Source organism: Nonomuraea sp. NPDC059194, from assembly GCF_042754765.1.
In the GTDB taxonomy this organism is placed as follows: domain Bacteria; phylum Actinomycetota; class Actinomycetes; order Streptosporangiales; family Streptosporangiaceae; genus Nonomuraea.
This window is the reverse complement of sequence record NZ_JBHZBH010000019.1, coordinates 1-111,843: the sequence shown is the minus strand read 5'-3', so window position 1 is coordinate 111,843 and position 111,843 is coordinate 1. Positions and strand designations below refer to the sequence as shown.

110 protein-coding genes, 2 tRNA genes and 4 pseudogenes (1 of these 116 only partly in view) are annotated in these 111,843 nt (G+C 70.4%); 70 read left to right on the top strand and 46 right to left on the bottom strand.

All coding sequences use genetic code 11. The features are described 5' to 3' along the window. On the top strand, positions 1-1,011 hold the 3' portion of the coding sequence (locus tag ACFXJ8_RS23390) for a carboxylesterase/lipase family protein (RefSeq protein ID WP_379646049.1). The gene continues 384 nt to the left of window position 1, outside the view; the window shows 1,011 of its 1,395 coding nt (coding positions 385-1,395); its start codon lies beyond the left edge, outside the window; it ends in the stop codon at positions 1,009-1,011. On the opposite strand, the gene ACFXJ8_RS23385 is transcribed toward ACFXJ8_RS23390, so the two are convergent. After that, positions 983-2,104 (bottom strand): PucR family transcriptional regulator, encoded by a 1,122-nt coding sequence (locus tag ACFXJ8_RS23385; RefSeq protein ID WP_379646048.1) that lies wholly within the window; start codon positions 2,102-2,104, stop codon positions 983-985. The two genes, ACFXJ8_RS23390 and ACFXJ8_RS23385, sit on opposite strands and share 29 nt — an antisense overlap. A 114-nt stretch (positions 2,105-2,218) precedes the next feature. Here ACFXJ8_RS23385 and ACFXJ8_RS23380 point away from each other — a divergent pair, with 114 nt between their 5' ends. The 3 genes from ACFXJ8_RS23380 to ACFXJ8_RS23370 all read left to right on the top strand — a co-directional run bounded on the left by ACFXJ8_RS23380 (position 2,219) and on the right by ACFXJ8_RS23370 (position 5,035). Next, a complete protein-coding gene (locus tag ACFXJ8_RS23380; protein ID WP_379646047.1) occupies positions 2,219-3,019 on the top strand; it encodes an alpha/beta hydrolase family protein in 801 nt (266 codons plus the stop codon). A 74-nt stretch (positions 3,020-3,093) separates the two neighbouring features. Further along, entirely contained in the window at positions 3,094-4,374 is a 1,281-nt protein-coding gene (locus ACFXJ8_RS23375) for an MFS transporter (protein ID WP_379646046.1), read from the top strand. A gap of 4 nt (positions 4,375-4,378) precedes the next feature. Further along, complete coding sequence (locus ACFXJ8_RS23370) at positions 4,379-5,035, top strand: TetR/AcrR family transcriptional regulator (RefSeq protein ID WP_379646045.1); 657 nt, start codon at positions 4,379-4,381, stop codon at positions 5,033-5,035. Positions 5,036-5,083: 48 nt separating this feature from the next. Here ACFXJ8_RS23370 and ACFXJ8_RS23365 read toward each other — a convergent pair whose 3' ends face one another. From ACFXJ8_RS23365 to manD, 9 genes are all read right to left on the bottom strand, one after another. Continuing rightward, positions 5,084-5,281, bottom strand: a complete 198-nt coding sequence (locus tag ACFXJ8_RS23365; protein ID WP_379646044.1) for a hypothetical protein — start codon at positions 5,279-5,281, stop codon at positions 5,084-5,086. Between the two features lie 208 nt (positions 5,282-5,489). After that, positions 5,490-6,314, bottom strand: a complete 825-nt coding sequence (locus ACFXJ8_RS23360; protein WP_379646043.1) for a carbohydrate ABC transporter permease — start codon at positions 6,312-6,314, stop codon at positions 5,490-5,492. Beyond that, the gene (locus tag ACFXJ8_RS23355; RefSeq protein WP_379646100.1) at positions 6,304-7,233 is read right to left on the bottom strand and encodes a carbohydrate ABC transporter permease; all 930 of its coding nucleotides are present in this window, start codon (positions 7,231-7,233) and stop codon (positions 6,304-6,306) included. The genes ACFXJ8_RS23360 and ACFXJ8_RS23355 overlap by 11 nt, the downstream gene beginning before the upstream one ends. Continuing rightward, on the bottom strand, positions 7,233-8,264 hold the full coding sequence (locus tag ACFXJ8_RS23350; protein WP_379646099.1) for an extracellular solute-binding protein: 1,032 nt from the start codon (positions 8,262-8,264) through the stop codon (positions 7,233-7,235). Before ACFXJ8_RS23350 ends, ACFXJ8_RS23355 begins: the two co-directional genes overlap by 1 nt. A gap of 78 nt (positions 8,265-8,342) precedes the next feature. After that, positions 8,343-9,308: an FAD-dependent oxidoreductase gene (locus ACFXJ8_RS23345; protein ID WP_379646042.1), complete on the bottom strand. Its 966-nt coding sequence runs from the start codon at positions 9,306-9,308 to the stop codon at positions 8,343-8,345. After that, positions 9,262-9,903 carry a hypothetical protein gene (locus ACFXJ8_RS23340; RefSeq protein ID WP_379646041.1) on the bottom strand — a complete coding sequence of 214 codons (642 nt, stop codon included), beginning with the start codon at positions 9,901-9,903 and terminating at the stop codon, positions 9,262-9,264. Before ACFXJ8_RS23340 ends, ACFXJ8_RS23345 begins: the two co-directional genes overlap by 47 nt. Further along, complete coding sequence (locus ACFXJ8_RS23335; protein WP_379646040.1) at positions 9,857-10,390, bottom strand: hypothetical protein; 534 nt, start codon at positions 10,388-10,390, stop codon at positions 9,857-9,859. Before ACFXJ8_RS23335 ends, ACFXJ8_RS23340 begins: the two co-directional genes overlap by 47 nt. Further along, positions 10,390-10,974, bottom strand: a complete 585-nt coding sequence (locus tag ACFXJ8_RS23330) for a gluconokinase (protein WP_379646039.1) — start codon at positions 10,972-10,974, stop codon at positions 10,390-10,392. The genes ACFXJ8_RS23335 and ACFXJ8_RS23330 overlap by 1 nt, the downstream gene beginning before the upstream one ends. After that, a complete protein-coding gene (gene manD / locus ACFXJ8_RS23325; protein ID WP_379646038.1) occupies positions 10,964-12,193 on the bottom strand; it encodes a D-mannonate dehydratase ManD in 1,230 nt (409 codons plus the stop codon). Before manD ends, ACFXJ8_RS23330 begins: the two co-directional genes overlap by 11 nt. Between manD and ACFXJ8_RS23320 the strand changes: the two genes are divergently transcribed. Then, positions 12,194-12,316, top strand: coding sequence for a hypothetical protein (locus tag ACFXJ8_RS23320; RefSeq protein ID WP_379646037.1), 123 nt, complete (start codon positions 12,194-12,196; stop codon positions 12,314-12,316). Here ACFXJ8_RS23320 and ACFXJ8_RS23315 read toward each other — a convergent pair. The 5 genes from ACFXJ8_RS23315 to ACFXJ8_RS23295 all read right to left on the bottom strand — a co-directional run bounded on the left by ACFXJ8_RS23315 (position 12,295) and on the right by ACFXJ8_RS23295 (position 17,152). After that, positions 12,295-12,918 (bottom strand): bifunctional 4-hydroxy-2-oxoglutarate aldolase/2-dehydro-3-deoxy-phosphogluconate aldolase, encoded by a 624-nt coding sequence (locus ACFXJ8_RS23315; protein ID WP_379646036.1) that lies wholly within the window; start codon positions 12,916-12,918, stop codon positions 12,295-12,297. The genes ACFXJ8_RS23320 and ACFXJ8_RS23315 overlap by 22 nt on opposite strands. Before the next feature lie 2 nt (positions 12,919-12,920). After that, the gene (gene dgoD, locus ACFXJ8_RS23310) at positions 12,921-14,069 is read right to left on the bottom strand and encodes a galactonate dehydratase (protein WP_379646035.1); all 1,149 of its coding nucleotides are present in this window, start codon (positions 14,067-14,069) and stop codon (positions 12,921-12,923) included. A 5-nt stretch (positions 14,070-14,074) separates the two neighbouring features. After that, on the bottom strand, positions 14,075-14,890 hold the full coding sequence (locus ACFXJ8_RS23305; protein ID WP_379646034.1) for a carbohydrate ABC transporter permease: 816 nt from the start codon (positions 14,888-14,890) through the stop codon (positions 14,075-14,077). Beyond that, the gene (locus ACFXJ8_RS23300; RefSeq protein WP_379646033.1) at positions 14,887-15,831 is read right to left on the bottom strand and encodes a carbohydrate ABC transporter permease; all 945 of its coding nucleotides are present in this window, start codon (positions 15,829-15,831) and stop codon (positions 14,887-14,889) included. Before ACFXJ8_RS23300 ends, ACFXJ8_RS23305 begins: the two co-directional genes overlap by 4 nt. Before the next feature lie 73 nt (positions 15,832-15,904). Then, positions 15,905-17,152 (bottom strand): ABC transporter substrate-binding protein, encoded by a 1,248-nt coding sequence (locus ACFXJ8_RS23295; protein WP_379646032.1) that lies wholly within the window; start codon positions 17,150-17,152, stop codon positions 15,905-15,907. A gap of 173 nt (positions 17,153-17,325) precedes the next feature. Between ACFXJ8_RS23295 and ACFXJ8_RS23290 the strand changes: the two genes are divergently transcribed. The 4 genes from ACFXJ8_RS23290 to ACFXJ8_RS23275 all read left to right on the top strand — a co-directional run bounded on the left by ACFXJ8_RS23290 (position 17,326) and on the right by ACFXJ8_RS23275 (position 20,884). Beyond that, complete coding sequence (locus ACFXJ8_RS23290; RefSeq protein WP_379646031.1) at positions 17,326-18,087, top strand: FadR/GntR family transcriptional regulator; 762 nt, start codon at positions 17,326-17,328, stop codon at positions 18,085-18,087. A gap of 368 nt (positions 18,088-18,455) precedes the next feature. Then, the gene (locus ACFXJ8_RS23285; protein ID WP_379646030.1) at positions 18,456-19,313 is read left to right on the top strand and encodes an ABC transporter substrate-binding protein; all 858 of its coding nucleotides are present in this window, start codon (positions 18,456-18,458) and stop codon (positions 19,311-19,313) included. 93 nt (positions 19,314-19,406) lie between these two features. Next, complete coding sequence (locus ACFXJ8_RS23280; protein ID WP_379646029.1) at positions 19,407-20,144, top strand: amino acid ABC transporter permease; 738 nt, start codon at positions 19,407-19,409, stop codon at positions 20,142-20,144. After that, complete coding sequence (locus ACFXJ8_RS23275) at positions 20,141-20,884, top strand: amino acid ABC transporter ATP-binding protein (protein ID WP_192774409.1); 744 nt, start codon at positions 20,141-20,143, stop codon at positions 20,882-20,884. The genes ACFXJ8_RS23280 and ACFXJ8_RS23275 overlap by 4 nt, the downstream gene beginning before the upstream one ends. A gap of 709 nt (positions 20,885-21,593) precedes the next feature. Here the strand turns inward: ACFXJ8_RS23275 and ACFXJ8_RS23270 are convergent. Beyond that, positions 21,594-23,444 carry a potassium transporter TrkA gene (locus ACFXJ8_RS23270; protein ID WP_379646028.1) on the bottom strand — a complete coding sequence of 617 codons (1,851 nt, stop codon included), beginning with the start codon at positions 23,442-23,444 and terminating at the stop codon, positions 21,594-21,596. Between the two features lie 99 nt (positions 23,445-23,543). Between ACFXJ8_RS23270 and ACFXJ8_RS23265 the strand changes: the two genes are divergently transcribed. From ACFXJ8_RS23265 to ACFXJ8_RS23255, 3 genes are read left to right on the top strand one after another with little or no spacing between them, the layout of a single operon-like run. Next, on the top strand, positions 23,544-24,227 hold the full coding sequence (locus ACFXJ8_RS23265) for a GntR family transcriptional regulator (RefSeq protein WP_379646027.1): 684 nt from the start codon (positions 23,544-23,546) through the stop codon (positions 24,225-24,227). Positions 24,228-24,237: 10 nt separating this feature from the next. Continuing rightward, complete coding sequence (locus ACFXJ8_RS23260; protein WP_379646026.1) at positions 24,238-25,662, top strand: serine/threonine-protein kinase; 1,425 nt, start codon at positions 24,238-24,240, stop codon at positions 25,660-25,662. 44 nt (positions 25,663-25,706) lie between these two features. Then, positions 25,707-26,825 (top strand): DUF5925 domain-containing protein, encoded by a 1,119-nt coding sequence (locus ACFXJ8_RS23255; protein WP_379646025.1) that lies wholly within the window; start codon positions 25,707-25,709, stop codon positions 26,823-26,825. Positions 26,826-27,000: 175 nt separating this feature from the next. Here the strand turns inward: ACFXJ8_RS23255 and ACFXJ8_RS23250 are convergent, their stop codons facing one another. Continuing rightward, positions 27,001-29,913 carry a hypothetical protein gene (locus ACFXJ8_RS23250; RefSeq protein WP_379646024.1) on the bottom strand — a complete coding sequence of 971 codons (2,913 nt, stop codon included), beginning with the start codon at positions 29,911-29,913 and terminating at the stop codon, positions 27,001-27,003. Positions 29,914-30,075: 162 nt separating this feature from the next. Then, positions 30,076-30,342 carry a hypothetical protein gene (locus ACFXJ8_RS23245; RefSeq protein ID WP_379646023.1) on the bottom strand — a complete coding sequence of 89 codons (267 nt, stop codon included), beginning with the start codon at positions 30,340-30,342 and terminating at the stop codon, positions 30,076-30,078. 91 nt (positions 30,343-30,433) lie between these two features. On the opposite strand from ACFXJ8_RS23245, the gene ACFXJ8_RS23240 reads away from it, so the two are divergent. The 8 genes from ACFXJ8_RS23240 to ACFXJ8_RS23205 all read left to right on the top strand — a co-directional run bounded on the left by ACFXJ8_RS23240 (position 30,434) and on the right by ACFXJ8_RS23205 (position 42,002). Beyond that, on the top strand, positions 30,434-31,507 hold the full coding sequence (locus tag ACFXJ8_RS23240) for a C39 family peptidase (protein WP_379646022.1): 1,074 nt from the start codon (positions 30,434-30,436) through the stop codon (positions 31,505-31,507). A gap of 135 nt (positions 31,508-31,642) precedes the next feature. Continuing rightward, on the top strand, positions 31,643-32,914 hold the full coding sequence (locus tag ACFXJ8_RS23235; protein WP_379646021.1) for a M20/M25/M40 family metallo-hydrolase: 1,272 nt from the start codon (positions 31,643-31,645) through the stop codon (positions 32,912-32,914). Between the two features lie 79 nt (positions 32,915-32,993). After that, positions 32,994-33,935, top strand: a complete 942-nt coding sequence (locus ACFXJ8_RS23230; RefSeq protein ID WP_379646020.1) for a hypothetical protein — start codon at positions 32,994-32,996, stop codon at positions 33,933-33,935. After that, a complete protein-coding gene (locus tag ACFXJ8_RS23225) occupies positions 33,932-35,023 on the top strand; it encodes an NAD(P)/FAD-dependent oxidoreductase (protein ID WP_379646019.1) in 1,092 nt (363 codons plus the stop codon). Before ACFXJ8_RS23230 ends, ACFXJ8_RS23225 begins: the two co-directional genes overlap by 4 nt. Before the next feature lie 2 nt (positions 35,024-35,025). After that, positions 35,026-36,255: a cytochrome P450 gene (locus ACFXJ8_RS23220; RefSeq protein WP_379646018.1), complete on the top strand. Its 1,230-nt coding sequence runs from the start codon at positions 35,026-35,028 to the stop codon at positions 36,253-36,255. Beyond that, the gene (locus ACFXJ8_RS23215) at positions 36,252-37,568 is read left to right on the top strand and encodes a class I adenylate-forming enzyme family protein (protein ID WP_379646017.1); all 1,317 of its coding nucleotides are present in this window, start codon (positions 36,252-36,254) and stop codon (positions 37,566-37,568) included. The genes ACFXJ8_RS23220 and ACFXJ8_RS23215 overlap by 4 nt, the downstream gene beginning before the upstream one ends. A 124-nt stretch (positions 37,569-37,692) precedes the next feature. Next, positions 37,693-37,995, top strand: coding sequence for a CU044_2847 family protein (locus tag ACFXJ8_RS23210; RefSeq protein WP_379646016.1), 303 nt, complete (start codon positions 37,693-37,695; stop codon positions 37,993-37,995). After that, positions 37,992-42,002, top strand: coding sequence for a trypsin-like peptidase domain-containing protein (locus ACFXJ8_RS23205; protein ID WP_379646015.1), 4,011 nt, complete (start codon positions 37,992-37,994; stop codon positions 42,000-42,002). Before ACFXJ8_RS23210 ends, ACFXJ8_RS23205 begins: the two co-directional genes overlap by 4 nt. A 2-nt stretch (positions 42,003-42,004) precedes the next feature. Here the strand turns inward: ACFXJ8_RS23205 and ACFXJ8_RS23200 are convergent, their stop codons facing one another. Beyond that, complete coding sequence (locus ACFXJ8_RS23200) at positions 42,005-42,589, bottom strand: hypothetical protein (RefSeq protein WP_379646014.1); 585 nt, start codon at positions 42,587-42,589, stop codon at positions 42,005-42,007. A gap of 82 nt (positions 42,590-42,671) precedes the next feature. Here ACFXJ8_RS23200 and ACFXJ8_RS23195 point away from each other — a divergent pair, with 82 nt between their 5' ends. After that, positions 42,672-43,571, top strand: coding sequence for a response regulator transcription factor (locus ACFXJ8_RS23195; protein WP_379646013.1), 900 nt, complete (start codon positions 42,672-42,674; stop codon positions 43,569-43,571). Here ACFXJ8_RS23195 and ACFXJ8_RS23190 read toward each other — a convergent pair. From ACFXJ8_RS23190 to ACFXJ8_RS23180, 3 genes are all read right to left on the bottom strand, one after another. Then, entirely contained in the window at positions 43,568-43,993 is a 426-nt protein-coding gene (locus ACFXJ8_RS23190) for an ATP-binding protein (RefSeq protein WP_379646012.1), read from the bottom strand. The genes ACFXJ8_RS23195 and ACFXJ8_RS23190 overlap by 4 nt on opposite strands. A 99-nt stretch (positions 43,994-44,092) precedes the next feature. Then, positions 44,093-44,443 carry a DUF1206 domain-containing protein gene (locus ACFXJ8_RS23185; RefSeq protein WP_379646011.1) on the bottom strand — a complete coding sequence of 117 codons (351 nt, stop codon included), beginning with the start codon at positions 44,441-44,443 and terminating at the stop codon, positions 44,093-44,095. Positions 44,444-44,538: 95 nt separating this feature from the next. Then, the gene (locus ACFXJ8_RS23180; RefSeq protein ID WP_379646010.1) at positions 44,539-45,780 is read right to left on the bottom strand and encodes an RNA-guided endonuclease InsQ/TnpB family protein; all 1,242 of its coding nucleotides are present in this window, start codon (positions 45,778-45,780) and stop codon (positions 44,539-44,541) included. A 518-nt stretch (positions 45,781-46,298) separates the two neighbouring features. Here ACFXJ8_RS23180 and ACFXJ8_RS23175 point away from each other — a divergent pair. Beyond that, entirely contained in the window at positions 46,299-46,763 is a 465-nt protein-coding gene (locus ACFXJ8_RS23175) for an adenylyltransferase/cytidyltransferase family protein (protein WP_379646009.1), read from the top strand. On the opposite strand, the gene ACFXJ8_RS23170 is transcribed toward ACFXJ8_RS23175, so the two are convergent. After that, complete coding sequence (locus ACFXJ8_RS23170) at positions 46,744-47,115, bottom strand: hypothetical protein (protein ID WP_379646008.1); 372 nt, start codon at positions 47,113-47,115, stop codon at positions 46,744-46,746. The two genes, ACFXJ8_RS23175 and ACFXJ8_RS23170, sit on opposite strands and share 20 nt — an antisense overlap. Positions 47,116-47,136: 21 nt before the next feature. Between ACFXJ8_RS23170 and ACFXJ8_RS23165 the strand changes: the two are divergent. Both ACFXJ8_RS23165 and ACFXJ8_RS23160 read left to right on the top strand, forming a co-directional pair. Next, positions 47,137-47,400, top strand: a pseudogene (locus ACFXJ8_RS23165) (aminoacyl--tRNA ligase-related protein); the annotation flags it as partial. A gap of 61 nt (positions 47,401-47,461) precedes the next feature. Further along, on the top strand, positions 47,462-48,094 hold the full coding sequence (locus tag ACFXJ8_RS23160) for an aminoacyl--tRNA ligase-related protein (protein WP_379646007.1): 633 nt from the start codon (positions 47,462-47,464) through the stop codon (positions 48,092-48,094). On the opposite strand, the gene ACFXJ8_RS23155 is transcribed toward ACFXJ8_RS23160, so the two are convergent. Genes ACFXJ8_RS23155 through fxsT form a run of 3 tightly spaced genes read right to left on the bottom strand, consistent with a single transcriptional unit; the run spans position 48,072 to position 52,917 of the window. After that, entirely contained in the window at positions 48,072-49,037 is a 966-nt protein-coding gene (locus ACFXJ8_RS23155) for a magnesium transporter CorA family protein (RefSeq protein WP_379646006.1), read from the bottom strand. The two genes, ACFXJ8_RS23160 and ACFXJ8_RS23155, sit on opposite strands and share 23 nt — an antisense overlap. An 11-nt stretch (positions 49,038-49,048) precedes the next feature. Next, positions 49,049-49,762 carry a DUF72 domain-containing protein gene (locus tag ACFXJ8_RS23150; RefSeq protein WP_379646005.1) on the bottom strand — a complete coding sequence of 238 codons (714 nt, stop codon included), beginning with the start codon at positions 49,760-49,762 and terminating at the stop codon, positions 49,049-49,051. 38 nt (positions 49,763-49,800) lie between these two features. Further along, entirely contained in the window at positions 49,801-52,917 is a 3,117-nt protein-coding gene (gene fxsT / locus ACFXJ8_RS23145; protein WP_379646004.1) for an FxSxx-COOH system tetratricopeptide repeat protein, read from the bottom strand. Between the two features lie 87 nt (positions 52,918-53,004). On the opposite strand from fxsT, the gene ACFXJ8_RS23140 reads away from it, so the two are divergent. Beyond that, complete coding sequence (locus ACFXJ8_RS23140) at positions 53,005-54,951, top strand: alpha-amylase family glycosyl hydrolase (RefSeq protein ID WP_379646003.1); 1,947 nt, start codon at positions 53,005-53,007, stop codon at positions 54,949-54,951. Positions 54,952-55,649: 698 nt separating this feature from the next. Here the strand turns inward: ACFXJ8_RS23140 and ACFXJ8_RS23135 are convergent. Then, the gene (locus ACFXJ8_RS23135) at positions 55,650-57,383 is read right to left on the bottom strand and encodes a GMC oxidoreductase (RefSeq protein WP_379646002.1); all 1,734 of its coding nucleotides are present in this window, start codon (positions 57,381-57,383) and stop codon (positions 55,650-55,652) included. A gap of 305 nt (positions 57,384-57,688) precedes the next feature. Here ACFXJ8_RS23135 and ACFXJ8_RS23130 point away from each other — a divergent pair. The 5 genes and pseudogenes from ACFXJ8_RS23130 to ACFXJ8_RS23110 form a co-directional block, all read left to right on the top strand. After that, positions 57,689-57,765: transfer RNA gene (locus tag ACFXJ8_RS23130), tRNA-Pro, on the top strand. Positions 57,766-58,394: 629 nt separating this feature from the next. Beyond that, the gene (locus tag ACFXJ8_RS23125; RefSeq protein ID WP_379646001.1) at positions 58,395-59,000 is read left to right on the top strand and encodes an RICIN domain-containing protein; all 606 of its coding nucleotides are present in this window, start codon (positions 58,395-58,397) and stop codon (positions 58,998-59,000) included. 479 nt (positions 59,001-59,479) lie between these two features. After that, positions 59,480-59,794, top strand: a complete 315-nt coding sequence (locus tag ACFXJ8_RS23120) for a M55 family metallopeptidase (protein WP_379646098.1) — start codon at positions 59,480-59,482, stop codon at positions 59,792-59,794. Then, positions 59,748-59,861: pseudogene (locus ACFXJ8_RS23115) on the top strand (M55 family metallopeptidase); the annotation flags it as partial. The gene ACFXJ8_RS23120 and the pseudogene ACFXJ8_RS23115, both read left to right, overlap by 47 nt. A 181-nt stretch (positions 59,862-60,042) precedes the next feature. Continuing rightward, positions 60,043-60,342, top strand: a pseudogene (locus ACFXJ8_RS23110) (serine hydrolase); the annotation flags it as partial. A 216-nt stretch (positions 60,343-60,558) separates the two neighbouring features. Here the strand turns inward: ACFXJ8_RS23110 and ACFXJ8_RS23105 are convergent. Next, the gene (locus ACFXJ8_RS23105) at positions 60,559-61,410 is read right to left on the bottom strand and encodes a DUF72 domain-containing protein (RefSeq protein ID WP_379646000.1); all 852 of its coding nucleotides are present in this window, start codon (positions 61,408-61,410) and stop codon (positions 60,559-60,561) included. On the opposite strand from ACFXJ8_RS23105, the gene ACFXJ8_RS23100 reads away from it, so the two are divergent. The 4 genes from ACFXJ8_RS23100 (at position 61,409) to ACFXJ8_RS23085 (ending at position 64,078) form a co-directional block, all read left to right on the top strand. Further along, positions 61,409-61,588, top strand: a complete 180-nt coding sequence (locus ACFXJ8_RS23100; RefSeq protein WP_379645999.1) for a hypothetical protein — start codon at positions 61,409-61,411, stop codon at positions 61,586-61,588. The genes ACFXJ8_RS23105 and ACFXJ8_RS23100 overlap by 2 nt on opposite strands. Positions 61,589-61,708: 120 nt before the next feature. Beyond that, a complete protein-coding gene (locus ACFXJ8_RS23095) occupies positions 61,709-62,293 on the top strand; it encodes a hypothetical protein (protein WP_379645998.1) in 585 nt (194 codons plus the stop codon). 123 nt (positions 62,294-62,416) lie between these two features. After that, complete coding sequence (locus ACFXJ8_RS23090) at positions 62,417-62,962, top strand: hypothetical protein (RefSeq protein WP_379645997.1); 546 nt, start codon at positions 62,417-62,419, stop codon at positions 62,960-62,962. Positions 62,963-63,106: 144 nt separating this feature from the next. Beyond that, complete coding sequence (locus ACFXJ8_RS23085) at positions 63,107-64,078, top strand: hypothetical protein (RefSeq protein WP_379645996.1); 972 nt, start codon at positions 63,107-63,109, stop codon at positions 64,076-64,078. A 217-nt stretch (positions 64,079-64,295) separates the two neighbouring features. On the opposite strand, the gene ACFXJ8_RS23080 is transcribed toward ACFXJ8_RS23085, so the two are convergent. Then, a complete protein-coding gene (locus ACFXJ8_RS23080; protein ID WP_379645995.1) occupies positions 64,296-64,763 on the bottom strand; it encodes a MarR family winged helix-turn-helix transcriptional regulator in 468 nt (155 codons plus the stop codon). A gap of 64 nt (positions 64,764-64,827) precedes the next feature. Between ACFXJ8_RS23080 and ACFXJ8_RS23075 the strand changes: the two genes are divergently transcribed. The 7 genes from ACFXJ8_RS23075 to ACFXJ8_RS23045 all read left to right on the top strand — a co-directional run bounded on the left by ACFXJ8_RS23075 (position 64,828) and on the right by ACFXJ8_RS23045 (position 69,793). Further along, positions 64,828-65,973: an FAD-dependent monooxygenase gene (locus tag ACFXJ8_RS23075; RefSeq protein WP_379645994.1), complete on the top strand. Its 1,146-nt coding sequence runs from the start codon at positions 64,828-64,830 to the stop codon at positions 65,971-65,973. Positions 65,974-66,077: 104 nt separating this feature from the next. Next, entirely contained in the window at positions 66,078-66,947 is an 870-nt protein-coding gene (locus ACFXJ8_RS23070) for an LLM class flavin-dependent oxidoreductase (RefSeq protein ID WP_379645993.1), read from the top strand. Positions 66,948-66,964: 17 nt separating this feature from the next. Continuing rightward, positions 66,965-67,651 (top strand): class I SAM-dependent methyltransferase, encoded by a 687-nt coding sequence (locus tag ACFXJ8_RS23065; protein ID WP_379645992.1) that lies wholly within the window; start codon positions 66,965-66,967, stop codon positions 67,649-67,651. A 99-nt stretch (positions 67,652-67,750) separates the two neighbouring features. Beyond that, positions 67,751-68,194, top strand: a complete 444-nt coding sequence (locus ACFXJ8_RS23060) for a hypothetical protein (RefSeq protein WP_379645991.1) — start codon at positions 67,751-67,753, stop codon at positions 68,192-68,194. Between the two features lie 78 nt (positions 68,195-68,272). Beyond that, a complete protein-coding gene (locus tag ACFXJ8_RS23055; protein ID WP_379645990.1) occupies positions 68,273-68,848 on the top strand; it encodes a hypothetical protein in 576 nt (191 codons plus the stop codon). A gap of 6 nt (positions 68,849-68,854) precedes the next feature. Beyond that, positions 68,855-69,595 (top strand): hypothetical protein, encoded by a 741-nt coding sequence (locus ACFXJ8_RS23050; RefSeq protein WP_379645989.1) that lies wholly within the window; start codon positions 68,855-68,857, stop codon positions 69,593-69,595. A gap of 6 nt (positions 69,596-69,601) precedes the next feature. Beyond that, positions 69,602-69,793, top strand: a complete 192-nt coding sequence (locus tag ACFXJ8_RS23045) for a hypothetical protein (RefSeq protein WP_379578801.1) — start codon at positions 69,602-69,604, stop codon at positions 69,791-69,793. A 43-nt stretch (positions 69,794-69,836) separates the two neighbouring features. On the opposite strand, the gene ACFXJ8_RS23040 is transcribed toward ACFXJ8_RS23045, so the two are convergent. Genes ACFXJ8_RS23040 through ACFXJ8_RS23030 form a run of 3 tightly spaced genes read right to left on the bottom strand, consistent with a single transcriptional unit; the run spans position 69,837 to position 72,349 of the window. Continuing rightward, the gene (locus ACFXJ8_RS23040) at positions 69,837-71,153 is read right to left on the bottom strand and encodes an NAD(P)/FAD-dependent oxidoreductase (protein WP_379645988.1); all 1,317 of its coding nucleotides are present in this window, start codon (positions 71,151-71,153) and stop codon (positions 69,837-69,839) included. Between the two features lie 9 nt (positions 71,154-71,162). Beyond that, the gene (locus tag ACFXJ8_RS23035) at positions 71,163-71,561 is read right to left on the bottom strand and encodes an ATP-binding protein (RefSeq protein WP_379645987.1); all 399 of its coding nucleotides are present in this window, start codon (positions 71,559-71,561) and stop codon (positions 71,163-71,165) included. 11 nt (positions 71,562-71,572) lie between these two features. Beyond that, positions 71,573-72,349 (bottom strand): SigB/SigF/SigG family RNA polymerase sigma factor, encoded by a 777-nt coding sequence (locus ACFXJ8_RS23030; protein ID WP_379645986.1) that lies wholly within the window; start codon positions 72,347-72,349, stop codon positions 71,573-71,575. Positions 72,350-72,558: 209 nt separating this feature from the next. Here ACFXJ8_RS23030 and ACFXJ8_RS23025 point away from each other — a divergent pair, with 209 nt between their 5' ends. Continuing rightward, complete coding sequence (locus ACFXJ8_RS23025; protein ID WP_379646097.1) at positions 72,559-72,927, top strand: STAS domain-containing protein; 369 nt, start codon at positions 72,559-72,561, stop codon at positions 72,925-72,927. A 27-nt stretch (positions 72,928-72,954) separates the two neighbouring features. Here the strand turns inward: ACFXJ8_RS23025 and ACFXJ8_RS23020 are convergent, their stop codons facing one another. Beyond that, a complete protein-coding gene (locus ACFXJ8_RS23020; RefSeq protein WP_379645985.1) occupies positions 72,955-73,662 on the bottom strand; it encodes an ANTAR domain-containing protein in 708 nt (235 codons plus the stop codon). A gap of 35 nt (positions 73,663-73,697) precedes the next feature. Between ACFXJ8_RS23020 and ACFXJ8_RS23015 the strand changes: the two genes are divergently transcribed. From ACFXJ8_RS23015 to ACFXJ8_RS23000, 4 genes are all read left to right on the top strand, one after another. Continuing rightward, positions 73,698-75,548, top strand: a complete 1,851-nt coding sequence (locus ACFXJ8_RS23015; RefSeq protein ID WP_379645984.1) for a SpoIIE family protein phosphatase — start codon at positions 73,698-73,700, stop codon at positions 75,546-75,548. Between the two features lie 111 nt (positions 75,549-75,659). Beyond that, positions 75,660-76,766 carry a glycosyltransferase gene (locus tag ACFXJ8_RS23010; RefSeq protein ID WP_379645983.1) on the top strand — a complete coding sequence of 369 codons (1,107 nt, stop codon included), beginning with the start codon at positions 75,660-75,662 and terminating at the stop codon, positions 76,764-76,766. Between the two features lie 10 nt (positions 76,767-76,776). After that, positions 76,777-77,346 carry an FMN-binding negative transcriptional regulator gene (locus tag ACFXJ8_RS23005; RefSeq protein ID WP_379645982.1) on the top strand — a complete coding sequence of 190 codons (570 nt, stop codon included), beginning with the start codon at positions 76,777-76,779 and terminating at the stop codon, positions 77,344-77,346. A 5-nt stretch (positions 77,347-77,351) separates the two neighbouring features. Next, the gene (locus ACFXJ8_RS23000) at positions 77,352-78,074 is read left to right on the top strand and encodes a glycoside hydrolase family 16 protein (protein WP_379645981.1); all 723 of its coding nucleotides are present in this window, start codon (positions 77,352-77,354) and stop codon (positions 78,072-78,074) included. Here ACFXJ8_RS23000 and ACFXJ8_RS22995 read toward each other — a convergent pair. Further along, on the bottom strand, positions 78,058-79,107 hold the full coding sequence (locus ACFXJ8_RS22995) for a PucR family transcriptional regulator (RefSeq protein WP_379645980.1): 1,050 nt from the start codon (positions 79,105-79,107) through the stop codon (positions 78,058-78,060). The two genes, ACFXJ8_RS23000 and ACFXJ8_RS22995, sit on opposite strands and share 17 nt — an antisense overlap. A 76-nt stretch (positions 79,108-79,183) precedes the next feature. Here ACFXJ8_RS22995 and ACFXJ8_RS22990 point away from each other — a divergent pair, with 76 nt between their 5' ends. The 4 genes from ACFXJ8_RS22990 (at position 79,184) to ACFXJ8_RS22975 (ending at position 83,403) form a co-directional block, all read left to right on the top strand. Continuing rightward, positions 79,184-80,101, top strand: coding sequence for a proline dehydrogenase family protein (locus ACFXJ8_RS22990; RefSeq protein ID WP_379645979.1), 918 nt, complete (start codon positions 79,184-79,186; stop codon positions 80,099-80,101). A 2-nt stretch (positions 80,102-80,103) separates the two neighbouring features. Then, entirely contained in the window at positions 80,104-81,729 is a 1,626-nt protein-coding gene (gene pruA, locus ACFXJ8_RS22985) for an L-glutamate gamma-semialdehyde dehydrogenase (RefSeq protein WP_379645978.1), read from the top strand. 172 nt (positions 81,730-81,901) lie between these two features. Then, entirely contained in the window at positions 81,902-82,123 is a 222-nt protein-coding gene (locus tag ACFXJ8_RS22980; protein WP_379645977.1) for a hypothetical protein, read from the top strand. A 269-nt stretch (positions 82,124-82,392) separates the two neighbouring features. Further along, positions 82,393-83,403, top strand: a complete 1,011-nt coding sequence (locus tag ACFXJ8_RS22975; RefSeq protein ID WP_379645976.1) for a hypothetical protein — start codon at positions 82,393-82,395, stop codon at positions 83,401-83,403. A gap of 94 nt (positions 83,404-83,497) precedes the next feature. Here the strand turns inward: ACFXJ8_RS22975 and ACFXJ8_RS22970 are convergent. From ACFXJ8_RS22970 to ACFXJ8_RS22960, 3 genes and pseudogenes are all read right to left on the bottom strand, one after another. Beyond that, positions 83,498-83,851, bottom strand: a pseudogene (locus ACFXJ8_RS22970) (type II toxin-antitoxin system VapC family toxin); the annotation flags it as partial. 75 nt (positions 83,852-83,926) lie between these two features. Then, positions 83,927-84,694 (bottom strand): hypothetical protein, encoded by a 768-nt coding sequence (locus ACFXJ8_RS22965; protein ID WP_379645975.1) that lies wholly within the window; start codon positions 84,692-84,694, stop codon positions 83,927-83,929. 157 nt (positions 84,695-84,851) lie between these two features. Beyond that, positions 84,852-85,517 (bottom strand): winged helix-turn-helix transcriptional regulator, encoded by a 666-nt coding sequence (locus ACFXJ8_RS22960; protein ID WP_379645974.1) that lies wholly within the window; start codon positions 85,515-85,517, stop codon positions 84,852-84,854. A 90-nt stretch (positions 85,518-85,607) separates the two neighbouring features. Here ACFXJ8_RS22960 and ACFXJ8_RS22955 point away from each other — a divergent pair, with 90 nt between their 5' ends. After that, the gene (locus ACFXJ8_RS22955; RefSeq protein ID WP_379645973.1) at positions 85,608-86,489 is read left to right on the top strand and encodes an alpha/beta fold hydrolase; all 882 of its coding nucleotides are present in this window, start codon (positions 85,608-85,610) and stop codon (positions 86,487-86,489) included. 52 nt (positions 86,490-86,541) lie between these two features. Beyond that, positions 86,542-87,522, top strand: a complete 981-nt coding sequence (locus tag ACFXJ8_RS22950; RefSeq protein WP_379645972.1) for a saccharopine dehydrogenase family protein — start codon at positions 86,542-86,544, stop codon at positions 87,520-87,522. A 114-nt stretch (positions 87,523-87,636) separates the two neighbouring features. Here ACFXJ8_RS22950 and ACFXJ8_RS22945 read toward each other — a convergent pair whose 3' ends face one another. Continuing rightward, on the bottom strand, positions 87,637-88,605 hold the full coding sequence (locus tag ACFXJ8_RS22945) for a helix-turn-helix transcriptional regulator (protein ID WP_379645971.1): 969 nt from the start codon (positions 88,603-88,605) through the stop codon (positions 87,637-87,639). Positions 88,606-88,624: 19 nt separating this feature from the next. Here ACFXJ8_RS22945 and ACFXJ8_RS22940 point away from each other — a divergent pair, with 19 nt between their 5' ends. Continuing rightward, on the top strand, positions 88,625-88,876 hold the full coding sequence (locus tag ACFXJ8_RS22940; RefSeq protein WP_379645970.1) for a hypothetical protein: 252 nt from the start codon (positions 88,625-88,627) through the stop codon (positions 88,874-88,876). Positions 88,877-89,103: 227 nt separating this feature from the next. On the opposite strand, the gene ACFXJ8_RS22935 is transcribed toward ACFXJ8_RS22940, so the two are convergent. Beyond that, the gene (locus tag ACFXJ8_RS22935) at positions 89,104-89,655 is read right to left on the bottom strand and encodes a helix-turn-helix domain-containing protein (protein WP_379645969.1); all 552 of its coding nucleotides are present in this window, start codon (positions 89,653-89,655) and stop codon (positions 89,104-89,106) included. 63 nt (positions 89,656-89,718) lie between these two features. Here ACFXJ8_RS22935 and ACFXJ8_RS22930 point away from each other — a divergent pair, with 63 nt between their 5' ends. The 3 genes from ACFXJ8_RS22930 (at position 89,719) to ACFXJ8_RS22920 (ending at position 92,592) form a co-directional block, all read left to right on the top strand. After that, positions 89,719-90,918, top strand: coding sequence for an MFS transporter (locus ACFXJ8_RS22930; RefSeq protein ID WP_379645968.1), 1,200 nt, complete (start codon positions 89,719-89,721; stop codon positions 90,916-90,918). 5 nt (positions 90,919-90,923) lie between these two features. Further along, positions 90,924-91,685 (top strand): hypothetical protein, encoded by a 762-nt coding sequence (locus ACFXJ8_RS22925; protein WP_379645967.1) that lies wholly within the window; start codon positions 90,924-90,926, stop codon positions 91,683-91,685. 97 nt (positions 91,686-91,782) lie between these two features. Further along, positions 91,783-92,592, top strand: coding sequence for a serine/threonine-protein kinase (locus ACFXJ8_RS22920; RefSeq protein ID WP_379645966.1), 810 nt, complete (start codon positions 91,783-91,785; stop codon positions 92,590-92,592). Between the two features lie 19 nt (positions 92,593-92,611). Here ACFXJ8_RS22920 and ACFXJ8_RS22915 read toward each other — a convergent pair whose 3' ends face one another. Beyond that, entirely contained in the window at positions 92,612-93,766 is a 1,155-nt protein-coding gene (locus ACFXJ8_RS22915) for a DUF5685 family protein (RefSeq protein ID WP_379645965.1), read from the bottom strand. Between the two features lie 45 nt (positions 93,767-93,811). Next, positions 93,812-94,561 carry a lysophospholipid acyltransferase family protein gene (locus ACFXJ8_RS22910; protein WP_379645964.1) on the bottom strand — a complete coding sequence of 250 codons (750 nt, stop codon included), beginning with the start codon at positions 94,559-94,561 and terminating at the stop codon, positions 93,812-93,814. Positions 94,562-94,730: 169 nt separating this feature from the next. Here ACFXJ8_RS22910 and dhaK point away from each other — a divergent pair, with 169 nt between their 5' ends. From dhaK to dhaM, 3 genes are read left to right on the top strand one after another with little or no spacing between them, the layout of a single operon-like run. Then, the gene (dhaK, locus tag ACFXJ8_RS22905; RefSeq protein WP_379645963.1) at positions 94,731-95,723 is read left to right on the top strand and encodes a dihydroxyacetone kinase subunit DhaK; all 993 of its coding nucleotides are present in this window, start codon (positions 94,731-94,733) and stop codon (positions 95,721-95,723) included. After that, positions 95,723-96,337 carry a dihydroxyacetone kinase subunit DhaL gene (gene dhaL / locus ACFXJ8_RS22900; protein ID WP_379645962.1) on the top strand — a complete coding sequence of 205 codons (615 nt, stop codon included), beginning with the start codon at positions 95,723-95,725 and terminating at the stop codon, positions 96,335-96,337. The genes dhaK and dhaL overlap by 1 nt, the downstream gene beginning before the upstream one ends. Next, positions 96,334-96,717: a dihydroxyacetone kinase phosphoryl donor subunit DhaM gene (dhaM, locus tag ACFXJ8_RS22895; protein ID WP_379645961.1), complete on the top strand. Its 384-nt coding sequence runs from the start codon at positions 96,334-96,336 to the stop codon at positions 96,715-96,717. Before dhaL ends, dhaM begins: the two co-directional genes overlap by 4 nt. Before the next feature lie 20 nt (positions 96,718-96,737). Here the strand turns inward: dhaM and ACFXJ8_RS22890 are convergent, their stop codons facing one another. The 5 genes from ACFXJ8_RS22890 to ACFXJ8_RS22870 are packed head-to-tail and all read right to left on the bottom strand — an operon-like array spanning position 96,738 to position 100,488. Continuing rightward, positions 96,738-98,393, bottom strand: coding sequence for a thiamine pyrophosphate-binding protein (locus tag ACFXJ8_RS22890; RefSeq protein ID WP_379645960.1), 1,656 nt, complete (start codon positions 98,391-98,393; stop codon positions 96,738-96,740). Beyond that, on the bottom strand, positions 98,390-99,151 hold the full coding sequence (locus ACFXJ8_RS22885; protein WP_379645959.1) for a cyclase family protein: 762 nt from the start codon (positions 99,149-99,151) through the stop codon (positions 98,390-98,392). Before ACFXJ8_RS22885 ends, ACFXJ8_RS22890 begins: the two co-directional genes overlap by 4 nt. Before the next feature lie 52 nt (positions 99,152-99,203). Next, a complete protein-coding gene (locus ACFXJ8_RS22880) occupies positions 99,204-99,458 on the bottom strand; it encodes a Smr/MutS family protein (RefSeq protein ID WP_379578976.1) in 255 nt (84 codons plus the stop codon). After that, a complete protein-coding gene (locus ACFXJ8_RS22875) occupies positions 99,455-100,027 on the bottom strand; it encodes a hypothetical protein (protein WP_379645958.1) in 573 nt (190 codons plus the stop codon). The genes ACFXJ8_RS22880 and ACFXJ8_RS22875 overlap by 4 nt, the downstream gene beginning before the upstream one ends. A 32-nt stretch (positions 100,028-100,059) precedes the next feature. Further along, the gene (locus tag ACFXJ8_RS22870) at positions 100,060-100,488 is read right to left on the bottom strand and encodes a CBS domain-containing protein (RefSeq protein ID WP_379645957.1); all 429 of its coding nucleotides are present in this window, start codon (positions 100,486-100,488) and stop codon (positions 100,060-100,062) included. 148 nt (positions 100,489-100,636) lie between these two features. On the opposite strand from ACFXJ8_RS22870, the gene ACFXJ8_RS22865 reads away from it, so the two are divergent. From ACFXJ8_RS22865 to ACFXJ8_RS22815, 11 genes are all read left to right on the top strand, one after another. Further along, complete coding sequence (locus ACFXJ8_RS22865; RefSeq protein ID WP_379645956.1) at positions 100,637-102,031, top strand: aminopeptidase P family protein; 1,395 nt, start codon at positions 100,637-100,639, stop codon at positions 102,029-102,031. Between the two features lie 70 nt (positions 102,032-102,101). Continuing rightward, a tRNA-Met gene (locus ACFXJ8_RS22860) sits at positions 102,102-102,178 on the top strand. A 381-nt stretch (positions 102,179-102,559) separates the two neighbouring features. Beyond that, positions 102,560-103,351, top strand: coding sequence for an MlaE family ABC transporter permease (locus tag ACFXJ8_RS22855; RefSeq protein ID WP_379645955.1), 792 nt, complete (start codon positions 102,560-102,562; stop codon positions 103,349-103,351). Then, entirely contained in the window at positions 103,351-104,205 is an 855-nt protein-coding gene (locus ACFXJ8_RS22850) for an ABC transporter permease (protein ID WP_379645954.1), read from the top strand. The genes ACFXJ8_RS22855 and ACFXJ8_RS22850 overlap by 1 nt, the downstream gene beginning before the upstream one ends. A 3-nt stretch (positions 104,206-104,208) precedes the next feature. Continuing rightward, positions 104,209-105,228: an MCE family protein gene (locus tag ACFXJ8_RS22845; RefSeq protein WP_379645953.1), complete on the top strand. Its 1,020-nt coding sequence runs from the start codon at positions 104,209-104,211 to the stop codon at positions 105,226-105,228. 1 nt (position 105,229) lies between these two features. After that, the gene (locus ACFXJ8_RS22840; protein WP_379645952.1) at positions 105,230-106,288 is read left to right on the top strand and encodes an MCE family protein; all 1,059 of its coding nucleotides are present in this window, start codon (positions 105,230-105,232) and stop codon (positions 106,286-106,288) included. Continuing rightward, positions 106,288-107,313, top strand: a complete 1,026-nt coding sequence (locus tag ACFXJ8_RS22835) for an MlaD family protein (RefSeq protein ID WP_379645951.1) — start codon at positions 106,288-106,290, stop codon at positions 107,311-107,313. The genes ACFXJ8_RS22840 and ACFXJ8_RS22835 overlap by 1 nt, the downstream gene beginning before the upstream one ends. Further along, positions 107,310-108,338, top strand: a complete 1,029-nt coding sequence (locus ACFXJ8_RS22830) for an MCE family protein (protein ID WP_379645950.1) — start codon at positions 107,310-107,312, stop codon at positions 108,336-108,338. The genes ACFXJ8_RS22835 and ACFXJ8_RS22830 overlap by 4 nt, the downstream gene beginning before the upstream one ends. Further along, positions 108,335-109,378 carry an MCE family protein gene (locus ACFXJ8_RS22825; RefSeq protein ID WP_379645949.1) on the top strand — a complete coding sequence of 348 codons (1,044 nt, stop codon included), beginning with the start codon at positions 108,335-108,337 and terminating at the stop codon, positions 109,376-109,378. Before ACFXJ8_RS22830 ends, ACFXJ8_RS22825 begins: the two co-directional genes overlap by 4 nt. Continuing rightward, on the top strand, positions 109,375-110,829 hold the full coding sequence (locus tag ACFXJ8_RS22820) for an MCE family protein (RefSeq protein WP_379645948.1): 1,455 nt from the start codon (positions 109,375-109,377) through the stop codon (positions 110,827-110,829). Before ACFXJ8_RS22825 ends, ACFXJ8_RS22820 begins: the two co-directional genes overlap by 4 nt. 3 nt (positions 110,830-110,832) lie before the next feature. Beyond that, on the top strand, positions 110,833-111,741 hold the full coding sequence (locus ACFXJ8_RS22815) for a hypothetical protein (protein ID WP_379645947.1): 909 nt from the start codon (positions 110,833-110,835) through the stop codon (positions 111,739-111,741). Positions 111,742-111,843 lie beyond the last annotated feature (102 nt).

Here is a 111,843-nt window from a genome sequence, read left to right as displayed (position 1 = left end):
GTGGTGCTGGTCTCGATCAACTACCGGCTCGGGGTGGAGGGCTTCGGCGTCTTCCCGGACGCGCCGGACAACCGCGGCCTGCTCGACCAGATCGCCGCGCTGGAATGGGTGCGCGACAACATCGCGGCCTTCGGCGGCGACCCGGGCAACGTCACCGTGTTCGGCGAGTCGGCGGGGGCGATCAGCATCGGCGCGCTGCTCACCAGCCCGCGGACGAAGGGGCTGTTCCACCGGGCGATCATGCAGAGCGGACCCCCGCACACGGCCATGCGCGAGGAGGCCGCGAAGATCGTGAAGCTGATGGCGGCCAGGCTGGGCGTGCCCGCCACGGCCGAGGCGTTCGCCGCGATCGACCGCGAGCGGCTGCTGGACGCCCAGGTCGAGGTCGTCGGCAAGGCCAACCCGATCACCGGCGGCCCCGGTTTCCACATCGTGGCCGAGCCCGACGCCGACCCGGTCGAGGTCGATCTCCTCATCGGCGCCAACCGGGAGGAGTACCGCCTCTGGTTCGTCCCCACCGGCGCCGTGGATCGGGTCAGCCGCCTGACCCTGCGCCTGGCCCTGCTGAAGTTCCGCATCCCCGCCCGGGTCGCCCGGCTCTACCGGTCGAGCCGCCCCGGTGCCAAGCCCGGCGAGATCCTCGGCGAGATGGCCACCGACCTGCTCCTGCGCGGCCCGCTCAACCGCCTGGCCGACTCCGTGGAGCGGGCCTACGTCTACGAGTTCGCCTGGCGCTCCCCGGTCATGGACCTGGGCTCCTGCCACGGCCTGGAGATCGGCTTCGTCTTCGACAATCTCCGGCACTGCCGCGAGCTGGCCGGCGACGACGCCCCGCAGGAGGTGGCCGACGCCATGCACCGGGCCTGGGTCGCCTTCGCCACGACCGGGGACCCGGGCTGGCAGCGGTGGGATTCCTCCCGGCCCGTCATGGTCTTCGACTCGCCGGACTCCGGCGTCGTGCGTGCCCCCAGGGACGAGGAGCTCAGGGTCTGGCTAGATCGCGGACGGTGACCGCCGCTTCCAGCAGCCGCGCCTGCGCGGGCACCGCCAGGTCCAGTCCGGTCAGCATGCTCACCCGCTGCAGCCGGTAGTCCAGCGTGTTGCGGTGGATGTGCAGGTCGAGCGCGGTCTGGCGGCGGTTGTGCCCCCGGTTGACGAACGCACGCAACGTCTCCAGCAAATGGGGATGGCCGTCGAGCGGCGCCAGCTTGGCGGCCAGCCGTACCAGACCTGCGCCTGGCCGCGCGAGCTGGTGCTCCAGCAGGACGTCGTCGAAACGGTAGAGGCCCGGCGGCCGCTCCAGCCTGCGCACCAGTTCCAGCACCTCGCGGGCCTCCCGCGCCGCCTCCGGGATGCCCGCAGGCTCCCCCGCCAGGGCCGCGGCGGCGAGCACGGGCCGCCCCACGACCTCGGCCAGCCTGCTCGCGAGCGGCTCCAGCGCGCACCCATCGGGCAGCAGCGCGACCCCGTCGACGTGGTCCATCAGCACCAGCGTCCCGGTGTGCGCGTCCATCGCCGACTGCACGAGCCGGACCGGCGGCGCGGGCTGCCCGAAGTCGAAGAGCACCACCTCGTGCGCCTGGCCCACCTCCACGCCCGCCGCCTCGGCGAGGCTCTCGTACGGCTGGCCGCCCAGCAGCGCTCCGATGAGCGCCCGCCGTACCCGCTTGTCCTCGCTCCTGTTGTCCTCCTGCGCCTGCTGGTGCGCCAGGGCGACGGCGGGCATCGCCGTACGCAGGCAGCCGAGCAGCCGCCCACCGGCCGCGGCCAGTTCGCCGGGCTCGGCCACCTCGGCCAGCGCCTGCCACCAGACCTCGGCGCCGATGAGGTAGGCGGTCACCGCCGCCTCCAGCGGCAGCCGCTCCTCGGCCCGGCGCGCCGACCACTCGATGATGCGAGTGAGATCGGCCGGTCCCACCGCGTCGGGCCTGCGGAGCGTGCGCAGCAGGATCGCCAGGACGGCCGAGACCGAACGGGTCACCTCGCCGCTCAAGGTCTCGGGCGGCAGCTCCCGGTAGAACGGGATCTCGGCGGCGCACCGGGCGACCACCGCGGAGGTGAGCTCCCGCACCCTCGGGGCCATCCGGCTGTGCAGGTCGGACATCCCGGGATCGTCACATTGCCCAAACCGCACCGTCAATTCTTGCCCCAAGTGCGGAAAGACGGCGGCCCCCGGCTTAACCAGGATGCGATCAAGACCCCCAGCCAGGAGGCCGCCTTGTTCCGACGCCTGCTCGTCCCCCTGCTCCTCACCCTCGCCCTCGGTACGGCTCCCGCCCGTGCCGAGACCACGAACTGGGGCGCAGCCGGCCCCTACGCCACCGCCGTAGAGGTCGGCGCGGTCAACACCCTCTATTACCCCCGTGACATCGCCCAGAGCGACCGCCGCCATCCGGTGATCGTCTGGGGCAACGGCACGGGCGGTGCCCCGCTCGTCTACCGCGACCTGCTCCTGCAGTGGGCCAGCCACGGCTTCATCGTCTCGGCCGCCAACACCCCGATGTCGAACCTCGGCATCTCCATGCGTGCCGGGATCGACGCCCTGTCCCAGCGCGACGCCGACCCGTCGAGCATCTTCTTCGGCAAGGTCGACCTGACGCGCATCGGCGCCTCGGGTCACTCCCAGGGCGGCGCGGCCGCCATCGTCGTCGGCGCCGACGCCCGCGTCGACAGCATCCTGCCCATCCAGCCCGGCCCTCTTGCCGACATCGACGCCGTCCACGGCCCCGCCTTCCTGATGGCCGGCCAGTACGACTCCATCGTCTGGCCCTGGATGGTCAAGGCCTTCTACGACGACGCGGAGCACATCCCGGCGATCTACGGCGAGGTGCGCGGCGCCGACCACTTCACCGTCGTCGGCGACCCCGGCCCGTTCGCCGCACCCACCACGGCCTGGTGGCGCTTCCAGCTCATGGACGACCCCGAGGCTCGCGCCCTGTTCTACGGCCCGGACTGCGGCATCTGCGTCGACCGATCCACCTGGTCGGAGGTTCGCCGCAACGCCCTCGTCCCCCGCTGAAAGGGCCTTCCTACCGATCGATCGGTCGGCTACGCTCTGCCTACCGATCGATCGCTCGGAAGGGACCCCCCGCCATGACCGTCGAAAGCCGGCCCAGACCCGCCCTCCTGCGGGTGACCATCGGCAGCTTCGTGGGCACCGTCATCGAGCAGTACGACTTCCTGCTCTACGGCTTCATGACCGCCCTGGTCTTCAACACGCTCTTCTTCCCCAGCTCCGACCCGACCGTCGGCACCCTCGTCGCCTTCGCCGGCTTCGCGATCGGCTTCGTCGCCCGCCCCATCGGCGCGATCGTCGCCGGCCACTACGGCGACCGCATCGGCCGCAAGTCCATGCTCGTCATGACCCTCCTGGTCGCGGGCCTGGCCACCACCGCGATGGGCCTGCTCCCCACCTACGCCACGATCGGCATCTGGGCGCCGGTGCTCCTCATCACCCTCCGGATAGTCCAGGGCTTCTCCTATGGCGGCGAGGTCACCGGCGCGGTGCTCATGACCACCGAGTTCGCGCCCCGGCACCGCCGCGGCTACATCGGCAGCTTCGTCCCCACCGCCGGACCCGCCGGCCTGCTGCTGGCAACGATCGCGATCATGGCCGTCGCCGGCATGGACAGGGCCGACTTCCTCTCGTACGGCTGGCGCATTCCCTTCCTGGTCTCAGCCGTGCTCGTGCTCGTCGGCCTGGCAATCCGCGCCACCGCCCCGGAGAGCCCCGCCTTCACCGAGACCAGGACCCGCCACTCCGCACCCATCCTGGAGGTCTTCCGCCGCCACACCCGCACCGTCCTGCTCGGCGTGGGCACCGGCTTCGGGTTCTACGTCGTCTTCTACGTGCTGCTCGTCTTCGCCGGCTCCTACCTGACCACCCAGCTCAAGCTCCCTGCCCAGGTGCCGCTGATCGCGGTCGCCATCGGCTCGATCATGGTGATCGTCCTCGGCCCGCTCTGCGGCAGCCTCTCCGACCGCTTCGGCCGCCGTCCAATGATCGTGACCGGCTCCGCCCTGAGCGCCCTGTTCAGCTTCGCCTTCTTCACCCTGCTCGGCACGGGCAGCACCCCGCTGATCTACCTCGCCTACGCGCTGGCCTTCGGCTTCATGACCATCATGTACGCGCCGCTGATCACCTTCATCGCCGAGCAGTTCCCCACCGCCGTGCGCTTCAGCGGAGCCTCGGTCGCCGGCCAGATCGGCGCCGTCCTCGGCGGCGGCCTGGCCCCGCTGATCGCCACCGCCCTGCTGCTCACCGCCTCCGGCATCTGGGCGGTCGCCGCCTACGTCTGCGCCTCGCTGCTGGTCTCCCTCGCTTCCGCTCTGGCGCTCAAGGAGACCAACCAGAGCGACATCACGGCAGAATGAGGTCGTGACTAACGATCGATCGGCAGCACTCGCGACCCAGCGCCGGATCGCCGCTTCCGACGTCCGGCTCCCCGAGCACATCCTGCTGGAGGGCACCTCCGGCCGGATCCTGCGCGAGGCGCTGCTGCTGTTCGCCGAGCGGGGCTTCCACGGCACCTCCATCCGCGACCTCGCGGAGGCCTGCGAGATCCGCTCGTCGACCCTCTACTCCCACTACCCGGCCAAGGAGAACGTCCTGGCCGAGCTGGTCCGCATCGGTCACGAGGAGCACCACCGGCGGCTGCTCGAGGCGGCCTCGGAAGGCCCGGCCGACCCCGAGTCGCGCCTGCGCCGCGTGGTCCGCGCGCACGTCCTGGCCCACGCCGAGTTCCCCATGCTTGCCGTCGTCGCCAACAACGAGCTACACGCCCTCTCCCCCGAGCTGGCCGGTCCCGCGCTCATGCTCCGTGCCGACGGCCGGCAGTTGCTGATCGACATCCTCAACGAGGGCATCACAGAGGGCGTCTTCGACGTGCCCGACGCCTTCCTCGCGGTCACGGCGATCAGCGGGATGGGGATGCGGGTGGCCAACTGGTACGACTCCGCCATGCCGTACGAACCTGAGGAAGTCGCGGACACCTATGCGGAGTTCGCCTTGCGGATCACCAGGGCGGGCTTCTGACGTGCGCGCGTCGCCGTACAGACCGGGGAGCGGCACCACCGGTGACGGTCAGCGGGCGCGCAGGTCCTTCCAGAGGATCTTGCCGCTCGCGGACTTGGGGACGGCGTCGATGAACTCGACGACCCGGGACCTTCTTGTGCGGCGCCACCCGGCCCGCGAGTAGGCGATCACCTCGTCCCCGGTGAGAGCGGAGCCGGGCGCGCGCACCACGAACGCCTTGGGCGCCTCGCCGCTCTCCCACGGCACGCCGATCAACGGACCGCGCGCGGTGGGCGCCTGACGTCGGCGATCTCAGGAGGGTGAGCACTAATCCCCAGGTTCCGTTGCAATCCCGCAAGGTGGCGGGCGACGGCGGGTCGAGGATCGGGTGATCCTGGCGGCGATCGTGTACGTGGCCACTTCCGTGCGGACGGCGCGGCCGAGTTCGTCCGGGACAATCCGCTGTGAGCGTCCGTCACCCCTTCAGACCGGTGTGGGCCAGGCCCTCGACGAACTGCTTCTGGGCCAGGACGAAGACCACCAGCACCGGCAGCGCCGTCATGGAGGCCGCCGCGAGCTGGACGTTCCACATGGGACCGCCGTAGGCGTCGACGAACTGCGTCAGCGCCTGGGGCAAGGTGAACTTCTCCGGACTGGAGAGGAACACGATCGGTTCCAGGTAGAGGTTCCAGCTGTGCAGGAAGGTGAAGATGGCCACCGCCCCGAGGGCGGGGCGGGCCAGCGGGAGGCCGATGCGCCGGAACGTGGCGAACCGCCCCAGGCCGTCGACGGCCGCGGCCTCTTCGAGCTCGCGGGGCAGCACCAGGAAGAACTGCCGCATGATGAAGGTGGCGAGCACGCTCGGCGCGCCCAGCACCGGCACCAGGATGAGCGGCCAGTGCGTGTCGGTCAGCCCCCAGCCGTGGAAGAGCTGGAACAGCGGCACGATCGTGACCTCGCTCGGGATCAGCAGGCCGGTCAGCACGATCACGAACAGCACGTTCGAGCCGCGGAAGCGGATCCGCGCGAAGGCGTAGCCGGCCAGCGCGGAGACCGCCAGCGTGCCGACGGTGACGACGACGGCGATGTAGAGGCTGTTCCAGTACTGCTGTGCGAACGGCTGCAACGCGAAGACCTGTCGGTAGGCCTCCAGGGTCGGCCGCTCGGGCCACAGTGAGGGCGGGAAGGCGAAGATCTCGCTTACCGGCTTCAGCGAGGAGGTGGCCATCCACCAGGTCGGGAAGACGAACGGCACGCAGAGCACGCACAGCAGGCCGTACAGCAGCGTCTTACGCCTCATGGAACACCCACCTCCTGCGCATGCGCCACTGCAGCAGGGTGAGGGCGAGCACGATCACGAACAGCAGCACCGACAGCGTGGCCCCGTAGCCGAAGTGGTGGAACTGGAAGGCCTGCTGGTACAGGTAGTAGACGAGCACGGTGGTCGAGGTGCCGGGACCGCCTTGGGTGAGCACCGCGATCTGGGCGAACACCTGCAATGATCCGGCGACCGTGATGATCGAGGTGAGCAGCACGGTCGGGCTGATCATCGGCAGCGTGATCCGCCGGAACCGGGTCCACGCCGAAGCGCCGTCCAGCCGGGCCGCCTCGAACAGTTCCTTCGGCACGCCCTGCAGCGCCGCCAGGAAGAGCACCATGTTGAGCCCGACGTTCTTGAAGACCTGGACCACGATCACCGAAACCATCGCCCACGAGCCGGTGCGCAACCAGTTGGGCCCCTCGATGCCGACGACCTGCAGGATCGCGTTGATCCCGCCGTTGTTCTGGAGGAGGAACCCCCACACGATCGTCCACGCCACGAGCGAGACGACCACCGGAGAGAAGAACAACGTCCTGAATACCGTGGTGCCGGGCAGCCGCTGGTTCAGCAGGACGGCCAGCAGCAGCGCCAGCGACAGGTTGAAGACGACCAGCCCCACGGAGAAGAGCCCCGTGGCCGTCAGCACCGACGGCACGTTGGGGTCGCTCAGCATCCGCTGGTAGTTGTCGGCGCCGACGAAGGTGAAGGTGTCGGCCAGGACGTTCCACTCGTTGAGGCTGTAGGAGAAGATCAGCGCCAGCGGCAGGAAGACGAAGAGCACGCTGCCCACCAGCTGCGGCCCGATGAAGAGGTACCCGAGCAGGTGGTCGCGCCGCCGGGTGGTCCACCAGCCCGCACGGCTGGTGGTCTGTACCCTGCGAGCCAGAGACAGTGCCATCACTTGGCCAGCATCGGCTGGATGGTGGTGCAGACGCCGTTCATCACCGTCGCGACGTCGGCGTTCGGCTGCCACAGCTGGTCCAGCCCGGCGCGTACGGCCTGGCTGAGCTCGGCCTGCCCGGCGTGGCTGGGCTTGACGCGACCGGCGGTGATGCCGTCGACCACGACCTCCTGGAGCTGCTCCGGCTTGAGCAGGGGGTTGCTCTTGGCCAGCGAGTCGGCGGTCAGCAGCGGCTGCCGGGGCGAGGGGAAGAACTGGGCGAGCTTGGTGGAGTTGTCGGGGTTGGTGAAGAAGGACAGGAAGTCCGCGGCGGCCTGGGCGTTCTTGGACTTCTTGATCACTCCGATGCCCGCCTGGCCGATCACGCTGTACTGGCCCTTCGGGCCGGTGGGCAGCGTCACCAGGTCCCAGCCGAAGGCGTCATCCTTGAGCAGCGAGGCGCGGGAGATCTGGGTGATCGTCATGCCGGCCTCACCGGCGAAGAAGTCGGCGGAGGTACCGGGGGCAGGCATGGCCTTGTCGGTGAAGATCGCCTTGTGCAGGAAGCGCATCGCCTCGATCATCTCGGGCTTGTTGAAGCCACAGGTCTTGCCGTCCTCGCTCCAGGCCTCGGCTCCCCAACCGCCCCAGACGGAGGCCAGGTTGTCCCAGCCCTTGTAGTCGAAGTCGCGCACGACCATGCCTGCCTTGCCGGTCTTCTCCTGTACGGCTGACGCGATCTTGACGGCCTTCTCCCACGTCCACCCCTTCGCCGGCACGCTCTGCCCGGCCTCTTTGAGCAGGTCGGCGTTGACGAAGACACCGAACGGCGAGGTGGAGAAGGGATAGGCGTGAAGCGTGCCGTCTTTCTGCCACAGCTTGGTGGTGCTGGGCGCGAACTCCTCTGGCTTGACCAGGTTGCCCAGGGGGGCCAGCGCGCCGGAGCTGACGAAGTCGGGGGCCGAGCTCTCGAAGATCCACGCCAGGTCCGGCCGGTCCAGATCGTCATTCGCAGCGAGACGGGGCCGTCCTGTGGCTCCACGGAAGATCCGCAGGCCGCGAGGGCCAGCGCACCCGCCAGCCCGAGCGCGGTCACCTTGATGCGCATGTCGCTACTCCTAGGGGGGTTAATATCCGGAAATCTCCGGCCAATGGAGTTCGATTCCCTGCGCTTCCAGACGATCCTGGAAGCAAGCCAGAAGGTCTGAATCGTTCCGGACGGCGCGCGGCGGCACCGACCGGTCCAGGCAGAAGGCGGCCAGCGCGCCCGCGGCCTCGCCGATGTTCCACTCGACGGGGTGCAGCCGGTAGCAGCCGTTGGTGATGTGCGTGGTGCCGAGGTTCTTGCCTGCGGGCAGGAGGTTGTCCACCCGCCGCGGGATGAGCGCGCCCAGCGGGATCTCGAAGGGACTGCTCGGCACGTCGATGTAGTTGTCACCGCCGGTCGAGGGGTGCAGGTCGATGCGGTACATGCCGATGCCGACCGCATCGCCGTAGCGGGCGCCCTTGACCACGTCCTGCTCGATGACGGTGTGCTCAGCCAGGATGCGGCGTGACTCGCGGATGTAGGGCGCCTGGGCCAGGCCGTCAGCCGAGCCGGTCACGTCGCCGCGGAGCCTGAGCCCCGGCCAGCCGGTGCCGCCGTCGGGCCGCGGGGCCTCGGTCTGCAGCCAGTACAGGACCGACCGGGACAGCTCGCGCGCGGCGGCCACGTGCTCGGCCGCGTCGGGCACGTCGAAGGCCGGGCCGAGCACGTAGTCGATCATCGGCCAGTTGACGAGGCAGATGTCGCTGGCGTAGGCACCCGGGGTGAACAGGCTGCGGGCGGCGATCCGGCGGAAGGTCCACAGGTTACCGTCGCCGGGGTTGCGCCGCTGGTCGGCGCGGACCAGCAGCGGGTCGTCGTCCGGGTTGGGAGTGAAGCCGCGCTCGCCGATCTCCAGCGTGCGCGGGTTCGGGCTGCGCCAGCCCAGCAGCTTGCCGCCCCAGAAGGGCAGCTCGAAGTCGCGCCAGAAGTCGTACGATGCGGGCTTGTCGATGGTGTGGTCACCGTCGACGTGGTCGATCGCGAAGCAGACCGAGACCGCTTGCATGTTGAGCGGTTGCGCCTCGGCGGGGGCGCTCGGCTCGCTTGCCCGCGCGAAGCGGATAGCGCTCGCCGTAGATGGCGTGCGTGAGGATGCGCGGCGAGGTGTCCTGCTTGGCCAGCACGGGAACCGGGGAGGGATCCGCGGCCCAGGCGGCGCGGGCGGCGGTCAGGTCCTCCCGCGCGGACAGGAAAGCGGCCAGCGCAGGCACCTCCGGCACGAACTGGTTGGCGAGCGCGGTCCGCTCCGGGTCGGGCCGGACGTCGTCGTAGAAGCGGGAGCTGGTCCGCGAGGACGACGCGATGTTGGTCAGCCAGCCGGATCCGTCGGGCTCACGCAGCAGGTTGTAGCCGAGCCACTCGGCGTACCTGGCGGCCATCTGCACCATGTGCGGATCGCCCGACTGGCGCCAGGCATCGGCCATCTCCGGGAGCATGACCTCGAAGTTGTAGTTCTGGTCCGGCCCCGACTTCTCGTAGAAGAAGCCGGCGGGGCTCTGGCCGGTCTGGGCCATGCGGGCGAAGGCGTCGGCGAGCTGCCGCTGCAGCGCCGGATCAGGGTCCAGGCGCAGGGTCAGGGCCGCACCCGCGACTCCGGCCATGGTCTGGTTGGCGAAGGTCAGCCTGCTCTGCCAGGCCGACTGGTTCGCGCCGTCGAGCAGCCAGGCTGCCGCCTTGTTGAGGGCCGCGCTCAGCTGGGCCCGGCGGGTGGGCAGGTTCGCCCGCGTACGGGTTCCAGGCCCGTTGCTGGGTGAGGAACCAGGCCAGCGTGTAGACGTGCTCCTGCACGCGGGCGTTGTACGGCGCCGCCGGGTTGCGCCACCAGCCGCCGGCGAAGAAGCCGGAGGCGTCCATGTCGTGGACCATCGGGGCGAGGGTGGTCAGGTAGGTCGCGAAGCGCTGCTCGGCGGGTGCGAAGAGGCGGCGGTCGGGGGCTCCGGGAGGCAGTGTCGCGAGCGCGAGGGCCTCGGCGCGGCCGGTCGGCAGAGCGGCGACCAGGGCGGCGGCCCCCGCGCCGGTCAGGAGGGTTACGGCGAGGAAGCGGCCGACGCCTGGCGCGCCTGACAGGCGCCGCGACGCCCCCAGCACTACGACTTTCGCTCAAGGCCCGCGAGAGCCGCCGGCCCGGCCGGGCGGGTGGCGGCGGTGGCCGGCGGCAGACCGAGCCGGGCGACCACCGCCGCCACCACCTCGTCCGGCGACAGCGCCACCTCCAGCACCATCCCGGACTCCTCAAGGTCGAGGTGCTCCAGGATCGCCCGCTGCGAGTCGAGCAGGCTAGCCGACATGTAGTGGTTGGTGCGGCGGGTCATCCGGTCCCGGATCAGCTCCGCAGACCCGTCCAGGTGGATGAACTCCACGTCCGGCGGGCCCTGCCGCAGCACGTCCCGGTAGGAGCGTTTGAGCGCCGAGCAGGCCAGCACCGTGGAGACACCCTCGGCGTGCCGGGCGGCCATCCACGCGGCCAGGTCACGCAGCCATGGCCAGCGGTCCGCGTCGTCCAGCGGGAAGCCGGCGCGCATTCGTGCCACGTTCGCCTCTGGGTGGAACTCGTCCGCCTCGGCGAACCGCAGTCCGGTCAGCTCGCTGATCCCCCGGGCCACGGTCGTTTTGCCCGCGCCCGACACGCCCATAACCACGATGTGCCGGGTGGGCCGGTGCTCACCAGTCATGGACGGTGCCGTCCTTGAGCCGGTTGAACGGCAGGTACGCCGGTTGGTACGGAAACCGCGCCGCGGCCTCCTCGTCGAGTTCCACGCCGAGTCCCGGCAGCCCACCGGGGTGCAGGTAGCCGTCGGCGAAGCTGAACGACTGCTGGAACACTTCGTTGGTCGCCGGGCCGTGCTGCATGTACTCCTGGATACCGAAGTTGTGGATTGCCAGGTCCAGGTGCAGGGCGGCGGCCATGCCGACCGGCGAGATGTCGGTCGGGCCGTGGATGCCGGACTTGATCTGGTACAGGGCGGCGTAGTCGAGTAGCTTCCGCATGGCCGTGATCCCCCCGGTGTGGGTGACGGCGGACCGGACGTAGTCGATGAGCTGTTCGCGGATCAGGGTCTGGTAGTCCCACACGGTATTGAAGACCTCGCCGATGGCCAGCGGGGTGGTGGTGTGCCGGCGGACCAGACGCAGCGCCTCCTGGTTCTCGGCCGGCGTGCAGTCCTCCAGCCAGAACAGGTCGTACGGCTCAAGGGACTTGCCGAGCTTGGCGGCCTGGGTGGGGGTCATTCGATGGTGCCCGTCGTGCAACAGCGGCAGCTCGGGGCCGAACTCGTTGCGCACCGCCTCGAAGACACCGGGCAGGTGGCGCAGGTAAGCGCGGGTGTCCCAGTCCTCTTCGGCGGGCAGCGCGGTGCGCTGGGCCGGCTCGTAGTCGTACCGCTTGCCGTCGATGCTGGGCTGGGCGGCCACGCCGTACACGGCGTTGATGCCCGGTACGGAGGTCTGCACCCGGATCGATCGGTAACCCATCTCCAGGTGCCGGCGGATCGAGTCGAACAGCTCGGGCAGGTCCCGACCCGAGGCGTGCCCGTACGCCATGATCCCGTTCCGGGAGGCTCCGCCGAGCAGCTGGTAGAGCGGCATCCCGGCGGCCTTGGCCTTGATGTCCCACAGTGCCACGTCCACGGCCGCGATTGCGGCCATGGTGACGGGCCCTCGCCTCCAGTACGCCGAGCGGTAGAGGAACTGCCAGGTGTCCTCGATGCGATGCGGGTCCCGCCCGATCAGCAAGGGGACAACGTGGTCGGCCAGGTACGACGCGACCGACAACTCCCGCCCGTTGAGAGTGCCGTCGCCCAGACCGGTGATCCCCTCACTCGTCGTGATCCTGAGGGTGACGAAGTTGCGGTCGGGGCTGGTGACGATGACGTCCGCTGCGATGATCTTCACGTGGGTGCCTTTCTCACGCGTGGTGCGAGCGTCAACGCGCCGCCGATGGCCGACCGCAGCGACACCAGCGCCTCGCCGAAGTTCATCAGGCTGACCGGGGTTCATGACGTCGCGGCCAGGTAGGCGCGGGCCCGCTCCCGCAGGGCGTCCAGGTCACCGCCGGACGCCGCATCGCCGATCAGTGGCCCCCCGACGCCGACGGCGATCGCGCCGGCGGCGAGGTAGCCGGGCAGCTCGGCCAAGCCCACACCGCCGACCGCGACGAACGGGATGTGCGGGAACGGGTCGCGCAGCGCTTTCAGGTACGCCGGCCCACCCAGCGAGGCCGGGAAGAGCTTCACTGCGGAGGCGCCCATCCGAACCACCGCGTACGCCTCGGTCGGGGTGAGCGCTCCGGCGGCGACCGGGAGCCCTCGGCGGGCCGCCTCGCCGATGGAGTCGACGACGGCGGGAGTGACGACGAACTGCGCGCCGGCCGCGGCCACGTCGGCGACGGCAGCCTGGGTAAGCACGGTGCCGGCGCCGACCAGCGAGCCGGCCGGGGCGGCTGCCCGGATCGCCGCGATGGCATCGAGCGCGCCGGGCGTGGTCAGGGCCACCTCCAGAACGCGGACGCCCTCGGCGAGCAGCGCGGTGCCGGTGGCGATGGCGGCGGCGGTGTCGGTGCCGCGGATAATCGCCAGGAATCGGGTGGTGGCGAGTGTGCCGATGAGGTCGAGGGTCATGGTCACCATTCCGCGTAGGAACCGTCCCGGTGCCGCCAGATGGGGCTGCGCCAGGCGTGCCCTCTTTTGTCGGCGGAGCGGACCGCCGGATCGTCGACCTCGATACCCAGGCCGGGCGCGGTAAGCCGCTCGACGTGTCCGTCCACGAAAGTCAACGGGGTCTTGTCGATGCAGTAGTCGAGCACATCGGCGCCAAGGTTGTAGTGGATGCCGATGCTCTGTTCCTGGATCAGGTAGTTCGGCGTGGCGAAGCCGACCTGCAGGCAGGCCGCGAGGGCGATCGGGCCGAGCGGGCAGTGCGGGGCGAGCTGCACGTCGTACACCTCGGCGAGCGCGGCGATCTTGCGTACCTCGGTGATGCCGCCGGCGTGCGAGAGGTCTGGCTGGGCGACCGCGATGCCGGCTTGGAAGACGGGCAAGAACTCCTGCCGACTGTGGAGCCGCTCCCCGGTCGACACCGGGATGGTGGTCGAGCGGACGAACTCGCCGATGAGGTGCGAGTTCTCCGGGACGACCGGCTCCTCCAGGAACAGGGGCCGATACGGCTCCAGCAGCGGCGCCACCCGGCGAGCGTTGGCCAGGGTGAACCGCCCGTGCAAGTCGACGGCGACGTCGCGGTCGTCGCCGAGCACCTCGCGGGCGGCGGCCACCCGGGCGACCACGCCGTTCAGCTCGGCGACCGACGCGACCGGGCTCATCTTGCCGGAGGCGTTCATCTTCACCGCGGTTAGCCCGGCCTCGACCTGGGCAGCGATGTGGTCGCGGACCTCGCTGGGCTCGTCGCCGCCGACCCAGCCGTACACCCGGATCCGGTCCCGGACCGGGCCGCCGAGCAGTTGGTGCACCGGGGCGCCGAAGTGCTTGCCGGCGATGTCCCAGAGGGCCTGGTCGAGGCCCGCCACGGCACTCGCCAGGATCGGACCGCCCCGGTAGAACGAGCCCTTGGTCAGCACCTGCCAGTGGTCCTCGATGCGCAGCGCGTCCCGACCGATCAGCAGCTCCGCGAGCTGGTGCACGGCGGCGCGGACGGTCTCGGAGCGCCCTTCGCAGGTCGCCTCACCCCAGCCGACGATCCCGGAGTCGGTCTCCACCCGGACGAAGAGCCAACGGGGGGCGACAAGAAAGGTCTCAATGCGCGCGATGGTCGTCATGCCGATCAGCCCTTTGTCGCGCCGGCGGTAAGGCCGGAGACCACGTACTTCTGCACGAACAGGGCGATCAGCATGATCGGCAGGGTGACCACAGTGGTCGCGGCCATCAGGCCGCCCCAGTCGATGCTGGCGTAGCCGACGAAGTCGAAGATCGCCACGGGCAGGGTCTTGGTGTCCGCGTCGGAGAGCACGAGCGCGAACATGAAGTTGTTCCAGGAGAAGATGAAGGACAAGATCCCAGCGGTGGCGATACCCGGTACGGACAGCGGCAGGGTGACGCGTCGGAACGCGCCGATGTGGGTCAGCCCGTCGACCAGCGCCGCCTCCTCCAATTCCTCGGGCAGGCTGTCGAAGTAGCCCATCATGATGTAGACCACCAGTGGTAGCGAGACGAACATGTGGCTGATGATCAGCACCCCGAAGCCCCCGACCATCTTCAGGTTGGAGAAGACGTAGTACCAGGGCACCAGTAGCGAGACGCCGGGGATGACCCGGGCCATCAGCACCACCAGCGCGGACTTCTTCATGGTGAACCGGCTCATCGAGTACGCGGCCGGCAGGCCGAGGATCAGCGACGCCACAGTGGCGGCGAACGCCACCCAGAGGCTGTTGACAATGAACTCGACGTAGTTCGCCTGCTGGAGCACCTTGGCGTAGTTGTCCATGGTGGGCGAGAAAACCAGCGCCTTGCCCGGATCGTAGATGTCGACGTTGGTCTTGAACGACGCGGCGATCATCCAGAGCAGCGGCGCGAGCAGTGTGAGCACCACGAAGGTGAGCGCCACCACCCGGAACACCTGGTACGCGGGTCGTGGCTTCATCGCTGCGACTCCTTGCGCCGGGCGGTCAAGGCCCACATCGCCCCGATGATGATCAGGAAGAAGAGGATGAGAACGGTGGAGGAGACGCCGTACTCGTTGTAGTCGAAGCTGAGGCCGTAGGCGTACACGTTGAGGGTCTCCACCTCGTGGAACGAACCGCCACCGCGGCCCTTTGTGGCGTAGAGGATGTCGAAGGTCTTCAGCGCGTCGATGCCGCGCAGCAGGATCGCCACGGTCAGCGTGGGCATCAGCAGCGGCAAGGTGACGTGCCGGAAACGCTGCCAGGTGCTGGCGCCGTCGATGCGCGCCGCCTCCTGCGGCTCGTCCGACAGCGAGGTGAGCCCGGCGAGCAGGATCAGCACCACCATCGGCGTCCACTGCCACACGTCGATGAAGATCGTGGTGGGCAGGGCCGAGTGTTGGCCGGCGAGCCACGGCTGCGGCCCGATGCCGACCCAGCCGAGGATCTGGTTGGCGAGGCCGATGTTCGGGTCGAAGATGAGTCGCCACATCATGCCGACCGCGACCGGGGTGGCGACGAGCGGCATCAGGATGGCGACCCGGACCCACCTCTGCCCTTTGAACGGCCGCCAGAGCAGCAGTGCGATCGCCATCCCGAGGACCACCTCGAACAGCAGCGCTACGACGGTGAACGTGGCGGTCCGTCCGACGGCGGGCCAGAACCGGTCGGTGTCCGAGAAGACGTCGAGGTAGTTCTGGAAGCCCACGAACTCGCTCTCCGCGCGGACGGATCCCTCGGCGTCGGTCAGGCTGAGGTAGCCGGTCCAGGCCAGTGGGAACACGAGCAGCGCGGCGACGAAGGTCATCGCGGGCGCGGCGAAGAGCCATTTGCGGTGGTCATTGACCCAGCGCACCCAGCCGGGCGTATCGGAGGCGGTGGGGGCGCTGCGCGGCGTCTTGGTGGTGATGATCGTTGCCATGAGGTCTCCAGGGGTGGGCGGGCCTGCGGGTACACGGGTGACGGACGCTCAATCCCGCCACCCGCGTTGCCGCCTACTTGGCCTCGTCGTCCAGGAACTTCTGGAACGTGGCGTTGGCCGTGTCAGCGGCCGCCGCTGCGTCCTTGCCGGTGATCGCGTCAACGATCGGCTGGCCGACGATCTCGCGGGCCTCGGCAACCTTCACGACCAGCGGCCGGTCATGGCCCACCCCGGCCTTGGTGCTGGCCGCGATGGCCTCCACCAGGTCCTTCGGGAAGGTCGAGGTGCCCTCCGGGTTGGCCCAGACGGAGCTACGGGCGCCCGGCACGCCGGACTTCTGCTGGGTGAGCGTCTGCTCCTTGCTGGTGGCCCACTCGATGAACTTCCAGGCGTTGCTCGTGTTCTCAGAGCTGGAGTTGATGCCCAGTGCCCACGACGGGATGTTGTACGGCTTCGAGCCGGTCGGGCCGGCCGGGAACGGCGCGAAGCCGACCTCGTCCGAGATCTTGGATTTGGCCGGGTCGGTGGCGTTCTTGTAGAGCGAGTTCGCCTCGGTGTAGAAGGCGGCCTTGCCCTGGGTGAAGATGGCCATCGCCTCGGGCCAGCCCATGTCGGTGCTGACGTTCGCCGGACCGGAGTCCTTGATCAGCCCGCCGTAGTAGGCGTACGCCTGCTTGGCCGCGCCGCTGTTGACCGCAGCCTTGCCACTGCTGTCGACGAAGTCGCCGCCGAAGCTATAGAGGAAGCTGGAGAACTGGGTGACCGCCGCCGACTTGCCAGTACGGGCGACGAAGCCGGCGACGCCCGGCTCGGCCGCCTTGACCTTGGCGGCGGCGGCCTTCAACTCATCGAGGGTCTTCGGCGGGGCGCTCAGGCCAGCCTTGGCGAGCAGGTCCTTGCGGTAGTAGAGGACCTCCTGCTCGGTGATGATCGGGACACCGACCGGCTTGCCCTCGAACGTGGTGGCCTCCACCGGGCCGGCCTGGAAGTCGCTGAAGTCCCAGGTCTTGGACTTCACCTGGGCCGACAGGTCGGCCAGATACTTGTTCTTGGCGAAGAGCCTCCCCTCCTGCAGGGGGCGGTACATCATCACGTCGATGTCGGATGAGCCGGCGTTCAGCTTGACGTTGTACTGGTCGGAGAGCTGGTCCTCGCCGAGCTGAGTGATCTCGACCTTGAGCCCGGTCTGCTTCTCGAACTCGGGCAGTGCCTGCTTGATGTTCTCGGTCCACACATGGTTGGCCAGGGTGACCCGGACAGTCTTGGCCGCGCCGCCGTCGCCGCCGTCGCCACAGGCGGACAGGCCCATGGCGGCAACCACGGCCAGAGATGTACCGAGTATCGATCGACGTCGCACGTCATCTCGCCTTTCTGTCATGGCCGCCGCCCCCCGGAAGAGCGCCACACTCTCGTAACATCTGCTTAATGCCGGGATGCTAGGACAAAAAAGCTGACTTATTCAAGAGTCAGCCTTCAACTGATACGCTTTATGCCGTGAATCACGCCTCTTCAGAGGGCCCACCCACCCAGCGGGCCCCTGCCGACGCTGGGCTGCACGCACGCGTCCTCGACCACCTCGGCACCGCGATCTGCAGCGGCGACGTGGCCGCCGGTTTCGTCCTCAGCATCGAAGACCTGGTCGACCGCTACCAGGTCTCCCGCTCGGTGATCCGCGAGGTGCTGCGGGTGCTCGCATCCATGGGACTCATCGAGACCCGGCGCAGGGTCGGGATCATGATCCAGCCCGCCGAGGCGTGGGGCGTCTTCGACCCGCAGGTGATCCGCTGGCGGCTCGCCTCAGACGGGCGGATGGCGCAGATGCGCTCGATCACCGAGCTACGGACCGCGATCGAGCCGCACGCCGCCTGGTTGGCCGCCGAGCGGATCGACGACGACGAGGCGAGCGAGTTGGTCGGGCTCGCGGCCAAGATGTGGGCCGCCGGGAAGGCCGGTGACGAGGCGCGCTTCCTCAACCTGGACATCGACTTTCACCGGCGGGTGCTGGCCGCCTCCGGCAACGAGATGTTCGCGAAACTGCAACTGATCGTCGCCGAGGTGCTTGCCGGCCGTCACCACTACCACCTGATGCCTCACTACCCGGACGAGCAGGCGTTGCAGCTGCACACCGACGTGGCTCAGGCGATCCAGCGGCGCGACGGCGAGCGGGCCCGGGCGGCCATGGTGGGGATCATGGAGCAGGGGTTCGCCGAGATGAAGTCGATGTGGGAGCAGACCTCCGAGCCAGGCGGTGCCTGACCGGCGCGGGTCAGCCGAAGGCGACTGCCTGCGCCTGCCGATAATGTCATCCGGCCACGGCAGGCGCCCTCGATCACTCCGGTCGCGATGGGCCAGCCGTTGGCCAGGGCGACGTTGTAGCGCAGGAAGGATTTCTTCGCGGTCAGGTAGCCGATACAGGCGTCGACGCCCTTGTCCTGATCGGTGGTGAGCTCGGCGGCGGTGGCCTGTTCGTCGAGCGCGCCGATCACCTGATCGGCGTGGCGGCGCAACAGATCCAGAACATGCTGGGCAACCCACCAGGGCAGCTCTGCTGACGGATCGTCGCACGCGGCCCTAGGATTCACAAAATGCAATATTCATGACATACCTCTTTGAGGAGGCCTGACATGGCCCTCTGGTCCAAGAGTCGCCGCAGGGACACCATCAGCGCGCTCGCCTTGACCGCCATCCTGGGACTGTCCGCCTGCGGCGGCTCGGGAGACGGCGCCACCACCGCGACCGCCAGCCCTGCCGGCACGGGCGCGGCCGGTGCGCAGCTCGTCAACCCGGGCAAACTCACGACCTGCACGAACGTCCCTTACGAGCCGTTCCAGTTCAAGGACGCGAGCGGCAAGGTCGTCGGCTTCGATGTCGACATCGTCGATCTGGCGGCCAAGAAGCTGGGGGTGACGCAGGAGATCGTCGACATCGACTTCGCGGTCATCAAGAGCGGCGCCGCCATGGCCGCCAAGAAGTGTGACGTGGCCGCCGCCGGTATGACGATCACCGAGGAGCGCCAGCAGAACATCGACTTCTCCGTGCCGTACTTCGACGCCACACAGGCGCTGCTGGCCAAGAAGGGCACTGGCGCCAAGTCTCTGGAGGACGTCAAGGCCAAGGGTCTCAAACTGGGCGCACAGGCCAGCACCACCGGCCTCGACTACGTCAAGGAGAAGGGGTTCGACCCGACCGAGTACGCCGACTCGCCCAAGGAACTGCTGGCTCTGCAGGCGGGGCAGGCCGACGTGATCATCCAGGACCTGCCCGTGGTCCTCACCTGGCTGAAGAAGCCGGAGATCGCCGCCAAGTTTGAGCTGCTGGCCAGCCTCGACACCGGCGAGCAGTACGGCATCGGCCTCAAGAAGGGCGCCGACCCGGTCCTGCTCAAGACGATCAACGACACGATCACCCAGGCCAAGGCCGATGGCACCTACGACCAGATCTTCATGAAGTGGTTCGGCAAGAAGCCCGGCGAGCTGGGCTAGTACATGTCGGATCAGCCTGTTGCGGCTGCGCCGGGCCGTGCCCGGCTCAGCCCTCGTAAGAAACAGAAGATCATTCGTGGCACTCAGTACGTCGTGCTGGTTGTCGCCCTTATCGCGCTGGTCCTGTATGTGGACTGGGCGAGTCTTGCCCAGAACTTCGCCAAGGGCGACGTGGCCGACAAGGCGCTGCCTGAGCTGTTCACGATCGCGCTGCGGAACACGCTCATCTACACGATCGGCGGCTTCGTCCTCGCCTTCGTGCTTGGGCTGATCTTCGCTCTCATGCGAATCTCACCGGTGCGTCCCTACCGGTGGATCGCGACGATCTACATCGAGATCTTCCGTGGCCTGCCGGCCCTCCTGATCTTCCTGTTGATCACCTTCCTGCCCCTGGCGCTGCCCGGCTTCGAGGTGCCTGGCGGCACCTACGGCCAGGGCATCCTGGGGCTCGGCCTCGTGGGCGCGGCCTACCAGGCCGAGGTCTTCCGTGCCGGGCTGCAGGCCGTACCGAAGGGACAGACCGAGGCGGCCAGGTCACTGGGCATGTCGGCGGCCAGGGCGCAGTTCACCGTGGTGATCCCCCAGGCGATCAGGATCGTGATCCCGCCTACCACGAACCAGTTCGTCAGCCTGCTCAAGGACTCCTCACTGGTGCTCTTCCTCGGAGTATCAGGGCAGTACGTCGAGCTGGCCAAGTTCGGCAACGATCTGGCTTCCCAGTACGCCAACGCCACGCCCATCATGGTCTCGGGACTGACGTACCTGATCGTCACCGTCCCGCTCGGCTATCTCGCAGCCCGGCTGGAGAAGCGTAAGGGGAGTGGTCGATGACGCCCGCCATCGAGATCAAGGGGCTGCACAAGTACTTCGGCGCGAACGAGGTACTCAAGGGCATCGACGTCACGGTCGAACCGGGCCAGGTCGTCTGCGTCGTCGGCCCCTCGGGCTCGGGCAAGTCCACGTTGCTGCGCTGCGTGAACCTGCTGGAGCAGCCGACCAAGGGCACCGTGCACGTCGAGGGAATCGAGATCACCGACCCCGACGTGGACATCGACTCGGTCAGGCGCCGCATCGGGATGGTGTTCCAGCAGTTCAACCTGTTCCCCCACATGACCGCGCTGCAGAACGTCATGATCTCGCAGCGTCGGGTGCTGAAGCGGAGCAGTAAAGAGGCCGAGATCGTCGCCAGGGACAACCTGAACAAGGTCGGCGTCTCAGAGAAGTGCGACGCCTACCCCGCCCAGCTCTCCGGTGGGCAGCAGCAGCGGGTGGCCATCGCCAGGGCGCTGGCCATGGACCCCGACCTGATGTTGTTCGACGAGCCCACCTCTGCGCTCGACCCCGAGCTGGTCGGCGACGTGCTCGCCGTCATGCGCAAGCTGGCGGAGGAGGGCATGACCATGCTCGTGGTCACGCACGAGATGGGCTTCGCCCGCGAAGTGGCCGACCGGGTGGTGTTCATGGACGGCGGCGTCATCGTCGAGGACGGCCCGCCCGCCCAGGTGATCGGCGACCCCAAGCACGAGCGCACCCGCTCGTTCCTCAAGCGCGTGCTGCATCCGGAAGGCTGAGTACGGGAAGCTCGTCTCTCGTGGCTGGCCCTTTCCCTGATCGTGCGGGTGCTGTATCAGGCCGACCGCTCCCGAGGGCCAGCCATGCCCAGACGTCATGCAACCCGCGGGTGTCATTGAAGTGGGTCTCGTAGGTAGCCGGCACGCGCCGTAAGTGGCGGGCGTTGACGATGAGGATCCGATCAGGGAATTCTCGGCGCAGGCCGCCGATCCAGCGTTCGGCCAACGCGTTGGCCCGCGGAGCCCGAGGTGGACTCTTGAGGATGCCGATGCCCTCGGCCGTGAAGACTTCCCCTCATCGCCAGTTTCTGGCACTGGACACGGCCCGGACAGACCCTCAACTCAGGATCGGCGAGTAACGGGGCGCACCCGAGCGGCGGTGTCGGAGCTGACTAAGCGGCCGCCTCGCTGATCCGGAACGTCGTCACCGATCATCACCTCATTCTCGCGGGCACCCGACGGCAGGTCTGGATCCGACGAGCCGCCATCGACTTCGCTCACGGAATCCGAGGCGAATGCCGGTCTTGATGACTCACCCTTGGCCCCCATTGGTGGATCTTCGTTGCTCTCTGGCATACACGCCGATCTCGTCTCGTGATCCATGGATTCTGGATCCCGAGTCGCGTGGTCAGTGGGAACCCCCGGGGGAAGGCCAGCCCCTCGCCGGAGGCGAGGGACCTTGCTTTTCGGGGGCCTTGCCGTACGGGATCTAGCGTTCGGACAGGACGATCACCGAGTCGCCCGCGGCCAGCGTCACCGGCTGGGTCTTGCTCGGGTTGAGCACCACCCCGTAGTGCGGCGACTGGTTGATGTCCGACGCGAGCCGGTACCCGATCGCCGTCTCCCCACGCCGCCTGGCCGACTCGATGACGGTCGAGAACGATACCTGCGCGCCCGGCGTCACGTACGAGGCGGCGGGCCTGGGGTAGATCTCCGAGCCGCGCGAGTCGAAAAGGTAGCCGAAGACGTCGGCCAGGTGCCGGTTCTCGGCGAGCTGGGCCAGCAGCAGGCCGATCACCGTGTCGCTGATGACGATGTCGTCGGCCTCGGTCACCTCGGCCAGCGAGCGGTTGTTCTCGTCGTGCATCTCGCTCACGATCGAGTACCGCTCCCCTGTCGCCGCCTGCATGTCGCGTAGTTGCAGCAGCGTCATCAGCGTGCGCGTGTCGGCGTGCTGCGGCTTGAACCTGTCGTCGGACAGCACGATCACGTGCTGGTAGAGGCCGGCGCCGAGCGCCTCCAGCGCGTACCTGTCGGTGGTGTCGCAGTCCTTGACGTTCACGGTGAGGTTGCGCAGGCCGCTGAGGCCGGTGCCGGCCTTGGGGTGGTCGGCGGCGACGTCCAGGACCGAGCCGGGCGCGACGTAGCCGTCCAGGTAGGTGACGATGTGCTCGGCGCGGGCGTTCCAGTTGAGGATGAGCGTGCGCTCCGGCTCCAGGGGTACGGCCTGGGCCGTCGCCATCTCCTTCTCGGAGTAGGAGGCCGCGCCCGAGGCCAGGTGGATGAGCGAGTCGTCGTGGGCGATGACGATGACCTGGTCGTCGGCGCCGATGACGGTGTCCATGGGCGGGTTCAGCACGACGCCGGTGGGCCGGCGCAGGCCGATGACGGTGGCCGTCTGGTAGGCGTGCAGCGCCTCGCCGTACGACTGGCCTTTCAGCGCGGCGTCGGAGCGCAGGTAGATCTCGCCGCCGTCGAAGTTCAGCAGGTCCATGCAGACCACGGACATGCCCGACTGCCTGGAGGACTGGACGATCAGGCGGGAGGCGGTGTCGTCGGAGTCGACGAGGTGGACCTGGCTGCCTCCGGCCAGGCGGGCGGCGGCCATGTTGCGGCTGGAGGTGAGGGAGGCGACGACCGGCGGGTGGTCGCCCGCGCGCTTGGCCAGCGCCAGCAGGATCTTGATGACGTGGGCGTCGGCGTCCTCGCCGTCGGGCGACAGGACGACGATGGAGCGGGCCTTGCTGAGGTTCATCAGGCGCAGGTCGCCGGGCTCGGTGGGCCGTCCGGTGCGGCAGACGAGCCTGGTCCTGCCGGTGTCGCCGATGCGTTCCCTGATCTCCTCCTCCATGTCGAGCTTGTCGCGGTCGGCCATGACGGCGATGACCGAGCCGCGCTGGCTGGCGTGCGCCTTCACCAGCTCGCCGACGATGGTGAAGATCTGGTCGGACCAGCCGAGTACGACGGTGTGGCCGCTCTCGGCGATCATCGAACGGCCCCTGCGCAGCCGGTCGATCTTCTCCTTGAGCCCGTTGGACAGCAGGCCGACCAGGATGCTCACGATGAAGATGCCGGCCAGCGAGCCGGCGAACATCACGGCGAGGAAGGCGGTGCTGCCCTTGTCGCTGGCGACCTTGCTGGGCGTCATGGCGTGCATGAGCGCCAGCCACAGCACCTCGCCAGGGCTGGCGCCCTCGGGCTCGTCGGTGAGCCAGACGGTCAGCCCCGTCACGATCAGCACGATCGCGACGGACACCACGGCGAGCCAGCCGATGAGCGAGGCCGTCCCCTTGGACATGGTGTTGTCGAACCAGTAACGCATGCGCTCGCGCAGAGACACTGATTACCTCCCCGTGAGTGAACCCCGATCAACGGCAAAAGGTACAGGTGCTTTCACGCGACGAAAAATCATGACCTCGGGCACCCGTACCCTAGTCCCGTGACCACCGCGAACCTGGCCTACGAGACCCTCAAGCGACGCATCGTCGAGGTCGAGCTGCGCCCTGGCGAGCGGCTGATCGAACGGGACCTGGCGGCCGAGCTGGAGGTGTCGCGGATCCCGCTGCGCGAGGCGCTGCGACGGCTGGCAGCCGAGGGCCTGGTGGTGCTGGTGCCGGGCAGGGGCGCGCTGGTCAGCCCGTTCACCCCGGACGACGTGCGCGACCTGTTCGACGTGCGGGAGAGCCTGGAGGCGCTGGCGGCGCGCCTGGCCGCCGAGCGGGCCGACGGCGAGGGGCTGGCCCGGCTGCGTTCGTGCATGGAACGTGCCCGTACGGCGATCACGGACGACGACAGGGCGGGCATCGCCGCCGCCAACGCCGACTTCCACCACGAGCTGGTGACCATCTCGGGCAACGCGCTGCTGGCCGATCTGATGCGGCCGCTGGACGCGCGGCTGCACCGGCTGTTCCGCCTCACCTCCGACCGCGATCCGGGACGGCAGAGCCAGGAGCACGCCGAGCTCTACGAGGCGATCGCGGCGGGCGATCCCACCAGGGCGTCGGCCTGCGCGCTGCGCCACGTCGCCGACGGCAGGCAGGAGTCGCTGGCCGTCGCGCGCGGCTGGTCGGTCGAGGACATCGACCCCATTCAGGCCACCCATTCCCGGCGCAGGGCTCGGTAGTGTAACGCTCGTGCTCACCCCCCTGACGCCTGACGACCCGCTGGAGCTGGGCGAGTACCGGCTGGCCGGCCGCCTGGGCGAGGGCGGCCAGGGCGTCGTCTACCTCGCCCACGACCGCCAGGGCAGGTCCGTGGCCGTCAAGCTGCTCACCCACAGCGACCAGGAGACCCGCGCCAGGCTGGCCAGGGAGCTGGCGGCGCTGGAGAGCGTCGCCTCTTTCTGTACGGCGAGCGTGCTGGCCGCCGGCGTCGAGGGCCGCCGCCCGTACGTGATCAGCGAGTACATCGAGGGCCCCTCCCTCTTCGAGCGGGTGCGCGACAGGGGCCCGCTGCGCGGCGGCGACCTGGAGCGCCTGTTCGTCGGCACCGCCACCGCGCTGGCCGCCATCCACGGGGCGGGCATCGTGCACCGCGACTTCAAGCCGTCGAACGTGCTGCTGGGCCCCGACGGGCCCAGGGTGGTCGACTTCGGCATCGCCAGGCAGGAGGGCTCCTCCACCCAGACCTCCGGTCTCATCGGGACACCCGCCTACCTCGCGCCCGAGCAGATCGGCGGCTCGCCCGCGTCGTTCGCCTCCGACGTGTTCGCGTGGGCGGCGACGATGGCGTTCGCGGCGACGGGGGTCGCGCCTTTCGGCGCCGACACGGTGCCGGCCGTACTCCACCGGGTGCTGCACGCCGAGCCCGACCTGTCGGCGCTGCCGCCCGGCCTGCGCGCCATGGTGGCGGCCGCGCTGTCCAAGGATCCCGTACGGCGACCGCCGGCGCGGACGCTCATGATGACGCTGGTGGACCCGCGGCCCGGTGCCGCGCCGCCGTACCCCCACTCTTTCGACGGCGGGGTCACGGATCCCAGCGGGGCGGCGCTGACCGCCCAGGGCACCCGGCGGCGCAGGCGGCGCGGCCCGCTGCTGGCGGCGGCCGCCGTCACCGTGGCGGCGCTCGCGGGCGGCACGGTCGTGCTGGTCAACCTGCCCGGGTTACCGGCGGCCGATCGGGGCGGTTCTCCGGCTACGGCCTCGCCAGGCTCGTTATCCTCGGCCTCCCCCACCTCCTCGACTGCCCTTGCTTCCCCGGCCGCTTCCACGCCGCCTACCAAGGACCTCAAGATTCCCGCCGCCTTCGCCGGGAGCTGGTCGGGGCACACCGCCAGCACCAACCCGCTGGACCCCGACGGCGCCGACAACACCGTCGTGCTGAAGGCGGGCGCGAGCACCGCGGCGTGGACCGAGAAGGACGCGCAGGTCGACTGCAAGGAGGACATCAAGCTCACCAAGGTCGAAGCGACCAGGCTGACCTTCGCGCTCACCGAGGGCAGCGGCTGCGTCCCCGGCACGATCGAGCTGACGCTCGGCGACGGCGTCCTGCGTTACCTGTGGCGCGACGTCCCTGGCCTCAACCTGGTCCAGCAGACCGGAGAGCTGCGCAAAGGCTGAAAAAGCAGTCGACGTCGGCGGGCCGAATCCGGATCATTGACGGCATGTCCGTGCTGAAGGAGGTCCGTTTCCCGGCCGCCGCCGAGCTGCCGATGAACATCTGGGTCGACGACTCCGACTCCGCCGTCGACATCGTCGACGCGCTCGCGCTGTCGCCGTTCGCGACGGGCACCCAGCCGTGGGCCCGGCTGGCCAGCCTGGAGCGGGTGCGCGCCGACGCCACGCTCACCCCGCCCGAGGGCCGCCTGGTGCGTACCGCGCACGAGGAGGACGGCGCCGAGGCGCGCCTGTTCTGCGGCGACGGCTGGACGCTGCGGGTGGTGCGCCACCGCAACCGCTGCGCCACGGTCAGCGTCACCGCCGTCAGCGAGGAGCTGGCCCGTTCCGTGCTGGCCGAGACCACCGAGGGCGCGGCCGAGCCGCCGCCGGAGACCGACCACGTCGAGATGGGCTTCTGGTGGATGGGCGGGCACGGCGCCCGCCGTTCGGACAAGCCCATCACCTCTCCGTCCTGGGACGAGATCAGCGGCAACTACTCCGCGAGCGTGCGTGAGGCCGTGGGCCGGGTCATGGCCGTCACCCCCGCCGAGGTGAGCGGCAGGCTGCTCCTGCTGCACGGGCCGCCCGGCACCGGCAAGACGTCGCTGCTGCGCACTCTCGCGCGGGAATGGCGGGAGTGGTGCCAGGTCGACTGCGTGCTCGATCCCGAGCGGCTGTTCAACGACCCCGGGTACCTGATGGAGGTGGCCATCGGCGACTCGGGCGAGAGCGGCGAACGCTGGCGGCTGCTGGTGCTGGAGGACTGCGACGAGCTGATCAGGGCGGGAGCGAAGGAGGCGACAGGGCAGGGGCTGTCCAGGCTGCTGAACCTGACCGACGGCCTGCTCGGGCAGGGGCGTGACGTGCTCGTGGCGATCACCACGAACGAGGACCTGGCGCGGCTGCACCCCGCGACCATCAGGCCGGGACGGTGCCTGGCGCAGGTCGAGGTGGGGCCGCTGTCGCGTGAGGAGTCCGTGCGGTGGCTGGTCGAGGGCGGCGTGGAGGAGGTCGCGGGGCAGGTGGGCGCGGATGGGGCGACACTCGCCGAACTGTTCGCCGCCCGTTCGGGCCACATGTCTCTCCCACAGGCGGCCCCCGCGACCACCGGTCTATACCTCTGACTCTTCTCCTCCCCACCCCTGCCCCCGTCCCCCCACCCCCCTCCCGACCACCGGCCCCCTTTCCCCCGCCCCCGCCCGCTCGCCTCCAGGTCCCGGCTCCCGGCTCCCGGCTCCCGGCTCCCGGCTCCCGGCTCCCGGGGATGGTGGCCTTCAGGGGGCCGGGGATCGAACGGGTTCAGGCGGTCAGGATGGTGTGCAGGCGGCGGGCTTCAGTGACGAACCGGCTCGACCCCCGCCCCGCCGCCACCGCCGCCAACCCGCGGACCTCTCCACGCGCCCCCGCCCAGCCCGCCACCAGCCCCGCCCGCTCGACCAGGTAGGCGAGCCCCGCCATGGGCCGAGCGCCCGCGGCGGGCAGCAGCAGCGGAACCAGTTCGGCGAACACCTCCCACACCTGAACGTGCGCCCCCTTCCGCGCCGCCAACTCCAGCACGTCGGCCACTGCCTTCAACGACGCCTCCCGCTCGCCGACCAGCTCCTTCAGCCGCCGCGCCAGTGCCGCCGACGGCACCGCGCCCGCCGCGGCCAGCCGCCGCAGCGCGCTCACCGCCTCGTCCCTGCTCTGCGGGTCCACCAGTGCTCGGGCGACCAGGAGGGCCGTGGCGGGACCCGCGGGACCGTCGGCGCGTACGATCGCCTCCAGCCACCGCGCAGGCGTGACCGCCCATCGCGACGACAGCCGGGGGACGAGGTGGGCCGCCAGCACCTCCCGGTGCGAGGGCAGCATGCCCGGCCACCAGTCCATCGCTCCGACGACGAGGGCGTCGTGCCAGGTGCCCCTGGCCAGCGCGTCGATCTCGGCCAGCCCTGTCGGCGTCCCCTCCAGCGAGCTCACGATCTGGTGCGCCGGGTCGTTCCAGTACAGGCGGTTTTCGGCGACCACCGTGGTCACCGTGGAGACCGGGTCGGCCAGGCCCCCGCCTGTCAGCCATGCCGCCGCCGTACGGCCTGCCGCCGAGGTGAGCCCGGAGGCCCGCTCGACCGCCTCTGCCGGGATCCGCCTGGGCAGCCTCAGCAGCGCCTGCTGGAAGTCGGCCGGCAGCGGCTCGCCCACCGCCTCCAGCCGGTCGAGGAACACCCACGGGTCCAGGCGCCCGTCGGACCTGGTCGGCGTCGCCAGCAGCAGCGGCGGCAGCGTGCCGGTCCGCAGCGCCTCGTGGATCTCCGCGCACCGCCGTAGCGCCAGCGCGAACGGAGGCGCGGCGGCGGAGGCGGGCTCGGTCAGCCAGGGCCGTCGCCGCTTGAGGACGCGGCGCGGCCTGACGAGCTCGACGGCCAGGTCGTGGAACCACAGCGTGGTCTCGGGCAGCGAGCCGGTGTACCTGTCGTCGAGCGTCACCACGCTCTCCAGCGCCGCTTGCAGTCCCGCCCTGTCGCTCGCGGCCAGCCGTACGAACCCGGCCATGAACCGTTCGGCCGCGGCCCACCCGGACCGGTGGAAGGTGGCGGCGAGCGCCTTGGGCGTGGCGGGGATGTCGGGGAAGTCGTCCGGCACGGGCAGCGGCGGCAGCCCCGCCGGTGTGAACGGCTCCTGCGGCACGACCTCGCCGCCGTACCCCTCCGCCAGGCGGGCCGACAGCGACGGCGGGAGGAGTTCGCCCGCCGTTCTGATCGTCTCGGCGGCGAGCGGGCTGAAGCGCGGGGCGTGCTTGAGCGCCACCCGCGTCGCGTGTTCCTGTACGGCCCGCGACCGGTGGCCCAGCGCCATGGCCAGCGAGGGGACCAGCTCGTCGGCCCGGTCCTTCGCGTGCCTCAGCGTCTGGTCGAGCCAGGTCAGCCCGCTCCTGACCAGGCCGCTCTCCGCCCTGAACAGCACCGCCTCCAGCGCCTCGGTGACGGTGGCCGGGTCGGGCTCGGCGGCGCGCAGGCGGGTGAGCGCCACCTTGGCGGCCGGTGCCGCGGCGGAGGGCAGCAGCCGGAGATAGTCGCGCAGGCAGGGCTCGACCTCGCCGGACGACGGGGCGAGCGCCTCGTGGAGGCGGGCGAAGAAGCGCAGGTCCTGAGGGGCGCCGCCGCGCAGGAAGCGGCTGACGCACCCGTCGAGCAGGAGGCGCCGGGTGTCAGGGGTTGCCGCCGCCAGGTCACGAAACCCGTCCAGCCACCCCTCCCCCGCGCCCCCGCCCGACAACCCGGCGTCGACCGCAGCGCCTTCCCCGAGCTCCTCCATCGACACGGGCACGCCAGACGACCCGACGCCGACCGCGCCACCTCCGAGTGTCCCGACCGACGTACCCCCGCCTACCCCAGATCTCCCGGTCGGCCGTTGAACGCTCCCAGGAGAGGACCCGCCACGAGACAGGCCGCCGGAGGACGTGGCACCGAGCGCGGCGCCCCACGGAGGGGAGGCCGCGTCAGGCCGGGTGGATGGCCGTGCGGTGGCGGCGCTGGCCGGAGGTGTGTGGCCCGTCGGACGAGCAGGGTTCGCGGGGAGAACGGCGTTCGCTGCAGGGTCGGCGCTCCCTGGAGGAACGGCGTTCGCTGGGGTCGCCCCTGGAATGGGTTTCGGTGGGGAGACGGGGGCGAGTTTGACGTGTTGAAGGCGGCGGCCAACGCCCTCGGCCTCGAACAGCCTCGGCAGGAGTGCTCCCAGCAGCGGATCGGCGGCCAGTGCGGCGGCGCTGTGCGTGACGTTCTCGGCCACCCACGCCACCACCAGCGGATCGTGCGCGGGTGGCGTCACCCCCGTACGCCGCAGCAGGGCGAGCGCCAGCGGCACGCCGGGATCGTCGGCGTCGCGGATCCGGAGGGCGGCCCTGGTCGCCAGGTCCTCCAGCCACGGGGTGCTGCGCCACGACAACACGTCGAGCAGCAACTCCGTGTCGTGGTGCAGCCCCCACTGAGGGGCGAGGTCGCGCCGGTGCAACCATGACGCCACCCCTGCCGCCCCGCCGATCGTCCCCGCGCCCGCGACTCGCAGCGGCGTGGCCCACTCCTCCACGAGGGCGTGGGCGCGCAGGCCGCTCAGATATCCGGGCAGTTCCGCCGCGATCGCCCGCCTGTCGTCGCGGTCCAGCTTCACGACCAGGGCCGCGACAGCGGCGGCGTCCTGGCGCTCGATGTGCCGCCGCACGGTGTCCCATGCGCTCAACGCGTGGCTCCTTCGGGGAGATGGTGGAGGTCGCCGGTCGTGCTGTCCCCTGCGATCATCACGCGGTTCCTTCGGGGAGATGGTGGAGGTCCTCTGCGGTCATCGCTCGGCTCCCACGAGGAAGCGGGTCGAGGTCGCGGGCCGTACCGTCCCCTGCGGACATCACGCGGCTCCCTCAAGGAGGTGGTGGAGGTCGCGGGCCGTACGGGCGAATTCGCTGGCGCCCTTGCGCCGGGCGGCCATGGCGACGTCGGCCACCGCCAGCAGCGCGGCGGCGGCCGGCGCGGCCTGGGTGAGCAGGCCGCTGAAGAACCTGGGATGGGTCTGGGGGCCGGCCAGCGCCCTTCCGCCGGAGGTGGAAAGGCCCAGCCGGCCGTGGGCGAGGGTGGAGGGACCGGCGTAGGAGTACGCCTGCACCGCTGTCGTCATGCCGGGGACGATAGAGATCGTCCCCGACAAAACCGCGAGTTACGTAAACCTTCCGATGCGCCTCACCTGGCCCTCCTCCACAATCGGCCAGGTGATCTCCCGTGCCGTCTTCCCCGTCGTCGCGCCCGCCGCGCGCGGCTCTCGCGGTTATCACGACCCGTTCGGCAGGAGCACGGGCGTCTGGGACTGCGCCACGTGGACGAGCCCGGAGGTCGAGACGGGCTTCCCCGCGACCCAGCTGGTGCCGTCGTGGACGGCCAGGACTCCGGCGGGCAGCTGGCTGGAGGTCGAGCTGCGCGGCAGGACCGCCGAGGGCCGCCGCACCCGCTGGTACGTCATGGGCAGGTGGGCGGAGAGCGCCGCCGACATCCGCCGCACGTCACTGCCGGGTCAGGGTGACGAGGACGGCGACGTGGCCGTCGACACCCTGGTCGCCAAGCGTCCGCTGGTCGCCTACCAGGTGCGGGTCACCCTGTACGGCACGGGCGCCGGCGTCGGCTCCCTCAGCGTGATGGCCTCAGGCGCGCCCGGCCCGGTACGGCGGACGCCTCCTGGCGTGGCGAGCGGGATCGAGCTGTCCGTGCCGCCGCTGTCGCAGAAGGCGCACGCGGGCCACTACCCGGAGTGGGACGGCGGCGGCGCGTCCTGGTGCAGCCCCTCCTCGGTGACGATGGTGCTCGGCTTCTGGGGCAGAGGCCCGTCGGCCGAGGAGCTGGCGTGGGTCGATCCGGCCGATCCGTGCCCGGCCGTCGACCATGCGGCCCGCGACATGTACGACCACAGCTACCAGGGCTGCGGCAACTGGCCGTTCGGCGTGGCCTACGCGGGCCGCTACGGCCTGGAGGGGTTCGTGACGCGGCTGCGGTCGCTGGCGGAGCTGGAGCGGCTCGTCGCCGCGGGCATCCCGGTGATCACCTCGCAGTCGTTCAAGGAGCACGAGCTGCCGGGCGCCGGCTATTCCACGACCGGCCACATCATGGTCGTCATCGGGTTCACCGAGGCCGGCGACGTGATCGCCAACGATCCCGCGACCGAGGGCGTCCGGCGGGTCTATCCGCGGGCGGCCTTCGAGACCGTCTGGCTGCGCGGCTCGGGCAGCGCGGGGATCGTCTACGTCCTGCACCCGCCGGAGGTCCCCCTTCCCCCATCCGACGGCAATTGGTGATCCATGAGGGTCATCGCGGCGAATGGGGTTGGAGTGGAGTACGGCGGGCGGCGGGCGTGGCTGCCGCGTGACGGGTGAGGCGGGCCGGAAACTGTCGTCGCCTCCTGCCAGAATCGATTTCCTTGTGGGGATGATGTGAAGAGCGTCGCCGAGATCTGTTCCGACCTGATCAGGTTCGACACCACCAATCCGGGTTCGGGCGAGCGCCCGGCCGCCGAGTACGTCGCCACGCTGCTGGCCGACGCGGGCCTGGAGCCCGTCGTCTTCGAGTCGGCGCCGCGGCGCACCACGGTCGTGGCCCGCGTGGCGGGCGACTCGCCCGACGCGCTGCTCATCCACGGCCACCTCGACGTGGTTCCCGCCGACCCGGCCGAGTGGAAGATGCACCCGTTCTCCGGCGAGATCGCCGACGACTGCGTGTACGGCAGGGGCGCGGTCGACATGAAGGGCTCGTGCGCGATGACGATCGCCACCGTGCTCGATCTCCAGGCCCGGGGGGTGCGCCCCAAGCGCGACCTGGTGCTGGCGTTCCTGGCCGACGAGGAGGCGACCGGCGACTACGGCTCCCGCCACGCCGTCACCGAGCACCGCGAGCTGTTCGACGGCGTCACCGAGGCGATCAGCGAGTCCGGCGGGTTCAGCGTGAGCTCGGGCGACGTGCGGGTCTACCCGATCGCGGTCGGCGAGCGCGGCACCTCGTGGATGGAGCTGACCGCCCACGGCGTCGCGGGCCACGGCTCCAGGCCGGCGGTCGACAACCCGGTGGCCACGCTGGTGCACGCGCTGTCGCGCGTCGCCTCCTACCAGTGGCCGGTACGGCTGACGCCGTCGGTCGCCGCGCTCATCAAGGCCCTGTCGGAGATCACCGGCCAGGCGATCGACCTCGACCGCCTGGACGAGGAGGCGGCCCGGCTCGGCCCGCTCGGCAGCCTGTTCAAGGGGCAGATCCGCAACTCGGCCAACCCGACGATGCTGTCGGCCGGCTACAAGGTCAACGTCGTGCCGTCGACGGCCTCGGCCCACGTCGACGGCCGCTACCTGCCGGGGTTGCAGGAGGAGTTCCTGTCCACGATCGACGAGCTGCTCGGGCCGAAGGTCACCCGCGAGTTCGTCAATCTGGAGGACGCGCCCGCCGCCCCCTACCCGTCGGCGTTCTTCGACGAGATGGGGGCCGCGCTGGTGGCCGAGGACCCGGGGGCGCGGCCGGTGCCGTACGTGATGAGCGGGGGCACCGACGCGAAGTCCTTCGCGCGGATCGGCATCAAGGGGTACGGCTTCGCGCCGCTGATGTTGCGGCCGGACCTCGACTACTTCGGCATGTTCCACGGCAAGGACGAGCGCGTGCCGGTGGAGGGTCTGGAGTTCGGCACCCGTGTCCTGACCCGTCTTCTGCTCGCCCGCGCCTGAGCCTGGGGACGGTCAGCTCGCCGTCAAATCGGACATTAGGGCTGTATGGCTACTAAACGTGGTGCTAGCATCACATATTGTGACTAATCAGAAACGCGTAGAAATCGGCTGGCCCGGTCTAGGCATCACGGTCACCGCCGAGCTCGACGAGCGCAACGCCGCTCTCGCGCAAAGCCTGTGGGACGCGCTGCCGTACCGCAGCCTGCAGGGTCACGCCCTGGTTGCGGGCCGGCATCTCTACCACGTCGCCCCCGTCCACGAACTGCTCCACCAAGCGGCCACCTACAAGGTCGAGGACCGGCGCTTCGAGCCCGACGGCACGATCTTCGCCTCGCGCCTGCAGCACCTCGGCATCAAGTACGGCGAGCTCACCGAGCCGATGCCCGCCACCCCGATCGGCAGGATCCTGCCCGACGACCTCGACTCGCTCGTCGAGGCGGGCCACGCGGTGTGGGAGGCGGTGTACACGACCAAGAAGCCCGTCGTCGCCGAGGTGCGCCGCGCGGGCGAGGTCAGCGGGCACAGCCTGCCCCGCCTCAGCGCCGCCGACCCGGACACCGACGCGCTCATCGGCGACCTGCACGCCGAAACCCAGTCGATCTGGCTGGAAGCACCACAGGAGCTCGTCGACCTGCACGAAGGCCGCATCGCCTCGCGGGCGGGCAGCTTCGACACGGTCCTGACGACGCTGCTGTTCGTCAACGGCGAGACCCGTCCGCTGGGCTACGCCAACTACGGCGGCCTGGTCCGCGCCGCCTACGAGGGCATGCCGCTGGATGCCCTGCGCCACATGGCGCGCCTGCTGCTCGCCACTCCCGGCGAGTTCCTCGGCTACTGCGGCCTGGAGAAGCTGTGGGCCTTCACCCAGCGCGTCCTCGACCGCGTCGACGCGATCGACCGCGACGACCTCGTCGCGCTCATGTCGCACATGACGCTCTACGTCAACTGCCTCGGCGGCTGGAACCTGCACCTGTTCCCGTGGCAGCTGGGTGACCACCTGCGCCGTGTGAGCGTCGCATGACCGCTCACGCGCAGGTCGTGGTCGTCGGCGGAGGGGTGATCGGCCTGTCGATCGCCTACCACCTGGCCGAGGCCGGGGTCGGCACCGTGCTGCTCGAACGCGACGCGCTCGGATCGGGCGCGTCGCGGGCCACGGCGGACGTCGTGCGCGCCTACTTCGCCGGCAATCCGGTGAGTTCGGCGCTGGCCGTCCGCAGCCTTGCCGCCTATCGCGACTTCGCCGTACGGCCGGGCGTCGAGCTGCCGCTGCGGCGGGTCGGCTACCTGGTCCTGTTCACCGAACAGGACCAGGTGTCCGCCTTCGAGGCCGACCTGCCCGCCCAGCGGGCGGCGGGGGTCGGCGTCGAGCTGATCGACGCCGACCAGGCCAGGCGGCTCAACCCGCTCATCGGCCCCGAGCTGCCGCTGCTGGCGGCGGCCTGGTCGGCCGAGGCCTACGTCTCCGACACCGCGGCGATCGTCGGCGGCTACGCGCAGGCGGCCAGGCAGGCGGGCGCGCGGCTGCGCACCGGCGTCCTCGTCACGTCCATCGACGCCGACGCCGGCAGGGTGGAGACCACCGACGGCGCGGTCACCGCCGACGCCGTCGTGTGCGCCGCCGGCGCCTGGTCGGCCCCGCTGGCCCGCTCGGCGGGGGTGGAGCTGCCGCTCACCGAGCCGATCGTCCAGGAACTGCTCACGACCGATCCGCTGCCTCCCATGCCGGACATCCCGATCACCCTGCACGCGGCCAGCGGCCTGCTGGTACGGCTGCGCGGCGACGGCCTGCTGATCGGCATGGGCTACCCGGGGCCCGACAGGGCTGGCTGGCGGCGGCGGGTGGCCGCCCAGCTCGGCTTCGTCTACCCGAGCCTGGCCGGGTCGGGCCTGTACACCGCGGTCACCGGCGTCCGCGACGCCAGCCCGGACCGCACCGCGTTCATCGGCCACCTGCCGGGGCCGCCCGCGTTCCTGTACGCGGCGGGCTTCTCCGGCCATGGCCTGTGCAACGCGCCCGCGGCGGGTGAGCTGGTCCGCGACCTCTACCTCGGAAAAGACTCCGGGCTCGACCCGGCCGCGCTGTCCGCGAGGCCAGAACGAGTGGGGTGATCATGGATACCGACAATGCCCGATTCATCCTCGATCCCGCCACTCCCGACGTGCACGCCGACAACGTGCGGCTGCGGGAGGCGGGCGCGCTGATCCCGGTGGAGGTCGAGGGGGTGCGCGCGTGGGCGGCCACCCGGTACGAGACGCTGGCCGCCGTCCTCACCCATCCCGACCTGTCCAGGGACATCAGTCACTGGGATCCGGCGGCCAGGGCCGCGGCGCCGCCCGACACCGCGGTCACCAGGCTGGCGGCCGACACGTCCATGCTGAACGCGGAGGGCGCGAAGCACCACCGGCTGCGCGCGCCGGTGTCCAAGTCGTTCACACCGCGCAGGGTGCAGGAGCTTCGCCCGAGGATCGCCGCGTTCGCCGCCGCCCAGCTCGACCGGCTGGCGGCCATGCCGCCTGGGCCTGTCGACCTGCGGCTGGAGTACGCCTATCCGATCCCGCGCGACGTCATCTCCGAGCTGATGGGCGTGCCCGAGTCGATACGGGAGGAGCTGCACGAGCTGACCGACGTGGCCGCCAGAGTGGGTGACACTCCCGACGACGTCACCGAGGCCCGGCGGCAGCTGTACAAGCTGGTCGACGAGATGATCGAGCTGCGGCGCGCCACACCTGGCGAGGATCTGATCACCGACCTGATCGCCGCCTCCGAGCACGACGGCGACGACCGGCTGACCCGATCGGAGGTCCGCGACACGGTCGAGCTGCTGTTCATCGCGGGGCATGTGACGACCGTCAACCTCATCACCAACGCCACACGGGTCATGCTGACCCATCCGGAGCAGCTGGCCCTGGTCCGCTCGCGGGAGATGCCGTGGAGCGCGGTGGTCGAGGAGACGATGCGGTGGGACTCGCCGATCGCGCACTTCCCGATGCGCTATGCCGTACGGGATCTGGAGATCGACGGGGTGCGGGTGCGTAAGGGCGAGGCCGTCATCGGCTGCTTCGCCTCCGCGGGCCGCGACCCCGACCGCTACGGGGAGCGGGCGCAGCGCTTCGACGTGACCGAACCCACGCCCACGCACCTGTCGTTCGGGCACGGGCCGCACTTCTGCCTGGGCGCGCCGCTGGCCAGGCTGGAGGGCGAGGTGGCGCTGGCCGCGCTGTTCGAGGCGTTCCCCGACATCAGGCCGGCCGACAGGGACGACGCCTGGCGGCCACTGGGCACGGTGCTGGGCAACAGCACCAGGACGCTGCCGGTGATCCTTGGAAGGAGGGCGGGATGAGCCTGGCCCACAGCGTGTTCGCGGGGGTGCGCGCGGCCGGCTCGCGTGAGGTGCTGGTGTGCGGGCGGCGGCGGCTGACCGGCGACGACGTGCTGGACATGGTGACCGCCGCGGCGGCCGCGCTGCGGGCCCACGGGGTACGGCCAGGCGACACGATCGCCTGCATGTCGGGCCGGCAGCCGGAGAGCACCGTCGCCTGGCTGGTGACGCTCGCGCTCGGCTGCCCGATCGTCCACCTGCTGCCGGGCGTGCCGATCGGGGCCGCGGTCTCGGCCATGCGCACGCTCGGCACCGCGGTCCTTCTGCACGAGCCGTGCCGCCAGGACGACGCCGACCTGCTGCTCGACGCCTACCCGGTGCCGGTCGTCCACCGGCTCGACACCGACCTGTTCTCCACGCCGCACGGCGGCCTGGTCGGCCCCCCCGAGATGCCGCCCGACGCGCTGTCGGCGGTGGCGTTCACCAACGGCACGACCGGCGGCGCCAAGGCCGTCGCCTACAGCCGCCGGGCCGAGGCCGCGCACCTGGCGGCGGCGCGGGCGATGCTGTCGGCCGAGCCGTGGCGCTTCCTCGTGGCCCCGGGCCGGTATCTGCCCAGCCAGTTCGCGCTGTGGACACTGGCGACGGGCGGCACCGCGATCCTGGTGGACGCGGCCGAGGTGGGCCGCGAACACGAGGTGATCGCCAGGGAGGGCATCACGCAGGCGCTGGCGGGACGGCCGGCCGAGCTCTACGACCTGGCCGCCAGGCTGGGCCCCGTCGAGCTCGGCGCCGGACCCGGCAGCCTGCGGCTGGTCCTGTACGGCGGCGCCGCCGCGGTGCCGGCCCGGGGCAGGGAGGTCGTCATGGGGCTCGGGCCCGTGGCGATGCAGTGCTACGGGCTCGCCGAGGCCGGTCTCGTCACCGCCCTGCCGCCGCTGGACCACCTGCGCCCCGACCGGGTGACCTCGGTGGGACGGCCCGTCGCGGGCGTGGAGGTGTGCGTGCGCGACCTGGAGGGCCGCGCGCTGCGGGTCGGCGAGATCGGCGAGGTGTGGGTACGCTCGCCGCAGCTCATGACCGGGTACGTCGGCGATCCGGCCCGCACAGGCAGAACGCTGCGCGACGGCTGGGTCCGCACCGGCGACCTCGGCCACCTGAACGCCGACGACTACCTGTTCCTCGCCGACCGCGTCGAGAACAGCCTGGCCGAAAGCGTCTACGCCCTCCCGATCGAGCACGTCCTGACCAGCCATGCGGGCATGGCCGACGCGGCGGTCCGCTCGCGCCACGAGCAGACCGCCCCCGCCGCCACACAACCCGTCACGACCTGACCGCCGCCGGGACCCCGCGATGACGACGCCCGCCCGTCGTCATCGCGGCCGCGTTCCGTGGGGCAAGTCTTTCTAAATGCCGAAACATGACCTTACGTAAAAGATCAACTCCTAGACTCATTCCGTGACGAACGTCGTGCACTACCGGGTGGATGAGTCGACAACAGTGGCGTTCGAGATCGATCCGCCCACTCGATTCCAAGACGCCAGCTCTGATCAGGTCCTTGGCACGATCCGCGAGGCCGTGGAACCCGCCGTACAGGCTGCCAGGGTTGTCCTAGAGAAGATCAAGGAGTCACGGCCCGCAGAGGTGCAGGTCACATTCGGTGTGAAAGTCAGCGGCACGGCGAACTGGCTTGTGGCCAAAACGGCCACAGAGGGCAATTTCGAAGTCACCCTTACCTGGAAACCCGGCGAAGTGCCATGAGCAGCCCAGGTCCTACCAGCAGGACCTGGGTGGCAACCGTATTGCTCGGACAGGGGAATCCCAGCCCCATCGGTTCCGCGGTCGTCATCAGCACCCGACGAGTGCTGACTTGCGCACACGTAGTGGCAGGAACTGGCCCCTACTGGGTGAAAGTTCCATTTTCCATCGACGCCCGAGATTTCACCGGCCGTGTCGTCGGTATCCAGAGGCGAAGCGGATCCAGCGTTGAAGATATCGCGGTCCTCGAACTCGACGCCGATCTACCGCCAGATGTGAGGCCGGCGGCGTTGAGGTGCGTCAAAGACGTCGTTCTCAAGGACGTCAGGTGGGTCGCGTACGGATTCCCCGAGGGGGACCCACTGGCGACCCAGGCCTCCGGGCTGGTCGGCGCCGAAGCAGGATACGGCTGGGTGACCTTGCACACTGACTCGCGATATCAGCTTGAACACGGCTTCAGCGGCGCCGGGTTGTGGTCCGATGCGCACGACGCCGTAGTCGGCTTGATCGGTCAGAAACGCCAAGGAGACGGCCGGGCGCTCACACTGTACGAGGCCGACCGCATCCTTCCAGAGGAGAAGCTCGGCCTGCTCGCCACCATGTTCCGCGCCGAGCAGGCAGGCGAGCTCGCTATGGCCTCCTGGGGATGGGCGCTGACTGAAGACATCGAAGGCGATCGTCACTGGCGGCCACGCGCCCGGGGCGTCAGCAGGGATGACGAGCGGGGTAACCGCTTCCGCGGCCGAAAGAGAGCGCTCCAAAGGATCACCGGCTGGTTGGGCGGCTCCTCGCCCGACAATCACGTGCTCATCGTCACGGGCTCACCAGGTGCGGGCAAGTCGGCCGTCCTCGGCAGGGTGGTCACGACCGCAGATCCAGTGCTTCGCGAAGAGCTGCCTGACGAGGACGATGTGGTCAAGGCACCCGCCGGCTCGGTGGCGTGCGCGGTGCACGCCAAGTCGAAGTCCGCGATCGACGTTGCGAACGAGATCGGTAGGGCCGCAGGCGTCGGGCGATTCCGCCGAGTCGATGAACTGGTCCCGGCGCTCCGAGATCGGCTGTCGGAAAGACCGCAGAAGAATCTCAATATCGTTGTCGATGCGCTCGACGAAGCCGCGACACCGGCCGAGGCGCGGAACATCATCACAGACGTTATCTTGCCTGTCGCGCAAGCCTCTCTAGGGATCAAGGTGCTGGTGGGCACGCGCCGCGATCTTCTCAGTCTGTTCGGGACGGCGACAGAGATCATCGATCTCGACAAACCCCTGCACTATCACCATCAAGACCTGGTCGACTACGCCTTGGCCACTCTCCAATTGCAGGGTGATGAGCGGCCGAGCAACCCCTACCACGACGATGACGCGGCACGCAGCCTGGCAAACAAGATCGCAGAAGAAGCCGACAAGAACTTCCTGATCGCAGGTCTCGTGGCCCGAGTGCATGGACTCTATGACAGCGAGCCCATGGATCCCGAGGATCTCTCGTTCAGTCCTACGGTCGACGAGGCATTGCACGAGCACCTGGCTCGTATACCCCCCGTGGCAGGTCTGTCCGCCAAGCAGTTGTTCACGGCCCTCGCTTTCGCTCGGGCCCCTGGGATCACCCTGGAGCTCTGGCTCGAAGCCGTACGGACGCTCTACGACTTCGACAAGGCACCCGCCCTTCATGAGCTATCCCGATTCGCGCACTCCTCCGCGGCCAACTTCCTCGTCGAATCGAACAACGGCTATCGCTTGTTCCATCAAGCCCTCGATGAGGCCCTCCGCCCTACGCCACAAGACGAGTTGGCGATCACACGTGCGTTTATTGCCTACGGAAAGCGCGTCGGCTGGGCCAGCGCACCGGACTACCTCCTGCGCTCGTTGGCCCCGCACGCGCAACACGTCGGTCTTGTTGACACTCTGCTCGGCGATCACGACTTCCTGCTGCATGCCGAACTGCTTCCCATGCTCCATGCGATACGACATGCCCCGCCCCCGGAGATCACCCAGCGGGCGATCTTGCCCCGCTGGCGCGCGGTGGCCTCGCCTGCGATGGACATGGCCGACCGAAGGCGTCTCCTTCGCCTCACCCCTCAGGCGATCAGCGCATCCCCTGGCGAACGCCAGGCGATGTTCAGCATCACAGAAACGTTGGACCGGCTGGGCGACACGTTCAGAAATCTCCCGACGGCGGCACCGTTCAGGGCCAGGTGGGCGAGTGCTCAACCTCGCGTGGTCGACGCGGTGCTCGCCGGACATGGCGGAGAGATCGCCACCGTGTGTACTCTCCAATCCGAAATCGGACTGCTCCTCGCCGCGGCGGGTACGGATGGACGGATCCAGCTGTGGGATCCGATAACAGGAACCCATCTTCGGGAACTGGCCGGACATCATGACCAGATCAGCGCTGCCTGTGCTGTTCGCATCGGCGAATATGACCTCCTCGCCACCGGCGGCGAAGACAATGTGATCCGTGTTTGGGATCCGAGCAGCGGGGCCGTCGTCCGAACCCTCCGTCCGCAGAGAGGTTGGATCACCTCTATCTGCGCATACCTCTCGGCTGGCGTCACTCGTCTCGTCGTCGGCTGCTACGACAGCGTCGCGCTCTGGGATCCGGTGGCAGAGCGCCAGACGGGAGAGCTTGGCAGAGGCTGGGTCACGGCGACGTGCGCGTTCGTCCACACGGGCAGCGCCCTGATCGCGGCAGGTGGGTCAGACGGCCGGACACGCGTCTGGGATCCGATATCAGGGCAGTTGGTGAGCGAGTGCGCTGGCCAGAGCCATGTGAACGCCATCTGCGCCTTCTCTGAGGGTGAACGAGTCTGGTTGGCCACCGCGGGCACCGACAAGAAGATCACGATATGGAACCCACTCGATGGCACGAAGAAACGGGGCATCTTTGAGCCAGACGCAGCAATTTCGCTGTGCTGGGTTCACACAGAAGAAGGGCCTCTTCTTGCCGCCGGGTGCGAGGATCGCAAGGTACACCTGCTGGATCCAAGCAGCGGTGCCCGCGTGCAGACCATCTCTGGCCACACCGACCGAGTCGCCGCCCTCTGCCCTGTTCCGCTCGATGACCGGGTCCTGGTCGCCAGTGCCGGAGCCGACCGGTCCGTCCGCCTGTGGAGTCCGGACCAGCACGATCGGCAAACAGATGCCGAGCCCGAGGAGGTGACCGGCCTGTGCGTGGGCTTCGCAGCTGACCGTTCCTCTCTGGCTACGGTTTCCTGCACTGGTGTCCGCCTGCGTAGTACCGTTACCGGTGAGGTGGGCGCTACCCTGGTCGAACCCTCTGGCGGCCGTATCACCGCGACTGCCCCCTTCCATGACGGCTTCCGGCACTTCCTGGGGACCGGAAGCTCCAACGGCTATGTGCGTCTCTGGGACCCGGTGGGGGAATGCCTCAAGACGCTGAGAGCCGGCGCGTTCGATGTCACGGCCCTCACCCAGATCATCTTCAAGGGTGTTCCGCTTTTGGCCGCAGGAAGCTACGACGGTCGCGTCCGCCTCTGGAATCCCTATTCCGGAACTCTGCGACACGAACTTAAGGCGCACAGTGACCGTGTGACCTCCCTCGCCGCCGTAGTCGATGACGACGGGCCATTGCTCGCCAGCGGCAGCATCGATGGATCCCTTCGGTTCTGGGACCTTGACACTGGTCGGCCACGGAGTGTTCTGAGGCTACGGGCGGACGTGTCGGCCATCTGGCCGCTCACGATCGCCGACCAGACCTTCTTCGCGATCAGCCATGATTGCGAGATCGAATTGCGCGGCCCGGCACCGGAATTCTCACCCATCTCGCTGATCGGCCACGCGTCAGCGGTTACGGCGACGTGCGTTGTCACCACGCAGGCTGGCAGAGCGATTGCCACCGGGAGTTCCGACCGGACGGTTCGTTTGTGGGAGCCCACGTCGGGTGCGTTGCTCAGGGTCATACCCGTCCAGCACGAGGTGCACGCGATCTGTGAAGTGCCCGGTGGGCTAGCCGTCGGCCTGTCTGCTGGACTCCTGGTGCTCGAGCTTGCCTAACGTCACACGCCGAAGGCGGTGAGGGTGCCCCAGGTGGTGGCGACGCCCACGAGCGTGCCCGCGATCACCTGGGCGGGAGTGTGGTGGGCCAGGCGGACGCGGGCCCAGCACACCAGCCCCACCAGGGCCCCGCCCACCAGCGCGGTCGGGACGGGCGGCAGGACGTGCGCCAGGACCACCACGGTGCCCGCCGACACCGCGGCGTGGAAGGAGATCTTCCACCGCAGCGTCACCGGGACGGTCACCGCGAGGGCGGCCAGCATCGCGGTGACGGTGGCGACCAGCAGGGTGGGGGCGCCCAGCCCGGCCAGCAGGACCAGCGCGACGAGCACCGCTCCCACGGCGGCCAGCAGCGGCCCCGTACGGCGGGCCCGGTCGACCAGGTGGCGGGAGTCGAGCCGTCCCTTGCGGACGCCGACGGCGATGACGGTGGCCGGCACGCCGCCGCACAGGGCGGAGGCGAGCAGGCCCCAGACGGCGCCCGGCCAGCCCTGGGCGAGCAGGCCGACGGCGGGGGGCATGGCGATCACCAGCACCTGCGGGGCGAACACCTCGGTCACCCAACCGGCCATCCTGGACCCGTTCATGGTCGTCCAACCTGCCACGCCCCGGACAGCGAAGGCAATTCCGGCTCGACAGGCAGCCGCGGCGATGCGACATGATGGCGCGGTGGATCAGATCACGCTGAGCGCCTGCGCCGAGGTGGGGTTCCAGGTGGCGGGCCGTAAGGGGGCGCACGGCGCGATGCGGGCGTTACGCCGGGTGATCCCGCTGGACGCCTACGAGTTCGTCGCCTTCGACCCGGTCACCGGCCGGCACCGCAGCCTGATCTCCGAGGGCCTGGACATCGTGCCCGCCGTGCGCGAGCCGCGGCCGGGCGCAGGCGAGCCGTACCCGATGGACGCCGGGCACCTGGCCGCCTACCGCTGGCGGCAGGGGCTGACGACGCCGCTGCTGCTGGCCGAGGGCCGCTACACGGGACAGTTGCACCTGTCGGCGCCCCTCTTCCCCGCGCACGCGCGGACGGTCATGGCGGCGCTCTCGCCGACGCTGGCCCACGTCACCGACCTGACCAGGTGCGTGATCGACCCGGTGGGGGTGCCGAGCGGGTTCGCCGCCGTCGCCTTCGACCGCGGCGGCGTGGTGCGCGACGTGGCGGGCGCGGCCAGGTCGGAGGTGGTGGCGGCCGACCCCGCGATGGCCGCCTACGCCAGGGCCTTCCTCGACTCGCGGGAGCTGAGCAGGCGCGGCCTGTGGCAGGACGCGGGCGGCCAGTGGCGGGAGGTGCGGGTGCTGCGCGCCGGCGTCGGCTCGCACGGGGCGCTGCAGGGCGCGGTGGTGGCCGAGCGGGCCTGCTGCCTGCCGTACGAGCTGACGGGGCGGGAGGTGCAGGTCCTGACCAGGGTGGCGGCCGGCGACTCCAACCCGCAGATCGCCGCCGCCCTCGTCCTGAGCGTCCGTACGGTCACCACCCACCTGGAGCACATCTTCGCCAAGCTGGGCTGCGACAGCCGTACCAGGGTCACCACCAAGGCCCTCGCCGAGGGCCTGTGCATGATCGACCTCTAGACGCCCGCCGCCGCCCAGCCCGCGGGCACGGTGACCAGGAGCAGCTCGAACCAGACGGTGTTGACGCCGTTCTCCCTGCTGTAGCCCCACCGGTGGCTGAGCGCCTCCAGCAGCGGCAGGCCGCGCCCGCTCTGCGCGGTCGGCGAGGCGGTACGGCATGCGCACGGCGGCCCGTCGGAGCCGCCGTCCTCGACGTAGACGCGCACCCTCGACCCGGTGGACCACACGGTGAGGGTGAAGGTGCCGCCGTCGCGTGAGGCGGAGTGCACGACCGCGTTGGTGACCAGCTCGCTGGTCAGCAGCACGCTGTCGTCGTGCAGCGGGTGTCCGGGTCCGAGGGCGGCGGTCACCAGGCGGCGAGCCCTGGCGACCTGGTCGGGTGCTCCTGGCAGGGTCCAACTGTCGTACTCCGGCGCTTCCACGGCGACCTCCCCGGCTGCGGCGACCTTGTAAGGACGCGGCTCCCGGCGGGCAGGAGGGGTCACGAAAAGGTAGGAATGCTCTTGCCGCGTGGAACCGGATCAGGTCCGGTGCCATCGCGCCTCGGCCAGGCAGTACACCGCGAACAACACCAGCCCCACGGCCACCGCCACCAGCAGCCACGGGCCCGCGGGAGTATCGGCGAGGGACTTGAGCGCGCCGTCGATACCGACCGCCCTGTCGGGATCGTAGGTGATCGCCGCCTGCCCGATGAGGACACCCGCCGTCATGATCCACAGCACCACGGACCTGAAGGGCTGCGCGGCCACGATGTGGATCGCGCCGCTCTTGTCGGCGTCGCCGCCCTCTCCGAAGGCCACCTGCAGCGCCACGAGTCCGATCAGCGCGTACAGCAGGGCCCTGGCCGCGTACCCCAGCTTGGTGAGAATCATGGCGTTTCCTCTGCACCGGCAGGCGGATCTTGACTTCTCCCCGCCATGAATGACGGGGATTCTCCCGCCTCACGGCAGGGTGTTTACTGCTGCTTCTACGCCGCTTGCGCGACGGAGGTTTCGGGCGGTGCCAGGGGCGGGATCGCCTTCCCTGGTCTTACCTGCCCTTCACAGTCGTTTCGGGTGTCCGCCAGCCCGGCGGCCACGTCGTACAGAGACCTCAGGCGAATGCCTTCGACGAGAATGTTGAGCGCGGCGGCGATGTCACGGTCATGGTGCTCGCCACACGATTGACAGTCCCACTCGCGGACATCCAGCGCGAGCTTCCCAATCTTCCAGCCGCAGCACGGACACAGCTGCGAGGACGGATACCAGCGGCCGATCTGGATGAACTCGCGCCCGTACCGGACGGCCTTGCCTTCCAGCAGCCGCAGGAACGCGCCCCAGGAGGCGTCGTTCACGGACTTGGCGAGCATGCCCCGCGCCAGGCCCCGCACGGCCAGACCTTCCACATGCACCGCTTGATTATCACGGAGCAGTGTGGTGCTGGTTTGGTGCAGGAAGTCTCGGCGGGCGTCGGCGACCTTGGTGTGCTGACCGGCGACCTTGATCCGGGCCTTGGCTCGGTTGGCGCTCCCCTTCTTCTTGCGTGACAGGGCACGCTGGAGTTTCTTGAGCTTGCGTTCCCGGCGGCGCAACCACTTCGGGTTCGCGATCTTCTCGCCGTCGGAGGTGACCGCGTAGTGGGTCAGGCCGAGATCGATCCCGGCCTCGGCGTCCGCTTGCGGGAGCGTGTGGGCGTCGTCGTCGAGTTCGATGACGAAGGAGGCGAAGTATCTGCCCGCCGCGTCTTTGATGACCGTCACGCTGGAGGGGGGAGCGGGCAGTTCGCGCGACCACCGGACCTCGATCTCGCCGATCTTCGCAAGATACAAAGTGCCGTTGTCTCGCACTTTGAAGGCGTTGGTGTTGAATCGGGCCGACTGCCGGTGATCGTGGCGGGACTTGAACGCGGGCAGGCCCATTTTCGGGCCTTTCCGCTTGCCCGACACCGAGTCGAAGAAGTTCTTGTACGCCACGTCCAGGTCTCGTAGCGACTGCTGCAACGGCACCGGGGACACCTGCCCGAGCCATTCCCGCTCGGCGGTCCGTTTCGCGGCGGTGATGCAGATCTTCTGCAACTCCGTGCCGCTGATCCGGGTCCGGTCGGCCTTCCACGCGGCTTTGCGCCGGGCGAGCGCGTCGTTCCACACGGCGCGGACGCACCCGAACGTCCGGGCCAGCAACTCCCGCTGGGGCGCGTCCGGGTAGAGCCGGTAGTTGTAGCGCAGCTTCACCGAACACCACCCCCTCGCGACACTGACGTCCCACCGGCTCGAACACGCTATCGCCTGCTCTACGACACCGTCAGACGAATACCGGAACGGCAGGCACGCGGTTTCCGTGATGCATGCCCATCTGGTCATCGTGACCACATACCGCGGAAGCGTGTTCAACGACGAGCCTGCGCCCGCCGCTGCGAAGAATCATGGTCGAGGTGTGCGACAGCTTCGAGGCCGAACTGCGCGAGTTCCTTTGACCATCATCAACGCCTACATCGAACAACAGCGCGCCGACCAACGTGACCGCTCCGGCTCCGCGCTACGCGCACCGGGCTGCCCCGCCTACCGGCGGGCCATCCCCTGCCGGGGACCGCATTCATCCCCGGCCTCCGCATTGCCATCGTCCCCTTGGGAAACGCCGCATGTGCCACCCGCGCCCTGAAGGCCGAGCCTTTCTGCAGACCTCCGGTAAGCCAGGGCGGCCGACCGAGTACGCTGCGATCGGATGAGGCGACTGGAAGGGGAACCTGGGCGTGAGCAGCCTCGAGGCCGTCTGGGTGCAGCCGTACGAGCAGCATGGCGCGGCGATCGTGACGGGCGTCTTCGACATCCTGCACGTGGGCCACGTCCGCTACCTGCGGTCGGTGGCCGAGCGCGGCCTGCCGCTGGTCGTCGGCGTGGAGGACGACCCGCGCGTGCGCGCGTGGAAGGGCCCGAGCAGGCCGCTCAACTCGGCCGCCGAGCGGGCCGAGGTGCTGGCGGAGCTGCGCTCGGTGTCGGGGGTGTTCATCGTGAGCGGCCCGCCCGAGGCGCACGGCCCCGAAGACTACATCGACCTGCTGGCCCCGATGCGGCCCGGCGCGCTCGCGCACACGGCGGGCGATCCCCACGCGGGCGGCAGGTGCGCGGCCGCGGCCCTGCTGGGCGCCCACTGCTGGGAGCTGGAGATGATTCCCGGCCGGTCGACGACCAGGATCGTCAACGCCGGGCTAGGATGACCTTCATGCAGCGCGCTTTCGTCTTCGTCACGACGACGCCGGATCCGTTCCCGGCGCGCTGATTTCCATGCTCCCCGGGCGAACGCCCGGGGATCGCTGGTCGTTCGCCCTCGTTTTCCGAAAGGTTCCGGAGGGCTCCATCATGAACGACCATCGCAGGCTCGGCCGCGAGCTCGACCTGTTCGACACCCATCCGCTGATCGGCTCGGGCCTGCCCTTCTGGCTGCCCGCGGGAGCCGCGGTGCGCAAGGCGCTCGAAGACTTCGTCCACGAACTGGAACGCCGCAACGGCTACCTGCACGTCAACTCGCCCGTGCTCGGCAAGCGCGAGCTGTACGAGAGGTCGGGCCACTGGGCGCACTACAGCGACGACATGTTCCCGCCGATGGAGGTCGGCGGGGAGCGGTTCGTGCTGCGGCCCAGCCTGTGCCCGCACCACGCGCTGATGTTCGCCGCCAGGCCGCGCAGCCACCGGGACCTGCCGCTGCGCCTGGCCGAACTCGGCGGCATGTACAGGGGCGAGCTGTCGGGCGTGCTCGGCGGCCTGTCCAGGGTGCGGGCCATCCAGCTCAACGACGGGCACGTCTTCTGCCCGCTCGACAGCGCCGCCGCCGAGGTGTCGGCGGCGCTCGACCTGATCGAGGCCGCCCACGGGCAGCTCGGTGTGGTGCCTTTCCGCTACCGCCTGTCGCTGCGGGGTGAGGGCGCCAAGTACGTCGACGACCCGGCCATGTGGGCCAGCGCCGAGGCCATCCTGCGCGAGGCGCTGCGCGCGCGGGGCCGCGCCTTCGACGAGGAGCTCGTTCTACGGCCCGAAGATCGACGTCCAGGTCGTCGATCCGCAGGGGCGCGAGAGCACCCTGTCGACCGTCCAGGTCGACCTGTTCCAGCCGGGCCGCTTCGATCTGTCCTACGTCGGCCCCGACCAGGCCCTCCACCGGCCGGTGATGGTGCACAGGAGCCTGGTCGGCAGCCTCGAACGCCTGATGGCGCACCTGGTGGAGATCCACGGCGGCGCCTTCCCCGCCTGGTTCGCGCCCGTCCAGGCGGTGGTGCTGCCCGTCACCGACGCCGAGGTCCCCGCCGCCGAGCAGCTGGTACGGCGCGGCGTCGCCGCCGGGCTCCGCGTGTCGTTGGCCGCGCCCGCCCACGGCAGCCTCGGGGCGCGGATCAGGTCGAACCGGCTGGTGCCGTACCAGCTGGTCGTCGGCCCGGCCGAGGCAGGCGCGGGCGAGGCGGCGCTGCGGCTGCGCGACGGCAGCAGGCACGCGGCCAGGCCGGTCGCGCAGGTGCTGGCCTGGATGGCCGCTAGAGCCAGTCCCGCTTTTTGAACGCCAGGTAGAGCAGCCCCGAGGCGACCACGATGATGGTCGACGACCACCAGAAGCCCGCGCTCGACCCGAACCCCGGGTAGGGCACGTTCTGGCCGTAGAAGCCGGTGATCATGGTGGGCACCGCGATGATCGCCGCCCAGCTGGTGAGCTTCTTCATGATCTCGTTGAGCCTGAAGCCCTGCTGTGACATGTGGGTCTCGCGCAGGTTGCTCATGAGGTCGCGCAGGTTGTCGGTCCATTCGGCCACGCGCAGCACGTGGTCGTAGAGGTCCTGGTAGTACGGCATCATCTCCGGCGTGACCACGTGCAGGTCGCGCCGGAGCAGGGTGTTGACGACCTCGCGCATCGGCGTGGCCACCTTGCGCAGGCCCACCATGTTCTTGCGCAGGGTGAACATCTTCCTGGCGTCCTGCCTGGTCATCGGCCGTTCCTCGAACAGCTGGTCCTCCAGCGCCTCGACCTCCTCGTCGAAGCGCTCGACCAGGTCGAAGTGGGCGTCGACGACGTAGTCGAGCAGCCCGTGCAGCAGGAAGGAGACGCCGTTCTTGGCCAGGTCGCCCGAGGCGTCCCAGCGGGCGGTGACCTTGTCGATGTCGAAGTGCGCGTTCTCGCGCACGGTCACCAGGGCGTTGGGGGTGACGAAGATGCTGATCTCGACGGGGTGCAGCCTGCTGTCCTCCAGGTGCAGCCAGTAGGCCGTGATGAACAGGTGGCTGTCGTAGACGTCGACCTTGGGCCGCTGGTGCTCCTGGAAGACGTCCTCCACGGCGAGGGTGTGCAGGCCCAGCTCCTCGCCGACGCGCTCCAGGTCGGCGGCGCCGGGCGCGCACAGGTCGAACCAGACGACGTTGCCGGGGTCGGTGACGTGGTCGGAGACCTCGGCGATGGGGAAGCCCTCGGAGACCAGGTTGCCGTCGCGGTAGAGGCGGGTGCGCACCATGACCGTCCAGCCTAGATGAGTGCGGCGAACCGCACCGCGTTGCGTACCGCGGCCCCTCCTGGATCGTTGTTGAAGTAGACGTAGGCCTGCCGCCACCCCGTCTCGTGGACGCGGCGCGCCCACGAGCGCAGCGCCGCCTCGCCGTACGCGGGCCTGGGGGTGGCCCTGCCCTCGTGCAGCCTGACGTAGCCCCACTCGGCGGTACGCCACGGCGGATTCAGCACCCTGCTCTCCCTGTCGGCCCAGCACAGCGCCGCCCTGCGGGCCTCCAGCACGCTCCTGACCTCGTCGCTCCACCACGAGGGGTGCCTGAACTCCACCGCCACCCTGGTCGCGCGCGGGAAGCAGGCCAGGCAGCGGTCGAGCTTGCCGGGGTCGGCCTTGAGAGTGGGCGGCAGTTGCAGCAGGATCGGGCCGAGCTTGGCCTTCAGGCCCTCGACCGCGGCCATCAGCCGCTCGACCGGCTCCTCGGGGTCGGTCAGGCGCTTGATGTGGGTGAGGTACCTGCTGGCCTTGACCGCCATCACGAACCCTTCGGGCGTGCGCTCGGCCCATCCGGCGAACGTCTCGGTCGACGGCAGCCGGTAGAAGGCGTTGTTGCTCTCGACCGTGCGGAACGTCTCGGTGTAGGTCTCCAGCCACAGCCGCTGCGGCACCTTGTCCGGATACAGCACGCCCCGCCAGTCCCGGTACTGCCAGCCTGAGGTCCCCACGAGCGTCTCCATGCCGGGCACCTACCCAGGCGCCGGCGGCTCAGGACTCTTCAGCCCGATCCCGCGGGCAGTGACGGCGAGCCGCCTCCGGCCTGGAGGGCGTCGGAGCCGTAGGCGGCCGACAGGATCCGTTCGGCGCGCGTACGGCACTCCGCCGCCGCGGCCAGGTCGTCGAGGCGCTCGTGCACGGCGGCCAGGTCGAGCAGGGTCCGCCCCACGTCGGGGTGGGCGGCGCCGAGCGCGCGTTCGGTGCCTGTCACGGCCCGCTCCAGCAGTTCCCTGGCCTCCGTCACGCGCCCGCCCAGGAGCCTGGCCACGCCGAGCCTGCGCGCGCCGAGCTGGGCGTGCGGGTGGTCGGGGCCGAAGACGGAGGAGAAGACACCCATGGCCCGCTCCTGGTGCGCCTGGGCCAGCTCGTGGTCGCCGATGTCCTGGTAGACCAGGCCGAGGTTGGTCAGCGGCATGCCGACCTCGCCGTGGCCGGGGCCGTAGCAGGCCTCCAGGATGGCCAGCGCGCGCTCGTGGCTCATCCTCGCCTCGTCGAAGCGGCCCACCAGGCGCAGTGCGTAGCCGAGCTTGTCGAGGGTGTGGGCCACCTCGGGGTGCTCGTCGCCGTACACGCCCGCCAGCAGCGACAGCGCCTGCTCCTGCAGCTTGATGGCCTCCTCTGCGCGGCCCGCGTCCTGCAGCACCAGGCCGAGGCCCGACAGCGAGTGCGCGACGTCGGGGTGGCCGGGGTCGAGCAGGCTGCGCGAGGCGGTCAGCGCCCTGGTCAGCCACTGCTGGGCGGCGGCCAGGTCGCCGGCCAGCCACGCGGCGAAGCCCAGGTCGCGGCCGATCCTGGCCAGTTCCCTGCCGTCGGCGTCGTCGCGGGCGGCCAGGATGGCGTGGCCGCGCTCCAGCGTCCGCCTGGCCTCGGGCAGCCGCCGCTGGCAGACCAGCACGTCGCCGAGGCGCTTCAGCACGTAGGCGACGCCGGGGTGCTCCGGGCCGAAGGCGGCCTCGGCGAGCGCGAGCGCCTGCTCCTGCGCGGCCCTGGCGCCCTCCAGGTCGCCGACCATCTCCAGCAGCTTGCCCTGCTCGGTCAGCACGGCGGCCAGGTCGGCGTCCGAGCCCTGCGCGCGGCGCAGCAGTGTCAGCGAGCTCTCGAACAGCCACGCGGCCCTGTCGAAGGCGGCGCGCGTGGTCAGGTAGCGGCCCGCGCCGCACAGCAGCTGGGGAAGGGCCGGTGGCACGACGTCGAGGTGGTCCGACTGGCCGGCCAGGTGGATCAGCCCCGGCAGCACCTCGTCCCAGTGCGGCCAGTTCGTCGGGTTGTCCGGGTCGGCGGGGGCGGTGGCCTCCACGAGGTGGACGGCGCGCAGCAGCCACTCCTGCCGCCCCGCCCTCGACAGGGTGGCCATGGCGGCGACGCTGACCATCTTGTGCATGCGCAGCCGTCCCCTGTCGCGGTCGACGAGGGAGTGGCGCAGCAGGTGGGCGATGGCGTCCTGCAGGCCGACCTCGTCGGCGACGGCCGCCTCCAGCGCGGGCGGCAGCACCCCGGCCAGGCCGCGCAGCAGGCGCAGCGACAGGCCGTCGCCACCAAGGCAGGCGCACAGGTACAGCAGCTCGGTGGCCGGGGCGGAGGCGGTCCGCACCCGCTCGAAGGCCAGCTGCCAGGCGGTGGCGAACGTCTGGTCGCGCTCCCCCGCCCTGGCCAGCAGCCGGTCGGCCCTGCGGCGGAACAGGTCGGCGTACTCCTCGAAGGTCATGCCGGTCTGCTCGCTGTAGGCGGCGGCCTGCTCCAGCGCGAACGGCAGGTCACCGAGCTGGTCGGCCAGCTCGGGCGCGCCCGTGGAGCGTCCGGGCAGGCCGAGGCGCCGCTCCAGGAAGGCGACCGACTCCTCCCGCGAGAACGGATCGATCCGCAGCGGTACGGCGTGCAGCCCCCACGCGGGATTGCGCGAGGTGATGATCACATGGCCCTCTCCGCCGTCCGGCAGGACCCCATCGAGCAGCGCGGCGTCCTCGACGTCGTCCAGGACAAGCAGCCACCTGTCCATGCCCGCCAGCCTGTCGCGCAGCGCGGTGACCAGCTCGCCCCTGTCGGCGCGCTCACGCACGCCCAGGCGCAGCGCGAGATCCTCCATCGCGCCGGCCAGCGCGAGCGGATCGGCCGCCGAGGCGCGCCACACCACGTCGTAGTCGGCGGCGTTCCGGTGGGCGTACTCCATCGCCAGCTGGGTCTTGCCGACGCCGGCCAGGCCGTACAGGGCGACGGCGCGGCCGCCGGCCAGCGCACGGCCGAGCTCGGCCAGCAGCTCCTCTCGCCCGGAGAAGACACGGTTGCGGGCGGGCAGGTTGGACACCCGGCGCGGCGCCGACGGGCTGGCGGGCGGGGAGGGAACCGCGCCCTGCCTGAGCGGAGGGGCGGTCAGCGAGGGGTCGTGGGTGAGGACGGCCTGGTGCAGGGCCTGCAGCGTGGGGGCGGGATCGATGCCGAGCTCCTCGGCCAGGACCCTGCGCACGCGCTCGTAGACGTTGAGCGCGTCGCCCTGCCGCCCGCAGCGGTAGAGGGCGGTCATCAGCTGGGCGGCGGAGCGTTCTCTGAGCGGGTGGCGGGCCACGCGCTGCTCAAGGCGGGGCAGCACCTCGGCGTGGCGGCCGAGCGCCAGCTCGGCGTCGGTGCGGCCCTCCTCGGCCGCGTAGCGCAGCTCCTCCAGCCTGATCGCGTCGAACTGCGCCCACGGGTCGGCGCTGAAGTCGGCCAGCGCGGGGCCGCGCCATAACGCCAGCGCGCTGTCGAGCACGGTGACGGCCTCGCTCCAGTCCTGCTTGGCCAGCTCGTCGCGGCCGCGCGTGACCAGGGCCTCGAAGCGGTGCGCGTCGACCCGCTCGGGGTCGATGACCAGCCGGTAGCCGGGCCCGTGGGACTGCAGCAGCGCGGTGCCGCCCAGCGTCCTGCGCAGCCTGGAGACGTGGGCGTGCAGGGTGTTGGTGGCGCTGCGCGGCGGACGGCCCGCCCACACCTGGTCGATCAGCTGGTCGGCGCTGAGCACGTCGCCGTGGTGGAGCAGCAGCACGGCGAGGATGGCCGCGCGCTGGTGACCGCCGAGCGCAGCCGGGACGCCGTCGACCAGGACGTCGAGCGTGCCCAGAATCCCGATCTCGACGCGGGCTTCCATGCTGCGCTTCCCTTCTGAATGCTTGCAAGCGACTGTAACGCGTCACACATTGGGCTGAAACCATACGAATGTGGAGGTGCGCCATATATGGCGACCGTCGAGGAGATCGTCAGCCGGCCCGCGCCGCGCAGCATCGGGCAGGCCCCCTGGCCTGAGCGGCAGGGTTACCACCCGTCCCCCGCCGACTGGCGGAGCGAGGTCATCTACTTCCTGCTCCCCGACAGGTTCAGCGACGGCAGGGAGGCCGGACGCCCGCTCCTGGACCGGACCGATCTGTGGGCCGCCAGGCCGGAAGGCTGGCGCTGGGACCGGTGGGCCAGATCAGGACGGGAACGCTACCAGGGCGGCACACTCACGGGGATCGCCTCGCGCCTGGACTACCTCGACGATCTGGGCGTGAGCGCGCTGTGGATCGGCCCGGTGTGGAAGCAGCGTCCCGTCGCGGGCGTCGAGGGCAGCCCCGCCGAGCCCGACGACTACCACGGCTACGCGGTGCAGGACTTCCTCGAGATCGACCCGCGCCTCGGCAGCCGCGCCGACCTGGTCTCCCTGGTACGGCAGGCGCACGAACGCGGCATCAGGGTCATCCTCGACGTGCTGCTCAACCACTCCGGCGAGACCTGGGACTACGACCTCGGGCAGGACGGTTCGCCGCGCTACGCGCCGCGCCCGCCGTACCGGCAGAGCCCGCCCTACGCCTTCGGGGCCTGGCGCGACGGGAAGGGCGGCAGGCTGCCGCACGGCAGCGCGCCCACGGAGCCCGACCACGGGGTCTGGCCGCAGGAGCTGCAGCACCCCGACGCCTACACCCGGGCGGGCGGCGACGGCGGCAGCTTCGGTCCCGGCGGCGACGAGGACCCTGACGCGCCCTACCGCAGGGCCGACTGGTTCAGCCGCGACATCGACATGCCGCGCAGCCTGCAGACGATGATCCAGATCTACAAGTACTGGATCGCGCTCGCCGACCTCGACGGGTTACGGATCGACACGCTCAAGCACGTGCCGCTGGAACACGCCCGCGCCTTCTGCGGGGCGATCAGGGAGTACGCCGAGCAGCTCGGCAAGGCGAACTTCCTCATCGTCGGCGAGGTCGGCGGCGGCGACACCATCCAGGAGAAGTACCTGAAACTCGTCGGGCAGAACCTGTCGGCGGTGCTGGAGACGGGCGAGACGCGGGCGACGCTGCGCGCGGTCGCCGAGGGGCGGGCCAGGGCCGAGGACCTGTTCGGCCGCTTCACGCTGCCGCTCGACATCACCCACCGGGCGCTCGGCAGCCGGTACGTCGCCATGCTCGACGACCACGACGACCTGGCGATCTTCCCGCAGCTGCGGTTCGGCTCGGTCGAGTCCTCACCCTCGCGGACCGTGGTGGGCGCGGGCCTGCTGCTGTTCCTGCTCGGCATCCCGTGCCTGTACTACGGCATGGAGCAGGGGCTGACCGGTCCCGAGCAGGAGGAGCGCAAGTGGTTGCCCGGCTGGGGCGTCAGGGACCTGGCGGGCGACATCTACCTGCGCGAGGCGATGTTCGGACCGGAGCATCCGCGCGTCCTCGGCGGGCACGCGCCCGATCCCGGCGTTCCGGGCTTCGGTCCGTTCGGCACGTCCGGTCACCACGTCTTCGACCAGGACAACGACGTCTACCAGCGGGTCCGGATGCTGCTGCGGGTCCGCGGGGCGCACCCCGTGCTGTCGGCGGGCCGGCAGTACCTGCGCAGGCTCGGCAGGGACGACGGGTCCTTCACCCTGCCCGCGCCGGGCGAGGCGGTCGGCTGGTCGCGGATCCTGGCCGACGACGAGGCGCTGTGCGTGATCAACCCGGGGCAGGTCTCCCGTACGGCGAGGCTGCACGTGGACGCGGGGATCAACGCGGGCGTCGCGGCGTTCACGGTCGTGGCGAACACGGCGGAGGTGGGCGGCGGGACCAAGCATCCGGTCGGCTCGACAGTGCCGGTGCTGCCGTCGCCGGACGGCGCCCGCTACGTGGAGATCCACGACCTGCCACCGCTGTCGGTCCTGGTGGCCGTCAACCGCTGACCCCGGCCCTCTCCCCGGGAGGACCGCCCTCCCGGCTGCCCTCCCGGCCGCCCTCCCGGGCCGACCTCCTGGGCGCCCTCCCTGGGCGGACCGGCTTTCCGGGGGCGCGGGCCGAGTTCCCGGGGGGCCGACCTCCGGGAACGGCCGACCTCCAGAGGCGGACCGGCTTCCCGGTGCGCGGGCCGCCCTCTCGGGGTGGGCGGCCGAGCGGGCCCGCCAATCCGGGACGAGCCCGCTCGGGCGGCCGCCGTCTGCTCCGGCATCGCCCCGACCCGCCTCGCCCGGCGCCCATCAGGGACCCCGACCGATGACCGGCCCGCAGGAGAACCGGCGGGAGGACCACCCCGGAACCAGCCCCCGCAGAAGGCCTCTTCCGACCCGCCCCCTCACAAGACCCGACCGGCGAGCAGCCCGCAGGAGAACCGGCGGGAGGGCCGCCCTGGAACCGGCCCCCACGAGGAAGCCTCCTCCGACGCGCCCCGCATAGGAGCTCGACCGGTGACCAGTTCGCGGGCGGCCGAGGCCGTACCCCCTGGGAGGAGCCTCGACCGGTGACCAGTTCGCGGAAGGGCGGCCCAGGCCGTACCCCCTGGGAGGAGCCTCGACCGGTGACCAGTTCGCGGGCGGCCGAGGCCGTACCCCCTGGGAGAGCCTCGACCGGTGGCCAGCTCGCCGAGGCAGTACCCCCCGGAGGAGCCTCAGCCGTTGACGAGCCGGTCGGACAGGCGCATGGCGAGGGCGGCCAGGGTGAGCGAGGGGTTGGCGGCAGGCGAGGTCGGGAAGACCGACAGGTCGCAGACGTAGAGGTTGCGCCTGCCGTACACCCTGAGGTCGGGGTCGACGACGCCGGTGACGGCGTCGGGCCCCATGCGCATCGTGCCGACCTCGTGGCCGACCGCGCCCAGCGTGGAGCGCGTCGGCCGCGGGTACAGCGGCGTGCCGCCGACGGCCGCCATCACGGCCGCGCCGACCTGCTCCATGACCTCCTCCAGACCCGGCACCTCGACATGGTGCATGACCACGCGGGGGCGGGCGTTCCTGCCCTCGCCGCGCACCTCGACGCCGTTACGCTCCTCCAGCGGGACGGCGGTGAAGAAGACGACCTCGCACGGCATGTCGGCCTCGTCGAGGTCGAGGTCCTCGTCCACGTGGTACTGGTTGAGGTTGACGCCCATCTCGACGACGGCGTTGAACGGCGTCTCGCCTGCCGTACCCCTGAGCAGGAGCTTGGCCGCGTCACGCGCGCTGTAGCCGGGAGCGCCGTCCTTGACGGAGAACTTCCAGTAGTAGGTCGGGTGGTCGGTGATGCCGCGCCCGATCAGCTCGTGCTCCAGCCCGGCGTTGTGGGCGAGCACCGGCGTGCCGACCGTACCGCCCGCCATGATGACGCTGCCGCCCTCGGCGAGCCTGAAGGTCCGCAGGACGCCCGCCGCCAGGTCGAAGGCCTCGACCGCGGTCACCGCGTCGCCGTCGAAGACGAATCCGCACACCTGGTGGTGGAGGTTGACGTGCAGCCGGTCGGCCCACGAGGCGCGCAGCACGTCCTCCATGAGCAGCGCCGCCGTGGAGAAGATGCCGGAGGGGATGCCGAGGCCGTTCACCGAGGCGTGCTCGGCCGCCAGCACGGCGTCGTCGTCGGACAGGTCCGGCAGGTGACCCCTCAGGAGCGACTGGACCGCGCCGCACAGCGTGTCCTGCGGCATGGGCGTGCCGTTCAGCAGGTCCTCGGCCCTGGCGTACCAGGTGCTCTCCAGGTCCCCCCTGATCGGCTCGGGCCACCCGGCGAACTCCGCGGGCGTCATCCGCGGTACCAGCGCGCCCCAGAACAGCGACCTGCCGCCCAGGCAGAACGCCTGCGCCAGGTCCATCGGCAGGTCGGTGTCGTAGCGCCGGACCTTGAACTGGTTCCACAGCTCCCAGACGCTGCGGTTGACGTAGGGGCCGTGCCGCCTGGGCAGGTTGCCGACGTGCGTCGGGAACAGGTAGCCGCCGGCCTCCAGAACCAGCACCCGCGCCTGCCCCTCGCTGTCGGCCATCAGGCGGTGCGCCAGCGTGCCGCCGCCCGTGCCGCTGCCCACCACGATGTAATCGAAGTCCTGCTCGGCCGAGACCGGCGGGAAATGCACGCGCGCGGCCAGCGAGTCGGCCACGGGGATGTCGTCCGGCTGCTCGAACAGGTCGGCGACGCGTCCCCGCATCGTCGCCACGTGCTCGCCGTCCACGACCCTGTTGGGGCCGCGTTCCCATGCGCCGTCGCAGCGGAACTTGAACTCCACGGGGCCCTCGCCCTGGAGCTCGACGCGCCACTCGTCGGCTCCCCTGACGTACTCGCACGGCACGTCCGCCTGCCAGCCGTCCAGACCGCTGCGGACCGCCAGCCGCGCGCCGGGCCTGACACCGCCCCCGCGCAGCACGATCGTGAGAGTCCCCATCTTCTGTTTACCTCCCGCCTTGAAAGGATCTCACCGCATACGGCTTTCAGCACGCTTGCGAACCGCGACAAGGTCCTGACAACCGGGTGACGGCATGGTGGGTTCCGGGCGGGAGCGATCACGGGGGGCGCCTGGGGGAGGCGCGACTCGTTTCCCGCCCCACACAGCGACGGGGACCGGCGAGGGCGGCCGGAGCGGCGGTGCACCTGCCGCCGCTCCGGCCCGAGCTCGCCTTCGATCGTGGTAGTGTTTTCCACGCAAGGCCGCCGCGGAACACCTCACCGAGAAGGTTCCGAGGGGCTTGGCGGGACGTAGCGCAGCTTGGTAGCGCACTTGACTGGGGGTCAAGGGGTCGCAGGTTCAAATCCTGTCGTCCCGACCAGATATTCGCTGGTCGATGAGGGTGTCTTCCGAAAGGAAGGCGCCCTTTTTCAGTCTTGGGAAGCCACTCGGTCATGATCTTGTCCATGGCTTCAGCGCCCTTGGTCAATGCTGGCCTGATCTCCTGGCGGTAGACGGTCTCGGTCACGTTCGTTGACGAGTGACCAACAAGACGCGAGATCTCCTCTATGGGGAACTCGCGACGGACGTACCAACGATCCATCGCGCTCCCGTCCTCGCGACGGAACACGAGGGCATCATCAGTCCGCCGTTCACCCGACGCGAGGCGTCCGGCTGATCGTCTCTTGTCACATAGACCTCTATGGCTAGCACGCGTGCACCATCCCCCTGGACGCTAACGGATGCCCTCTCGGGTGTGGTCGCGCCTCGGATAGACACGACTCTCTGGCGCGGCCATTGTTCACCGGCAAAGGGAGCGCCTGCCCTTTTTGCGGAATTAAACACGTCGGACAGTAGACATTTTCCCAATAGGTGTATTGATGAAGACATTGAATAGGCTTTAGACTCGATCTGGGCAGTCCTCGATAGACTGGCTTTACTGCTTCCCGCGTCTTGCGTGTGCGCCTTAGGCGGCTCACCCCGACGATAAGAGCAGCGAGGTGAATCGCAATGTCGAAGCCCAAGACCTGCCTCAACGCGATCAGCGCATCACTCCTGTTCTTCGCCGGACTAATTCCGACGTTCGCAGACAGCAACCATCAACAAGCCCCCGCCACCTGGATCACCAACAAGTGGAGAGACTGGCCAATCATGGTTGATGAGCCAGCCGGATGCCGCTACAACATCGAGAATCCTAACTGCGTCCTCGGCTCACGTGTCCGGCTGAGCCGCAGTAACTACGACTACTTCATGTTCGAGCGCGCACCCGGCGGCACATACCTAATCAAATGGTACGAGGCGAAGAAAATCTTCTGCCTGGATGTTTGGCGAGATGGTAAGGGCAACGGCACCCCCGTAGTCCTGTGGGGCTGCCATGGAGGCCCCAACCAGCAGTGGCGGTGGGAGTCGTACTACAAGGGCCCCAACAAGGGCATCACACGTCTCGTAAGCGTCAGTAGCGGCAGGTGCTTCGACGTCGAAAACCCCGCCAGCGTCGCCAGGGCCGTCCTGCCGCCCGATAACGCTCCCTTGCAGATCTGGGACTGCTTCCCGGACAAGTCGTACGTCCACTGGCGTATCAACCAATCATGGGAGTTCAAGGCTTGGGGGAATTGACTCATCCCCCAAACGAACCTGCCAGTCCTGTCACGGTCCGGTGCAAGCACGCACACACCCTCGAACGTCTCCCACGAGTCCGGCCAGAGGTCGACTGCGCCGCAGGTGCGCTGGTCAAGATCCTTCTCGTTGGGGTGCGACTCGGACATGGCGCTAGTCGATGTTCGTTCGATAGGGGAACTCGTAGCGGTCAGACCTCGACTGCAACGTCTCCGGCCCAGAAGGTCTGCCAGATCTGGATCACTGGTCCACCAGGTGGGCACTTGAGTTGAACGACCTCGTGAGGCTCGGGCATCCGCGCCCTGATGAACTCTTCCTCTATGTCGACGTGTTGCCCGATCGCGTCGAACCTGGGAACGATCCCCTTGCCCCGTGCGGGAACTCGATCTCCGTGCCTCCGGTGATGGCAAGCGACTCCCCCGCAAGGCTCATCGACGCCGGTTTTCGAGGGTACGTTCGCGGCAGGGGCCGACAGCGTCCTGGTCAACGACAGCCACGGCACCATGGACAATCTGCTGCACGAGAAGCTCGATCCGCGGGCCCGGCTGATCTTCAGCTCGCCCAAGCTGGACTGCATGGCCGAGGGCGTCTCGGCCGAGCACAACGTGGCCATGTTCCTCGGCTACCACGCCGCAGCGGGGTCGCCCGGCGTGCTCGCCCACACCTTCTCCTCGCACTTCTACCTCCTCGCACTTCTACGAGGTGCGGCTCAACGGCAGGCTGGTGTCGGAGGCCGAGGTCAACGCGCTGCAGGCGGCCGCCGTCGGCGTCCCGGTGGGGTTGCTGACCGGTGACGACGTCATCTGCGGCGTCGCGGAGAAGGCCTTCCCCTGCGCGCGGACGGTCGCCGTCAAGGTCGCCCACGGGCACACCGCCGCCGACAGCCTCTCTCCGGCCGAGGCGCGGCGGCTGATCAGGGAGGTGCTCGGCTGCCTGACGACCTGCTACCACCTCGCCGCCGACGCGGTGATCAGCAGGATGGCCCTGTACGGCAAGCGCCAGCCGCCCGCTGGCCCGTACGCCAACCAGCCAGGCCACAGGTTTGCCGCTCGGGCCAAACGGTTCGCGCGCGGATATCCAGATACCGAGAGAACGCCATCGCCTGCCAGGGCACCCCCGGCCTGGCGGGCGTCTACGCGGACGGCAAGGCGCTGCGCACCTCGGCCAGGGTGTGGCCACCGTCGAGTTCGGCGTCCCGATCGACTCCCGCACCCGCTTCGACATCGCCTCCATCAGCAAGCAGTTCACCGCCGCGTGTCTGCTGCTACTGACCAGGGACGGCATGAGCCTGTCGGACGACGTCCGAACGCACATCCCCGAGCTGCGGCTCGACGTGCCCGTCACGATCGCCCAGTGCCCGCGGCACACCGGCGCCGGCGCCAGGGCCGACACCGAGGAGAGCGCGGTCGGCGACGGCGGCGTGGTGACCAGCGTGGCCGACCTCGCCCCGTGGTTCGGCTTCCTGGCCGACGGCCGGGTGTCCCCGGTCCGTCCGCGCGGACCGCGTTCGTGTCGCCGGGACCGGAGGTGGTGCCGACGACTCGACCTCTGCGAGAGGTTAGAACAGGGTCGGTGGCTCGGTCGGCATCGGGTCGGGCAGGGGCTGGAGTTCGGGCACGCGGGCGCGCACGTCGTCGTGGAAGCGCCGGGCCAGCGTCAGCGCGTCGGCGTTGTCCGGCGTGTGGATGAAGACGGTCGGCGAGCGCCCCTCCCGCAGCCACGCGGTCACCGTGGCGATCCACTCCTGCCAGCCCTCGACCGTGCGCTCCGTGGCGTCCCTGCCGAGGTAGCGGACGATCGGCCGGTCGGTGAGGGCGCGCGATCGGCGTGGCACGCGCGGCTTCTTCGTCCACGCGTCCCGTTCGGCGTCACTGGTCGGAGGGCTCTGGAAGAGGGTGGTGGTGTCGAACGGAATCCACTCCGCGCCGGTGCCTGCCAGAACTCGTTCGAGAAGCTGCGCGGACCGCTCGTCGTCGAAGAAGGCGCGGTGGCGGACTTCGACGGCGTACCGGTACGAGCGGGGCAGCCCGTGCAGGAAGCGCGCCAGGGTGCCGAGGTCGGACGGCGCGAACGAGCCCGGGAGCTGCACCCAGAGGGCGTGCGCTCGTGGCCCGAGCGGCTCGATCGCCTCCAGGAACGTGCGGAGCTCGTCGTCGGCGCCGGTGAGGCGGCGCTCGTGGGTGATCGGCTTGGGCAGCTTGACCACGAAGCGGAAGTCGGGGCCGGTCTGCCGCGCCCACGACTCCACCGTGGCCTTCGTCGGGGTCGCATAGAAGGTCGTGTTGCCCTCCACCGCATCGCACCAGGTGGCGTAGGCGCGCAGGCGTTCTCCTGGAGGGAGCGGGTGGGGCAGGAGGCGTCCCTGCCACGGCGCGTGCGTCCACATCGCGCATCCCACATGAAGGCGCATGGACCCGACGCTATCGGAGGCCGACGAGATCGAGATGCGCGGGCCAGGCCGGATGCGGCGGCGTCCGGTCGTGGTCAAGCGACGCGAGTCCTTCCAGAGAGCGCGGGCCTGGCCGGGTGCGCGGGATCGCGGCGGCCCTTCGGGGTCCGCAGGCCGGGCCCGGGTGCGCGGCGTGTGATCCCGGTCACGCAGCGCGGTCGATCCTTTCGGGGTGCTTACGTACGGCGCCGCGGCCTGTCTCGGCGGGGGAACAGCGGAGACCATGGCGATCGTCGCCTCACGTCAAGGAGTACTGCGGATGAGATCACCCCTGTATCGAGCGAGCGCGGTGGCGGGCTTAGGCTGCGCCGTCCTCCTGCTGGTGAACGTGGCCCGCCGCGGCGGGCTGCTGCCCGAGACCACCCTCACACACGCCATCGCGCCGCTCGCGCCACTGGCGGGGCTGCTCGCCGTCACCGGCCTCTACCTGCTGATCCGCCATCGGGCGGGTACGGCAGGCCTGGTCGGCTACCTGCTCAACGCGGCCGGTCTGGCGGGCGCGTTCGCCATCGAGTACACCCTGCACTTCGTCTTTCCCTACCTGGGCCAGCCGGCGATCGGCGGGCTGCTGGCCGGCGGGACCGGGCGGGCCTTCCTGGTCACCTCGATCATCCTGCTGGCGGGCGTGCTCACGTTCGGCTTCGCGGCGCTGCGGTCTGGGGCGTTGCCCGTCGTCGCGGTCGCCCTCTACCTGGTGGGGATGATCCCCGGTGCGCTGCGCAGCGCCGTACCGCTGCCGGTGTACCTGGCCGGGCTGGCCGTCGCCGCGATCGGCATCGCGTGGATGAGCGTCGGTCTCTGGTCGGCGGCCGACGACCCCGCCCCGGCCCGGCAGTCCCACTGACTCCAGGCAGCCGCCCCGGCCCCGCGACGTGCTGCCGTGACACCGGCCGGGCGGGGGTGAGTCCCGGCAAGTGGCTTGCAAGCGCCCGGCTCTATCACTGGGCCAGACACCTGGAGGCGCCGCATGACAGGCCTGTTGTCCACGAGGATCCATGTCCTCGCTCTCGCGTTCGTCGGAGCGCTCGTGACGGGATGCGGGGCCGTACCCGAGCCCGCCGCAGGAAGCCAAGCGTCCGCGCAGGAGGCCGGCGGCTGCCCGCTGGCCGTCGCGGACCTGTCCCAGGCCACGTCCCTGGCCTGGGAACTGAAGGAGAAGCGGGACGACCACCTCCTCGAGACCCTCGAATCGGTCAAGGCGACCGTGTGCCTCTACACGGCGAAGGACTCCCCGCAGGAGGGTGGAGATCCGCTGGCCCTGCGCGCCGACGTGGTGAAGGGCAAGGACGCCGCCACCGTCGCCAAGGACTTCCGCGACACCTGCGCCGACACCGGCGGAAAGATCCGCGGCGAGACGACGGCGACGTGCGAACGTGCCGGGGCCGTCGTGGAGGGCTTGGTCGCCGACGCCGACAGGACCGTCAACGTCTACCTGGTCAACGCGGACAAGTCCACCGCCACCAAGCTCACCCCTGCCTTCGACGCGATCCTCAGCGCTGTCGGAAAGAAATGATCACATTACGACCGCTGCTGGGCGTGGGGACCGCCGTCGCCGTCATACTCACCGGTCAGCCCGCGCAGGCAGCCGCCGCGCCCGCCTGGCGGATCGTCAAGGGCGTCGACATCGGCGCCAGGGCGACGGCCGGCCCTGCTCGACGTGGCCGCCTCGGGCCCTCGCGACGCCTGGGCCGTCGGGTACGCCTGCAGCGCCGAGGACAGCGGGGAATGCGCCGCCATCACCCGATGGAACGGCTCCCGCTGGAGCAAGGCCAACCCGAGGGGAGCCGACCTGGAGCACGTTGAGGGCGTCAGCGCGGTATCCAGGCCCGACGTGTGGGCGGTCGGCAACGGGACGATCCCGTGGGCGGGCCACTGGACGGGCTCGAACTGGACCGGCTACAAGCCGCTCGGCTCGCGGACCGACGGCAAGCTGTTGGATGTCGCGGTCTCCGGCGACAGGCCGTGGCTCGTGGGCACCGAGAAGGGTCGCGGCGTGGTCCTGAGGTGGACCCCCGGCAAGGGTTTCCGGCGGGCGCACTCCCTGCTGGGATCGCTCGCGGCCGTGACCGCGCGCTCGGGGACGGGCGAGATCTGGGCCGTCGGCTCGACGGGCACCCAGCCGCTGATCGTCCGCGGCACCGACAGCGGCAGGACGTGGCAGGTCACGCCCACCCCGTCGATCCCGGACGGCCACCTCACGCGCGTGTGGCAGGTCGCCGGCAGCGACGTCTGGGCCGTCGGGTACGCGGGCAGGACGTCCTACGACCGCAAGGACTTCCTGGCCTCGAAGCCGATCGCGCTCCACTACGACGGCACGTCGTGGCGCCAGGTGACCGTCCTCGTGACCAAGGGCCGCCTGTCCGGGCTGACCAGCGACGCCACCGGCACCATGTGGGCCAGCGGCGTCGACTTCGCGCACGGCAGGAAGATCCTCTTCCTCCGGTACGCCGGGGGCAGGCTGGTCGCCTCCTACAGCCCCGGGCTGCCCCTGGGGGAGCAGCGCGACTACGACCACCAGACGGTCACGAGGACGTCGATCACCAGGATCCCTGGCTCGAACGGCCTCTGGGCGGTCGCAGCCGCCGGGGGCGGCGACTTCGAGAGCCATTTCCTGCTCCGTTACGGCTGAGCGGCCGGTTCAGCGGCCGGGACGGCATGAGGCCCGGTCGGCGGGCATCGCGTGGCGCCGACGCCGCAGGCGAGGGCGTCGGCCCTGTGCCACGGCACGTGAGTTCAGCGGATCACGGGGTCATGGGATCAGGTGGGGCGTTACGTGACGGCAGTGAGTCACGGGGCCGCAGGGTCAGGTGTGGCGTGGCGGCAGGGGACGGCAGCGGATCACGAAGTCACGGGACCTGCGGTGTGGCGGCCTGCTGGATGGCCGTGGCCCTGGTCAGGAAGTCGAGGATCACTTCGAGCTGCTCGTCGGTGTAGCCCATGTACAGCTCGGTGAGCCCCGCGACCAGTTCGTCGAACAGGTTCGCGAAGCCGCCCAGCTTGCCGTAGTCGACCTCGACGATCACCCGGCGCTTGTCGCGGGTGTCGCGGGTGCGGTGGACCAGCCCCTTGGCCTCCAGCCGGTCGATCAGGCCGCTGACCGAGGCGGGGGCGAGCCCGGTGTGCTGGCTGATCTCCCCCGCGGTCATCGGCCCGCGCCGCTGGAGCAGGTCGAGCGCCTTCTCCTCCGTCATGCCCAGCCCGATGTGCGCCGCGACCGCCGTATGGAACATCACCACCGCGTTGCTGTTCTCCCGTCCCGCCACGAACAGCGACTCGAGCAGTTTCTTTCGGTGTTCCGAAATATCTGTTGACACGCCCCTCCCCCTCCGGCATATATTTCGTTCGGCCGAACAAAATAACTGAGGAGAGGGTAACACGATGAAGGCTCTGATCATCGGATGTGGCATCGGCGGACCGGCGACGGCGATGGCGCTGCAGCGGGTGGGCATCGACGCGGAGATCTTCGAGGCCTACGACGTGAGCGCCGACAACGTCGGCTCGTTCCTGAACGTCGCCTCGAACGGCCTCGACGCCCTGCGCACCCTGGACGCCCACCGGGAGGTGCTGAAGGAGGGCATTCCCACCCCCCGCATGGTCATGTGGAGCGGCACGGGCAAGCGGCTGGGCGAGGTCGCCAACGGCCTGGCGCTCGACGACGGCACGGTGAGCCACACCATCCAGCGCTCCGACCTCTACCGCATCGTCCGCGACGAGGCCGTCAGGCGCGGCACCACGATCTCGTACGGCAAGCGCATGGTCTCCTACCGGGAGTCCGCCGACAGCGTCACCGCCTGCTTCGAGGACGGCACCGAGGCCACCGGCGATCTCCTCATCGCGGCCGACGGCGTGCACTCCCGCACCCGCACGTTACTGGACCCGAACGCGCCCGCACCCCGCTACAGCGGCCTGTACAGCTTCGGCGGCATCGTCAAGGACGCCGACTTCACCGGCGAGGCAGGCGTCTACAACATGATCTTCGGCAAGAAGGCCTTCTTCGGCTACACCGTGGCCGCCACCGGCGAGACATGGTGGTTCGCCAACCTGCCGCGCGAGCTCGGCGACGTGCCCGCCGACTGGAAGCCCGTGCTGGTCGAGGCGTTCACGGGCGACGACAACTTCTCGGCCGAGCTGATCCGCCGCAGCTCGATCGACCTGGCGCTGCCGATCCACGACCTGCCGCCGGTGCCCACCTGGCACCGGGGCAGGGTCCTGCTCACCGGCGACGCCGCCCACGCCACCTCCCCCAGCTCGGGGCAGGGCGGGTCCATGGCGATCGAGGACGCGATCGTGCTGGCCGCGGCCCTGCGCGACGAGCCGGACCACGAGGCTGCGTTCGCGAGCTACCAGCGGCAGCGCCGCGAGCGGGTGGAGCGGGTGGTGGCCTGGTCCAGGAAGATCAGCAACAGCAAGGCGGCCGGCCCGGTGGCCAGGGTCTTCCGCGATCTGATGCTCCCGGTCTTCCTCAGGAAGTCGGCGGGCGACGAGTCGCTCGCCTGGATGTACCGTCACCACATCGCGCTCTGAACCCCGTCTTAGGTCCGACGGCGGAGGGGCGCACCGGCCCACGGCCCGATGTGCCGTCCGAGGCCCGCGCCATAGCGTGGAGACACCCTCGGGACGGAGACGACATGGAACCCAGGAACCTGCACGGCGTGGCGCTGCCCGCCTCGGCGAAACGCTTCCCGCATCTGCTGGACTCGGCCCGCCTCGCCGAGGATCTGGGCGCCGACCTGGTCACGGTGTCCGACCATCCGTACCTCCCCGGCGAGCTGGAGACCTGGTCGCTCATGGCGATGCTGCTCTCGCGCACCGAACGGGTGATGGTGGCGCCCAACGTCGCCCCGCTGTCGCTGCGGCCGCCCGCGATGCTCGCCAAGGCGGCGGCCACGCTGCAGTTCACCAGCGGCGGCCGGTTCGCGCTCGGCTTGGGCGTCGGCGGGCCGTTCGAGCAGATTCCCGGATTCGGCGGCGCCTGGCCCGCGATCGGCCCGGCCATCGACGCGCTGGACGAGGCGATCCCGCTGATCCGCCGGCTGTGGGGCACGGAGGCCGTCACGCACGAGGGCCGCTTCTTCCGCCTCCACGAGGCGAGCGTGGGCCCCGCGCCCGAGCCCGCGGTGCCGATCTGGGTGGGCTCGTTCAAGCCGAGGATGCTGGCCGTCACCGGCAGGCACGCCGACGGCTGGCTGCCCACCAACGCCTACCTGGACCTGGACGAGGTGCCCGGTATGAGCCGCCGGATCGACGAGGCGGCGGCCGAGGCGGGGCGCGATCCAGGCGAGATCACCCGGGTGTTCAACGTCATGGGCACGATCTCGGACCGGGTCCCTCGGCGCGACGACAGGCTCCTGACCGGTCCCGCGGACCACTGGATCGCGGCGCTGCACTCCTACAGGGACCGGCTCGGGTTCGGCTCCTTCGTCTTCTGGCCCGTGGAGGGCGACACGCGGGAGCAGATCCGCCTGTTCTTCGACCAGATCCGCCCGCACCTCTCCTGATCCGCAAAAATCGGAACATGGTGTTGGATCCCCGTTCGTTCGACCGGTTCGCCCTCGACTACGACCGCTTCGTGAGCCTGCTGCCGGGCCAGAACACCGCCTGGCTCGCGGGCCTCGGCCTGAAGGGGGAACGCGCGCTCGACGCGGGCTGCGGCTCGGGCCATGCCGCCGCCGTCCTGGCCGGTGGTTTCGACGAGGTGGTCGGCCTGGACCTCAGCCGGCCCCTGATCGACATCGCGCGCGCCACCCGGGCCAGGCCGAACGTGCGTTACGAGGTCGGCGATCTGCTCGACCTGCCCGCGGGCGAGGGCTTCGACCTCGTCTACAGCCACACCACCCTGCACCACCTGCCCGACTACCGCAGGGGCCTGGAGCACCTGAAGGCACTGGTACGGCCCGGCGGCACGGTGGCGCTGGTCGACAACGTGAGCGACCGCTACCCGACACCACCGCGCAGGGCCTACACCTGGCCGGCCGTGTGGAGCTTCCCCCTGGAGGTCCGCAGGATCGGGCTGCGCGAGGCCTGGTTCCAGCTCCGCTTCTGGCACAGCGAGCCGTGGCTGGCGCACCTGCTGAGCGACCGGTACCTGTCCCGCGCCCGGTTCAGAGAGCTGTACGGCGAGGTCTTCCCCGGGGCCAGGTTCGACGACCTCGGCTTCGCGCTGGCCATGACCTGGAGAGCCAGCCATGACCTGGAAAGCTGACCGTGGCCCGGAGAGCTGACGGTGGCCTGGAAAGCTGACCGTGGCCTGGAAAGCTGGCCATGACCTGGCGCAGGGACAGCGCCTAACCTGGACCGCACGGTGAGCTTGGAGGGCGCGGTGGGACGCAGGCCGACGATCGACAGGGCCGAACTGGAACGGCTGGTCGAGGCGGGGATGAGCGTACGGGAGCTGGCGGCGCACTTCGGCGTGAGCGAGTCGGGCGTGCTGCAGGCCAAACGGGCGGCGGGCCTGGCCAAGCCGCAACTCGATCATGGCAGGGCGCTGCCGTGGACGCTGAGCCGTACGCACGCCCAGTCGGGGCCCGCCACCAACCTGCGGAACCTGTCGGCGGCGGCGCAGGGCAGGCCGGTGGCGCCCGAGCGGCTGAACACCGCGCTGCGGTGGGCGCGGCGGCTGGTGGAGCAGGGGCTCGACGTGGCCTACGACCCGGTGGAGGGCTTCAGCGAGGTCCCCGCCGCGCCGACCGGCTCGCACGTCGCCGAGGTGCTCGACCGCGCGGTGAAGGCCGTCGAGGCGGGCTGACACCGGCGTTTCGAGCCCCGCCCCGGGGGCAGTCGGAGGGTCAATCACGGCCCATCGCGACAGATCCGGAGGCGTCTGATGACCACCTCAACTTTGATCTGGGTGGCCGTCATCGTGGTGGTGGTTGTCGCCATCGCCGCAGTCGGCTATGCCCTGTTGCAGCAGAAGCGCCGGACCCGCCTCCGAGACAGGTTCGGCCCGGAGTACGAACGCACGGTCGCCGAACACGACAGCAGGAACGCGGCCGAGCAGGAGCTGCGCTCTCGTGAGCAGCGCTTCGCCGAGCTCGACATCAGGCCGCTCGACACCGTCAGCCGCGAGAACTACGCCAACCGCTGGGGCGAGGTGCAGGAGCGCTTCGTCGACGCGCCCGGCTTCGCGGTGACCGAGGCGGACCAGTTGGTGACCTCGGTCATGGGTGATCGCGGTTATCCCACCGGCGACTTCGACGACAAGGTCTCGACGCTGTCGGTCGCCCATGCCAGCACGCTGGACCACTACCGGCGGGCCCACGAGATCAGCGGGCGCGCGGCCAGGAAGGAAGCCACCACCGAGGAGCTGCGCCAGGCCATGGTGCACTACCGCGCGCTGTTCGAGGAACTGCTGCGCGACGAAGCCCCTCATTCCACCCGTCAGGAACCAGGAGGACGGTGAAACGATATGACCGAGCACAGGCATGCCGAGGACGAGCTGCAGGTTCCGCCGCCGCGCGCCGACACGACACGGGATGATCCCGACGCCACCGACGACGCCGCCGACCGCGACTTCCAGGCCACCGCCGAGACGCGTGACGAGCGCGGCGAGCAGGAGTGGCAGGGCCATCCGCGCGACGACACGCGGCAGGACGACCGGATGGCGCAGGCCCGCGCCACCGAGGAGGGCATGGCCGGAGAGGCCGTGCGCCGGCCGATGACCGACGCGGAACCCGAGATCCAGCAGGGCGACACCGGCTACCACGACCCGTATGAGACCCGACCGTCGGACGACGTGCTCGCAACGGCTCCGGGTGCCACCGCCCCGGGCGACACGGCGATGCGCGACACGGGGATGACCGGCGCGGAGACCCGCGACGCGGGGATGGCCGACGCGGGTACCGCCACGGCCGCGCCCCCGCAGCCGCGCGCCGAGCAGGGCGGGTTCGTCCTCGACCAGGACGCCGAGCAGCTGCGCGACCGTTGGCGCGAGGTCCAGGGCGGCTTCGTCGACGAGCCCCGCCAGTCGGTGGAGCGGGCCGACGCGCTCGTGGGCGAGCTGCTGTCGACCCTCACCTCCGAGGCGGACCAACTGCGCGACCGCTGGAGGAACTCGAGCGAGAGCGACACCGAGCAGCTGCGCAACGCGATGCGCGAGTACCACTCGATGCTGGACCAGCTGCTCACCCTTACGACGGCAGGAAGGTGATGTGACATGCTCGCCATCGTCGCCGCGATCGTGTTCGGCCTCGGATTCTTACTGGATCTGCTGAACACCAGGATCGCCGGAATCAGTGGCATGGCCTTCGTCCTGCTCGGCCTGTGTCTGCTCGCTCTTCACCAGGCAGGCATCGGTACGGCCAGCATCGGCAGCTACCGCGGCGGCTGGCGCCGTACCCGCCGGTAGAAACCAAGGGGCGTCCCTCAGGGGGCGCCCCTTCAGCGCACGCCTACACGCGCGAAACCGGCCTGGTGGTGCGAGCGGCGTACTCGAACTCCTTGCGCGGGTCGGTCAGCGCGCCCAGCGCCGTGATGTCGCGGCGGAAGAACAGCGCGAGCGTCCAGTCCATGGCCACCCGCACCTTCCTGTTCAGGCTCGGCAGCCGCGACAGGTGGTAGGTCCTGTGCAGGAACCACGCCGGCAGGCCCTTCAGCTTCACCCCGTAGATCTGCGCCACCCCCTTGTGCAGGCCGAGGCTGGCGACCGATCCGGCGTAGGCGTGGCGGTAGGGTCTGCGCGCCGACCCTCTGATCGTGGCCAGCACGTTGTCGGCCAGCACCCTGGCCTGCCGTACGGCATGCTGCGCGTTGGGCGCGGTGTACTCGCCCGGCTTGGTCAGGTCGGGTACGGCCGCGCAGTCCCCCGCGGTGAAGACGTCGTCGTAGCCCTCGACGTTGAGGAACGGCGTCGCCCGCACCCTGCCCTGGTCGTCGATGGGCAGGTCGCTCTGCGCGACGACGGGGTTGGGCTTGACGCCGGCCGTCCACACCAGCGTGTCGGCGGTGAAGGCCGAGCCGTCGTCGAGCACGATCCGCCGGTCCACGGCCGATACGACTCTGGTCTTCAGCCGCACGTCGATGCCGCGCTCGCGCAGCTGCTCCAGTGTCCAGGCGCCCATCTCGGGCCCCACCTCGGGCAGGATGCGGTCGGTCGCCTCCACGAGGTACCACGTCAGGTCGGACGGCTCGATGCCCGGGTAGTAGCGGCAGGCGTCGTGCGCCATGTCCTCCAGCTCGGCCAGCGCCTCCACGCCCGCGAAGCCCGCGCCGACGAACACGAACGTCAGCGCCTCGCGCCTGATCGTCTCGTCCTGGGTGGAGGCGGCCAGGTCGAGCTGACCGAGGACGTGGTTGCGCAGGTGGATGGCCTCCTCGATGGTCTTGAACCCGATGCCGGACTCGGCCAGCCCTGGGATGGGCAGGATGCGGGAGATCGAGCCGGGGCAGACGACGAGCAGGTCGTAGCCGACCATGCGCGCCGGGCCCTTGTGCGGCCTGAAGTCCACCTCGCGCCTGCCGGTGTCGATGGCGTCGACGACGCCGTTGAGGATGGTGCAGCGCGGCAGCTCCCTGCGCAGCGACACCACGATGTGCCTGGCTTCGAGGTTTCCCGCCGCCGCCTCCGGCAGGAACGGCTGGTAGGTCATGTAGGAGTCGACGTCGATGACGGTGATGTGCGCCTCGCCCTTGCGGAGCCTGCGCTGCAGCCGCAGCGCGGTGAACATCCCGACGGCGCCCCCACCGATGATCACGATGCGAGGAGTCATCGCGCTCCCCTACCCCCTGAACCGCATCGTTACCGTGCTGCCCTCCCTGCCGGTGCGGAAGTGGATCATCTTGGCCAGCCGGCGGGCCACCCACAGGCCCATGCCCCCGGTGGCGCCGGGGGGCGGGGGCTGGGCGCCGGGGCTGCCGTCGAGCTTCCAGTGGCCGTCGTCGTGGATCTCGACCACGACGTCGCCCCGCTCGTTCCACACGCGCAGGCGCGCCAGGTGCGTGCTTCCGTGGATGACTGCGTTGGTGGCCACCTCGTTCGCGGCGATGAGGAGATCGTGGACCTCCTCATCGGGCAGCCCCGCCCGGCGCGCGTGGGCGGCCAGGACGTCGCGGACCTCCGGCAGGTCCGAGAGCCGGAAGTGCACCTGCCGTGCCGGAGCGTCCGCTACCTCGTTCATGGGACGGTCACCTAGCGATCGGTGATCAGCTGGGCTCTGAGCTGGTCGAGTACCTTGCGCAGGATGCGCGAGACGTGCATCTGCGAGATGCCGAACTCCGCGGCGATCTCGGCCTGGGTCATGTTGCCGAAGAAGCGCAGGAGCAGGATGCTCTTCTCCCTGGCGGGCAGGGCGTCGATGAGGGGCTTGACGGCCTGCTGGTCGACCAGGTTGCTGAGCGCGTCGTCGTCCTCGGGGATGACGTCCCCGAGAGAGGCGGCGTCGTCGTCGGCGCCCAGCGGGGCGTCGAGCGAGAGCGTGCTGTAGGCGGCGGAGGCGTCGAGCGTTAGCAGGACGTCCTCCTGCGAGATGTTCATCTTGTCGGCCAGCTCGGCCACCGTGGGGGAGCGGCCGAGGACCTGGCTCAGGTCGGAGACCAGCCTGTTCAGCTCGGAGCGCCGCTCCTGGTAGAGGCGCGGCACCCTGATGGCCCAGGTGCGGTCGCGGAAATGGCGTTTGACCTCGCCGGTCATGGTGACGACGGCGTAGCCCCTGAAGGCGTGGCCGAGGCTCGCGTCGAATCCGTTGATGGCCTTCATGAGCCCGACGTAGGCGGCCTGCAACAGGTCCTCCATCGGCTCGCCGCGGTAGCGGTAGCGCCTGGCGATCTCGGTGGCCAACGGCCGGTGCATCTCGACGACCCGCTCGCGCACCCTTTCCTTGACCGAGTCGGGGGTGTCTTCCTTGACCATCTCCGCCAGAAGTTCCTCGGCGGTCATGTCTTCGAGGACTCGTTCCTGAACAGCCATGTGCGGTCTGCTCCTATGTTCGCCGGCCGCGCCCCCCGCACAGCGAAAAAGCCCAGGCAGAGGCGCGCCTCGATGAAGGTCGCGATGAAGCCCTCTGCTGGACTTCAACCTCAGTTTTCCCACTTTGGGATGGAGTATTCAACCCCAACCCGGTGACAGTAGGGTTGCCCTGCCGGACGGGGTGATGACGGAGGAGGCCTTCTGTGACGATGTCGGAGAGCGACGAGTGGCCCAAGGCCGCCCTGAGTCTGACGTCATCGGTGGAGGGCGGGCTTCCCGTGGTCGTGGTGGAGGGCGTCCTCGACGCGACGACCAGAGAGCAGTTCGCCGACCACCTGGCCGAGGTGGTCACCGGGCACGGGAACGAGCTGATCCTCGACCTGGCCGGGGTCACCTTCATGGACTCGCGCGCCCTGGGGCTGATCGTCCACCACTGGCAGGGATGCACGAGCACCGGCGGCAAATTCGCGCTGGTGGGGGTGCGCTACTCGCCGTCCAAGGTGTTGTGGATCACCGGCCTGGCGCAGCGGTTGCCGCTCTACGAGACCCTCGACGAGGCGCTGGCGGCGCTGACCTGACCCCGCTCCGCCTCTGTCAGCCTGGCGTCAGTTGGCCTTGCGCTGGTGTTCCTCGACCAGCAGGCGGGCGAGGTCGGCGACCTTGACCTGGTGGTGCTGGGAGACCTTCCTCAGCTCCTCGAAGGCGGCCTCGGCGCTGCACCCGCTGGTCTTCATGATGATGCCCTTGGCCTGGTCGATGACCGCCCGCCCGGCCATGGCCTCCTGCAACTGGGCGGCGTCGGTGCGCATCTCGTCGAACTCCCACATGTTCGCCATGGCCACGCCGACCTGCTCGGTGAGCATCTCCGCCAGCGGTGCGGCGGCCTGCGCGGTGAAGGCGCCCGGCCGTACCGAGTAGAGGCCGACCACCAGGAGCACGGGCGGGATCTCGATCGGCAGCACCAGCGCGGAACGGACCCCGCCTTTGATGGCCAGGCCCGCGTAGCGGGTCCACCGGCGATCACGCAGGACGTCGGCGACGACGACGCGGCGCCGCGTCGTCCGCGCCTCGATCGAGGGCCCCTCGCCGATCGCCCGCTCGCCCTCGACCAGCATGATGAGCTCGCTGTGGGACCCCGAGACCAGCACCCTGTCGTCGCGCCAGAGCTCGGCCGCCCCACCCGAGCAGCCGGGCACCCCCCGAGCCAGGGTCGTGGTCAGCCCGCGAAGTACGCTCTCACTCGAGGTGTCCTCGCCGACCCGGCCCAGCGCCGCCAGGTCGCGCGCCAGCACGGAGGTGATCATTCTCGCCATGGCGGATTCCTTCCCGGTGAGCCTAGATTAAACAGGTGACCGATCCCATCGGCCTGGCCGCTCTCGAACACGCCCTGGATGAGCTCGTGGGGCGCGTGTCGTCGTTGCGGACGGCCAGATCCGCCTACCCGCAGGAGCTGGCTCAGACACTCGACGCCGCTCTTGCCGAGCTCGACACCGCCACCGAACTGCTGGCCGCCGCCAAGACGGAGCTCGCGGGCGCGGCGCGCAACAGGACGGGAAAGAGCGGCTCGCAGCGGGAGCTGAAGCTGCTGCGCCAGGTGTTCAGGGTCTTTCCCGTCCCGGTCGTCGTGCTGGACGGCGGCGGCGTGATCAGGCGCATCAACGCGGAGACCTCGGCGCTGCTCGGCAGCCCCGACGGGTTCCTGATCGGCAGGTCCTTCCCGCTGCTGGTGGACGTACCGCGGCGGGCGGCCTTCCGCTCCCACCTGACGGCGGTGCTGCAGACGGGGCAGAGTGCCGCGTTCGAGACGCGGCTTGCCCATCAGGGCCGCACCCACATCGCGCAGCTGGCGCTGACCAGGCTCACCATGCCGGGCGAGCCGCAGCAGATGGTGGCGGCGGTGGCGCTGCCGACGCAGGTGCAGCTGCCCGAGCCGGGCGCGCGCCGTCCCGAGCTGTCCGACGCGGCACTGCTGATGACCGCGGCCAGGCGGCAGGAGCTGCTGGCGCGGATGGCGGCGCTGCTGCTGGACGAGGAGAGCCAGCGGCGGCCGGTGGCGTTGCCGAGGGCGGCCCGGCTGCTGGCCGAGGAGTGGGCCGACTGGGTGGTCGGCGACGTACTGCGTGACGGGCTGCCGGGCAGGTCGGTCGTGGTGGGGCCGAAAGACCAGCCGGTGGCCGATCTGGTACGGCTGGTCGAGCGGGCCGAGCCGGCGGCCAGTCCGCTCGTGGCGCAGGTCCTCGACCAGGGCACCGGCGTGGTGCACGAGATGGTGGAGGACGAGTCGCTGTTCGGCGCCGGCCCGGAGGGGCCGCTGCTGACCGCCATGGGCGCGGGCTCGGTGTTGTGCGTCCCGATCGGGGCCGAGGGCGCGGTGCGCGGCGCGCTCACGCTGGTGCGCTCGCACGACCGCCCGCCGTACACGCTGGCCGATCTGGGTCTGGTGCAGGAGCTGGGCGCGCACCTGGGGCTGGCGATGTCGGCACAGGTCAGCTTCCGCGACCGTTCGCAGGCCGCCGAGGCGCTGACGGCCAGCGTGGTGCCGCGCAACCTGCCGCAGATCCCCGGATTCGAGGCGGCGGCGATCTACCACCAGGGCGCGTCGGTGGGCGCGGAGTTCTACGACGTGTTCCCCGTCAAGGACGGGTGGGGCTTCTCGCTGGGCGGCGCGGTCGGCACCGGCGAGGAGGCGGCCTCGGTCAGCGCGATGGTGCGCGGCGGGCTGCGCGTGCTGAGCGTGTGGGAGAGCGACCCCTGCCAGGCGGTGCGCAAGGTCAACGAGGCGCTGGTCGCGCAGCGTTCCGGCATGTTCGTCATGGCCGTGGCCGGCTACGTGCAGGGCAGGACGATCACGCTCTGCTCCGCGGGCCATCATCCGGCCGCGCTGGTGCAACAGGACGGCAGCGTGCGTTCGGTCTCCGGCGGCGGCGTGCCGCTCGGCATCGCGGGCGACGCGGAGACGGCGGTGGAGGAGATCACGCTGGCCCCCGGGCAGACGCTGGTCCTCTACTCCGAGGGCCTCATCTCCTCGCGCGGCGAGAACGGCGAACCGTACGGGGAGGAACGGCTGGCCGACGTGCTGGCCCGCAGTGTCGCCCAGCCGCCTTCGACGGTGGTGAAGTCCATCGAGGAGGACAGGCACGGCTTCTCCGGCGGGCGGGTGTGGGACGAGATCGTGGTGCTCGCGCTGCGAGTGGCGTGACTGCCCGCGCCGCGGGGGTTTACATTCTCGCGGCGCCGGGGTATGCCTTATGGGAACGTCAGTGCCTAAGACGCAGGCACACCCGCAGCAATCACATGCCCGAGGTGTGTCATGCATATCGCCATTGTCGCCACTGACCAGCGCCGCACCCATATTCTCTCCGTCGCCCGCGAGCTGGGGCGCGAGCACAGAGTCACGATCTACAGCCGCCGCGACGACGCTGACGTCAAGCCCAGGACCAGGGTGTGCCATGGCGTCACCATCGAGGCCATCGACGCGGGCCCGGCCCGCGACCTGCTCGAAGACGAGGTCGTACCGTACCTGTCGCAGGTGGGCGACCATCTGATGCGCCGCTGGCGTGACGACAGGCCCGACGTGATCCACGCCCACTCGTGGACCGGCGGGCTCGCGGCGGTGGCCGGGGCCAACGGCCTGGGCGTGCCGGTCACGCAGACCTTCCACCACACGTTCGGCGTCGCCGTACCGCCGGCGCATCTGAAGCTGGAGCGGGTGCTCGGCCGCCGCGCCGACGCGGTGATCGCGGGGTGCGGCGACGAGGAGTCCGAGCTCATCAGGATGGGCGTGCCCCGCGACCATATCGCGGTCATCCCGTGCGGGGTGGACGTCGACAGGTTCCGCCGCCAGGGCAGCGCGGCGGCGCGCGGCACCCGCAAGCGGCTGCTGCACGTCGGCCCCCTGTCCCCCGACCGTGGCGCGCACACCGTGGTGCGGGCGCTGGCCGCCGTCCCCGAGGCCGAGCTGGTGTTGGCGGGCGGGCCGCCCGCCGACGGGCTGGAGGAGGACCGCGAGGCCAGGCGGCTCAGGACGCTGGCCGAGCAGGCGGGCGTGGCCGACAGGGTGAGCGTGCTCGGGCGGGTGCCGAAGGTGTCGGTGGCCAGGCTCATGCGCAGCGCCGACCTGGTCATGACGCTGCCGCGCGAGGCCCCCGAGGGGATCGTGGCGCTGGAGGCCATGGCCTGCGGTGTGCCGGTCATCGCCTCGGCCGTGGGCGCGCACCTGGACGCCGTGGTCGACGGCGTCACGGGGATCCTGGTGCCGCCGGACCGGCCCGCGCAGACCGCCAGGCTCATCCGTGAACTGCTCGCCGACCCGACCAGGCGCACCGCGCTCGGGTACGCGGGCGCCGACCGCGCCAGGTCCCGTTACTCGTGGGAGCGCGTGAGCCAGGAGCTTCTCCGGGTGTACGAATCGCTATAAGCTACCCTGCATGCTTATTCATCCTTGGGATGCGGGTTCGCCGGAAGAGTCGCTCGCCTTCGTCCGCGACAACCAGTTCGGCACGCTGATCGCCTCGGGACGTGACAGGGCCGTGCCGGTGGTCGTGCCGACCCAGTTCCTCCTGGTCGACGACACGACCGTGCTGCTCCACCTGGCCAGGCCCAATCCGATCTGGCCGGCGATCGAGGAGAACCCGAAGGTCGTGCTGTCGGTGACCGGACCCTGGACCTACATCAAGGGTGAATGGCGGGCCGAGCCCGGCACCGATCCGAGCCTGGGCGTGCCGACCACCTACTACTCCGCCGTGCAGCTCGTCTGCACGGCGGAGATCGTCAAGGACGACGAAGGCAAGCTCGACGTGCTGCGGCGGCAGCTCGCCGACCTGGAGCCCACTCTCGGCGATCCGGCGAGGATGCCCAGGCTGCTGTCGGGGATCAGAGGGCTGCGGCTGACCGTCGACGAGCTGCGCGGCAAGTTCAAGTACGACGGGCACAAAGACGAGGAACACCGCGAGCGCGTCAAAACCGCCGTTATCAAAGCGAAATCTGTGCTTTCCTGAGACGCATGTCGATTTCTGGTTATCTCGTGGCGGCGGCCCTCCTCGCGACGCCCGCCGCCGTCCCAGTCACCGCCACCGCTTCCGCCGCCCCCTTCGAGCAGGTCTTCAGCGAGCGGTTCGACTCCCTCGACACCAGCAGGTGGATGGTCTACCACTCCCCCGGCGCCGAGACCAACCCCCGCACCGGCAAGGCCACCACCGTCTCGGGCGGGGTGCTCAGGCTGAAGGGCGGCTTCTACGGCGGCAAGGACCTGTCCGGCGGTGTGGCCACCCGCTCGGCGCAGGAGTACGGCAGGTGGGAGGTCAGGTTCAAGGCCGAGGCCGGCGCGGGCTACACCCCGGTGGCGCTGCTGTGGCCGGAACAGCAGAGCGACGGCGACTACGCCGAGATCGACTTCGCCGAGATCATCGACCCGCGGCGGCAGGGCGGCGGCATCTTCGTCCACGCCGGCCGCGAGCGGGCGCAGAAGCAGCTGCGCGCCGACTTCACCCAGTGGCACACCGTCGCCGTCGACTGGCTGCCGGGACGGCTGACGTTCTGGCTCGACGGCGAGAAGGTGTGGGACTACCGGGGCCCGCACGTGCCCGAGGGCCGCAGGATGGGCCTGGCCCTGCAGAACGACGTCGTGTGCAACCAGTGGTCGCCGTGCAGGAACTCCTCCACCCCCGACGCGGTGTCGATGTACGTCGACTGGGTGAAGGTCTATCGCTTCACGGGAGCAGCCTGACCGCCTTCAGCGCCAGGTGGACGGCCAGCCGGTCATCTCCGTCCGACAGGTCGAGCCCGGTCAGGCGCTCGGCCTTGCCCAGCCGGTAGTAGAGGGTCTGGCGGTGGATGCCCAGCTCCGCCGCCGCCTTCTGGGCGTGGCCGCCGAGGTCGAGGTAGGTCTCGACGGTGTGGGCCAGCTCGGCGTCGAGCGGCCCGGTCTCGGCGGCCAGCTCGCGCAGGTCGGCGGTGCCGAGCCGGGCCAGCAGCCGGTGCACGCCGAGGTCGGCCCACCTGGCCACGGGGTGGAAGCGGGGGAAGTGCTCGGCGATGCGCAGCGCGTGCCTGGCCTCCCGCCAGCTCTGCCACGCGTCGCCGGGGTCTGTCCGCGGCGCGCCGATGCCGGCGGCGGTGCCGTACGCGATCTGGAGATTGCTCGCGATCTCGCCGGCCAGATGCGCGGGGGCGAGCACGGCGACCGGACGGCCCGCGCGCGACAGCACCCCGCGCGGCAGCGTCCAGAGGGCGGCCACCCGCTCCTGCGACTCCTTGACGGCGATCGCCGTGACCGGCCCGGCCAGCTCGATGGCGGCGCCCGCCCGCTCCTCGGGGTCGGCCGACAGCAGCGCGGCCAGCTCCCTGCCGAGGTCGTGGCGGCTGCGGGCCTCCTGGGCGAGCATGGCGGCCGCCCTGGCCGTCAGCCGCTGGATGCGGGCCAGCTCGGCGTCGCCGAGCGTGCCGAGCAGCCAGAGGTAGCCGTAGGTCACGCCCGCGTGCCTGAGCGGGACGCACACCCTGGCCAGGACGCCCAGCGCGGCGTCGGCGGGGATGCGGACGGGGCCCTCGGCCCTGGCGATGCCGAAGCCCTCGAAGTAGTCGCGGACCTCGCGGCTGGCGCGTCTGCGCAGGATGGACTCCTGGCGGACGGTGTCGATGTCGCCGTGCTGCGCGCCGTACGCCAGCAGCCTGAAGGAGCGGTCCTCCAGCGTCGCGGAGACCCCGAGAACACGGGCGATCTCGTCGACGGTCTCCTGTAGGTCATCGGTATTGTGCATTTGTATGACAGCCTGCCACAACCAGCGTTACGGACGTCAATGGGCCCGCCGTGAACAGGCGTTTTAGCCTGGACGCATGCTGGGTCAAGTACTTCTCGCCGGGTCGCGGAGCGCGCTCGTGCGGCGCACCGTGTCAGGGCTGCCGCTGACCAGGAAGGTCGTCAACCGGTTCGTCGCCGGTGAGGGCGTCGCCGAGGCGAGCGGCGCCGTACAACGCCTGGTGGACGGCGGGCTGACCGTCACCATCGACCACCTGGGCGAGGAGACCCACGACGCGGGCGCCGCCGCCGCGACCGCGAAGGCCTACCTCACGCTGCTGGAGGAGCTGCGCCCGCTGGGGCTCGGCACGCGCGCCGAGGTGTCGGTGAAGCTGTCGGCGGTCGGCCAGGAGCTGAGCGACTCCATGGCGCTCGAGCACGCCCGCGAGATCTGCGCCGCCGCGGCCGCGGGCGGCTCCACGGTCACGCTCGACATGGAGGACCACACGACGGTCGACTCCACGCTCGGCATCCTGCGCGCGCTGCGGGAGGACTTCCCCTCCACCGGCGTCGCCATCCAGGCCTACCTGTTCCGCAGCGAGGCCGACTGCCGTGACCTGGCCGTCGAGGGCAGCAGGGTGCGCCTGGTCAAGGGCGCCTACCGCGAGCCCGCCTCCGTCGCCCACCAGAGCAAGAGCGACGTCGACAAGGCCTACGTGCGATGCCTGCGGATCCTCATGGCGGGGAAGGGTTACCCCATGGTGGCCACGCACGACGACCGGCTCATCTCGATCACCGAGCTGCTCGCCGACAGGTTCTCGCGTGCCATCGGCGACTACGAGTACCAGATGCTCTACGGCATCAGGACCGACAAGCAGGAATCTCTCGCGGGCGCCGGTCACACGGTCCGCGTCTACGTGCCCTACGGCGACGACTGGTACGGCTACTTCATGCGCCGCCTGGCCGAGCGTCCCGCCAACGTCGCCTTTTTCCTTCGTGCCCTTGGGGGTAAGTGATCATGGATGCGATCAGCAACGTCCCGACCCCGGCCAACGAGCCGGTGTACGGCTACGCGCCGGGGAGCGCCGAGCGCGCCACGCTGGAGAAGCGCATCAAGGAGCTGGCCGGGTCCTCGATTGACCTGACCATGACCATCGACGGTGTGGAGAGGATGGGCGGCGGCGCGGCCATCGACGTCGTGCAGCCCCACAACAAGGCCGCCGTCCTGGGCCGTACCAACGACGCTACGGCTCAGGACGTGCAGAACGCCATCGACGCGGCGCTGGCCGCGGCCCCCGCGTGGCGCGCCCTGTCGTTCGACGAGCGCGCGGCGATCTTCCTCAAGGCCGCCGACCTGCTCGCCGGGCCGTGGCGGGCGACGCTGAACGCCGCCACCATGCTCGGCCAGTCCAAGTCGGTGCAGCAGGCGGAGATCGACGCGGCCTGCGAGCTGATCGACTTCCTGCGCTTCAACGTCGGCTACGCCCGCCAGCTCTACTCCGACCAGCCGGTCTCCTCCCCCGGGGTGTGGAACCGCATGGAGTACCGCCCGCTGGAGGGCTTCGTCCTGGCGATCACGCCGTTCAACTTCACCGCCATCGCCGGCAACCTGCCCACCTCGGCCGCCCTCATGGGCAACGTCGTGGTGTGGAAGCCCTCCCCCACCCAGCAGTTCGCCGCGCACCACACGATGCGGCTGCTGGAGGCGGCCGGCCTGCCCCCGGGCGTCATCAACCTGGTCACCGGCAACGGTCAGGCGGTCTCCGAGGTCGCCATGACCCACCCCGCGCTGGCCGGCATCCACTTCACCGGCTCGACCGCGACCTTCCAGCACCTGTGGTCCACCGTTGGCGCCAACATCTCCCGCTACCACGGCTACCCGCGCCTGGTGGGCGAGACCGGCGGCAAGGACTTCGTGCTCGCCCACCCGTCGGCCGACCCTGGCGTGCTGGCGACGGCGCTGGTGCGTGGCGCGTTCGAGTACCAGGGGCAGAAGTGCTCGGCGGCCTCGCGCGCCTACGTCCCGCGCTCGATCTGGTCGCGGATCAAGGACGACGTGGTGGCCACGGCCGAGTCGCTGACCGTGGGCGACGTGGCGGCCGACCTGTCCACGTTCATGGGCGCGGTCATCGACGGCCGGGCCTTCGCCAAGCACAAGGCGGCCCTGGACCGGGCGAAGGCCACCGACTCGATCGAGGTACTCACCGGCTCCTACGACGACAGCGTCGGCTACTTCGTCAAGCCGTCCATCCTGGTCTCCGACGACCCGACGGACGAGATCTTCGTCAAGGAGTACTTCGGGCCGATCCTCGGCGTGCACGTCTACGACGACGCGGCCTTCGACACGGTGCTCGACCAGATGGAGTCGGTCTCGCCGTACGCGCTGACCGGGTCGATCATCGCCCAGGACCGCTACGCGATCGCCTCGGCGTCGGAGCGGCTGCGGTTCGCGGCGGGCAACTTCTACGTCAACGACAAGCCGACGGGCGCGGTCGTGGGACAGCAGCCGTTCGGCGGGGCGAGGGCGTCCGGCACGAACGACAAGGCGGGCTCGATCTTCAACCTGATCCGGTGGGTGAACGCCCGCACGATCAAGGAGACGTTCGTGCCCCCGACGGACCACCGCTACCCCCACATGGGCTGATATTGCCGGAGGTTTGGGGGTTTCCTGCTCCCCGAGCCCACGCACCGCGCGCCGACGCCCCGGGACTCCGCCGCGAGTCCCGGGGCGTCGTGCGTCGCGGCTCATCGCCAAGGCCATCGTTGTTGTCACGGTGGCCACATCGTCATCGCCGGCGCCGCCGCTCAAAGCCCGCATGCGCGATTTCATCTTCACCGAGCACGTGGTGGAGCAGGGCGACCCGAGCATCTTCGCCGGTTGCCGCTCGATGCTGGGCAGCCTCGGCCCGGAGGACTACGCCGGGAAACGCAGCGCCGCCTTCGCCTTCATCGAGCCCGCCGCTGGCTTGGGGATCGAGAACGACCCCTTGGACGCCGATGAGGCTCCCGTCGTCATACTCGACAACACTGGCACGTGACTACGAATCGTGAGGGAGGAGTGTGAGTGCGGGCACATGACACGGCCGGATCACCGTGAAGTGTCTCCGGTCCACGGTCGCCACCTGATGGACACCCAGCCGTTCCGCGAGCGCTACCACCGTCGCATCCACCAGTTCCCACCGCGCTGGGGCTGGCGGTCGCCCTGCTCCCGGCCGCGCTGGCCGAGGCTGAGGCACTGCTGTCCCCCGAGCCGCCCTTCTGGTGGCGTGAGTGCCTGGATTCCCAGCTGCCGGCGCCGTCCTTCGCGGTGCCGCGCCTGGTCCTGGCCTGGCTGCTCGCTCCCGCCACCATGGTCCTGCTGGCCGGGATCACGGGCGCGGGGATCCGGCCGCGCCTGACCGACCTGCGAAACGCCGGGACGGCAGCGGCCGCCGTCGTGCTGGCCGCGCTGCTGCCCGGCGTGCTGATCGGCCTGCCCGACAACGCCGACGGCACCCCGCGTTACGCGGTGGCCGGTGCGTGGGGCCGGCCGTACGTGATCGACCTGGAGTCCGGTGCGCCGGTGAGCCGCCTGCCCCGGGCGACGCGGACCTACGCCGCCTACGATTTCGTCGTCCGCGACACGGAGCCCGGCCACTACGTCGCGGCGGTCACCAGCCCGTCGGGCCGCTACTTCCGGCTCTATCGGCTGGCCATGAACGCCGACGGCCGGGTCACCGTCGGCGAACAGCTCACCCCCACGCTCAAGGGCACGGTCAACGGCCTGGCTATCTCCTCCGAGGGCCGCGTCGCCTACTCGCGGATGACGGACCGGGCCGGATTCGTGGGCACCCTGGAGCGCGAATGGCCGGCCAGCGGTTACGGCCTCCAGTGGCTGGACGCGCGGACCCTCGCGCTCCCCGCGCACAGCGTTCCGGCGAACGCCCTGGCCACGCTCGACGTCGGCACGGGTGCGATCCGGGAGGTTCCCACCCCGGCCCAGCACGAGTTCTCCCGCCCGCTCCTGGTCCTGCCCGACGGGCGGCAACTGCGCGCGCTCGGCTGGCCGACCCGCACGCTCGTCCTGCATGAGGGGACGCGGCTGGTCAGGACGGTCCTCGCCCTGGACTGCGGCCACATCGAGTCGCTGGCGCTTGCCCCGACCGGCCGCCACCTGCTGGTCGGCGTCGACCGGGAGGCCCAGGAGCTGGACAGGTCACCCCTGGCCGGGCTGCCGCCGTGTGGCGGCGCCGCCTCCCAGCTGCTCCGTCTCGACCTCGAGACCGGCGACACCCACGTCGTTCCCGGCGAACAGGAGCCCTGGATCCATGCCTGGTGACCGTCCTCGGTCCACCGGCCCCAGGCACAGATCGGCTGGGAAACCAGCTCACCCTCGGCCATCGACTCCAGGAAGGCCGCCTCGGCCTTGGACCTCAGAGTTGGAACATCAGCGGCGGCGGATAACGGTGGATCTCCGCCCTGTGCCCCGTCGAGCCGGCGAACGTGGCGTCGTCGGTGAGCAATGGCACCCCTAGCAGTTCGGCAAGCGCCACATACATGCCGTCATAGGCGGTGAGATTGTTCCGCAACTCCAGCACTCGCGACTGCAGGGGCAGCATCGGATGCCGGACGATCCTGAGCTGGGCATAGCGTTCCAGCATGACCCGCGCCCGCGCCTCGGAGATGCGGACTTCGGGTTTGCTGGTGATCACATGTCCGCGCACCACCGAGGCGATCTCGACGTCGATCAACCCTGGGGCGTGCACCTTGCGGGCCAGTCGCTGCCGGAGAAGGTCGAATCCACGATGTGCCGACGCCCCGGGACTCTGCCGTGAGTCCCGGGGCGTCGCCTGTGTCCGCCTTTAGTGGTACTTGTACAGCCTGGTCGCCACCTGGTGGTTGTGGTCGAACACCGAGGCCCGGTACATGCTCACCGCGAGTTTGCCGTGTACGGCCTTGCCGCAGGTGTTCATCCCCGCCAGCTGATGGATCTCGAACCGCGCCGTGGGATCGCCGTCCAGGAAGTACTCCGCCCGCGTCTGGTGACGGTCGGCGCCCGTGTCACACGCGTAGACGAACGTGCGCTTGCCACCGCCGAAGCACAGGCTGGCCGCGCCCTTGGTCGAGGTGCAGACCTCGGACCGGGCCCGCGCGCCGACCGGGGTCACCTGGGTTTCCCGCTTGACCGGGTGCTTGGTGACGTCGCGAACCGTCTTCCATGCGCTGACCTTGATCTGGCGGTTGCCCCGGTAGACGGCGGCCCTGAACGTGATGGTCTTGCCGAGGTGGGGGCTGCCCTTGATCTCGCCTTCGCGGGCGAGGTTGTGGATGACGTACTTGGTGCCCAGGTAGCCGTTCAGGTAGTACTCGACCGCGGGATGGAGCCTGTCCTTCCTCGTGTCCTCGATCGTGATGCCCGGCAGCACACTCTGGTCGACCCCCACGCACGCCCTCGCGCCCTTGACGCGGACGCACTCGGCCTCCGCCGCGCTCTCGGTGGCGGCCACCGCGGCGACGGCGGCGGGCGTCTTCGCGGCGGGACGGACTTCCACGTCCGCCGCGGCTCCTTCGACGCTCAACGCGGCGGTCATCATCATGACCGCCGCCACTACTGTGCGATCTAACACCACTGGTCACTCCAAGCTCAGAGTTTTCAGGGTGTGACGCGCCGAATGCCGCGAAGGTTCGGATTTGGGGAGATCCCGTCGCCGGCGGCGGGCTGGGGTGTCGGGGAAGGCACCCTCAGCCAGCGCCGCCGCCGGACCCTCCCGCAGGACGCCGCGGCCGTCAGCGCGGCGGGACCGCGCCGACCAGTCTCCTGACCACCTCGAGATCGCCGGTCACCGTGAGTGTGCCGTCGCCGATCGCCGCGGCCAGCGAGCGTTCGTGCGCCAGTACGGCCTGCAGTGTGATGTGGTCGCTCTCGAGGAACGCGTCCGCCGGGCCGGAAACCTGCTCGCGCGCCACGGTGACCAGTTCGCCGTCGACGACCTCGACGCGGTAGACGTCGCGTTCGAGGGCGATCCGGTACGTCGCGGTCCACGGCGCGTCCGGCCGCGGCACGAAGAAGGCCCGCAGGCCGAGCAGGACCGTGTCGGCGCTGATCCCTCCGGTCAGCGGCACGACCGGGGACCGCATCCCCCAGGTCCGCAGCGCCGCGAACACCGGCTCCAGTTCGGCGCCCCATTCGGTGAGTTCGTAGGTCTTGCTGGCCGCGGGCGGCGGCAGCGTACGCCTGTGCAGGACGCCGACCGCCTCGAGATCGCGCAGCCGCTGCGCGAGCACGCTGGGGCCGATCCCGGGCAGTGCTGCCTGCAGGTCGGCGTAGCGGCGTGGCCCGAGGCGCAGTTCGCGCACCACCAGCAGGGCCCAGCGCTCACCGATCATGTCGAGCGCGTGGGCGATGGGGCAGGCCTGCCCGTACGTCCGCCGCCCGGTCTTCTCCTCAGCCACGGCCACCTCCTTACTTCTAACTACGAAAATAGTAGCATCTGCTTCGACTTTCGAAGTAGGCTCGGAGAAGACGCCGACCGAGGAGAGACCATGCACGACAGCCAGCAGCAGGCCGCACCGGAGAAGACGGTGCGCGCCAACGACGTCGACCTGGCCGTCCAGACCTTCGGCGACCCGGCCGCCCCCGCGATCCTGCTCATCTCGGGCGCGGAGGGGACCATGGACTGGTGGGAGGACGACTTCACCGACCGCCTCGCCGCCTCCGGCCGGTACGTGATCCGCTACGACACCCGCGACACCGGCCGCTCCACGACGTTCCCGGTGGGCGCGCCGCCGTACACGCAGGACGACCTGCTCGCCGACGCGCTCGGCGTGCTCGACGCGCACGGCCTGGCCGCCGCGCACATCGTGGGCATCTCCATGGGCGGCGGCCTCGCCCAGCGGCTCGGCGTCGCACACCCTGACCGGATCCTGTCACTCACCCTGATCTCCACCAGCCCCGGCGGCCCCGGCGGTCCGGACAATCCCGATCTGCCGCCGATGAGCGAGGCTTTGGCCACGATGTTCGCGGAGCCGTCCCCTGGACCGGACTGGACCGACCGAGACGCGGTCATCGCGTACTTCCTCGCCGGCGAGCACGCCTTCTCCGGCACGATCCCGGTCGACGAGGACCGGGTGCGCCGCACCGCCGGGCGCGCGTTCGACCGCAGCCCGGTTCCGGCCGCCGCGTCGAACCACTGGATGATCGAGGGCGGCGAGCCGATCCGCGCCCGTCTCGGCGAGATCACCGCACCGACCCTGGTCCTGCACGGCACCGCCGACCCGCTCTTCCCGTACGGCCACGCCGAGGCCCTGGCCCGCGAGATCCCCGGCGCCTCGCTCGTCCCGCTGCCCGGCGTCGGCCACCAGATGCCGCCGTACCAGGTATGGGACACGGTCATCCAGGCGATCGTCGAGCACACCGCGCGTTGACTGTAGTGCCACTACAGAAATATTCTCATAGTGGCACTACAGAAAGGACGCCATGAACACGATCCTGGTCCTCGGCGGATACGGCGCTGTCGGACGCGAGGCCGCAACCGCGCTCGTCAGCCACCTGCCGGACGCGAAGGTGATCGTGGCGGGCCGCGATCCCCGCAAGGCCAGACCCGTCAGCGGGACCGGCCTCATGCGCGTGGACGCCGCCGACCCCGCCGACCTGGCCCGCGCGCTGGACGGCGTCGACGCCGTGCTCATGTGCGCCGAGCTCGACAACGCCCGCGTGGCCCGTGCCTGCCTGGAGCGGGGTGTCCACTACCTGGACGTGTCGGCCAGCCACCACGTGCTCGCCGGGATCGAGGAGCTCGACGACCTGGCCAGGAAGAACGCCGCCACGGCCGTGCTCAGCGTCGGCCTGGTCCCCGGCGTCACCAACCTGCTGGCCCGCCACTGCGTCGAGCGTTCGGGCGCGCGGGACGTCCGCGTCGGGGTGCTGCTCGGCGCGGGAGAGCAGCACGGTCCCGCGGCCGTCTCCTGGACGCTGGACGGCCTCGGCGCACTCTCCGGATCATGGCCGATGCCGTTCCCCGCGCCGTACGGCAGGCGCGCCGTCCATCGCTTCCCGTTCTCCGACCAGTACACCCTGCCCGCGACCCTCGGCCTCGACTCCGCGCAGACCGGGCTGTGCCTGGACTCCCGCCTCACCACCGCGCTGCTGGCCGCGGCGAGACTGCCCGCCGTCGCCCGCCTGCTCAGCCGTCCCCAGGTGCGCGACGTGCTCCTGACCGCGCTGACCAAGGTCCACGTCGGCGGCGACGGGTTCGCGGTGACCGTCCGCGCGGGCGGGGCGCGGGCCTCCTTCAGCGGACGCAGGCAGAGCCGCGCCACCGGCCTCACCGCCGCCATGCTCGTGGCCCGCCTGCCCACGATGGCGCCGGGGGTGGGGCATATCGAGCAGGTGGTGGAGCCCGTCCCGTTCCTGACCGAGCTGGCGGAGAACGGCTTCACCCTCGACCTCGACACCTGAGTCGCGGACCTCGAGGCCCCGCCCTCCGGGTCCTCCCGGATGACGGGGATGACGCGGTGACGGGGATGACGCGGTGACGGGGGTGGCGGGGATGAGAACGGCTTTGCAGGGGGCTCAGGACAGGTAGAGGGCGGCGAGGCGGCCTGCGGTCGCGACCAGTTTGTCCCTGAGGGCGGCGGGCTCCAGCACCTCCACCTCCGCGCCCAGCTTCAGGAACTCCGTCTGCGCGTGGGTCAGCGACTCGATCGGGACCGTGGCGGTGACCCAGCCGTCCTCGCCCTCCACACCGCCGGCGACCGCCTCGACGACCGCCGCGCTCATCACCTCGCCGGCGCGCTCCACACCCGCGGGCGACAGCCGGACGACGGCGTAGCCCTGGACGAGCCGGGCGCGGAAGTCCTTCAGGTGCTCACTCCAGTGCGCGGCCAGGTCGAACCCCTCAGGCCGGTCGAAGACCCGCTCGGTCACCTCCAGGTCGAGGATCTGGTTGGCCCGGTAGGTGCGCAGGTCGTCGCCGCTGCGCGCGACGAGGTACCACTTGCCGGCCTTCAGCACCAGTCCGTACGGCTCCAGCGTGCGCTCCACCTCGTACGGCTCCCGCCAGCGCCGGTAGCGGACGGCGATGACCCGCTTGTTCCACACCGCGTCGGCCAGGGCGGGCAGGTGCGGAACCCGGTCCCCGTCGTGGTACCAGCTCGGCGCGTCCAGATGGAAGTGCTCCCGCACGCGCCTCGAACCCTCACGCAGGTCGGGAGGGAGCGCCGCCTCGATCTTGAGCTCGGCCGCCGCGGCCAGGGCGCCGAGGCCGAGCTCGGCCGCCGGTCCCGGCAGTCCCGCCAGGAACAGCGCCTGGGCCTCCTTCTCCGTCAGGCCGGTCAGCCGCGTGCGGTAGCCGTCGACGAGCCGGTAGCCGCCCTCGTGACCCGCCTCGCCGTACAGGGGGACGCCGGAGGCGTGCAGCGCCTCGATGTCGCGGTAGACGGTGCGGACGCTGACGTCGAGCTCGTCGGCGAGCTGCTGCGCGGTCATCCGGCCGCGCGTCTGGAGCAGGAGGAGGACCGACAGGAGGCGAGAGGCGCGCATCCACTGACAATAGGTGTCAGTGGATGCGCTCCGTAGGGTCCGGGTCAGGGCTTTCATCGAGAAGAACCTGCGTTCGCTCGCCCCGATCACGCTCGGCGGCAGGCCGTACAAGCGCTACCACGTCGACCGCGAGGGGCACGAGATCGAGCCGGAGGTGGAGAAGGCCGCCTACGCCTACGCTCCGCGGACGACTCGCCCGCGGGGTGGCTGCACAGGGGCGGCGACAGCGGCGCCTACCTGCTGGTCCACACGTGGGTGTGGGACAACGTGATCGAGATCCACACGGCGTGCGCCGGGCAGCCCGCGATCGGGTGCCCCGACGAGGACCCGGACGAACTTCATGACGCTGGAGCGGCCGTGGATCGGCTGCGTGTGGGAGCTGGCGCCGCTGGAGCACGAGCGCGGCGCGTTCGCCCGTCACATGCTGGCGGCCGACGTGCCTGACCTCGACGCCTACCTGGGCGATGTTCAGGCAGGGGCCCGGTCGGGTTCTAACCGTCAGTCCAGCGGCCCGCTCGGGAAAGCGTCGAAGTGGACGATGACGCGCACCCCGTCGTCGTCGCTCTCGTAGGAGTCGAGCAGCTCGCTCACCCGCCTGCCGAGCTCGGCCAGCCGTTCCCTGCTCAGCCGCAGGTGGCGCCTGGTGTGGGTGGCCGCCACGACCCACTCGCGAGGCGCGTTCATCCCCTCTTCGGCCCAGCGGGCCAGCTCGGCGTGCCGCTGCCGCATCAGACCGGCCAGGAGCACCTCGGCCGCCGCGGCCGTCTCGGGGTCCATGCGGAACTTGTGGGTGTCGCTGCTGAATCCGGCCGCGCGCCACCACCGTTCCTTGCCCCTGGCCTTCTCCGGCACCTCCACGATGAGCCCGTGCTTGGCCAGCTGCCGCAGGTGGTAGCTGGTCACGCCGGTGTTCTCCTCGATGCGTTCGGCCAGCATGGTGGCGGTCGCCGCGCCGTGCTCCTCGAGCAGTTCGTACAGCCGCATCCTGACCGGATGCGTGAACGCCTTCAGCGCTTGGGCGTCCAGCTCCTTGACGGTCTTGCGTTCCACAGTGTGCAGCCTTATCTTTGCAAAGAAATCTATGCACAACTTACTATGCACAAAGGATAGCCCGTGGGACGCTCCTTCAGATACCTGCTCGCCTCCACCACCTCGGCGAACCTGGCCGACGGCGTGCTGCTGACCGGCGCCCCGCTGCTGGCGATCACCTTGACCCGCGACCCCGCCCTGGTGTCCCTGGCAGGCGTCGCCACCACGCTGCCGTGGCTGCTGCTGGCGCTGCACGCGGGCGCCCTGGCCGACAGGGGCGACCGGCGCAGGATCATGGTGATCACCGCTCTCGTCCGCGCCCTCGCCCTGGCCGGCATGGCCGCCGCGGTGGCCATGGACGCGATGAGCATGCCGCTCCTGCTGGCCCTGCTGCTGGTGGCGGGGGCGTGCGAGGTCTTCAACGACACCTCGGCGCAGACGGTGCTGCCGATGGCCGTCGCCAAGCAGTCGCTCGGCAGGGCCAACGGCCGCCTCGTCGCGGCGGAGACGATCGGCAACAACTTCGTCGGCGCGCCGGTGGCCGGATTCCTGGTCGCCCTCGCCCCGGCCGCCCTGTTCGGCGCGCCCGCGCTGCTGTACGCCGCCGCGGCCCTGTGCCTGCTCGGCATGCGCGGCGCCTACCGGCCTGCGACCGTCTCCACCGCACCCCTGCGCCAGGACATCGCCACGGGCCTGCGCTACCTGATGGGCAACCGCACGGTCCGCGACCTGGCCGTGACGGCGGGAGTGATGAACACCTGCAGCTCCGCCTACCTGTCGGTCTTCGTCCTGTGGGCGGTCGGCGAAGGCTCGGCGATCGGCATGACCGCGAGCCAGTACGGCGTGGTCATGGCGGTCCTGGCGGCCGGCGCCATCACTGGCTCGCTGCTGGCCGACCGGCTGGCCCGCCGCTTCGGCGAGGGCAGGACCATGGTCACCCTCTGGACGGTCGACGGCCTCGTCCTCCTGCTGCCCGTGCTCGTCCCCACCATCCCCTCCGTCTACGTCACCGGCCTCCTGCTCGGCGCCACCGCCGCGGCGGGCAACGTCCTGGTCGTCTCCTTCCGCCAGCGGATCATCCCCGAGGAACTGCTCGGCAGGGTCAACTCCGCCTACCGGCTCATCGGGATGGGCGGCAACCCGCTCGGCGCGGCGCTCGGCGGCCTCGTCGGCGCCGTCGCCGGGCTGCCGGTCGTCTTCGTCGGCGCGGTCGCCCTCTCCCTCATGGCCATGCCGCTCGCCGCCCGGGCCCTTGCCCACAGGGCCGAGCCTGTGGCTGTCTGAGTGGTATGGCCGAGCGCACGCGCGTACTTCCCTCAGGCGAGTCGATGAACCCCGGCGACCGGATCCTGTCCCGCAGGACCGCGCAGGGCAGGCGGGAGTTCAAGCTGGAGTATCAGAGCGACGGCAACCTCGTCCTCTACGACCAGGGCACGCTGCCGAGCGACAGGAACGGCACGCCGCTGTGGGCCACCGACCACTGGGTGCCCGGCGGCAGGCTCACCATGGACCGCAGGCGTTCGCTCGGCATCAGGAACGCCGCGGGCGCCGTCTGGCCCGAGCCCGCCTTCCGGCACCCCGAGGGCTCCAGCCTCGTCCTGCACGACGACGGCAACCTCGTGATCTACGGCCCTGACGGCAGGCCCGTCTGGTCGCCGTGCACCGGCACCGAGATCAGGCAGGCCTCCTACAACAGGATCAGGAGCTTCGAGTCCATCGAGCAGGGCTTCCCGATCCGCTCCCCCGACGGCCGCCACTCTCTCGAGGTCACCGACAGGGGTGTGCTGACCCTCTTCTCCGACGGCAGGGCCCGCGCCCGCGCCCGCATGTCCTCCCCGCAGCGCGGCAGCGTCTGCCTCCTGCAGCCCGAGGGCACGCTCGTCGTCTACCGCGCGGCCCGTGACCGCAGGCGCCACCTGATCTCCTTCCGATCCGGTACGGCAGGCGTGCCGGGCACCGAACTGGTGCTGCGCGACGACGGCAACGCCGTCCTGCTCGATCCGGCGGGAAAAGTGATCTGGGACTCGGACTCGACGTTCTTACCCGTCTGACCTGCATCCCCATGGATACGCACATATCCAGATGAGGCGAGGCGACATATCCTTCGCGATCATTTGACATCATTACCCCTAGCGACGAGGGGATGACATGCGGGAGATCGGCGGGCGATACCGGCTTGGCGAGCAGGCAGGCCGTGGTGGGATGGGCGTGGTATGGCGCGCGTTCGACCAGCTTCTGCACCGTGAGGTGGCGCTGAAGGAGCTGACGTTGGTCGGCGAGGCCGAGGCGGTGCGCAGGCGCGTGCTGCGCGAGGCCAGGCTGGCGGCGCGGCTGACCCATCCGAGCATCGTCACCGTCCACGACCTCGTCGAGGAGCAGGGGCGGCTCTGGATCGTCATGGAGTACCTGGAGGGCCTGTCCCTGCACGACCTGCTGTCCCAGGTCGGCACCCTGCCCGACACCTCCGTCGCGGGCCTCGGCCGGCACCTGCTGGGGGCGCTGCGCCACGCGCACAAGTCGGGCGTCCTGCACCGTGACGTCAAGCCCGCCAACGTCATGCTGACCGGCGACAGGGTCGTCCTGACCGACTTCGGCATCGCCACCGCCGAGGCCGACCTCAACTCCTCCCGCTCGGGCGGCCTGCGCGGCACTCCCGCCTTCATGGCGCCCGAACGCCTGTCGGGCGGCATGGCCACCAAGGAGGGCGACATGTGGTCGTTCGGCGCGACCCTCTACAGCGCGGTCGAGGGGCGCCCGCCGTACCCCGGCAAGGACGCCGCCACCGTGCTCGACCTGCTGCGCCAGGGCGGCTTCCCCCGGCCGCGCAGGGCGGGGATGCTGCGCCCGCTCATCGAGGGCCTGCTCCACCACGACCCGGCGCACCGGCCCTCGCCCGAGCGCGCGGCGGGCATGCTGGCCGGCGTCCGCGCCCCCGGCAGCTACCAGGAAGCCATCTGAGCGTTCCCCCTACCTACGGTCAGCAGTCGCAGCCACAGCCATCGCAGCAGCAGCCGTCGCCGCAGCACGAGCAGTCGCAGTTGCTGCAGTTGCCGCAGGCGTCGCAGCCGCTGCCGTCGAGGCGCGAGCAACAGCTCTGCTCGTGCTCCTCGTCCCATTCGGGCCGGTACAGGCCGCAGGTGCAGCAGGTCAGCGTCGTGCAGGCCAGCGACAGCAGCCCGCCGGGGTCGGGCGGACGCTGTCTGGTGCGTTCCGGGCTGTCCGGCTCGACCTCGGCGGCGGCTTCGGTCCCGGCCGCAGCTTTAGTCCAGGCCGCAGCTTCGGTCCCGGCCGCGGCGAAGGCGCGGGTGACCGAGTGGCCGAGCTCCTTGACCAGCAGCGCCCGCACCAGGCCGCGCCGCTCCAGGTCGAGCTCGTCCACGGCGAGCCTGATGCCTAACAGCGCGTCGTCGCAGTGGCGCCTGGCGGTCGCCAGGTCCGTGGCGGTGGCCGTGAGCGGGTTGTAGGCGCCGGCGTCACGGTCGCGGGGCAGGTCCTCCACCGCGTCGAGCAGGTGGGCCAGGCGGCCGAACAGGCGGCCCGCCTCCTCCAGCGCCTGACGGTTGCGGGGTTTGCCCGCCAGCACCGCCGTGTGCGCGAACGCGGCGGCCACGGCGGCCTCGGTCGGCGCCGTCAGCTCCAGCAGCCTCAGGCCCGGCGTGCGTTCCAGCCGGGTCTGCTCCCGCACCGCCAGCGTGAGCGGGCCGGGGTCGAAGCCGAGCGCGCCGGCCGTACGGGAGCCCGCCCTCGACCATCGGCCGGCGACCCGCTCGGCGGCCGCGGCGACCATCCGCCCGCGGTAGGCGCCGTCGCCGTCGGCGACGTGGTCACGCAGCTTGCCCGCCGCCAGGACCAGCGAGACCGACGCCGCCAGCCGTACCCCCTGGGCCTCGACGACGTCCGCGCCCTTGAACCCGCGCAGCGCGCACGCCCCCGCGCGCCTGCGCGGGGCGGCGGCGAGGGTCTGCGCCTCGGTCAGGACGGAGACCAGCAGCCCGTCGTAGTTCGTCACCAGCCTGGAGACGTGGCCGTGCTCGTCGCGCAGGGCCAGGCACAGCCCGCACAGGTGCGCCATCCACTGCTTGAACAGCCCACCGCACAGCACATGACGGCAAGGCCGGACGATCCCAAACATTCGACCCCTTCTGGTACGGCTGGCAGCCAGCCTCCCAGAAGATCGTCAGTCTTGGTCCTTGCCCCGGCGTTCGGCCTCGGCCGCGTCCATGGCCGCCGCCTCCTCCGGCGTGGGAGCGGTGCCGCCCAGATGGGCCGGCTGCCACCACACGCCCGCCGGGATCTCCGGATAGGTCCGCTGCGCCCTGTCGAGCAGCTCCGACATCCGGGTGTGCAGCCCCGTGGTGAGCTCGCCCATGTCGTCGCCGCGCTTGGGGTACATCGGCTCGCCCACCAGGATCGTGAGCGGCACGTGGCGCTGGGTGAGCTGCTTGGGCCTGCCCTTGGTCCACACCCGCTGGCTGCCCCACAGCGCCACCGGGATCAGCGGCACCTTGGTGGCCTGCGCCATGCGGATGGCGCCGTTCTTGATGTCCTTGACGGTGAAGGAGCGGCTGATCGTCGCCTCGGCGAACACACCGACGATCTCGCCCGCCTTCAGCATGCGCAACGCGGTGGCGTAGGAGCCGGCGCCCGCGCCGCGGTCGACGGGGATGTGGTGCATCCCGCGCATGAGCGGTCCTGAGATGCGGTGCTTGAAGACGTCGTCCTTGGCCATGAAGCGCACCAGCCGCTTGGACGGCAGCGCGGCCAGGCCGGCGAAGATGAAGTCGAGATAGCTGATGTGGTTGCTGACCAGCACGGCGCCGCCGGTGCGCGGAATGTGCTCGGTCCCCTCCATATGGAAGCGGTAGTCCATGATCCGGAAGAGGGTCCGCGCGGTGGCGATCACCGGCGGGTACACGATCTCAGCCATGTGCAGAAGGTAACGCACTCAGGTAGGACTACGTGCCCTCGGGACCGGCGGCCGCTCGTCCTGGACAGCCCTCCGAACTCCACGTCAGGATTGCGGTGAAGATATCGCTTCGGCCCGGATCCAGGCGTAAACCGGAAGAGGGGTCAGCGTGGTACGGGCAGGAGGATGCGTGAAGAAGCTCATCAACAGTGCCGAGTCCGTGGTCGCCGACGCGCTGGCGGGGCTGGCGGCGGCCCACCCCGCGCTGCGGGTCGACGTGGAGGGGCGCGTGGTCTGGCGGGCCGACGCGCCGCGCGCGGGCAAGGTGGCGCTGGTCTCCGGCGGCGGCTCGGGCCATGAGCCGCTGCACGCGGGCTTCGTCGGGTACGGCATGCTCGACGCCGCCTGCCCCGGCGAGATCTTCACCTCTCCGGTGCCCGACCAGGTCATCGAGGCGACCAGGCGCGTCGACGGCGGGGCGGGCGTGCTCCACGTCATCAAGAACTACACCGGCGACGTCATGAACTTCGAGATGGCCGCCGAGCTGTGCGCCGAGGAGGGCCTGGCGGTCTCCAGCGTCGTGGTCGACGACGACGTGGCCGTCCAGAACTCCCTCTACACGGCCGGACGCAGGGGCACCGGCGCCACGCTGTTCGTCGAGAAGATCGCGGGGGCGCTGGCGGAGAGCGGCGCCCCGCTGTCCGAGACGACCAGGATCGCGGGAGAGGTGGTGGCGCGCAGCAGGTCGTTCGGCATCGCGCTCACCTCCTGCACCGTGCCCGCCGCCGGCAAGCCCACGTTCGACCTGCCCGAGACGGAGGTCGAGCTGGGCATCGGCATCCACGGCGAGCCCGGGCGCTCCCGCGTGCCCATGGCCCCGGCGCGCGAGCTGGCCGCGCTCGCCATGGACACCATCCACGGCGACCTGCCGCTGGCGGGCGACCTGCTCGTCCTGGTGAACGGCATGGGCGGCACCCCGCTGATCGAGCTCTACATCGCCTTCGCCGAGATCGAGCGCTACATCAGGGCGAAAGGGGCGCGCGTGGCCCGCTCGCTGGTCGGCGACTACGTCACGAGTCTCGACATGCAGGGCTTCTCGGTCACCGTGTGCAGGCTCGACGCCGAGCTCACCCGGCTGTGGGACGCGCCCGTGCAGACGCCCGCGCTGCGCTGGGGGCGCTGATGGACGTCGTGTTCTTCACCGCGTGGATCCAGGAGAGCGTCCGCGTCCTGTCGATCAACCGCGACCTGCTGACCAGGCTCGACGCCGCCATCGGCGACGCCGATCACGGCACGAACCTCGACCGCGGCTTCACCTCGGTACGGCAGGCGATGGAGCAGACCCCGCAGGACACGCCCGGTCAGCTCCTCACGTTGGTGGGCACCACGCTCGTCCGCAGGGTCGGCGGCGCCTCCGGACCCCTGTACGGCACGCTGTTCCGCCAGCTCGGCAAGTCGTTCGGCGACGCGGGGGAGGTATCGCTCGACGACCTGGCCACCGGCCTGTCCGCGGCGATCGAGGCGGTGAAACGGCTCGGCAAGGCGTCGGAGGGCGACAAGACGATGGTCGACGCTCTGGCGCCCGCGTCGCGAGCGCTGTCGGCGGCCGTCCAGGAGGGCGTCAAGCCTGACGAGGCGCTCGAACGGGCGGCGGTGGCGGCGGCCGAGGGGGCGAAGGCGACGATCCCGCTGCAGGCCCGCAAGGGGAGAGCGAGCTACCTCGGCCCGCGCAGCGTCGGCCACGAGGACCCCGGCGCCGCCTCGGCCGCCCTCCTCGTCTCCGCCCTCCACCCATGACCGGCGTGGTGGGGATCGTCCTGGTGTCGCACAGCGCCGCCCTGGCGGCCGAGGCGGCGGCGCTGGCCAGGCAGATCGCCGGACCCGAGGCCGTCGTGGCCGCGGCGGGCGGCACGGCCGACGGGGAGCTCGGCACCAGCCTGGACCTGATCGAGCAGGCCGTGGCCGAGGCGGACGGCGGCGCGGGCGTGCTCCTCGTGCCCGACCTCGGCAGCTCCGTGCTGACCGCCAAGCTCCTGGAGGAGCCGGGCCGGGTGGTGCTGGCCGACGTGCCGTTCGTGGAGGGTGCGATCGCCGCGGCCGTCCGCGCCGCGACGGGCGCGGAGCTCGCCCAGGTGCTGGCCGCGGCCGAGGAAGCCAGGACCTACCGCAAGCTCTGACCACCCACGCGACGAGCACGTCAGTGCCCCCTGAACGCCTCCTCGAGCCACCACGACCCGCGCCTGCCGCTGACCTTGGCGTGGACGAACAGCGGCCGGTCTCTCGGCCCGTCCAACCACGAGGTCACCGCCGCCAGGTCGCCCCGCTCCCGCACGGTCACCGCCGCGCAGCCGTACCCTCTGGCGATCTCGGCCAAGTCGACGGCGGGAAAGGTGACGGTGTCGAGCGGATGTCCCGAAGGCCCGAAGTGGTGCACTTCGGCCCCGTACGCCTCATCGTCGTAGACCACGATCACCATCGGCAGCGCGAGCCGTACCACGGTCTCCAGCTCGGCGATCCCCATCAGCGCCCCGCCGTCGCCCAGCGCGGCCACGGCGAGCCTGCCGGGCAGTGCCAGCGCCGCGCCGATCGCGCTGGCCAGGCCGAGGCCGACCGACTGGAAGGCCTGGGTGAAGCAGAACCCCCGCTCATCCGGGACGTCGAGGAACATCGCCGGATATCCCATGAAGTTCCCGGAGTCGGTGGCGACGACGCGGTCGGCGGGCAGCAGGTCGTCCAACTCGATCGTGAGCGTCCTCGGGTCGATCCTGCCTTCTCCGCTCTCGTCCTTGTACGGCACGCTCCGCCACCGCGCCTCACCCGCGATCCGCACGGCCAGCTCGGGCGTGCGGCGGCCGACCCCGGAGGGCAGGTCGTCGAGCGCCGCCTCCACCGCCCTGGCCACCCACGCGACATCGCCCACGACTCCCAGCTCGACGCTCCGGTGCGCGCCGATGCTGTCGCGGTCGAGGTCCACCTGGACGACCTTGGTACGGGCTCCGATCAGCTTGCCGTGCCTGGTCGTCCACATGTTGAGGGCGCATCCCCAGCCGACCAGCACGTCCGCGTCGGCGATCAGCTCGGCGGCCAGCGGCGAGGAGAAGCCGCCACTGATGTCGAGGTCCCACGGGCTGCCCCTGAACAGCCCCTTGGCGACCGCCGACGTGGCCAGCAGCGCGCCCACCCGGTCGGCGAGGGCCTCGAGCTCGCGGCGGGCGTGCCTGGCTCCGCGGCCCGCCACGAACACCGGCCGCCGCGCGCCCGCCAGCAGCTCGGCCAGCCGCGCCGTGTCGTGCTCGGAGGCGGGCTGTTCGATCCTGACCGAGGCGGCGGTGCGCGCGCTCTGCACGACCAGCTCCCACACCTCACCCCACCGGCCGAACTCGTTCTGCACGTCCAAGGGCAGGTTGAGCAGCACGGTACGGCCGGCGCGCGCCGTACGGAAGGCTTCGACGGTGTCCTCGACGGCGGTCTGAGCCGAGCGGACCCGCAGCGGCGTCGCGCCGACGGCGAGCGCCATCGCGTCCTGGTCGATGTGGAAGTTGGAGCGGGGCTGTGTCGCCTCGCCCGCCAGCACGACCATCGGCGTGCGGCTCTTGGCCGCCTCGGCGATGCCGGTCATCGCGTTGGTCAGCCCGGGACCCTGGTGCACGGTCAGGACGCCGACCCCGCCGCTCATGCGGGCGTAGGCGTCGGCCATGGTCGCCGCGCCGCCCTCGTGGCGGGCGGCGACGAAGCGCGCGCCGTGGGCCACGAGGGCGTTGGTGACGTGGAAGTTGCCGCTGCCGACCACGCCGAAGACCGTCTCGACGCCGAGCTCGGCGAGCACCCGGCCGACGAGCGTGGCGACGATCACCGTTCGACCAGCGCCAGCACGCGCACGGGACTGCCGGAGCCGCCGACGATCGGCAGCGGGGGCGCGATGACGACGCTGCCCGTGGGCGGGAGCCGGTCGAGGTTGCGCAGCTGGGTCAGGCCGTACTTGCCCGCCCCGAGCAGGAACGAGTGACACGGGAAGGCGGGGTCGAAGGAGTGGGCGGCGCCCGCGTCCGTGCCGACGGTCTCGACGCCGACGCCGAGGATCGGCGCCTCGCGCGCCAGCCAGCGCGCGCACTCCACCGAGATGCCGGGCGAGTGGCCCTCGTTGAGGAAGTCGGCGGCGCTGTCCGCCCTGGCGTCCCAGCCGGTGCGGTAGAGGAGCCAGCCGCCCTCGGGCAGCGGCCCGTTGACCCGCTCCCACTCCTGGACGTGCTCCACCTGCAGCAGGAAGTCGGGATCCTTGGACGCCTCGGCGGCGAAGTCGAGGACGGCGGCGGGCGCGAGCAGGCGCTGCACGGGGACCTGCGAGACGTCCTGACCGTCGCGGTTGGTCACCCAGTGGACGGGCGCGTCGAAGTGAGTGCCGGTGTGCTCGCCGGTGTGGATGTCGTTCCAGTACCAGGCGGGGCCGCGGTCGTCGTAGCGGCTGATCTCCTCCAGGCGGAAGGGGATGGTGTTCCCGAACGGCTCGGGCAGCTGGAGGATCGGCGTCCGGTCGGAAAGGGGCGCGGTCAGGTCGACGATCTCGATGCCGCCGGTGCGCACGCATTCCAGGAAGTTTCGCAGGATCGACATGCTCGCATCATTCCCCACTCCCCCGGTTCCCGCCCATGGGCGCACCGCCCTGTTACTTGTGCCTGAAGTAGACGAACAGTCGTCCGTGGTTCTTGGCGTCCTTGTCGATGCGGTGGTACAGCGCCTTGATCTCCTTCTGGTCGAGGAAGCGCAGCACCTTCTTCTTGAGCTGTCCGCTGCCCTTTCCGGGAATGATCTCCACCTCGGTGGCCCGCGTGCGGATGGCCTCGTCGATGATGCCGCGCAGCGCCCTGTCGATCTGGTCGCCCTTGTTGTAGATGTCGTGCAGATCGAGCTTGAGTTTCACAATCTCACCCATGGTCCACAGCCCCCGCTCTGGAAGGCCTTGTCGGTTGCCTCGATGGTGACGGTCGCGGGGCCTGTGGGCAGGCCGCTGGTGATCACGTCCGCCGGGTCGCCGCCGGTGCCCTTCAGCCGCGCCCAGTAACATATCGGCTGGCCCGCGGCGGGTCCTTCGGTCTTGTAGGTGCCGGGCTGGATGTCGGTGCCGACCACCTGGATTCCGCTGCCGACCGGAAGACCGCCCGTGGGTTGCTGTCCGGTGGGTTGCTGTCCGGTGGGTTGCTGTCCGATGGGTTGCCCGCCGGTGGTCGGGGTCGCGGGGGGCTGCTGGCCGGCGGGAGGGGTGGTCCCGAGGCCGCCGGTGGCCGGGGCGCCCGTGGGCGTTGCCGTCGGGCTCTCCATGATCATGGTCATCTCCGGCCCCGAGTACGGCGGGGCCGCGGCGGGCTCGGACGAGCCGAGCCCGGCGAAGAAGCCGATGAGGAAGCCCAGGATCCCGGCCAGCCCCGAGGCGAGCAGGATCAACGTCGGGCTGTTCGACGCGCGCGGTGGCGGGGGGTGGCCGTACGTCACGGGGACAAGCGTGCCATGCCCCCCGCCTCCGGTCAGCGGTGCAGGTAGTCGACGAGCGACGCCTTCTCCGTCTCGAGTTGCTCGATGGTGCTCTTGACCACGTCTCCGATGCTCACGATGCCGACCAGGCGGCCCGCGTCGATCACGGGCACGTGCCTGATGCGGTGGGTGGTCATCGTCCTGCGCAACTCGTCGACGTTGGCGTCGATCTGGCAGGTGCGGACCTCGGCCGTCATGATCTCCGACACGGGTGCGTCGAGGATGGCGGGCCCGGTGTCGTTGAGCCTGCGCACGACGTCACGTTCGGACACGATCCCGGCGATCACCGAGTCGTCGTCGCAGACCACGACGGCGCCGATGTTCCATTCGGCGAGTTGGGCCAGCAGTTCGCGCACGGTGGCGTCCGGGGGTACCGTCGCCACCTCCGATCCCTTGCTCCGCAAGATCGTTCCGATCAGCATGGACCACCACCTCGGCTGTAGGTACCCATGACTGTCCCCTGAGCGCGCTCGGGCCAATCATGAGCGAAGCTGATTTTCCCGTTAGGGTGCTGGAGGGCGCACAGCCATACCATGTGAAATATCACTTCCTATTCGCCAGGGATCCGCCATGTCCGAGAAGCTCAACACCGGCAGCCACGACCTGCCCATCACCGACGAACTGGCCGCCTTCATGGAGACGGGCTGGGCGGACACCCGCCACACCGGTCTTGAGCCGCTTCCCGTCGCGCCGTGGGCGGCCAAACGGCGGGCCGCGCTGGCCGCGCGCTTCCCCGGTGAGCGGCTGGTGATCCCCTCGGGCTCGCTGAAGGCGCGCAGCAACGACAGCGACTACCGGTTCAGGACCCACAGCGCCTTCGCCTACCTGACGGGCGACACCGAGCCCGACGACGTGCTGGTGATCGAGCCGACCGGCGAGGCGGTGCTCTACCTGCGTCCGCGCTCGCCGCGGGCGGGCAGCCAGGAGTTCTACCGCGACAGGCGTTACGGGGAGTTCTGGGTGGGCCGGCGCCCCGACCTGGCGGAGGCGCAGGACCTCTACCAGGTGGAGTGCGCGCACATCGGCGAGCTGTCGCTCGGCGGTCGGGCGAGGGTGCTGCGCGGCGTGGACGCCTCCATGGACGCGCGGGTCGCGCCGGGCGAGGGCGACGCGGAGCTGGAGACGTTCCTGTCGGAGATGCGGCTGGTCAAGGACGAGTGGGAGGTCGCCGAGCTGCAGTTCGCCGTGGACGCGACCACGCGCGGGTTCGAGGACGTGGTGCGGGCCGTACCGGCGGCTCTGGGCGAGCGGCGTGGCGAGCGGTACCTGGAGGGGATCTTCGGCCTGCGCTCGCGCCTGGAGGGCAACGCGGTCGGCTACGACAGCATCGTCGCCTCGGGCGCGCACGCCAACGTGCTGCACTGGATCCGCAACGACGGCCGGCTGGACGAGCGCGACCTGCTGCTGCTGGACGCGGGCATCGAGACCGACTCCCTCTACACCGCCGACATCACCAGGACGCTGCCGCTGTCGGGCCGGTTCTCGCCGGTCCAGCGGCAGGTCTACGAGCTGGTCTACGAGGCGCAGAACGCGGCCATCGACACGCTGCGGCCCGGCGCGCGCTTCCGCGACTTCCACCTGGCGGCGATGCGGGTCATCTGCGAGGGCCTGCACGCCTGGGGCGTGCTGAAGGACTCGCCCGACAGCCTGATGGAAAGCGGCCTCTACCGCCGCTACACCGTCTGCAGCAGCGGCCACATGCTCGGCCTCGACGTCCACGACTGCGCGAAGGCCAGGGCCGAGAGCTACCTGGACGGCGTGCTGGAGGAGGGCCAGGTCCTGACCGTCGAGCCGGGCCTCTACCTCCAGGCCGACGACCTGACGCTGCCGGAGGAGTTCCGCGGCATCGGCGTGCGCATCGAGGACGACCTGGTCGTCACCTCCGACGGCGCCCGGCTGATGTCGGCGGGGCTGCCCCGCCACCCCGACGAGGTCGAGGGCTGGATGGCCGCGCTGCTCGGCTGACCTCCCGTACGCCCCCTGGGACCGAGTGGGCGTGAGCACCTCGCGGAGCTGATAGTCTTATGCATGTCGACGCGGGGTAGAGCAGCTCGGTAGCTCGTTGGGCTCATAACCCAAAGGTCGCAGGTTCAAATCCTGTCCCCGCTACCAACGAAAGGCCCGGCCGTTTCACACGGCCGGGCCTTTCGCTTTCCTGGCCAGAACCTTGGGTTGGTACGGCCCGGCCGGGCACCGGCCCGCATTCCCGGAGATGCCTCCCAAAACCCGCCCAGCCCAGCCCTGCCGCCCAGCCCAGCGCTGCTGCCCCGACCGGAACCGCTCCATCCACCCGCAAGGCCCCACCGCGCTCGACCGCCGCCACACCGCGCCCCGCCGATCCCGAAAGGTCACAGGGCCGTCACATTTCGTGGTGGGCTGACAACCTGTGAGCTGCGTCTCATACCTTTTCCTCAAATTCCCAGGGAAGCATCGACTTACTGGACTACCCGTCAGTAAGGTGACTGATCCATAGTCGAGCCTCCCGAGGTGGTCATGGCGCTGACCGGGTACGTGGGCCGTAAGGCCGGAAGCGTGCTGGGCCAGGTGGGCGAGCTGTTCGTGATCGTCCTCGAGGGCCTGCGCCGTACCTGGGACGTCAGGACGTGGTGGTGGGAGTTCGTCGCCCAGTGCTGGTTCCTGGCCAAGGTGACCAGCGTCCCCGTGCTGCTGGTCTCGCTCCCCCTCGGCGCCACCGTCGCCCTGCAGGTGGGTGAGCTGGCCTGGCAGCTGGGCGCCTCCTCCGCCACCGGCAGCGCGGTCTTCGTCGGTCTGGTGCGCGAGGTGGCGCCGATGGCCAGCGCCCTGCTCATCGCGGGGGCCGGAGGCAGCGCGATGACCTCCGACATCGGCGCCCGCCACATCCGCGACGAGCTGGCCGCGATGGAGGTCATGGCGGTCAACCCGATCCACCGCCTGGTCACGCCGCGCATGTGGGCGGCCAGCACGGTCGCGGTCTGCCTGGCCCCGCTGGTGATCGTGGCGGGCGCGGCGGGCGGCTACTTCTTCAACGTGATCGTCCAGGGCGTCACCCCCGGAGCGTACTTCGACGGCGCCCTGTCGCTGGTGGTGACGACCGACCTGATCGTGACGCTGTTCAAGGCGTGGGTGTTCGGCTTCATCGCCGCCGCGGTGTCCTGCTACATGGGCATGACCTGCGCCACCAGCCCGGTGGGCGTGGGCCGCGCGGTCAACAGGGCCACCGTCGTCACGTTCATGCTGGTCTTCGGGATGAACTACGTGATCAGCGCGATCTACTTCCTCGCCTTCCCCCCGAAGGTGCTGTGATGGTCACCCGTACGGCGGGCCTGCGCCTGGCCGGGGCAGGCAGGGAGGCGGCCGAGCGCTTCGCGAGCCTGGCCGACTGGCCGCTGTTCGTCTGGAAGGTGCTCTTCTACTCCGTCCGCGACGTGATCCTGCGCCTGAAGTACTTCAAGGTCGTCATGCGCCAGGTCAGCGACGTGGTCGTGGGCGTCGGCGCGACCGTCGTCGGCGGCGGCATGATCTTCGTGGTGTTCACGATGGCCTTCGTCGTGGGCGCCACCGTCGGCCTGCAGGGCTACCAGGGCCTGCAGGCGATCGGCGCGGAGTCGTTCATGGGCCTGGTCGGCAGCTTCGCCAACGTCCGCGAGATCACCCCGATCATCGCGGCGGTCGCGCTGGCGGCGCAGGTGGGCTCGTCGTTCACCGCGGAGCTCGGCGCGATGCGGATCTCGGAGGAGATCGACGCGCTGGAGGTGATGGGCATCAACGCCTTCACCTACCTCATCTGCACCCGCGTCGTGGCCGCGCTGGTCGCGCTGCTGCCGATCTATCTGATCGCGCTGTTCGCCAGTTTCTTCGCCACCCGGCTGATGTGCACGGCGCTGTTCGGGATGGCGCCCGGCGTCTACGACTACTACTTCTACATCGGCCTGCCGGTGAGCGACATCGTCTACAGCGTGATCAAGGTCGCGGTCTTCGCCTTCGTGGTCATCGTCATCCACTGCTACTACGGCTTCTACGCCACGGGCGGCCCGGTCGGCGTGGGCGTGGCTGCCGGGCGCGCGATCCGCCAGTCGATCGTCATGATCGTCCTGCTCAACCTGTTGCTGTCGTTCCTGTTCTGGGGGGACGGCAGCGGCGTGAAACTGACGGGGTGAGCCGTGGGCCGTAACGAGCTGTCCCTGCCGGCCCGCATGGCCGTGGCGCTGGTGGTGGTCCTGGTCCTGGTCGCGACGGGGTTCTTCCTCGTGCGCGCCGTCACCGAGGTCAGCGGCACCAGGGTCCAGGCGGTGTTCGGCCGCGCCGGGCAGGGCATGGACACCAACTCCCCCGTCAAGATCCGCGGCATCACCGTGGGCGACGTGACCGCGGTCGACCTGAACGGCAAGGGCCAGGCCGTCGTCACCATGCACATCGAGCCGGGGGTACGGCTGCCGCAGACCACGGTCGCCTCCATCGAGCCGACCTCGGTGTTCGGCCCCAAGTTCGTGGATCTACGGCTCGGCGCGGGCGAGGCGCGCGGCCCCTATCTGGGAGCGGGCGCCGTGATCACCGACACGGAGGAGCCGCTGGACCTGTCCGACACGCTCGGCGACGCCTACACGGGCCTGGACGCGGTGGACCCCCGCGAGGTCACGGTCATCGTCCACACGATCGCCAAGGGCCTGGAGGGCAAGGGCAAGACGATGCGCGAGCTCCTCGACGACGCCGGCACCGTCGTCGGCGTCGCGCACCGGCACCGCGAGCGGGCCAGGAGGTTCCTCGGCGACACGGCGGCGCTGTCGGCCGCCCTCGCCGACAAGGGCGACGAGATCGTCGCGATCGGCTCCGACGTCAACACCATCACCCCTGGCCTGCTGGAGCGGGCCGAGAAGGTGCGCGTCCTGCTCGACCAGATCTCCGACGTCTCCGCGCTCGGCGCGCACGGTCTGCGCGAGCACCGGCGCGACCTGCGCGAGGGCGTGCACTCGGCCGAGCGCGTGGCCGCACTCGTCTACGCCCAGCTCGGCCTGGCCGGTGACGGGGTGCGCGGCATAACGAGGCTGGTCGACCTGCTCAACAAGCTCATCGAGGCCCAAGGGCCCGGCGGCAACCGCCAGATCCAGGTGGAGGCGTTCGTCGCGACCGACATCTGCGAGCTGATCGTGGGCGCGTGCGGTCCGACCGACGGGAGGCGCTGAGATGGCCGCCTCCAGGGAACGCGTCGTCCGCCGCTGGACCCTCCTTCGCTTCGGGCTGTTCTTCGCGGTCACCGGCTCGCTGATCGTCCTGCTCGCCGTACAGATCGCCAGGGTCAGCACGGGCGCGGGCTACCCGCTGGTCGCCACCTTCGACGACGTCTCGGGGCTGCAGGAGGGCGACCAGGTCAAGATCGCGGGCGCTCCTGTCGGCCAGGTCGACTCCATCGAGGTCGTGAACGGCAGGGCGGAGGTGACGCTGGAGGTCCAGGAGGCGGTGCGGATCCCCTCCGACAGCGAGGCCGCCATCAGGTGGCGCAACGCCGTCGGGCAGCGCGTGGTCTATCTCGTCCCCGGCACCGCGCCCGACAAGCTCGCGCCGGGCGCCCGCATCGCCCGCACCTCCTCCGTCGTCGACGTCGGCGAGCTGATCAGCGACCTCGGCCCGCTCACCAGGAGCCTGGACCCCGAACAGATCAACCAGCTGCTCACCGCCGCGGGCAAGGCACTGGAGGGCAACGACAAGAACATCCCCCGGCTGCTCGACAACGTCAACGACATCACCGGCACCGTCAACCAGCGCAAGGAGCTCATCCGGCAGCTGCTGAAGGACTACGCCACCGTCACGGGCGTGGTGGCCAAGCGCGACAAGCAGATCGCCGCGCTGGTCGACAACCTGGTGACGCTGTCGGAGTCGTTCGCCGACAACCGGGAGCTGATCGACGCCTCGCTGGTGGAGCTGTCGACCACCTTCCACGTCTCCAACGAGGTGCTCGGCAAGAACGCCGAGGAGCTCGGCGCGGTCACCGACAGCCTGGCCAGGCTCACCGCCGGGATCCGCCGCAACGTGGACAAGGTCGACAGGACGGTGACCACGATCCAGCCGCTGTTCAGCCGCGCCTACTCCAGCGTCAACCGCGGCCACTACTTCATCTCCGCGGTGCCGTGCGTGGCGCTCGGCCCCTCCCCGTGCCCCTATCCCATGGACACGCCGCCGCCGCTGCGGGAGAGCCTGAAGATCCAGAGCTCGAAGGACCTGCGCAGGCTCATGGTGGGTGACTGATGGCGCTGAAGTCGTTCCGCGACCGCAACAGGATCGCCGTCGGGCTCGTCTCGCTCGGCGTCCTCGGCTCGCTGGTCGTCGGCACGTTCCTGGTCGGCACGCTCGGCGTCTTCGAGGGCGGCTACCACATGTCGGGGATCTTCGTCGATTCCGGCGGCCTGAAGACGGGCAACGACGTGCGGGTGGCGGGCGTGCGCGTGGGCGAGGTGACCGAGGTGCGGCCCGACTACTCCCAGGGCCATGTGGTGGTCACCTGGAAGGTCGACAGCGGGGTCCGGCTCGGCCGCAACACCAGGGCCGACATCACGCTGTCGAATCTGCTGGGCGGGCGCTACGTGAAGCTGACCGGGCCGGTGGCGGCGCCGTACCTCGACGAACTGCCGCAGGCGCAGCGGACGGTCCCCGTCGAGCGCACGGGCACCCCCGTCCTGATCAACGACGCGCTCAAGGACGCCACCAGGCTGGTCGACCGGCTCGATACCAAGGCGGTCGACAAGCTGCTGACCGAGCTGGGCAAGGTCGACCTGGCCAAGCGGGGCAGGGTGACGCGGCTGCTGAAGAACATCGGCGACCTGTCGGACACCATCAGCAAGAGCCGCCCCGACCTGCAGAAGCTCCTCGACAACAGCGCGAAGATCATGGACGTTCTGGAGAAGAAGGACAAGCAGATCGGACGGCTCATCGACGCGATCGAGGTCATGCTGGACGAGCTGCGGGCGCGCAGGGCCGAGCTGCGCACGCTGCTGGGTGACGGCAGCGCCCTGGTCTCCAGCACCACCAAGTTGATCGTGGAGCACGAGAAGAGCCTGGTCGACACCCTCGAGAACACCAGCGCGATCACCACCAGGCTGGCGGGCAGCAGGCGCGAGCTCAACTCGGTGCTGGGGTGGACGGGGCCGACGTTCGCGGGGCTCGCGACGATCGGCGGTCAGGGGCCGTGGATCGAGGCCATCGCCACCGGCCTCGGGCCGATCAATCCTGAGGTGCTGGCCGCGATCGCCAAGGACAGGAAGAACGACCGATGACTCGACGCGGGTTGGCTGTGGCCGTGATGGTCGTGCTGCTGGCCGCCACCGGCGGGTGCTCGCTGCTCGGCCCCGCGCCGTACCACCTCACCGCGATCTTCGCCAAGGCGCCCAGCCTGTACGAGCAGGCCAAGGTCAAGGTGATGGGACTGGACGCGGGCACCGTCGAGAAGATCACCATCGAGGGCGACAAGGTCCGGGTGGAGCTGTCGGTCTATCCCGAGATCCCGCTGCCGCGCGACGTGAAGGCCGTCGTCGCGCCGCAGAACACGCTCGGCGAGCGCAATGTCGTCCTCCACCCCCCGTGGAAGCCGGGCCAGCCGAAGATCGCCCCGGGCGCGGTCATCCCTCTCGAACGCACCGACCTGCCCGTGGAGATCGACGACGCGCTCGATGCCTTCACCAAGCTCACCGACGCCCTCGACTCCGACAAGCTCGGCGACGTGGCCGGCGACCTGGCCGCCGGGGTCAGGGGCCGCGGCAAGACGATCAACGCGGCGCTCGCCGACACCGCCGAGCTGACCGACACGCTCGCCGCCCAGGACGAGCAGCTCATCGACCTGGCCAAAGGCCTCAACAAGCTCGCCACCAGCCTCAACAAGCGCGAGCGCCAGGTGACCAAGACGATCGACGCCTTCGCCGAGGCCAGCGCCACGCTGGCGGAGGAGCGCAGACGGCTGCGCGGGTTCATCTCCGGCATGGCCGAGTTCGTACGGCGGGGCGACGTGCTCATCGAGGCCTACCAGGAACGCCTGCCCCAGGGCATCGCCACGCTGTCGGAGATGGTCCTGACCGTGCGCGCCAACAGCGAGCAGACGGCCCAGACGATCAAGGGCGCCGCCGACTTCTCCGACGTGCTCATCGACGCCTGGGACAAGGAGCACCACGTACTCAAGATCCGCGTCGTGCTCAACGCCATGACCAGGGCGTGGCTGGCGCCCCTGTTCGACTCGCTCAACCTGCCCAAGCTGAACTGCCTGCCGAGCGGGCTGAGCAACTGCCCCTACGAGCGAGGGAAGCGATGAGAGTCAGACACGCCGCGCTCGCCCTGGCCCTCACCGCCTCGGGGTGCACGCTGTCGGGGTGCACGCTGCAGACGATCGGCGCGACGCGGGGCGAGCTGACGCTGTCGGCGACGTTCTCCGACGTGCAGAGCCTGGTGGTGGGCCACAGCGTGCAGATCTCCGACGTCAGGGTCGGCACCGTCACCGACGTACGGCTGGACGGCTACCGGGCCAGGGTGACGATGGCCATCCAGCAGGAGCGGCGGGTCCCCGTCGGCGCCGGCGCGACGGTGGCCAAGACCTCGATCCTGGGCGAGAACTACGTGCTGCTCACCCTGCCCAAGGGCAAGGACCTGACCACCGGCCCCTTCCTGGCCAGCGGCGCCGTGATCACCGACACCAGCGTCGAGCCCGACATCGAGCAGGTCACCGCCAAGGCGGGACCGCTGATCGAGGCGCTCGGCGCGCAGGACGTCAACGCCATCCTCGACGCCGCCGCCACCGCCTTCGAGGGCAAGGGCGACGACGTCAACAAGCTGATCAGGCAGACCGCCCAGGTCACCGACAGCTACGCCGCCGCCAGGGCCGAGATGGCCGCGACCATCGAGGGCCTGGCCGAGCTCGGCGACCGCCTCGCCAAGGGCAGCAAGGAGCTCGACCGGCTGCCCGGCACGCTCGTCGCCGCCACCGACCGGGTGAAACACGGCCGCAAGCACATCAAGAAGACGATCGTCGCGCTGACGAAGCTGGCCAAGGAGGCGAACGTCACCGTCTACCCGCGCCACGCGGCCCGGCTGCGCACGCTGCTGCGTGAGGTGGACGCCATCAGCGCCTCGATGCTGCGCGGCAAGGAGGACCTCAAGACGCTCGTCACCAGGATGCAGGCCTACATCGACCTTCCGCCGATCACGGTCAACGGCCAGGTGCTCATCTACATCTGGCTGAAGGGCCTGCTGCTGCCGCAGAACAAGGGCGTCATCCCGCACCGGCCGAACGTCGACCCGGGACCGCAGCCCAACCGCCCCGACGACTTCCGCCTGCTGTGGGAGCCGCCGCGATGAGACCCCGCATCTATCTCAACCTGGCCTTCTTCGCGCTGCTCGGCGTCGTGATGACGATCTGGGCGTTCAGCACGATCATCAAGCTCGACGCGATCACCCAGCCCTACCGGGTCTCGGCCGAGTTCGTCTCCTCGCCCGGCCTGGTGCGCGGCTTCGACGTCGCCTACCTGGGCGTCCGCGTCGGCAAGATCGGCGACGTACGGCTCGCGCCCGGCAAGATCGTCGTCGGGCTCGACATCGACAAGGAGATCAGGCTGCCCAGGGCCAGCACGGCCGAGGTGCGCCGCAAGTCGGCCATCGGCGAGCCGTACGTGGAGCTGTCGCCGCCCAGGACCGGCGTGGGCGGCCCGTCGCTCGCGCCAGGCGATGTGATCCCGCTGGCCAGGACGACCGTGGCGCTCAACTACAAGAAGCTGTTCGAGGGCGTGGGCAGGCTGCTCAACGCGGTGCCCGCCAAGGACGCCAAGACGATCACCCACGAGCTGGCGGTGGCGCTGGACGGCCGGGCGCCGTCGATCAGGAGCATCATCGACGACGCCCACGACCTGACCGACACCCTCGCCGACAACTCCAGGACGCTCGACGAGCTGGCGGTGCAGCTCACCCAGCTCACCGGCACGCTGGCGGGCCGCAGGGACAAGCTGGCGGCGGGCATCACCGACCTGGCGGCGGTGACCGGCTCGCTGCGCGAGTCGCGCAAGGACCTGCACGCCTTCCTCGACCACGGGCCCGGCGTGTTCGGGCAGATCGACACCCTGATCAGGACGGCGCGACCCGGCTTCTCCTGCGCGCTGACCGCCGTAGGACTGCCGCACCGGCCGATCTTCTCCGCGGCGACGGAACGTGACGTCCACCGGTTGCTCGCCAACGTGCCGACGGCGCTCAGCCTGACCGACGACATCAGCGACATACGCCCTGACGGCACCGTGTACGGCAGGACGACGTTCATCTTCAGCGTTCCCGGCGGCCCGCAGCCCGCCGAGGAGTACGAGAAGCCGATCGGGCCGCCGAAGATGGCGCCGGTGCTGGAGTGCCCGAAGCACGCGCCGGTCCGCACGGTGGACTTCACCCGGGACAGGGGCCCGCACGAGGAGAACGACCCCCCGGCGAACCCGGCGAACCTCGAGGACGACCCGCGAGCCGATCCCGACACCGCCACCCAGACCGACACCGACGCCGACGCCCACACCGGCCGGACCTCGGGCGCCGACACCGACGCCGGTCCCCATGCCGACGCCGACCGGACCACTGCCGCTGACTCCGGCAAGGCCGCGGACGTCGGCGAGGCCGGGGACACCGACCCCTCGGCCTCCGCCAGCCAGGGCGGCGCCGTCGTCTCCCAGGACCTCACACCGCTCGTCATCGCGATCGTGCTGGCCCTCGTCGTCTGCGGCGGCGTGCTGGGCTGGATCGCGGTGGGACGGTCCTCTCGCCGCCGCGGAACGGAGTGACACATGAGCACCAAGCAGGACCTCGCCGAGACCACCGGAGCCGAGGAGACCACCGGGGAGGAGGTCGCAGCAGCCGCCACCATCCCCCCGGCCGACACCACGGTCGCGGAGCCCGCAGACCGGCAGACCGCTGTCGCGGACGCCGCAGACCGGGAGACCACAGGCACGGAACCGAGCGCCGCCGGAGAAGAGCCGAAGGCCGCGAGCAAGGTGTCGAAAGCCGCGGGCACCGCGCCGAAGGTCGCGGAACCGGAGCGGGTGGCCGCGAGCTCGGAGCCGGTCGCCGCGAGCTCGGAGCCGGAGGGCGGCGGCGAGCCGAAAGCCGTGGGAGCGGGCGACGTGGGCGCCGGCCGTACCGGCTCAAGGACGCGGTGGCGTGGGGTGGCGATCGGGGCGGTGCTGGCGCTCGTCCTGGCCACGGCGGGGGTGACCGCCGTCCTGCAGTGGATCAGCGCCGACCGCCTCCAGTCCCGGCTGGCCCCGCTGGAGCACGACCGCCTCCTGCGCCTGGAGGTGTCGGGCGCGGCGAGCGCGTTCGCCACCACCCTGCTCAGCTACGACTACAAGGACCTGCAGACCACCCGCGGCAAGGTCATCGCGATGACCTCGGGCGACTTCCTCGCCACCTACGACGAGGCGTTCGGCGGCCCGATGGAGCAGGTGATCGTCAAGCTGGAGGCGGTGTCCAAGGCCACGGTCCGCGAGGTTTACCTGTCGGAGCTCGACGACGCGAGCGCCAAGGCCCTGGTCTCGGTCGATCAGCAGGTCACCAGCAAGGAGGCGGTGCGCAACGTCCTCGGCACGCACCTGAAGCTGGTCATGATCAAGCAGAAGGGCGTGTGGAAGGTCAGCGACGTCACCGTCCTCGGCGCGGCCAAGGAAACCGAGACGAAGCTCGACAAAAAGGGCTAGGCCCCCTCTAGATGAATGAGTCCAAGGGGTCTGGTCAAGTTCAGTGGTCGTAGGGGATCAGAGACCGTTTGATCGGCTGGCCGGTCTTGTCGTTGTGCCAGA

Coding starts and splice junctions, on each gene's coding strand:
- ACFXJ8_RS23385 (WP_379646048.1), bottom strand. CDS start 2,104: ATGTCCGACCTGCACAGCCGGATGGCCCCGAGGGTGCGGGAGCTCACC.
- ACFXJ8_RS23375 (WP_379646046.1), top strand. CDS start 3,094: ATGACCGTCGAAAGCCGGCCCAGACCCGCCCTCCTGCGGGTGACCATC.
- ACFXJ8_RS23360 (WP_379646043.1), bottom strand. CDS start 6,314: ATGAGGCGTAAGACGCTGCTGTACGGCCTGCTGTGCGTGCTCTGCGTG.
- ACFXJ8_RS23355 (WP_379646100.1), bottom strand. CDS start 7,233: ATGGCACTGTCTCTGGCTCGCAGGGTACAGACCACCAGCCGTGCGGGC.
- ACFXJ8_RS23345 (WP_379646042.1), bottom strand. CDS start 9,308: ATGCAAGCGGTCTCGGTCTGCTTCGCGATCGACCACGTCGACGGTGAC.
- ACFXJ8_RS23340 (WP_379646041.1), bottom strand. CDS start 9,903: ATGGCCGGAGTCGCGGGTGCGGCCCTGACCCTGCGCCTGGACCCTGAT.
- ACFXJ8_RS23330 (WP_379646039.1), bottom strand. CDS start 10,974: ATGACTGGTGAGCACCGGCCCACCCGGCACATCGTGGTTATGGGCGTG.
- ACFXJ8_RS23315 (WP_379646036.1), bottom strand. CDS start 12,918: ATGACCCTCGACCTCATCGGCACACTCGCCACCACCCGATTCCTGGCG.
- dgoD (WP_379646035.1), bottom strand. CDS start 14,069: ATGACGACCATCGCGCGCATTGAGACCTTTCTTGTCGCCCCCCGTTGG.
- ACFXJ8_RS23305 (WP_379646034.1), bottom strand. CDS start 14,890: ATGAAGCCACGACCCGCGTACCAGGTGTTCCGGGTGGTGGCGCTCACC.
- ACFXJ8_RS23300 (WP_379646033.1), bottom strand. CDS start 15,831: ATGGCAACGATCATCACCACCAAGACGCCGCGCAGCGCCCCCACCGCC.
- ACFXJ8_RS23285 (WP_379646030.1), top strand. CDS start 18,456: ATGGCCCTCTGGTCCAAGAGTCGCCGCAGGGACACCATCAGCGCGCTC.
- ACFXJ8_RS23275 (WP_192774409.1), top strand. CDS start 20,141: ATGACGCCCGCCATCGAGATCAAGGGGCTGCACAAGTACTTCGGCGCG.
- ACFXJ8_RS23255 (WP_379646025.1), top strand. CDS start 25,707: ATGTCCGTGCTGAAGGAGGTCCGTTTCCCGGCCGCCGCCGAGCTGCCG.
- ACFXJ8_RS23245 (WP_379646023.1), bottom strand. CDS start 30,342: ATGACGACAGCGGTGCAGGCGTACTCCTACGCCGGTCCCTCCACCCTC.
- ACFXJ8_RS23225 (WP_379646019.1), top strand. CDS start 33,932: ATGACCGCTCACGCGCAGGTCGTGGTCGTCGGCGGAGGGGTGATCGGC.
- ACFXJ8_RS23220 (WP_379646018.1), top strand. CDS start 35,026: ATGGATACCGACAATGCCCGATTCATCCTCGATCCCGCCACTCCCGAC.
- ACFXJ8_RS23215 (WP_379646017.1), top strand. CDS start 36,252: ATGAGCCTGGCCCACAGCGTGTTCGCGGGGGTGCGCGCGGCCGGCTCG.
- ACFXJ8_RS23205 (WP_379646015.1), top strand. CDS start 37,992: ATGAGCAGCCCAGGTCCTACCAGCAGGACCTGGGTGGCAACCGTATTG.
- ACFXJ8_RS23200 (WP_379646014.1), bottom strand. CDS start 42,589: ATGAACGGGTCCAGGATGGCCGGTTGGGTGACCGAGGTGTTCGCCCCG.
- ACFXJ8_RS23185 (WP_379646011.1), bottom strand. CDS start 44,443: ATGATTCTCACCAAGCTGGGGTACGCGGCCAGGGCCCTGCTGTACGCG.
- ACFXJ8_RS23155 (WP_379646006.1), bottom strand. CDS start 49,037: ATGGTGCGCACCCGCCTCTACCGCGACGGCAACCTGGTCTCCGAGGGC.
- ACFXJ8_RS23150 (WP_379646005.1), bottom strand. CDS start 49,762: ATGGAGACGCTCGTGGGGACCTCAGGCTGGCAGTACCGGGACTGGCGG.
- fxsT (WP_379646004.1), bottom strand. CDS start 52,917: ATGGAAGCCCGCGTCGAGATCGGGATTCTGGGCACGCTCGACGTCCTG.
- ACFXJ8_RS23140 (WP_379646003.1), top strand. CDS start 53,005: ATGGCGACCGTCGAGGAGATCGTCAGCCGGCCCGCGCCGCGCAGCATC.
- ACFXJ8_RS23135 (WP_379646002.1), bottom strand. CDS start 57,383: ATGGGGACTCTCACGATCGTGCTGCGCGGGGGCGGTGTCAGGCCCGGC.
- ACFXJ8_RS23125 (WP_379646001.1), top strand. CDS start 58,395: ATGTCGAAGCCCAAGACCTGCCTCAACGCGATCAGCGCATCACTCCTG.
- ACFXJ8_RS23100 (WP_379645999.1), top strand. CDS start 61,409: ATGGACCCGACGCTATCGGAGGCCGACGAGATCGAGATGCGCGGGCCA.
- ACFXJ8_RS23105 (WP_379646000.1), bottom strand. CDS start 61,410: ATGCGCCTTCATGTGGGATGCGCGATGTGGACGCACGCGCCGTGGCAG.
- ACFXJ8_RS23095 (WP_379645998.1), top strand. CDS start 61,709: ATGAGATCACCCCTGTATCGAGCGAGCGCGGTGGCGGGCTTAGGCTGC.
- ACFXJ8_RS23090 (WP_379645997.1), top strand. CDS start 62,417: ATGACAGGCCTGTTGTCCACGAGGATCCATGTCCTCGCTCTCGCGTTC.
- ACFXJ8_RS23075 (WP_379645994.1), top strand. CDS start 64,828: ATGAAGGCTCTGATCATCGGATGTGGCATCGGCGGACCGGCGACGGCG.
- ACFXJ8_RS23070 (WP_379645993.1), top strand. CDS start 66,078: ATGGAACCCAGGAACCTGCACGGCGTGGCGCTGCCCGCCTCGGCGAAA.
- ACFXJ8_RS23065 (WP_379645992.1), top strand. CDS start 66,965: ATGGTGTTGGATCCCCGTTCGTTCGACCGGTTCGCCCTCGACTACGAC.
- ACFXJ8_RS23055 (WP_379645990.1), top strand. CDS start 68,273: ATGACCACCTCAACTTTGATCTGGGTGGCCGTCATCGTGGTGGTGGTT.
- ACFXJ8_RS23050 (WP_379645989.1), top strand. CDS start 68,855: ATGACCGAGCACAGGCATGCCGAGGACGAGCTGCAGGTTCCGCCGCCG.
- ACFXJ8_RS23045 (WP_379578801.1), top strand. CDS start 69,602: ATGCTCGCCATCGTCGCCGCGATCGTGTTCGGCCTCGGATTCTTACTG.
- ACFXJ8_RS23040 (WP_379645988.1), bottom strand. CDS start 71,153: ATGACTCCTCGCATCGTGATCATCGGTGGGGGCGCCGTCGGGATGTTC.
- ACFXJ8_RS23035 (WP_379645987.1), bottom strand. CDS start 71,561: ATGAACGAGGTAGCGGACGCTCCGGCACGGCAGGTGCACTTCCGGCTC.
- ACFXJ8_RS23030 (WP_379645986.1), bottom strand. CDS start 72,349: ATGGCTGTTCAGGAACGAGTCCTCGAAGACATGACCGCCGAGGAACTT.
- ACFXJ8_RS23025 (WP_379646097.1), top strand. CDS start 72,559: ATGTCGGAGAGCGACGAGTGGCCCAAGGCCGCCCTGAGTCTGACGTCA.
- ACFXJ8_RS23020 (WP_379645985.1), bottom strand. CDS start 73,662: ATGGCGAGAATGATCACCTCCGTGCTGGCGCGCGACCTGGCGGCGCTG.
- ACFXJ8_RS23010 (WP_379645983.1), top strand. CDS start 75,660: ATGCATATCGCCATTGTCGCCACTGACCAGCGCCGCACCCATATTCTC.
- ACFXJ8_RS23005 (WP_379645982.1), top strand. CDS start 76,777: ATGCTTATTCATCCTTGGGATGCGGGTTCGCCGGAAGAGTCGCTCGCC.
- ACFXJ8_RS23000 (WP_379645981.1), top strand. CDS start 77,352: ATGTCGATTTCTGGTTATCTCGTGGCGGCGGCCCTCCTCGCGACGCCC.
- ACFXJ8_RS22995 (WP_379645980.1), bottom strand. CDS start 79,107: ATGCACAATACCGATGACCTACAGGAGACCGTCGACGAGATCGCCCGT.
- ACFXJ8_RS22990 (WP_379645979.1), top strand. CDS start 79,184: ATGCTGGGTCAAGTACTTCTCGCCGGGTCGCGGAGCGCGCTCGTGCGG.
- pruA (WP_379645978.1), top strand. CDS start 80,104: ATGGATGCGATCAGCAACGTCCCGACCCCGGCCAACGAGCCGGTGTAC.
- ACFXJ8_RS22980 (WP_379645977.1), top strand. CDS start 81,902: ATGCGCGATTTCATCTTCACCGAGCACGTGGTGGAGCAGGGCGACCCG.
- ACFXJ8_RS22955 (WP_379645973.1), top strand. CDS start 85,608: ATGCACGACAGCCAGCAGCAGGCCGCACCGGAGAAGACGGTGCGCGCC.
- ACFXJ8_RS22950 (WP_379645972.1), top strand. CDS start 86,542: ATGAACACGATCCTGGTCCTCGGCGGATACGGCGCTGTCGGACGCGAG.
- ACFXJ8_RS22945 (WP_379645971.1), bottom strand. CDS start 88,605: ATGCGCGCCTCTCGCCTCCTGTCGGTCCTCCTCCTGCTCCAGACGCGC.
- ACFXJ8_RS22925 (WP_379645967.1), top strand. CDS start 90,924: ATGGCCGAGCGCACGCGCGTACTTCCCTCAGGCGAGTCGATGAACCCC.
- ACFXJ8_RS22920 (WP_379645966.1), top strand. CDS start 91,783: ATGCGGGAGATCGGCGGGCGATACCGGCTTGGCGAGCAGGCAGGCCGT.
- ACFXJ8_RS22915 (WP_379645965.1), bottom strand. CDS start 93,766: ATGTTTGGGATCGTCCGGCCTTGCCGTCATGTGCTGTGCGGTGGGCTG.
- ACFXJ8_RS22910 (WP_379645964.1), bottom strand. CDS start 94,561: ATGGCTGAGATCGTGTACCCGCCGGTGATCGCCACCGCGCGGACCCTC.
- dhaL (WP_379645962.1), top strand. CDS start 95,723: ATGGACGTCGTGTTCTTCACCGCGTGGATCCAGGAGAGCGTCCGCGTC.
- dhaM (WP_379645961.1), top strand. CDS start 96,334: ATGACCGGCGTGGTGGGGATCGTCCTGGTGTCGCACAGCGCCGCCCTG.
- ACFXJ8_RS22885 (WP_379645959.1), bottom strand. CDS start 99,151: ATGTCGATCCTGCGAAACTTCCTGGAATGCGTGCGCACCGGCGGCATC.
- ACFXJ8_RS22870 (WP_379645957.1), bottom strand. CDS start 100,488: ATGCTGATCGGAACGATCTTGCGGAGCAAGGGATCGGAGGTGGCGACG.
- ACFXJ8_RS22865 (WP_379645956.1), top strand. CDS start 100,637: ATGTCCGAGAAGCTCAACACCGGCAGCCACGACCTGCCCATCACCGAC.
- ACFXJ8_RS22855 (WP_379645955.1), top strand. CDS start 102,560: ATGGCGCTGACCGGGTACGTGGGCCGTAAGGCCGGAAGCGTGCTGGGC.
- ACFXJ8_RS22850 (WP_379645954.1), top strand. CDS start 103,351: ATGGTCACCCGTACGGCGGGCCTGCGCCTGGCCGGGGCAGGCAGGGAG.
- ACFXJ8_RS22840 (WP_379645952.1), top strand. CDS start 105,230: ATGGCCGCCTCCAGGGAACGCGTCGTCCGCCGCTGGACCCTCCTTCGC.
- ACFXJ8_RS22835 (WP_379645951.1), top strand. CDS start 106,288: ATGGCGCTGAAGTCGTTCCGCGACCGCAACAGGATCGCCGTCGGGCTC.
- ACFXJ8_RS22830 (WP_379645950.1), top strand. CDS start 107,310: ATGACTCGACGCGGGTTGGCTGTGGCCGTGATGGTCGTGCTGCTGGCC.
- ACFXJ8_RS22825 (WP_379645949.1), top strand. CDS start 108,335: ATGAGAGTCAGACACGCCGCGCTCGCCCTGGCCCTCACCGCCTCGGGG.
- ACFXJ8_RS22820 (WP_379645948.1), top strand. CDS start 109,375: ATGAGACCCCGCATCTATCTCAACCTGGCCTTCTTCGCGCTGCTCGGC.
- ACFXJ8_RS22815 (WP_379645947.1), top strand. CDS start 110,833: ATGAGCACCAAGCAGGACCTCGCCGAGACCACCGGAGCCGAGGAGACC.